86 protein-coding genes, 1 tRNA gene and 1 riboswitch are annotated in these 99,505 nt (G+C 44.9%); of the genes, 34 read left to right on the top strand and 53 right to left on the bottom strand.

The window, feature by feature from the left end:
* Positions 1-487: 487 nt before the first annotated feature.
* From R7Q41_RS20785 to R7Q41_RS20755, 7 genes are all read right to left on the bottom strand, one after another.
* Positions 488-1,741: an HD-GYP domain-containing protein gene (locus tag R7Q41_RS20785; RefSeq protein ID WP_005381029.1), complete on the bottom strand. Its 1,254-nt coding sequence runs from the start codon at positions 1,739-1,741 to the stop codon at positions 488-490.
* A gap of 130 nt (positions 1,742-1,871) precedes the next feature.
* On the bottom strand, positions 1,872-2,870 hold the full coding sequence (locus R7Q41_RS20780) for a LacI family DNA-binding transcriptional regulator (RefSeq protein WP_005381031.1): 999 nt from the start codon (positions 2,868-2,870) through the stop codon (positions 1,872-1,874).
* A 104-nt stretch (positions 2,871-2,974) separates the two neighbouring features.
* Complete coding sequence (gene chbG, locus R7Q41_RS20775) at positions 2,975-3,730, bottom strand: chitin disaccharide deacetylase (protein WP_213970011.1); 756 nt, start codon at positions 3,728-3,730, stop codon at positions 2,975-2,977.
* An 18-nt stretch (positions 3,731-3,748) separates the two neighbouring features.
* Positions 3,749-5,071, bottom strand: coding sequence for a 6-phospho-beta-glucosidase (locus R7Q41_RS20770; RefSeq protein ID WP_318109218.1), 1,323 nt, complete (start codon positions 5,069-5,071; stop codon positions 3,749-3,751).
* 12 nt (positions 5,072-5,083) lie between these two features.
* Entirely contained in the window at positions 5,084-5,395 is a 312-nt protein-coding gene (locus R7Q41_RS20765; protein ID WP_031777269.1) for a PTS lactose/cellobiose transporter subunit IIA, read from the bottom strand.
* A gap of 51 nt (positions 5,396-5,446) precedes the next feature.
* Positions 5,447-6,781: a PTS sugar transporter subunit IIC gene (locus tag R7Q41_RS20760; protein ID WP_206971005.1), complete on the bottom strand. Its 1,335-nt coding sequence runs from the start codon at positions 6,779-6,781 to the stop codon at positions 5,447-5,449.
* Positions 6,782-6,868: 87 nt separating this feature from the next.
* On the bottom strand, positions 6,869-7,174 hold the full coding sequence (locus R7Q41_RS20755) for a PTS sugar transporter subunit IIB (protein WP_065274866.1): 306 nt from the start codon (positions 7,172-7,174) through the stop codon (positions 6,869-6,871).
* A gap of 247 nt (positions 7,175-7,421) precedes the next feature.
* On the opposite strand from R7Q41_RS20755, the gene R7Q41_RS20750 reads away from it, so the two are divergent.
* Positions 7,422-8,705 carry a carbohydrate-binding protein gene (locus R7Q41_RS20750; protein ID WP_005381066.1) on the top strand — a complete coding sequence of 428 codons (1,284 nt, stop codon included), beginning with the start codon at positions 7,422-7,424 and terminating at the stop codon, positions 8,703-8,705.
* Between the two features lie 246 nt (positions 8,706-8,951).
* Here the strand turns inward: R7Q41_RS20750 and R7Q41_RS20745 are convergent.
* Both R7Q41_RS20745 and R7Q41_RS20740 read right to left on the bottom strand, forming a co-directional pair.
* Positions 8,952-9,036, bottom strand: a tRNA-Leu gene (locus tag R7Q41_RS20745).
* Between the two features lie 190 nt (positions 9,037-9,226).
* Positions 9,227-9,892, bottom strand: a complete 666-nt coding sequence (locus R7Q41_RS20740) for an SDR family NAD(P)-dependent oxidoreductase (protein WP_213886858.1) — start codon at positions 9,890-9,892, stop codon at positions 9,227-9,229.
* Positions 9,893-10,119: 227 nt separating this feature from the next.
* Between R7Q41_RS20740 and R7Q41_RS20735 the strand changes: the two genes are divergently transcribed.
* On the top strand, positions 10,120-11,388 hold the full coding sequence (locus tag R7Q41_RS20735) for a DUF2254 domain-containing protein (protein ID WP_225466679.1): 1,269 nt from the start codon (positions 10,120-10,122) through the stop codon (positions 11,386-11,388).
* A gap of 184 nt (positions 11,389-11,572) precedes the next feature.
* Positions 11,573-12,052 (top strand): RDD family protein, encoded by a 480-nt coding sequence (locus R7Q41_RS20730; protein WP_005381070.1) that lies wholly within the window; start codon positions 11,573-11,575, stop codon positions 12,050-12,052.
* 87 nt (positions 12,053-12,139) lie between these two features.
* Here R7Q41_RS20730 and lptG read toward each other — a convergent pair whose 3' ends face one another.
* Positions 12,140-13,210 carry an LPS export ABC transporter permease LptG gene (lptG, locus tag R7Q41_RS20725; protein WP_005381071.1) on the bottom strand — a complete coding sequence of 357 codons (1,071 nt, stop codon included), beginning with the start codon at positions 13,208-13,210 and terminating at the stop codon, positions 12,140-12,142.
* 3 nt (positions 13,211-13,213) lie between these two features.
* Positions 13,214-14,314 (bottom strand): LPS export ABC transporter permease LptF, encoded by a 1,101-nt coding sequence (gene lptF, locus R7Q41_RS20720; protein WP_005381072.1) that lies wholly within the window; start codon positions 14,312-14,314, stop codon positions 13,214-13,216.
* Between the two features lie 200 nt (positions 14,315-14,514).
* Between lptF and pepA the strand changes: the two genes are divergently transcribed.
* From pepA to R7Q41_RS20695, 5 genes are all read left to right on the top strand, one after another.
* Positions 14,515-16,023 carry a leucyl aminopeptidase gene (gene pepA, locus R7Q41_RS20715; protein ID WP_005381073.1) on the top strand — a complete coding sequence of 503 codons (1,509 nt, stop codon included), beginning with the start codon at positions 14,515-14,517 and terminating at the stop codon, positions 16,021-16,023.
* 115 nt (positions 16,024-16,138) lie between these two features.
* Complete coding sequence (locus R7Q41_RS20710; RefSeq protein ID WP_031777270.1) at positions 16,139-16,588, top strand: DNA polymerase III subunit chi; 450 nt, start codon at positions 16,139-16,141, stop codon at positions 16,586-16,588.
* A gap of 96 nt (positions 16,589-16,684) precedes the next feature.
* Entirely contained in the window at positions 16,685-19,543 is a 2,859-nt protein-coding gene (locus R7Q41_RS20705) for a valine--tRNA ligase (protein ID WP_318144648.1), read from the top strand.
* 203 nt (positions 19,544-19,746) lie between these two features.
* The gene (locus tag R7Q41_RS20700; protein ID WP_005381078.1) at positions 19,747-20,151 is read left to right on the top strand and encodes a DUF2061 domain-containing protein; all 405 of its coding nucleotides are present in this window, start codon (positions 19,747-19,749) and stop codon (positions 20,149-20,151) included.
* A 115-nt stretch (positions 20,152-20,266) separates the two neighbouring features.
* Positions 20,267-21,172 carry a bifunctional helix-turn-helix transcriptional regulator/GNAT family N-acetyltransferase gene (locus R7Q41_RS20695; protein ID WP_080276939.1) on the top strand — a complete coding sequence of 302 codons (906 nt, stop codon included), beginning with the start codon at positions 20,267-20,269 and terminating at the stop codon, positions 21,170-21,172.
* Between the two features lie 19 nt (positions 21,173-21,191).
* Here R7Q41_RS20695 and R7Q41_RS20690 read toward each other — a convergent pair whose 3' ends face one another.
* Both R7Q41_RS20690 and rraB read right to left on the bottom strand, forming a co-directional pair.
* Positions 21,192-21,992: a glycosyl hydrolase 2 galactose-binding domain-containing protein gene (locus tag R7Q41_RS20690; protein WP_318144647.1), complete on the bottom strand. Its 801-nt coding sequence runs from the start codon at positions 21,990-21,992 to the stop codon at positions 21,192-21,194.
* A 154-nt stretch (positions 21,993-22,146) separates the two neighbouring features.
* Positions 22,147-22,560 carry a ribonuclease E inhibitor RraB gene (gene rraB / locus R7Q41_RS20685; RefSeq protein WP_005381081.1) on the bottom strand — a complete coding sequence of 138 codons (414 nt, stop codon included), beginning with the start codon at positions 22,558-22,560 and terminating at the stop codon, positions 22,147-22,149.
* A 583-nt stretch (positions 22,561-23,143) separates the two neighbouring features.
* Here rraB and arcA point away from each other — a divergent pair.
* The 6 genes from arcA to R7Q41_RS20655 all read left to right on the top strand — a co-directional run bounded on the left by arcA (position 23,144) and on the right by R7Q41_RS20655 (position 27,733).
* Positions 23,144-24,364 (top strand): arginine deiminase, encoded by a 1,221-nt coding sequence (gene arcA / locus R7Q41_RS20680; RefSeq protein WP_005381082.1) that lies wholly within the window; start codon positions 23,144-23,146, stop codon positions 24,362-24,364.
* A 156-nt stretch (positions 24,365-24,520) separates the two neighbouring features.
* Positions 24,521-25,525, top strand: coding sequence for an ornithine carbamoyltransferase (locus R7Q41_RS20675; RefSeq protein ID WP_136976376.1), 1,005 nt, complete (start codon positions 24,521-24,523; stop codon positions 25,523-25,525).
* A 99-nt stretch (positions 25,526-25,624) separates the two neighbouring features.
* Positions 25,625-25,720, top strand: a complete 96-nt coding sequence (locus tag R7Q41_RS20670; protein ID WP_005381084.1) for a hypothetical protein — start codon at positions 25,625-25,627, stop codon at positions 25,718-25,720.
* Positions 25,721-25,806: 86 nt separating this feature from the next.
* Positions 25,807-26,736 carry an aspartate carbamoyltransferase gene (gene pyrB, locus R7Q41_RS20665; RefSeq protein WP_005381085.1) on the top strand — a complete coding sequence of 310 codons (930 nt, stop codon included), beginning with the start codon at positions 25,807-25,809 and terminating at the stop codon, positions 26,734-26,736.
* A 15-nt stretch (positions 26,737-26,751) separates the two neighbouring features.
* Entirely contained in the window at positions 26,752-27,213 is a 462-nt protein-coding gene (gene pyrI, locus R7Q41_RS20660) for an aspartate carbamoyltransferase regulatory subunit (protein ID WP_005381086.1), read from the top strand.
* Positions 27,214-27,343: 130 nt separating this feature from the next.
* Positions 27,344-27,733 carry a RidA family protein gene (locus R7Q41_RS20655; protein ID WP_005381087.1) on the top strand — a complete coding sequence of 130 codons (390 nt, stop codon included), beginning with the start codon at positions 27,344-27,346 and terminating at the stop codon, positions 27,731-27,733.
* 85 nt (positions 27,734-27,818) lie between these two features.
* Here R7Q41_RS20655 and R7Q41_RS20650 read toward each other — a convergent pair whose 3' ends face one another.
* From R7Q41_RS20650 to mlaF, 8 genes are all read right to left on the bottom strand, one after another.
* Positions 27,819-28,544, bottom strand: a complete 726-nt coding sequence (locus R7Q41_RS20650; protein ID WP_005381088.1) for a 1-acylglycerol-3-phosphate O-acyltransferase — start codon at positions 28,542-28,544, stop codon at positions 27,819-27,821.
* A gap of 155 nt (positions 28,545-28,699) precedes the next feature.
* Complete coding sequence (murA, locus tag R7Q41_RS20645) at positions 28,700-29,956, bottom strand: UDP-N-acetylglucosamine 1-carboxyvinyltransferase (protein ID WP_005388419.1); 1,257 nt, start codon at positions 29,954-29,956, stop codon at positions 28,700-28,702.
* Between the two features lie 9 nt (positions 29,957-29,965).
* Entirely contained in the window at positions 29,966-30,220 is a 255-nt protein-coding gene (gene ibaG, locus R7Q41_RS20640) for a BolA family iron metabolism protein IbaG (RefSeq protein ID WP_005381092.1), read from the bottom strand.
* A 3-nt stretch (positions 30,221-30,223) separates the two neighbouring features.
* Positions 30,224-30,544 carry a lipid asymmetry maintenance protein MlaB gene (locus R7Q41_RS20635; RefSeq protein ID WP_005381093.1) on the bottom strand — a complete coding sequence of 107 codons (321 nt, stop codon included), beginning with the start codon at positions 30,542-30,544 and terminating at the stop codon, positions 30,224-30,226.
* Positions 30,544-31,182, bottom strand: a complete 639-nt coding sequence (gene mlaC, locus R7Q41_RS20630; RefSeq protein ID WP_005381098.1) for a phospholipid-binding protein MlaC — start codon at positions 31,180-31,182, stop codon at positions 30,544-30,546. Before mlaC ends, R7Q41_RS20635 begins: the two co-directional genes overlap by 1 nt.
* Before the next feature lie 2 nt (positions 31,183-31,184).
* Entirely contained in the window at positions 31,185-31,673 is a 489-nt protein-coding gene (mlaD, locus tag R7Q41_RS20625; protein WP_005381099.1) for an outer membrane lipid asymmetry maintenance protein MlaD, read from the bottom strand.
* Between the two features lie 2 nt (positions 31,674-31,675).
* Positions 31,676-32,467 (bottom strand): lipid asymmetry maintenance ABC transporter permease subunit MlaE, encoded by a 792-nt coding sequence (mlaE, locus tag R7Q41_RS20620; RefSeq protein WP_005381100.1) that lies wholly within the window; start codon positions 32,465-32,467, stop codon positions 31,676-31,678.
* A complete protein-coding gene (gene mlaF, locus R7Q41_RS20615) occupies positions 32,457-33,260 on the bottom strand; it encodes a phospholipid ABC transporter ATP-binding protein MlaF (protein WP_005388422.1) in 804 nt (267 codons plus the stop codon). The genes mlaE and mlaF overlap by 11 nt, the downstream gene beginning before the upstream one ends.
* 374 nt (positions 33,261-33,634) lie before the next feature.
* On the opposite strand from mlaF, the gene R7Q41_RS20610 reads away from it, so the two are divergent.
* From R7Q41_RS20610 to mgtE, 11 genes are all read left to right on the top strand, one after another.
* Positions 33,635-34,600, top strand: a complete 966-nt coding sequence (locus R7Q41_RS20610) for a calcium/sodium antiporter (protein ID WP_005381102.1) — start codon at positions 33,635-33,637, stop codon at positions 34,598-34,600.
* Positions 34,601-34,629: 29 nt separating this feature from the next.
* A complete protein-coding gene (gene kdsD / locus R7Q41_RS20605) occupies positions 34,630-35,601 on the top strand; it encodes an arabinose-5-phosphate isomerase KdsD (RefSeq protein ID WP_005381104.1) in 972 nt (323 codons plus the stop codon).
* 86 nt (positions 35,602-35,687) lie between these two features.
* Positions 35,688-36,251, top strand: a complete 564-nt coding sequence (gene lptC, locus R7Q41_RS20600; protein WP_005381106.1) for an LPS export ABC transporter periplasmic protein LptC — start codon at positions 35,688-35,690, stop codon at positions 36,249-36,251.
* Positions 36,232-36,726, top strand: a complete 495-nt coding sequence (gene lptA / locus R7Q41_RS20595) for a lipopolysaccharide transport periplasmic protein LptA (RefSeq protein WP_005381109.1) — start codon at positions 36,232-36,234, stop codon at positions 36,724-36,726. The genes lptC and lptA overlap by 20 nt, the downstream gene beginning before the upstream one ends.
* Position 36,727: 1 nt before the next feature.
* Complete coding sequence (gene lptB / locus R7Q41_RS20590; protein WP_005381111.1) at positions 36,728-37,453, top strand: LPS export ABC transporter ATP-binding protein; 726 nt, start codon at positions 36,728-36,730, stop codon at positions 37,451-37,453.
* A gap of 50 nt (positions 37,454-37,503) precedes the next feature.
* Positions 37,504-38,973 carry an RNA polymerase factor sigma-54 gene (locus tag R7Q41_RS20585; RefSeq protein ID WP_005381112.1) on the top strand — a complete coding sequence of 490 codons (1,470 nt, stop codon included), beginning with the start codon at positions 37,504-37,506 and terminating at the stop codon, positions 38,971-38,973.
* A 24-nt stretch (positions 38,974-38,997) separates the two neighbouring features.
* The gene (gene hpf, locus R7Q41_RS20580; protein ID WP_005381114.1) at positions 38,998-39,285 is read left to right on the top strand and encodes a ribosome hibernation promoting factor; all 288 of its coding nucleotides are present in this window, start codon (positions 38,998-39,000) and stop codon (positions 39,283-39,285) included.
* Positions 39,286-39,287: 2 nt separating this feature from the next.
* Positions 39,288-39,734 (top strand): PTS IIA-like nitrogen regulatory protein PtsN, encoded by a 447-nt coding sequence (gene ptsN, locus R7Q41_RS20575; RefSeq protein WP_005381116.1) that lies wholly within the window; start codon positions 39,288-39,290, stop codon positions 39,732-39,734.
* 14 nt (positions 39,735-39,748) lie between these two features.
* On the top strand, positions 39,749-40,612 hold the full coding sequence (rapZ, locus tag R7Q41_RS20570; RefSeq protein ID WP_054577138.1) for an RNase adapter RapZ: 864 nt from the start codon (positions 39,749-39,751) through the stop codon (positions 40,610-40,612).
* A gap of 2 nt (positions 40,613-40,614) precedes the next feature.
* Positions 40,615-40,890, top strand: coding sequence for an HPr family phosphocarrier protein (locus R7Q41_RS20565; RefSeq protein WP_005381120.1), 276 nt, complete (start codon positions 40,615-40,617; stop codon positions 40,888-40,890).
* 148 nt (positions 40,891-41,038) lie between these two features.
* Positions 41,039-42,397 carry a magnesium transporter gene (gene mgtE, locus R7Q41_RS20560; protein WP_005381121.1) on the top strand — a complete coding sequence of 453 codons (1,359 nt, stop codon included), beginning with the start codon at positions 41,039-41,041 and terminating at the stop codon, positions 42,395-42,397.
* Positions 42,398-42,461: 64 nt separating this feature from the next.
* Here mgtE and pmbA read toward each other — a convergent pair whose 3' ends face one another.
* Positions 42,462-43,805, bottom strand: coding sequence for a metalloprotease PmbA (pmbA, locus tag R7Q41_RS20555; protein WP_042523482.1), 1,344 nt, complete (start codon positions 43,803-43,805; stop codon positions 42,462-42,464).
* 110 nt (positions 43,806-43,915) lie between these two features.
* Between pmbA and yjgA the strand changes: the two genes are divergently transcribed.
* Positions 43,916-44,443, top strand: a complete 528-nt coding sequence (yjgA, locus tag R7Q41_RS20550) for a ribosome biogenesis factor YjgA (RefSeq protein WP_033907410.1) — start codon at positions 43,916-43,918, stop codon at positions 44,441-44,443.
* Between the two features lie 89 nt (positions 44,444-44,532).
* Here yjgA and R7Q41_RS20545 read toward each other — a convergent pair whose 3' ends face one another.
* The gene (locus tag R7Q41_RS20545) at positions 44,533-45,495 is read right to left on the bottom strand and encodes a D-2-hydroxyacid dehydrogenase (protein WP_064354322.1); all 963 of its coding nucleotides are present in this window, start codon (positions 45,493-45,495) and stop codon (positions 44,533-44,535) included.
* A 103-nt stretch (positions 45,496-45,598) separates the two neighbouring features.
* Positions 45,599-46,351: a bifunctional tRNA pseudouridine(32) synthase/23S rRNA pseudouridine(746) synthase RluA gene (gene rluA, locus R7Q41_RS20540; protein WP_042523486.1), complete on the bottom strand. Its 753-nt coding sequence runs from the start codon at positions 46,349-46,351 to the stop codon at positions 45,599-45,601.
* A 342-nt stretch (positions 46,352-46,693) separates the two neighbouring features.
* Between rluA and R7Q41_RS20535 the strand changes: the two genes are divergently transcribed.
* The gene (locus tag R7Q41_RS20535) at positions 46,694-47,959 is read left to right on the top strand and encodes an NRAMP family divalent metal transporter (RefSeq protein ID WP_031780527.1); all 1,266 of its coding nucleotides are present in this window, start codon (positions 46,694-46,696) and stop codon (positions 47,957-47,959) included.
* A 108-nt stretch (positions 47,960-48,067) separates the two neighbouring features.
* Here the strand turns inward: R7Q41_RS20535 and rapA are convergent, their stop codons facing one another.
* Positions 48,068-50,977: an RNA polymerase-associated protein RapA gene (rapA, locus tag R7Q41_RS20530; RefSeq protein WP_005388434.1), complete on the bottom strand. Its 2,910-nt coding sequence runs from the start codon at positions 50,975-50,977 to the stop codon at positions 48,068-48,070.
* Between the two features lie 561 nt (positions 50,978-51,538).
* Here rapA and R7Q41_RS20525 point away from each other — a divergent pair.
* The gene (locus R7Q41_RS20525; RefSeq protein ID WP_005381133.1) at positions 51,539-52,915 is read left to right on the top strand and encodes a PhoH family protein; all 1,377 of its coding nucleotides are present in this window, start codon (positions 51,539-51,541) and stop codon (positions 52,913-52,915) included.
* Positions 52,916-52,981: 66 nt separating this feature from the next.
* Here the strand turns inward: R7Q41_RS20525 and tldD are convergent, their stop codons facing one another.
* From tldD to R7Q41_RS20395, 26 genes are all read right to left on the bottom strand, one after another.
* The gene (gene tldD / locus R7Q41_RS20520; RefSeq protein WP_005381134.1) at positions 52,982-54,427 is read right to left on the bottom strand and encodes a metalloprotease TldD; all 1,446 of its coding nucleotides are present in this window, start codon (positions 54,425-54,427) and stop codon (positions 52,982-52,984) included.
* 11 nt (positions 54,428-54,438) lie between these two features.
* Entirely contained in the window at positions 54,439-55,260 is an 822-nt protein-coding gene (locus R7Q41_RS20515) for a carbon-nitrogen hydrolase family protein (protein WP_238764880.1), read from the bottom strand.
* A gap of 33 nt (positions 55,261-55,293) precedes the next feature.
* The gene (locus tag R7Q41_RS20510; protein WP_318144646.1) at positions 55,294-59,175 is read right to left on the bottom strand and encodes a YhdP family protein; all 3,882 of its coding nucleotides are present in this window, start codon (positions 59,173-59,175) and stop codon (positions 55,294-55,296) included.
* A 12-nt stretch (positions 59,176-59,187) separates the two neighbouring features.
* Entirely contained in the window at positions 59,188-60,657 is a 1,470-nt protein-coding gene (rng, locus tag R7Q41_RS20505; RefSeq protein ID WP_005381138.1) for a ribonuclease G, read from the bottom strand.
* 18 nt (positions 60,658-60,675) lie between these two features.
* On the bottom strand, positions 60,676-61,245 hold the full coding sequence (locus R7Q41_RS20500) for a Maf family protein (RefSeq protein WP_017821310.1): 570 nt from the start codon (positions 61,243-61,245) through the stop codon (positions 60,676-60,678).
* Between the two features lie 4 nt (positions 61,246-61,249).
* Positions 61,250-61,738, bottom strand: a complete 489-nt coding sequence (gene mreD / locus R7Q41_RS20495; protein WP_005381141.1) for a rod shape-determining protein MreD — start codon at positions 61,736-61,738, stop codon at positions 61,250-61,252.
* A complete protein-coding gene (mreC, locus tag R7Q41_RS20490) occupies positions 61,728-62,624 on the bottom strand; it encodes a rod shape-determining protein MreC (RefSeq protein ID WP_005381142.1) in 897 nt (298 codons plus the stop codon). Before mreC ends, mreD begins: the two co-directional genes overlap by 11 nt.
* A gap of 150 nt (positions 62,625-62,774) precedes the next feature.
* Positions 62,775-63,818, bottom strand: coding sequence for a rod shape-determining protein (locus R7Q41_RS20485; protein ID WP_005381144.1), 1,044 nt, complete (start codon positions 63,816-63,818; stop codon positions 62,775-62,777).
* 151 nt (positions 63,819-63,969) lie between these two features.
* Entirely contained in the window at positions 63,970-67,896 is a 3,927-nt protein-coding gene (locus tag R7Q41_RS20480; RefSeq protein ID WP_230238636.1) for a DUF6701 domain-containing protein, read from the bottom strand.
* 4 nt (positions 67,897-67,900) lie between these two features.
* Positions 67,901-68,335, bottom strand: coding sequence for a hypothetical protein (locus tag R7Q41_RS20475; RefSeq protein ID WP_064368795.1), 435 nt, complete (start codon positions 68,333-68,335; stop codon positions 67,901-67,903).
* Positions 68,325-69,038: a PilW family protein gene (locus tag R7Q41_RS20470; protein WP_025504117.1), complete on the bottom strand. Its 714-nt coding sequence runs from the start codon at positions 69,036-69,038 to the stop codon at positions 68,325-68,327. The genes R7Q41_RS20475 and R7Q41_RS20470 overlap by 11 nt, the downstream gene beginning before the upstream one ends.
* Positions 69,038-69,637: a type II secretion system protein gene (locus tag R7Q41_RS20465; protein WP_230238635.1), complete on the bottom strand. Its 600-nt coding sequence runs from the start codon at positions 69,635-69,637 to the stop codon at positions 69,038-69,040. Before R7Q41_RS20465 ends, R7Q41_RS20470 begins: the two co-directional genes overlap by 1 nt.
* Positions 69,634-70,113, bottom strand: coding sequence for a type II secretion system protein (locus R7Q41_RS20460; protein ID WP_213904081.1), 480 nt, complete (start codon positions 70,111-70,113; stop codon positions 69,634-69,636). Before R7Q41_RS20460 ends, R7Q41_RS20465 begins: the two co-directional genes overlap by 4 nt.
* A 115-nt stretch (positions 70,114-70,228) precedes the next feature.
* The gene (locus R7Q41_RS20455; RefSeq protein WP_005388453.1) at positions 70,229-70,462 is read right to left on the bottom strand and encodes a type II secretion system protein; all 234 of its coding nucleotides are present in this window, start codon (positions 70,460-70,462) and stop codon (positions 70,229-70,231) included.
* Positions 70,463-70,530: 68 nt separating this feature from the next.
* Positions 70,531-71,004, bottom strand: coding sequence for a type II secretion system protein (locus R7Q41_RS20450; protein ID WP_115386317.1), 474 nt, complete (start codon positions 71,002-71,004; stop codon positions 70,531-70,533).
* 291 nt (positions 71,005-71,295) lie between these two features.
* Positions 71,296-71,757, bottom strand: coding sequence for a hypothetical protein (locus tag R7Q41_RS20445; protein WP_031781206.1), 462 nt, complete (start codon positions 71,755-71,757; stop codon positions 71,296-71,298).
* A 3-nt stretch (positions 71,758-71,760) separates the two neighbouring features.
* The gene (locus R7Q41_RS20440) at positions 71,761-72,984 is read right to left on the bottom strand and encodes a type II secretion system F family protein (RefSeq protein ID WP_005381186.1); all 1,224 of its coding nucleotides are present in this window, start codon (positions 72,982-72,984) and stop codon (positions 71,761-71,763) included.
* Between the two features lie 8 nt (positions 72,985-72,992).
* The gene (locus R7Q41_RS20435) at positions 72,993-74,717 is read right to left on the bottom strand and encodes a GspE/PulE family protein (protein WP_005381188.1); all 1,725 of its coding nucleotides are present in this window, start codon (positions 74,715-74,717) and stop codon (positions 72,993-72,995) included.
* The gene (locus R7Q41_RS20430) at positions 74,714-75,808 is read right to left on the bottom strand and encodes a tetratricopeptide repeat protein (RefSeq protein ID WP_318082403.1); all 1,095 of its coding nucleotides are present in this window, start codon (positions 75,806-75,808) and stop codon (positions 74,714-74,716) included. The genes R7Q41_RS20435 and R7Q41_RS20430 overlap by 4 nt, the downstream gene beginning before the upstream one ends.
* On the bottom strand, positions 75,805-76,650 hold the full coding sequence (locus R7Q41_RS20425) for an ExeA family protein (RefSeq protein ID WP_053303467.1): 846 nt from the start codon (positions 76,648-76,650) through the stop codon (positions 75,805-75,807). The genes R7Q41_RS20430 and R7Q41_RS20425 overlap by 4 nt, the downstream gene beginning before the upstream one ends.
* Before the next feature lie 44 nt (positions 76,651-76,694).
* Complete coding sequence (gene mshL / locus R7Q41_RS20420; RefSeq protein WP_005388471.1) at positions 76,695-78,335, bottom strand: pilus (MSHA type) biogenesis protein MshL; 1,641 nt, start codon at positions 78,333-78,335, stop codon at positions 76,695-76,697.
* Positions 78,336-78,355: 20 nt separating this feature from the next.
* Entirely contained in the window at positions 78,356-78,688 is a 333-nt protein-coding gene (locus tag R7Q41_RS20415) for a hypothetical protein (protein ID WP_005381196.1), read from the bottom strand.
* Positions 78,681-79,331, bottom strand: a complete 651-nt coding sequence (gene gspM, locus R7Q41_RS20410; RefSeq protein WP_005381197.1) for a type II secretion system protein GspM — start codon at positions 79,329-79,331, stop codon at positions 78,681-78,683. The genes R7Q41_RS20415 and gspM overlap by 8 nt, the downstream gene beginning before the upstream one ends.
* On the bottom strand, positions 79,328-80,773 hold the full coding sequence (locus R7Q41_RS20405) for a hypothetical protein (protein WP_005387799.1): 1,446 nt from the start codon (positions 80,771-80,773) through the stop codon (positions 79,328-79,330). Before R7Q41_RS20405 ends, gspM begins: the two co-directional genes overlap by 4 nt.
* Before the next feature lie 11 nt (positions 80,774-80,784).
* Positions 80,785-82,794, bottom strand: coding sequence for an RNase E specificity factor CsrD (csrD, locus tag R7Q41_RS20400; RefSeq protein ID WP_005381201.1), 2,010 nt, complete (start codon positions 82,792-82,794; stop codon positions 80,785-80,787).
* A gap of 242 nt (positions 82,795-83,036) precedes the next feature.
* Entirely contained in the window at positions 83,037-83,576 is a 540-nt protein-coding gene (locus R7Q41_RS20395) for a single-stranded DNA-binding protein (protein WP_005381235.1), read from the bottom strand.
* Positions 83,577-83,853: 277 nt separating this feature from the next.
* On the opposite strand from R7Q41_RS20395, the gene R7Q41_RS20390 reads away from it, so the two are divergent.
* The 4 genes from R7Q41_RS20390 (at position 83,854) to R7Q41_RS20375 (ending at position 90,351) form a co-directional block, all read left to right on the top strand.
* Positions 83,854-84,498: a LuxR C-terminal-related transcriptional regulator gene (locus tag R7Q41_RS20390; protein WP_005381237.1), complete on the top strand. Its 645-nt coding sequence runs from the start codon at positions 83,854-83,856 to the stop codon at positions 84,496-84,498.
* Positions 84,499-84,657: 159 nt separating this feature from the next.
* Positions 84,658-85,530 carry a UTP--glucose-1-phosphate uridylyltransferase GalU gene (gene galU / locus R7Q41_RS20385; protein ID WP_005381239.1) on the top strand — a complete coding sequence of 291 codons (873 nt, stop codon included), beginning with the start codon at positions 84,658-84,660 and terminating at the stop codon, positions 85,528-85,530.
* 149 nt (positions 85,531-85,679) lie between these two features.
* A complete protein-coding gene (gene uvrA, locus R7Q41_RS20380; protein ID WP_005381241.1) occupies positions 85,680-88,502 on the top strand; it encodes an excinuclease ABC subunit UvrA in 2,823 nt (940 codons plus the stop codon).
* A 67-nt stretch (positions 88,503-88,569) separates the two neighbouring features.
* A complete protein-coding gene (locus R7Q41_RS20375; RefSeq protein WP_206959913.1) occupies positions 88,570-90,351 on the top strand; it encodes a PglL family O-oligosaccharyltransferase in 1,782 nt (593 codons plus the stop codon).
* 59 nt (positions 90,352-90,410) lie between these two features.
* On the opposite strand, the gene R7Q41_RS20370 is transcribed toward R7Q41_RS20375, so the two are convergent.
* The gene (locus tag R7Q41_RS20370) at positions 90,411-91,532 is read right to left on the bottom strand and encodes a pyridoxal-phosphate-dependent aminotransferase family protein (RefSeq protein WP_206959912.1); all 1,122 of its coding nucleotides are present in this window, start codon (positions 91,530-91,532) and stop codon (positions 90,411-90,413) included.
* 220 nt (positions 91,533-91,752) lie between these two features.
* A riboswitch (Lysine riboswitch) is annotated at positions 91,753-91,931 on the top strand.
* Between the two features lie 101 nt (positions 91,932-92,032).
* Here R7Q41_RS20370 and lysC point away from each other — a divergent pair.
* Positions 92,033-93,385 carry a lysine-sensitive aspartokinase 3 gene (gene lysC / locus R7Q41_RS20365; RefSeq protein ID WP_206959911.1) on the top strand — a complete coding sequence of 451 codons (1,353 nt, stop codon included), beginning with the start codon at positions 92,033-92,035 and terminating at the stop codon, positions 93,383-93,385.
* Positions 93,386-93,471: 86 nt separating this feature from the next.
* On the opposite strand, the gene metH is transcribed toward lysC, so the two are convergent.
* Positions 93,472-97,152: a methionine synthase gene (gene metH / locus R7Q41_RS20360; RefSeq protein WP_318144645.1), complete on the bottom strand. Its 3,681-nt coding sequence runs from the start codon at positions 97,150-97,152 to the stop codon at positions 93,472-93,474.
* Positions 97,153-97,343: 191 nt separating this feature from the next.
* Here metH and R7Q41_RS20355 point away from each other — a divergent pair, with 191 nt between their 5' ends.
* Entirely contained in the window at positions 97,344-98,675 is a 1,332-nt protein-coding gene (locus tag R7Q41_RS20355; protein WP_053306797.1) for a cation:proton antiporter, read from the top strand.
* The last annotated feature ends 830 nt before the right edge of the window (positions 98,676-99,505 follow it).

Genomic DNA, 99,505 nt, shown 5'->3' with positions numbered 1-99,505 from the left:
TTTGAATTGACTGTGCTCTTATTGGTTTTTACTTTTGAAAAAGTAAAACAAAACAGCTCAAGGCTGCTTCCCAATTCAAATGGTCACTTCGTTTCATTGAAACCTAATTTGATACCGAGGTATCTAATTGGATTATCATCAACGAGTGCCCACACAGATTGATAGGTCTATATTGTTAAAGAGCTTGCTTTGCGAGAAGTTTTTCTCTCAAAGCGGAGGTGCATTCTAGCGATTTAGTTGTTAGTGTCAAACACTTTTTTAAACTAATTTTTTGTAGAAGCTTTTTACCTCTTCGACCCTGCTAAAGCCTTGTGGCGTCTGCCGTGTCGATGGATGCGCATTATAGGGAGAAGATTTTCTTTGGCAATACTAAAAATGCATTTTTTCTAAAAAAACATGCCAAATGGATACTTTCCATCCAACCCTAAAATTACCCAGAAATAACACTCAGGATTTATACAATTTACCCACAAAAAGCTGTGGATAACTACTCATCACTATCAAAGAAATAAGAAATACGCGAACGCGGATTTAGATACTCTTTTACTTTATCCGGTAATTTTGACGGATGAATCGCGTTAACTATCTTTATATCTTTTGAGGCAAGATCAATGATTGGCGCTTGCGTCCTTGGTACTGATGGATCGTAAACCAAGACATTCGGGAATAATAAATGCGATGCATTCACTGAGATAACCAGGCCGACCATATTATTAGAAAGCTGAACTACGGTACCCGGAGGAAACACGCCCATAAACTTAATTAGGATGTTCAGGTTCTCTTCTTTATATAGGTGTTTACAGTTCTTATATAAATGAGAGAGTGCGGTATAAGGAATCTTTTGATCTGAGACTATCGGTGTATGACACAAGTTATCAAACGCATTGGCTACAGCAATAATTTGAGCAAACTCGTTGATCTCATCTCCTTTCAGGCCTTTAGGATAACCAGACCCATCTCTTAGCTCATGGTGCTGCGCGATCACAATTCTCGCGACTTCGGGAAAAGCCTCGATTTGACTCGCAAGATCGACGCCATATTTAGTGTGCAACTTTAAGTAGTTGGTTTCTGGCTCTGTTAGAGGTAGTTGCTTTCTTAATATTGCAGTCGGGATTTTTATTTTCCCGATATCATGGAATAGTGCGGAGAAGGAAAGCTCTTTCAACTGTGCTGCTGAGTACCCTTTAGCACGGCCAATCATCATCGAGATAACAGCCACGTTCAATGAGTGGAAATAAATATCTTCAAACTCATTTTTTCCGTTCATCAGATGTAACGTAACATTATCATCGCACATTAACTTCTCGACGATATCTTCAATAAGAAGCTTTGCTTCATCAACTGCTGCTGTCGGACGGTTACGGATTTTAGTCATGACTGAACGCATACGTGCCAGAGAGCGCTCAAACTCTTTTTCACACTGAATCACGCGTCGACGGTATGCACTTAACTTTTCTATGCGGTTCTGTTTTTCTTGCCACATTTTTTGAGTTTCATGATCTAACGACGCTTCGTTTGTTACTCTGTCAGCTTGTCTTTGATCAACAGGGAGTGGAACGGCATCGCTTTGCTCTGGATTAAAGTAAACGAACTTTACGCCGAGGTGGCGGATCATCTCGACTTGCTCTTGGTCTTTAATCTTAAAGCTATTGAGTAGAAAGGGGTGATCGTTCCACTTTAGCGGAAGACGGATATGTAATCCGGGTTGAATACGATCGACCGTTAGTTTAATGGCAGCCACTTATTCACTACTGATTTATATTTCTTAAGAGAGTTAGAATACTAGTAAATTTTGTGAATAAATTCATCAGTAACTATCAAAACATCAAACCGTTATTTCTAAGCGACTCACTTAATTAGATAGAAGTAAGCTACTTTAAGGAACGATCTGCTTTGCGTATTTTAAGCTTGGCCTCGAATACTGGCTTGTCTATTACTTCTTGATCTTTGACTAGCCCCATTAACGTTTGTACCGCTACACGGGCCATGTCACTAATAGGAAAGTGCACTGCTGATACTGTAGGGTAAAGACTTTCACAAAGATCAACACTGTCAAAGCTAGTTAATGAGATTTGCTCTGGTACAGAAATACTATGCTCGTGTAAGTACTGCATTGCGCCAACCGTCATTTCTTCACTGCACGAAAAGACAGCCGTCACATCAGGGTGTCGTTGTAAAATTGCAGCCATTGCATCATAACCACTTTGCCGGCCATAATTCCCTTCTTCACACCAGCTTTCATCAATATCTATACCAGCATCCTTCATTGCATCAATATACCCAAGCTTTCTCAATACACTGTTATGACGTTGGGATGGACCGGCAATACAAGCAATCTTTCGATGACCACCAGCTAAAAGGTGCTCAACGGCAATACGGCTTGCATGATGATGGTTAAAGGTAACACAACGCTCTTCTATTCCTTCCACGTAGCGATCCAGGAGAACGAAAGGTGTTGGCTGTTTAGCTAGTTCACGTAAGTCATCATCTGACAAATAACGACTATGAAGTACATAGCCGTCACAACGTAAATCATTAAAACGCTGAATTGCCTCTTTTTCACCTTGTGCAGAATGATGGCCTTGAGCTGTAATCAAAAACTTCTTATGAATATCCAGCTCGGTCTGAACCTGCTCCATCATCTCGCCAAAGAAGCCCCCCGTATAGTAAGTCACCAATAACCCAACCATATTACTGGATGAGGTTGCGAGTGAACGAGCAATTGCACTGGGACGATAATTCAATTGCGCCATAGCTTGCTCTACTTTTTTTCGAGTTTCCTCGCGAAATTTCCCCTCTCCATTAATAATTCGAGAAACGGTAGAGCGATTTACACCGGCGAGTTCGGCTACATCTTTAATCCTTGCCATAATGCTATTGGGTCCAACTGCAATTGTTATTAAATATTCGTTTGTGTAGAACGGCTGCCAGCAATTCGTAAGGTGCTATAGGGGGCGAAGCTGGCAGCCTTTAATCATACACCGACCATTTGATTGGTAGAAACAAGCTCAGAGTAATCCGTGACAGTTATACCATGATGAGCTAACTGTTCTTTTAAAATGGGAGAGGTAAGAACTTGTAACTCTAGCTCTCGCTGAAGCGCATAGCCACTCTTTAAGATAAGCGCCTGATCGGCCTCTGCCGGGTGGCACATCACCTCAACCAAGTCATAGTCAGCTTTTAAGCTCAATAGATGTGCCATTAAGCCATCCAAGCTCACTTTTTGATCATAAAACTCATCAGTAAAGATATACCTGATTGTCATCGATTCTTGACACAAGCCAGTGCCCCGCAGTGGCACTCGGTATTCATTCGCTACTTCTTTAATAACGGGCAAAATTTGAGGGTGAGTATGCGCGTGATGATGGCTATCTAAGTGGCTTAGCTCCAACCCAAGCGATAAAAAATGTTCCACCTGAGCTTTTGCTTCATCATAAACGACCTGAGTTTCGAAGTCCTGCTTACTCCAAAGTTCGTCATAGTTGATAAAGTGCGCTCGGCCGTTAGTCAAGTTACGATGCTTCGTTATAGGCACACCTGCTGTAAACCTAAGATGAACGCCAACTTTCAAGTCTGGATTATGGCGAGCTAGTTCTAAGGCATGTTGCTCAGCATCCATACCCACCATCATGGTGGTTGAATGAACCACACCTTGCCGATGAGCTTTAACGATGCCGTTATTTACACCTCTCGTTAAACCAAAATCATCAGCATTAAAAATGACTTTCATCGGCGCCCTTCCTTAGTCTTACAACGTCGTTAGTTTAAATTGAGGTAAATACGGAGCGTTCACCGCCAGAATATCATCCAGGATTGACTTGGCGCGGCCAATGTCAGGCACCAATGGGTTATTGGTTAATGCCATAAGCGCCTTGTCATAATTACCTTCGACAGCAGCTTCTATTGTTAGCTGCTCATACGCTTTAACTTGATGGATTAATCCTTTGATATTGTTTGACAACTCGCCAACCGCAAGAGGTTTCGCCCCCCAGCTACCAATCACGGCACTACATTCAATCACAGCATCGTCAGGTAGGCCGTTGATCGCTCCATTATTTAAAACGTTAACAACATGAATACTATTACGATTGTTATAAATTGAATCAACCAGGTTCAGTGATGCATCAGAATAATAAGCACCACCCCGCTCCTCTAACTCTTTCGGCTTATGATCGAGGGTAGGATCTTGATAGAGCTTAAATAGCGCATTTTCTGTTTCCATTACCTGCTCAGCACGAGTGCCTTTTTCATCGGCACTTTGTTTCTCTTCAGCAAGCATGGCATCAGTTTGGTAGAAGTAGCGATGATAAGGACATGGTATCGCCCTCAGTGCTTTTAGAAATGCAGGATCCCACGGCTCTTCCCAGATATTCTTCATACTGAAGTTGGCACCATCACCGACTTTCTCTAATACCGTTTGAGTAATATCTTCCCCATTGAGCCATGCTTTGTGTACCCACACGAGATGGTTTAACCCAGCAAACTCAAGTTGTAGCTCTTTTGGCTCGCACTCCATCATTTCTGCAATCATCATTTCCATTGAAACGGGCACATTGCATAAACCAATACTCTTTACTTTGGTGTACTTACTGACCGCTTCGGAAACTAAACCCGCTGGGTTGGTGAAATTGAGCATCCATGCGTTTGGAGCCAACTCTTCAATGTCTTTACAGATATCAAGAATGACCGGAATGGTTCGCAGTGCTTTAGCAAAACCACCAGGGCCCGTTGTTTCTTGGCCGATGACGTCGTACTTGATTGGGATTCGCTCATCGTTAGCGCGTGCAGCAAGGCCACCAACACGAAACTGCGTCATCACAAAATCCGCATCTTTTATCGCAGCACGGCGATCGAAACCGGCTTTTATCTCAATTTTTGCTCCGGCTTTATCGACCATTCGCTGAGCCAATCCTTTGATGATCTCAAGCTTCTCAGCTCCTGACTCAATGTCCACAAAATGAATCTTCTTAACGGGTAAATATTCTAAGCGCTTAATAACCCCTTCAACCAATTCCGGGGTATAGCTACTACCACCGCCAATAATGGCAAGTTTGATCGCCTCTCTAGACATTTTCATCCCCCTTTATTTGTTCGAGATTTTTTTGTTCAGTGCGACGATTTCTACAGCCATCTCTTGAGCCAAAATCGTAGTCATTAGGTGATCTTGAGCATGCACCATCACTAACGTCATCGGGACTTTCCCTTCTCCCTGATCTTCTTCAATAAGCTGAGTCTGTATTAAGTGGGCTTTATTAATGCACTCTCTTGCTTGAGAGAGCTTCTCATCAGCCGCTTCAAAATCTTGTTCTCGAGATAAACGCAATGCCTCGTAGCTTAAACTTCTGGCTTCACCAGCATTGCAAATGATCTCCATCACAACCAATTCTTGTTCCATTATTTTCTCTCCGAAAATCGGGCCGCGGTAATTGCGGCCCATTAAGCACAGTTAAGCAGTAACGCCTTCGCCTGACGGCTGCGTGTCACCTTTAGTTTCCTTCGTCGTTGGTAGTTCTTGCTCCAACATTTGCTTCTCAAACATTTTGAAGAATGGGAAGTAGATGATTAGATCAAGAACCAATAAACCAATGACGAGCAATACTGGCGCAAAGGTCCAACCGCTACCCCACGAAGCACCTATCAGTGCCGGTGTTGTCCAAGGTGTTGTAGCGACACCCATACCCACAAAGCCGACATGCACAGCAAAATACGCAATCGTAGCGTTGATGACTGGAGCGAAGACGAACGGGATAAACAAGGTCGGGTTCATCACAACTGGGCTACCGAAGATCACTGGTTCGTTGATTTGGAAAAAGCCAGGCACCGCACTCATTCGACCAATGCTCTTAAGGTGAACAGAACGGCTAAACGACATCAGCATAACAAGAGCAAGTGTTGCACCAGAGCCGCCAATAAAGATGTAAAAATCCCAGAACGGTTGAGTAAATACGTTTGGAATCGGTTCACCTGCAACAAAGGCTTCAATGTTGGCACCAATGTTGGTCAAAAAGATTGGAGAAAGCAGTCCAACAACAATTGCAGCACCATGAATACCCGCAAACCAAAGCAGCTGGCAAAGCAATAAAGCGCCAATAATGGCAGGCAATGAGTTAGACGCACTAATTAGAGGTTTAAAGATAGCCATAACAGCGTCTGGAATCAGCATGTCGTACTGGGTTTGTACGAAAAGGCTAAGTGGATATAAGGTAGTGAATATCGCTAAGACTGGTAGCAATACTTCAAATGATCGCGCAATCGCCGGTGGCACCTGCTCTGGCATGCGAATCGTAATATTGTGCTTTTTCATAAAACGGTAGAGCTCCACCGAGAAAAATGCACACATCACTGCGGTGAAGATCCCGGTTCCGCCCATGTGAGACATAGACAACGCGCCATCTTTAGCTGGGGCCGCAATGAGTAAAAAAGACATTAGTGACAATACAGCACTCGTGATCCCATCCATCTTGTAAGCCTTCGCTAAACTATAAGCAACGCCCAGCGAAACAAAAATGGTCATGATCCCCATCGACATGTTGTAGGGCATCATTATGGTATCAAAATGTGTAGTGGCGAAATCGAGCCAAATTCGACCAAAAGTAAAGGTTGTATCTTCGGCAAATGGGGGGAATGCAAAAATCAAAATGAAACTACCGACAATAATAAACGGCATTGCGACAATAAAACCGTCTCTCATTGCGCGAACATGGGGCTGATTCCCCACTTTAGCTGCTATAGGGGCTATATGCTTTTCGACTGCGCCTATAATTGCGTCATAAAGCTTCATAGAATCCATCCTTATTTTAGGCAAAAGAATCCCGCATCAAATATTTATATTTGATGTACAGTTATCTTTTTAATTTAAAACTATGGTTTAGTTAATTAATTCTAATGCTTGCTCTAGTACTTCCTCTCCCTTCATCATTCCATAATGCTGATGAGAAATCGCGTCAATGTTTTTACCATGCTCTTGCGCCGTTTTTCTTAGCTCTTCTAGCTGAAAACGTACTTGAGGCCCGAGAAGACAAACATCGTACTCTTTAATTGCATCTTCAAATGCATTCACTGACATCGCATCAATTTTGCATTCAATTCCTTTATTTTCAGCAGCTTGCTCCATTTTCTTAACAAGCATACTGGTTGACATCCCTGCGCTACAGCATAAAAGGATCTTTTTCATAGCCTTACTCCCGTTGTGTAAATTTCAACCTGCAAAAACTGTAGCAAAAATAACCAAGACAAAAAAGCGCAACCGGTTGCATTATTCGTGAACACAATCCCAATTTAGAAAATACCACCTATTTTTTTGTAATTATTTAGGTCTAGGATAAAAGTTATAAAATAATTTAAAACATCACATTAATTTTCAAATTATCAATATTTTACTACTGACAACGTCGTTATTAATTTCTTAAAAGGAATAGAGAATGAAATTTAATAAATTGGCTATTGCAACGCTTGTAAGTGCCGCACTATCACAACACTCATTTGCTCAAACCGACTCTAAAGGCACAATTTATCTAACGTTTGATGATGGACCAATCAATGCATCTATTGACGTTATTCAAGTACTTAACCAGGAAGATATCAAAGCGACGTTTTACTTTAATGCTTGGCATTTAGATGGAATTGGTGATGAGAATGAAGACCGTTCCCTAGAAGCCTTAAAGCTCGCATTAGACACTGGTCATATTGTTGCGAACCACAGTTACGATCACATGGTGCACAACTGCGTGGATGAGTTTGGACCGAACAGTGCTGCGGAGTGTAATGCGACCGGGGACCACCAGCTTAACTCGTATCAAGATCCTGTTTACGATGCCTCAATGTTTACGGAAAACTTATCTGTGTTAGCAAAGTATTTGCCGAACATTACAAGCTACCCGAACTACAAGGCAACAGAGTTTGCTAGACTGCCCTACACCAACGGTTGGCGCGTGACGAAAGACTTCAAAGCAGATGGGTTATGTGCCACGTCTGATGACCTGAAACCTTGGGAACCAGGATATGTATGCGATACATCCAACCCATCCAACAGTGTAAAAGCAGCTATCGAGGTTCAAAATATCCTGGCGAATAACGGCTATCAAACTCACGGTTGGGATGTGGACTGGGCACCCGAAAATTGGGGCATTGAAATGCCAGCAAACAGCCTTACAGAAGCAGAAGCATTTCTTGGATATGTGGATTCCGCGTTAAACACTTGTGCACCAACAACGATTAACCCGATCAACTCCAAAGCTCAAGAGTTCCCATGTGGTACACCTTTACACGCCGATAAAGTTATCGTATTAACTCACGAGTTCCTATTTGAAGATGGTAAGCGTGGCATGGGTGCAACGCAAAACCTACCTAAGCTCGCTAAGTTTATACAGTTAGCAAAACAAGCGGGTTATGACTTCGACACAATGGATAACTACACACCGAACTGGCAAGTTGGTCATAACTACGACGCTGGCGATTACGTCTTACACCTAGGTACTGTATACCAGGCTGTAACAAACCATACTGCGCAACAAGATTGGGCACCGTCTCCAACCTCTAGCCTTTGGACAAATGCAGACCCAGCCACTAACTGGACTCAGAATGTTTCCTATAAACAAGGTGATGTGGTGACTTATCAAGGTTTGCGTTATCTAGTTGATGTACCGCACGTGTCCCAAGCAGACTGGACTCCGAACACTCAAAATACCTTGTTCACAGCTCTATAGGCTGTTCCTACTATCACCATGTAGTAGTTTGCGCGAGGCATACCCCTCGCGCTTTTTTGTTTTGAAGATCCAGATACAACAAAGCCCCGACTTTCATCGAGGCTCTGTCTTAAAATATGGTACCGGTGGACGGAGTTGATTGGACTGGCATTCCTGCCGCCACCGCGAAGGCAACGCTAACTTCCTTTTGATATTTTCAAACACCTAAAACGACGAAAGGCCGCTATAAAAGCGACCTTTCTAATATGGTACCGGTGGGCGGACTTGAACCGCCACGCCCGAAGGCAACGGATTTTGAATCCGTCGTGTATACCAATTTCACCACACCGGCATCTTTGGGCTATTGCCCTTTGATGGTTGGCATTATACGTAAGCTTTTGACCTGCGCAAGCAGAAATACCTTAAATAACTATCGTTTGCTGATAATTTCGCCACAAAGTGTGACAAAGCTGTACTCATAAGAAACGTACGCTCCATTTTCTACTACTCTTCCAGATGAAAATGAGTATACGAAACTCTTTTTAAGTTCTATTCACTGTAATATCAGAAACATAACCATTCCCAATGCTCGACAACGCATTATGGAGCATCTCTGCGGCATCTTCTGCTTGCATGAAGTGACTCGTGTCCATCGTATTGCCGCTTGTTTTCCAGAATTCCGTATCCATTCCACCAGGATAAACCGCGATAATTTTCATAGGTTTTCCTTTTAGCTCCAAACGAACCGACTCAATTAATCCTTTGACGGCCCATTTCACTGCACAATACGTAGACTCTTGCGCTTTAGGTTGTTGCGCGGCTGTGGACATGATCATGACCACTTTTATTGGATGATCTTTGTAACGCTTTACTAACTCTCTTAGCACATGAATCGCAGAATTCAGGTTGTTATCAATCAACTTTTGAATCTCTTCCGGCTCCTGCTCTTCCAGTAAGCCAAAATAACCACTTCCCGCACTATGAATGACCATTTCAGGGGACTGTTTCACCCCATCAAAGAGCTGTTTCACATTTTGGTGCAATGAGAGGTTGCAAGCTTGATAACCAACGTTATGAGAGAGTTGTTTTGCTAGTGCGGATAGTTTTTCTGTATTTCTTCCTATTACATACGTCTCTTTGCCTTCCGCATCATAACGCTTTGCTAGTTCCGCCCCTAAGCCGCTACTTGCACCTGTAATTACAATCATGCGCTACCTCTTTTCAATCACATACTTTTAATTCATCTATCAATTAAGGTAACAGAATCGTGGTAATTCACACCTCAAGAGCACCATTCTTTGAAGCAAGCAGCTTTCTTACTTTCGTGATGCATGAAATATCAAGCAGAACGACGGGCATTTAACCTATGCTTAAGCAAGAATAACTTTCTGAATTTTCTATCGACTTTCTAGTGAGAACTGAATAGGAGCAAAGAATGACTGGGTCAAAATGGCAGTGGTTACTGAAACAGATGACACGAAAACTGTGGGTCCGGACGTCACTCTACGCATTACTAGCTGTTGCTACCGCCTTAATGTCGATTGTTTTAAACCAGTTCATTACTCTGCCCCCTGCCATCAACGTCAGCAAGGATTTGTTGAACAACATATTAAATATCCTCGCAACCTCCATGCTTGCAGTGACTACATTCTCTCTCAATATTATGGTCTCAGCGTACAGTGCCGCTAGTGCAGGGGTAACGCCGCGAGCGACAAAACTGTTGATGGAAGACAGCACAACACAAAATGCCTTAGCAACCTTTCTTGGCTCTTTTCTATTTAGTTTGGTAGGAATTATCGCGCTAGGTATTGGGGCCTATCATCAACAAGCACAAATTTATCTGTTCATCGTGACTATCGCCGTAATCGTGATGATCATACTCACTCTGCTACGTTGGATTCAGCACCTTTCCGTACTAGGAAGGGTCAGTGAAACCACTTCATACGTGGAGCAAGCCTTGTTAGATGCGATAAGAAAACGGGGCAAAGAGCGTTGGCTAGGTGCTCACCCGTGGAGCCACCCAGAACATAAACCCAGAGGAAGTAAACCTATTTTGAGCCAAGAAATTGGCTACTTACAGCATGTTGATATGCATCATCTCGATAGTATTGCTGAAGCATACCAATGCACCATCTACCTTGAGCGACAACCGGGAAGTTTTGTGTACGTAGGTCAACCATTGGCTTGGGTTTGTGGAGAGTTGCCAGACGAAAGCGAAGTAACGGCAGCCTTCACGATTCGAACGGAGCGTTCATATGATCAGGACCCTCGCTTTGGTTTAGTCGTTATGGCGGAAATCGCCTCACGAGCACTATCTCCGGCTGTAAATGATAATGGCACCGCGATTGACGTTCTTGGGCGTTCTGTACGAGCACTTTCATTATGGGGAGACCTACTCTGTGAGCCGCCTACCAAAACTCGATATCCTAGACTATTTGTGCCCGCATTGAGCTGCCAGGATTTGTTTGATGATGTCTTTTTGCCGATAGCACACGATGGTGCAGCGCAACTCCAAATACAGATTCGCCTACAAAAGGCCTTGCTAGCTCTCTCTAGTATGCACCCTAAGTTATTTTTGTCACCAGCAATCAAGCTGTCAGAAAAAGCTTTAGAGCTTTCATTAAGCCAACATTATACCGAAGATGAGAAACACCAACTCTCTCAACTATCTAATCTGGTCACAGACCAAAGAGCCAATGGTTAAGAGAGTCGAATTCAGTTGAAACATATTGCTGCACGGCCTCGTGTATCATGACATGTGCTGATAACGTAGGGCAGAAAAGTCTCTTCGTTTATACACAATTAAAGACTCTGTGCGTTAGGTCTCTTTTCTCTTGGTGAGGGAATCTATATTCTGACGCACAATTTTTAAGGTAAGTGATGGAATAATGACAACGTCTACAACTCTTCCACCTGCTGGTCTCTTTCGTCGACTTGCAGCGTTGATTTACGACACATTGATTATTATCGCAATTGAAATGATGGCCGCAGGTATTGTTATGGCCGTTGTGTTTGCACTAAATGCAGCAGGATTGTTGAGCTATGGCGAGTACGCTGATGCCGCAGATATGCTCGGAAAGCACCCTGTATTGAGCCCTCTATTTACACTTTATCTTGCGGGTGTGTGGATATATTTCTTTGTGTTCTTCTGGACGCGAGCAGGACAAACTCTTGGGATGCGCGCTTGGAAGCTTCGAGTTCGCAATGCCAAAGACGGAGCACCAATTACGGTAACTCAAGCTCTGATTCGTATTTCGACATCTGGCTTTGGCTTGGCAAATTTGACTGTACCGATTGATCCGAAGAAACGTGGTTTCCACGACATTTGGGCCAAAACAGAGGTTGTTGTATTACCTAAGGCAAATTAACTTGTCTAGGAACACAAAAAAGGAAGGCGTAATGCCTTCCTTTTACATTTGGTTCGGTAAAACTTGGTTTATTCGATGATGCTTCAGTTATAGCTTTCTTCGTAGCAGTGCAATCGCAATAGCTAAGAACACCAAACTCGGGGCCAAAGCACCAAACACTGGGGATATGCCATACACCAAGCTTAATGGGCCAAAGAACTCACTGGATATGTAAAAAGTAAACCCGGCAACCACGCCCGACAATACCCTTGCCCCCATGGTCACGCTTCTGAGTGGACCGAAAACAAAAGATAGCGCCATTAACATCATCACAGCAATTGAAAGCGGCTGAGTCAACTTACGCCAAAACGCCAACTCATAGCGAGATGCATCTTGTTCCGATGCTTTTAGGTAAGTCACATAATCATACAAACCGCTCAGTGACAGTTCTTCTGGCTTCACGGTCACCACAGCTAGCTTATCCGGTGCCAAAGAGGTGTGCCACTCCATCTGTTCGATGTCTTGCTTTGAAATTACGTTTTCATTTTCCATGTCCGTAATTTGTACGTAGCGCATCAGCCAGTTGTTATCTTGTTGGTAGTCGACTTCTTCGGCGAAAATAACTTTTTGTAGATTCTTATCATCATCAAAACGCCACATATTTAAAGCATAAAGCTTGTCGTCTTCGACTTTACCTATAAAGATAAAGTCGTTTGCGTCACGAGCCCACACACCTGAGCGCACAGACACAATGCTACCACCTGATATCGCAAACGCACGTAAGTCACGGGCCATCTTCTGGGCCTCAGGAGCGCCCCATTGACCTAACGCCATAACAACAATCATGAGCGGGACGGCCGTTTTGAGTACCGATAACCCGATATCCAGCTTAGAGAAACCAGCAGCTTGCATCACCACCAGCTCAGAGCTTGAAGCCAACATACCTAAGCCGATAAGGGCACCGAGTAATGCCGCCATTGGAAAGAACATTTCGATATCACGCGGCACACTGAGTAACACAAAGTACAACGCATGAGTGAGGTCGTACACACCTCGCCCTACTTTACGTAGCTGTTCTACATATTTGATGATGCCCGATAAGCCAACAAACGTCGCTAAAACCAAGGCAGTGGTAGAGATGATGGTTCTACCGATGTAAAGGTCTAAGATTTTGAACACAGCTTACGCGAGCCTCTTCTTGCGGAATTTGTCTTTTATTCGTCTAGCAGCAACGCTATCCATCATATTCGCCATGATAGCAACAATCAGCAACATCGCATTGATTGGCCACATACCAATAGCAGCCGGGATGTCACCATCTTCTAATGCAGATTTGGTTGCACTGATCGCCAAGAAATACGCTAGGTAGATCAGGATCGCAGGCCCCATTTTGGCAAACCGTCCCTGACGCGGATTCACCGCAGACAAAGGAATAACGAGCATTGTTAAGAGTGGAATGCACACAAATAACGAAATTCGCCATTGTAGCTCCGCTTGCGCCTCTGGATCTGGGTGACCTATCAAGTCAACCGTTGGGTATGCTTCCCAGTCTCGCCCTTTCTTTTTGACCTCACGTTGGCCGATAACACCTTCGTATTCATCGAATTTCGTGATCATATATTCAACGCGAGTAGGCACACCTTCATAACGCGTACCTTCTTTCATAGTGATGATCTGACGACCGTCCGAAAGCTCTTTTACTTCACCAGAAGATGAGAACATCACACTTGGTAACACTGAATCTCGAGGGCGCATCTGCGCAACAAAAACGTTGCTCAAGGTATTGTCTTTAATGTCATCGATGAACACAACCGATGAACCGTCTGGTGTACCTTGGAACTGACCTTTTTTAAGTAGGTCAACGCTGTTTTCTGACGCTACCTGCTCATAAAGCTGCTCAACGCGGTCTTGAGACCACGGCGATAGCCACAACGCATTGAAAGCCGCCACCGCTGAAGTAATCAACGCTAGGTATAAGGCCGCTTGAACCAAGAATTTATTACCAATACCTGTCGCGTTCATTACGACAATTTCGCTCTCTGCATACAGACGACCAAATGTGATCAATATGCCGATATACAGACTTAAAGGCAGCATTAACAGACCCATTGCTGGCATGTTCAAACCAACAATCGAGAAAATCAATCCAGCAGGAATATCCCCATCAGAAGCATCAGCAAGAACACTTATGAATTTCTGGCTTACAAACACCAAAAAAAGTACGAAAAAAATCGCAAATTGGCTCTTGAGTGTTTCGCGGATCAAATATCTAACAATAATCACGCTGAAATTACCTATACAAAACTTGTTTTTTTGGTCGAATCACTATAGTTTCCCGTTGAACCATTTATTTTTTTAAAAATTATAAACTAGATGTTAGTCGCTTAATCAGCTCTGCATGTAAGCCTGGAGCTAAAATTCAACAAGTAAGCGATCATTATCTAACATTTAGAGCAATTTGTCTTCAGGATGTAGGAGTACGCATGGAGTTCAGTGTAAAAAGTGGCAGTCCAGAGAAACAACGTAGCGCATGTATCGTTGTTGGTGTGTTTGAACCACGTCGCCTTTCTCCAGTAGCCGAACAACTTGATAAAATCAGTGACGGTTACATCAGTTCACTACTTCGCCGTGGTGATCTAGAGGGTAAACCTGGTCAGATGCTGCTACTGCATCAAGTACCAGGTGTTTTGTCAGAGCGCGTTTTACTTGTCGGTTGCGGCAAAGAGCGTGAACTTGGCGAGCGCCAGTACAAGGAAATCATTCAAAAGACGATCAGCACACTTAACGAGACAGGCTCAATGGAAGCGGTATGTTTCCTAACTGAACTGCATGTTAAGGGTCGTGATACATACTGGAAAGTGCGCCAGGCTGTAGAAGCGACTAAAGATGGTCTATACACATTTAATCAATTCAAGAGCGTGAAACCTGAGACTCGCCGCCCACTGCGCAAGCTTGTTTTCAACGTACCAACGCGTCGTGAATTGAACTTGGGTGAAAAAGCAATCACTCATGGTCTTGCTATCGCATCAGGTGTCAAAGCCTCAAAAGACCTTGGCAACATGCCGCCAAACGTAGCTAATCCAGCTTACCTTGCTTCTCAAGCTCGTCGTCTAGCGGACGATTACGAAACCGTAACCACCAAAATCATTGGTGAGCAAGAGATGGAAAAACTGGGTATGACCTCTTACCTAGCAGTAGGCCGTGGTTCTAAAAACGAATCTATGATGTCTATCATCGAGTACAAAGGTAACCCTGACTCAGATGCAAAACCGATTGTGCTCGTAGGTAAAGGTCTAACCTTCGACTCAGGCGGTATCTCTCTAAAGCCGGGCGAAGGTATGGATGAGATGAAGTACGACATGTGTGGTGCGGCATCGGTATTCGGTACAATGAAAGCGCTAGCGAAGCTAAACCTACCAATCAACGTTATTGGTGTTCTAGCGGGCTGTGAAAACATGCCTGGCAGCAACGCTTACCGTCCAGGTGACATCCTAACGACCATGTCTGGTCAAACTGTAGAAGTTCTGAACACGGATGCTGAAGGCCGTCTTGTTCTTTGTGACGCACTGACTTACGTAGAGCGTTTCGAACCAGACTGCGTGGTTGACGTTGCAACGCTAACTGGTGCTTGTGTTATCGCACTAGGCCACCATATCAGCGGCGTAATCTCTAACCACAACCCTCTTTCTCATGAGCTAGTAAACGCTTCTGAGCAAGCGAGTGACCGTGCATGGCGTCTACCAATGGCAGACGAGTACCACGAACAGTTGAAGAGCCCGTTTGCGGATATGGCAAACATTGGTGGTCGCCCTGGTGGCACAATTACTGCGGGTTGCTTCTTATCTAAGTTCGCGAAGAAGTACAACTGGGCACACGTCGATATCGCAGGTACCGCGTGGAAATCAGGCGCAGCGAAAGGCTCAACGGGCCGTCCTGTCTCAATGCTTGTCCAATTCCTTTTGAACCGCAGCGGCCAAGAGACAGAAGAGTAATTTCTGAACAGAATCTAAAAGGGCCGCAAGGCCCTTTTTTATTATCCTAATTTTCTAAAATGAAAGTGGGACTTAAGATGGTCTTAGGAAGAGACCCAAGGCAAGTGAGAGAATGATGCAAACTGCAACCTTCTACATCATTAACGAAGAGAGCCCGCAAGCAACGGTGGCTGGCTTTGAAGAATACATCGTGTTTTTGGCTCAGCACTTTGCTCGCCAAGGCGCTAAAGTGTATTTAAACTGCCAAGACAAACCACACGCCGAGCAGCTCGCTGAAGCCTTTTGGCAAGTTGATGCAGACAAGTTCATGGCACATAACCTCGTAGGCGAGGGACCGAAATACGCCACCAATATTGAAATCGGCCATGAAGGTGTAAAACCTAATTGGAACCGTCAGCTGGTAATTAATTTGGCGGAAAATGAGACAACCTTTGCGAACAAGTTTGCTCAAGTGGTAGACTTCGTGCCCTGCGAAGAAAAAGCTAAACAACTCGCAAGAGAAAGATATAAAATTTACCGTCAAGCAGGTTACCAGCTGCAAACGATCGAAATTCAATATCCTTAACGGTCAATCCTTATAGTTAAGGCGATCTTGTTAAGATCCCTCACTTATAAAGATTGACTAAGATTCAACCATCAACGTATCCATTAAAAGAGCGCTATGGAAAAGACATACAACCCAACTTCAATCGAACAAGCTCTGTATCAGACTTGGGAAGAGAAAGGCTACTTTAAGCCACACGGTGACACTACTAAAGAATCATACAGCATCATGATCCCGCCACCGAACGTCACTGGTAGCCTACACATGGGCCACGCGTTCCAAGATACGATCATGGATACGCTTATCCGTTGTGAACGTATGAAGGGTAAAAACACCCTTTGGCAAGTAGGTACTGACCACGCTGGTATCGCAACTCAGATGGTTGTTGAGCGTAAGATCGCTGCAGAAGAAGGCAAAACAAAACACGATTACGGTCGTGAAGCTTTCATCGACAAAATCTGGGAATGGAAAGGCGAATCTGGCGGCACTATCACTAAGCAGCTTCGTCGTCTTGGCGCATCTGTAGACTGGGATCGTGAACGCTTTACGATGGACGATGGTCTATCTAACGCCGTTCAAGAAGTCTTCGTACGTCTATACGAAGACGATCTAATCTACCGCGGTAAGCGTCTAGTTAACTGGGATCCAAAGCTACACACAGCGATTTCAGATCTAGAAGTAGAGAACAAAGACACTAAAGGCCACATGTGGCACTTCCGCTACCCACTAGCAGATGGCGCTAAAACAGCGGATGGCAAAGACTACATCGTTGTTGCAACGACTCGTCCAGAGACCGTGCTAGGCGATACGGGTGTTGCAGTTAACCCAGAAGATCCACGTTACAAAGATCTTATCGGTAAAGAAATCATCCTTCCTATCGTTGATCGTCGCATCCCAATCGTGGGCGATGAGCACGCAGATATGGAAAAAGGTACTGGCTGTGTGAAAATCACACCTGCGCACGACTTCAACGACTACGAAGTAGGTAAGCGCCACCAGCTACCAATGATCAACATTCTGACTTTCGACGCGAACATCCGCGACTCAGCAGAAGTATTCAACACTAACGGCGAAGCAAGCGACGCTTACAGCACTGAGCTACCAGCTAAATACCACGGTATGGAGCGTTTTGCCGCTCGTAAAGCTATCGTTGCTGAATTCGACGAGCTAGGCCTACTTGAAGAAGTGAAAGATCACGATCTACAAGTTCCTTACGGCGACCGTGGTGGCGTGGTTATCGAACCAATGCTAACTGACCAATGGTACGTACGTACTGCGCCTCTAGCGAAAACCGCAGTTGAAGCAGTAGAAAACGGCGACATCCAATTCGTTCCTAAGCAATACGAAAACATGTACTTCTCTTGGATGCGTGACGTTCAAGACTGGTGTATCTCTCGTCAGCTATGGTGGGGTCACCGCATCCCAGCTTGGTACGACAACCAAGGTAATGTTTACGTAGGTCGCACTGAAGAAGAAGTTCGTAAGAACAACAACCTAGAGTCTGTCATTGAACTTCACCAAGACGAAGACGTACTGGATACGTGGTTCTCTTCTGCACTATGGACGTTCGGTACTCAAGGTTGGCCAGAGCAAACTGACGATCTGAAAGTATTCCACCCTTCAGACGTTCTAGTAACTGGTTTCGACATCATCTTCTTCTGGGTTGCGCGCATGATCATGATGACCATGCACTTCGTGAAAGACGAAAACGGCAAGCCACAAGTACCATTTAAAACGGTTTACGTTACTGGTCTAATCCGTGACGAAAACGGCGACAAGATGTCTAAGTCGAAAGGTAACGTACTTGACCCAATCGACATGATCGATGGTATCGACCTAGAGTCTCTCGTAGAGAAGCGTTGTGGCAACATGATGCAGCCTCAACTAGCGAAGAAGATCGAGAAGAACACTCGTAAGACGTTTGAAAACGGTATCGAAGCATACGGTACAGACGCACTGCGTTTCACTCTTGCAGCAATGGCATCAACAGGTCGTGATATCAACTGGGATATGAAACGTCTTGAGGGTTACCGTAACTTCTGTAACAAACTATGGAACGCAAGCCGTTACGTAATGATGAACACAGAAGAGCAAGATTGTGGCTTCAACGGTGGTGAGATTGAATATTCACTAGCAGACAAGTGGATTGAGTCTCAGTTTGAACTCGCAGCGAAAGCGTTTAACAACCATATCGACAACTTCCGTCTAGATATGGCTGCGAACACGCTTTACGAATTCATCTGGAACCAATTCTGTGACTGGTACCTAGAGCTAACTAAACCCGTTCTATGGAAAGGTACTGAAGCGCAACAGCGTGGTACTCGCCGTACACTCATCACGGTTCTTGAGAAGACGCTACGTCTAGCTCACCCAGTGATTCCTTACATCACTGAAACTATCTGGCAAAGCATCAAGCCATTAGTTGAAGGTGTAGAAGGCGAGACAATCATGCTGCAAGCACTGCCTCAATTCGACGAAGCAAACTTCAACCAAGAAGCGCTAGACGACATTGAATGGGTGAAAGCGTTCATTACCAGCATCCGTAACCTACGTGCTGAATACGACATCAACCCTGGTAAGCCGCTTGACGTTATGCTGAAAGCAGCAAATGCAGAAGATGCCTCTCGTCTAGAAGCAAGCAAGCAAGTACTGATGTCACTAGCGAAGCTAGAAGCAGTACGCGTGCGTGAAACTGGCGAACAAACTCCTGCATGTGCGACAGCACTGGTTGGTAAGTCTGAGTTGATGATCCCAATGGCAGGTCTGATCGACAAAGATGCTGAGCTTGCTCGTCTAGATGGCGAAATCAAGAAGACTCACGGCGAAATCAAGCGTATCGAAGGCAAACTAGGTAACGAAGGCTTCGTAGCGAAAGCACCTGAAGCAGTTGTTGCTAAAGAGCGTGAGAAGCTTGAAGGCTACAAAGAAACGCTAGCTAAGCTAGAAGAGCAGAAGACAACGATCGCTGCGCTTTAAGCCTCAGTGAAAGAGAAGAATTAGCACTTCTCACTTTTTGGTTCAAAAGGTTGGTCATCATGGCCAACCTTTTTTGTATACATTTCACCAAAACCATCATCAATAGCTTCCCCCTATCACAACAATACTCATTACCCATTAGCATTAATGAGAATTATTATCGATAATAAGCTCATCGAAACAAACACGATTGAGTAATTATCATGAAAAAGACACTAACTTTCGCAGCACTGCATTTTACTATCGCATTTAGTGTCGCTTACGTACTCACAGGCGACATTCTAATTGGTAGTTTAATTGCCATGATTGAGCCTTCAGTGAACACCGTAGCCTTCTACTTTCATGAAAAGGCATGGGCAAAAGTCCCAGCACTTAAAGCTCGTCAGTGGATGACCAAATTAAAAACCGCAAGCTTTGCGACCGTGCACTTCAGCGTCGCTTTTACCGTGGTTTACTTACTAACAGGTGATGCATTTGTCGGCGGCGTAATGGCGATGCTAGAGCCAAGTTTGAACACGGTGGCTTACTACTTCCACGAGAAAGTATGGATGCGTAAATCATCAGAAAAAGCTCCAGCACCGCAGTTTTGTTTACATCACCACGCTTAAATATGGAGGCTCACTACGTCTCCTAACGAGAAAAATGACATTTACCATTGACAAGGTTGCGCACCGCAATTAATTTAATTGCGGTGCGCAACTTTATTTTTAGAGGTAAGTGATAATGAACGCTCGTCAACTTCGACACTACTCCCGTCAAGCCGTCCGATTGCTTGGTATGCTTGATAAACAATGCGGCGATGTCGCTCTCACTCCAGTGCAAGCGCACGCATTGGGTGAAATCCAATTGCAGCCATTGACCATCAATCAGCTGGCACAGCAGCTTAATGTCGACAAGTCCAACGCGAGCCGAACCGTTACTGGTTTGATTAAATTAGGTTTGGTCGAGAGCATCGAAAACCCAAAAGACAAACGTAGTCAACTCGTAGCGATTACAGAGCAAGGCCAACAGGCGTTATCACAACTGGACCAACAGCAAAACCACTTCTTTGAACAACTGCTTACCCAACTCGATGACAGCGAGCAAGAGCAACTCAAACTTGGTCTAGAGACTTACCTAAAAGGGCTAACAAAAGTGTGTCAGGCTGAGGAATACGTTCTTCGACCTCTTACTAAAGCAGACAACCCGCAAGTCGCAGATGTGATTCGTAAAGTCTCTGCAGAATACGGCTTAACCGCAGACAAAGGTTATGGTGTGGCCGATCCAACGCTTGATGATATGTATTCGGTTTACAATCAATGCGGGGCCGCCTATTGGGTCATTGAACATCGCGGAGAGATCGTTGGTGGCGGTGGCTTTGCCCCTTTAGCTGGCGAGCCAAATGTGTGTGAACTACAAAAGATGTACTTCTTACCTCAAACACGAGGACACGGTTTAGCCAAACGCATCGTCGCATTGAGCTTACAATTGGCGAAACAATTTGGGTATCAGCAGTGCTATTTAGAGACAACTGAATGTCTGAGAGAAGCGGTAAGCTTGTATGAAAAGCTAGGCTTTGAGCATCTCGATGCCCCGCTTGGACAAACAGGGCATGATGCATGTGAAGTCGTAATGCTTAAAACACTGTAATAAAGAGCATTACTAAGAGTTAAAGCACAACATGGGTAACACAAAGCTCCTGGCTCAAGGCAACAGTGAAGTTTTGGTGCTGCCCATCCAACTCAACAGACAACTGGTAGAGATCACTTGGATCAGGATCAGTAAGAACGGCATACTTTGGCGCTTCGATCTGGAATAAAGCGCTCGCATGCTCCGCTCGGACATCAATAGGAATATGGTAAGTCATACCATTAAACTTAACCGATGCAGAGACCAGGCCCGGCAAAAAAGTTTGATAGTACAAGTCTACTTTAAACTCACAACCACCACCGTGGTGCCAAATCTGTTCGGTAGCCACGCGGTCTAAACGCACATTGCGAATGAACTGCAGATACGGTTCTTGCCATACCCCTAAGCGCTCATCACTTTTTTTATATTCATGATCGGACAGAGAGCACAGCTCAGGTTTATCTTCATCAAACAGAAGATCCTCTTCTTCCTCTAAGAACAAGATTTCAAAGCGGTTACGCCCCATTTGCATGAACGGACGAATGTCTTTCTTGTAGACATTTTGAGAACCGTCACAGTCGAACAATGCTACTCCGTTCAAACGCACTTCTGCATGGTAATCCACACCACCCAACACCATTTCTACCGCTGGGAATGCCATCATGGATTCGTCCACTTCAATGTCATGCATCAGGTGCCACTCTTGCTGACGAATTGCTTCTTCTGTCAGTTCAGCTGGCAATACCTGACTCAAAGGAGCAGGGAAAGTAATGTCATCCTGTGGGATAGAAAGGTCCGTCAGTGGAGAGACTTGCCATAAACCGGCGAGTGAGAGTTGCATATACACCTTGAGCTAGATCAATTTTCACGCATTATAGGGAGAAATCCCCTATAAACTCAATGTGAATTATTTATCGCCTCCACATTCGTCAGTTTTTCAAGGAATAAAAAAACCAGCGTTAAACGCTGGTTTTTCCAAAAGTAGTGAGCTTTGATTACTCGTCGTCTTCATCTTCTTCAGGGTAAAGCGCATCTTCGCCTTCGTAGTACGTACCCCAACCGTCATAGATGATGTCGTATTTTTCTGCCAAGTGAATCAATTTTTCAACTTGCGCATCAATCGCTTCTGCGTCTAGTGCGGACTCCATAGTCGCATCACAGCAAAGCAACTTGTTACCATCTTCATCTTCAGTTTCTTCTGCTTCAAGAACTTCAAAGCCCATCTTGAATGCTTCAACTACCGCTTTTTCTAGCGTGTCAAAATCTTCTGCAAACAGGTGGTGCTCAATTTCGTATAGCGAATCTGGATCGCTGCCATCTTCTAGCAATGCTGCAATGATATCGCGAGTCTCTTCCTTTTGAATCTCAATTAATTCTTCTACTGATAGATATTCATCTTCGTGAGACATGTTTTGGCTCCAGATTAGTTACTTGATGGAAACACAATACCCGATACTGAGTATGCTGATCCGGTGAAATATGGCATGGATTGCGATGAAAAGCCACAAACAAACATCATACCACTGCGATTCTTATCGGTTATTTGAATCTAAATATTAAACCGACCACACAAAGAAACAAAAAATTAACAAAGAATGGCATTTTTTAATATTCAGAACATCCTAATTGACACTTAATGTGGTTATTTTCTCTTTCTATGCGTGTTTATGATGCTTTCTTGAATACACTCACGTGTAAAACGAAGAAGCATAACGAATAAATTCACTTTAATAATGCATAATTTAGAATAAAAATGCACGTTTTATGCACTGTGCGTGTATTCTTTCTCAACGGGAAAATTAGAATAAAAACGCACGCACTCTAATTTTAGTAAAATAGCATTTATATCTAATAATAAATTTCATAAGAATCAAAATAAAAATAAAAAACTCACAAAACCAGAAACACCAGAATATAAACAAAGCTTGATAACTTGCATCTTTCTAGGAAGCTTGTCATAACTAATGGCTGGAAAATTTGTAAGGATACAAAATGAGCAAGCTGTACGTTGGATCAGAAGTTGGTCAACTTCGACGAGTTCTATTAAATCGCCCTGAACGCGCCCTAACCCACTTAACTCCGTCAAACTGTCATGAGTTGCTATTTGATGACGTTCTTGCTGTAGAAGCGGCAGGTGAAGAGCACGATGCATTCGCACGTACGCTGCGCGAGCAAGACGTTGAAGTGCTTCTCCTCCACGATTTACTGGTCGAAACCCTCGCTGTTCCAGAAGCAAAACAATGGCTGCTGAACACTCAGATTTCTGACTTTCGCTACGGGCCAACATTTGCGCGAGACCTACGCCAATACTTTTCAGAAATGGATGATGAACATCTTGCCTGCATCTTTTTAGGTGGCTTAGCATACTCAGAGCTACCGATCTCCTCATCTTCTATGCTGCCAAAAATGAAGCGTCCTCTCGACTTTGTTATTGAGCCACTGCCTAATCACCTCTTTACTCGTGATACCTCATGTTGGGTTTATGGCGGCGTTTCTCTTAACCCGATGATGATGCCTGCACGCCAACGTGAAACAAACCACCTACGTGCGATTTATCGTTGGCACCCAATTTTTGCTGGCCAAGATTTTATTAAATACTTCGGTGACGATGATCTGCATTATGATAATGCTAATGTCGAAGGCGGTGATGTGTTGGTTATTGGTAAAGGTGCAGTTCTTATCGGTATGTCTGAGCGTACGACCGCGCAAGGCGTAGAGAACCTTGCAGCGAGCCTATTTAAAGCAGGCCAAGCGACCGAAGTGATTGCAATTGATCTGCCTAAACACCGCTCATGTATGCATTTAGACACCGTGATGACCCATATGGATGTAGATACTTTCTCTGTCTACCCTGAGATCATGCGCAAAGATCTCGACACATGGCGCTTAACACCAAAAGGCAACGGTGAAATGCATGTTGAAGCCTCACATAACTATCTGCACGCGATTGAGTCCGCTCTTGGCTTAGATCAGCTGAAAATCATCACCACTGGTGGCGACAGCTATGAAGCGGAACGCGAACAATGGAATGACGCCAATAACGTTCTGACTGTAAAACCGGGCGTAGTAATTGGTTACGAACGCAACGTATACACCAACGAAAAATACGATAAAGCTGGCATCAAAGTACTGACAGTACCTGGTAACGAGCTTGGTCGTGGTCGCGGTGGCGCTCGCTGTATGAGCTGTCCAATAGAACGAGACGATATATAACTTACTCGTCCCTTTACATTAGGTGAATCAAAACTAAGGTTGATGTGAATACATCAACCTTTTTTAGCTTTAATTAAAAATAATTATTCACAATAAAAGCATTTATATGTTTTAATAAATTCTATTAATCTAATCACATGTACTAAGGGACGAGCTATGGCTTTCAATTTACGTAACCGCAACTTTTTGAAGCTATTGGACTTCTCAACCAAAGAAATCCAGTTTTTGCTCGAACTGTCTGCAGAGCTGAAAAAAGCTAAATATGCAGGAACAGAGCAGAAGAAACTTCAAGGTAAAAACATCGCACTAATCTTTGAGAAATCTTCGACTCGTACCCGATGTGCGTTTGAAGTCGCTGCCTTTGACCAAGGTGCTCAAGTCTCTTACATCGGCCCTTCTGGCTCGCAGATCGGTCATAAGGAATCGATGAAAGACACCGCTCGTGTTCTTGGTCGTATGTACGACGGGATTGAATACCGAGGCTTTGGCCAATCCATTGTTGAAGAGCTTGGTACTTATGCTGGTGTTCCAGTTTGGAATGGTTTAACGGATGAGTTCCACCCGACCCAGATCCTTGCTGACTTCCTGACCATGCAAGAGCACGGCCGTGGTAAACAGCTACATGAAGTAACCTTCGCTTACCTAGGTGATGCGCGCAACAATATGGGTAACTCACTTATGGTGGGCGCAGCGAAAATGGGCATGGATATTCGCCTTGTCGCGCCAAAAGCGTTCTGGCCTGAAGAGGAGCTCGTGGCAACTTGTCAAACTATCGCGCAACAAACCGGTGCAAAAATCACGTTAACAGAAAGCGTTGAGGAAGGTGTGAAAGGTTGTGACTTCCTATACACCGACGTTTGGGTGTCTATGGGTGAGTCTGCCGAGGCATGGGATGAGCGTGTAGCGTTAATGACGCCTTATCAAATCAATATGGACGTGATTGAGCAAACGGGTAATCCACATGTGAAATTCATGCACTGCCTTCCAGCTTTCCACAATGATGAAACCACCGTCGGCAAAGAAGTCGCTGAAAAATACGGTATGAAAGGCCTTGAAGTAACAGAAGAGGTATTTGAATCGGAATACTCCATCGTATTCGACGAAGCTGAAAACCGTATGCATACCATCAAAGCCGTGATGGTTGCGACGCTAGGAAGCTAAACCAGTGCGCAAAAACAGCCGATAAAAACCATGATGTAATCGCTTGCGCTCACGAAAGTTAAGCGTATAATGCTCGGCAATTTGTCTGAGGATTAAGAAATGACCACGCTGATTGCTGACGTAAAAACGCGATTTGCTCTCGCTAAGCGACTACGCTTACGTGGTGTTATTTTCGTTAATTCTATTGAATTTTAAAACCTCCCCATTGGGGAGGTTTTTTTATGTCCAAAATTCCTTTCGGTTATTTGGATGTAGTCATCAATGTTATAGGGAAGAAGATCATGGCGAACTCGCTTTACCAGAAGCACATCATCTCTATTCCAGAGCTTTCACGCGAAGAACTGGAACTTATCGTAGAAACAGCAGGTAGCCTTAAAAAAGCACCTCGACCAGAACTGATTAAAAACAAAGTCGTTGCAAGTTGTTTCTTTGAACCATCAACACGTACACGTTTATCGTTTGAAACAGCGATTCAGCGCATTGGTGGTGACGTGATTGGCTTTGATAATGATGGTAATACCTCTCTGGCGAAAAAAGGCGAAACACTCGCAGATTCAGTACAAGTCATCTCTTCTTACGTCGATGCCTTTGTGATGCGTCATCCACAAGAAGGCGCCGCTCGCTTGGCCTCTGAATTTTCAAATGGCGTGCCAGTGATCAACGCGGGCGACGGTGCAAACCAACACCCAACTCAAACGCTACTCGACCTATACACCATCGCGGAAACACAAGGGCGTCTAGACAACCTGAACGTCGCATTCGTAGGTGATCTAAAATATGGCCGCACAGTGCACTCACTGACTCAAGCCTTAGCAAAGTTTAACAACATCCGCTTCTTCTTTGTTGCACCAGATGCGCTGGCAATGCCAGATTACATCTGCGAAGAACTAGACGAAGCTGGCATTCAATATAGCCTACACACAGACATGGAAAGTGTGATTCCTGAACTGGATATTCTGTACATGACACGCGTACAGAAAGAACGCTTTGACGAATCGGAATACGCACATATTAAGTCGGCTTACATCCTAACGGCGGCACTACTAGAAGGCGCACGTGAGAACTTGAAAGTACTGCACCCACTACCACGTGTGGATGAAATCACAACTGATGTTGATAAAACGCCTCATGCTTACTTCTTCCAGCAAGCTCAAAATGGCGTGTATGCTCGCCAAGCACTGCTGGCGCTTGTTCTAAACGAAACACTGTAATCGAGGGGAAAAATCATGGCTAAAGAAACTCAATTGCAGGTAGAAGCAATCAAAAATGGTACGGTCATCGACCACATCCCTGCGCAAATCGGCATCAAAGTATTAAGACTGTTCGATATGCACAATTCATCACAACGCGTAACGATTGGACTGAACTTGCCATCATCAGCACTCGGTCATAAAGATCTACTCAAAATCGAAAATGTGTTTATCAATGAAGAGCAAGCGAGCAAGCTAGCGTTGTATGCTCCTCACGCGACCGTGAATCAAATCGAGAACTATGAAGTGGTGAAAAAGCTCGCGTTAGAGCTTCCTGAGCGCATCAATGATGTATTTGAATGCCCGAATTCAAACTGTATTTCTCATAATGAACCAGTAGAAAGCAGCTTTAGCGTGTTCGAGAAGAAACAAGAAATCCGCCTAAAGTGTAAATACTGCGAGAAAGTGTTCTCACGCGAGATCGTAACCGAGCGATAAACACGCCGCACGACTAGGCTGTGATACGTTTAAAATACCCTGCAATGTCAGGGTATTTTGCTCTTTACCTACCGAGGGTTTAGAGGCAAACTGAGAATCTTTATTCCCTACAACTGATGGAAAAAATCAAATGACGAAAGTACTTCACACTGAGTCTGCACCAGCAGCAATCGGTCCTTACGTTCAAGGCGTAGATCTAGGTAACATGGTTCTTACTTCAGGCCAAATCCCAGTAAACCCAGCGACAGGTGAAGTGTCTGCTGATATCGCAGAACAAGCTCGTCAGTCTCTAGAAAACGTAAAGGCTGTAGTTGAATCTTCAGGTCTTAAAGTATCTGATATTGTAAAGCTAACGGTTTTTGTTAAAGACCTAAATGACTTTGGCACAGTGAACGAAGTTTACGGCAAGTTCTTTGATGAGCACGGCGTAGCAAACTACCCTGCACGCTCTTGTGTAGAAGTGGCTCGCCTACCAAAAGATGTTGGCATCGAGATTGAAGCAATCGCTGTTCGCAAATAATTGCACTTGCTGACAAACATAAAAAAACGGGTAGCTCAGGCTACCCGTTTTTTATTGTCTTTTCGTGATGATATCGCAGTAAAACTTAAGCAGCGTTGCGCTGTTTGACTTCTTCATCTAACGATTCAAGCTTCTCTTTCATCTGTTCACGACAGATATTCGCTAACTCGCGAATGCCCTCTTTACCATAGCCTTCAGTGCTGATTGGAGGTAGCATTTCAACAATCACATGACCATTGTTCCAACGGTTCAGCTTAATTTTATTCGTCGAGCTACATACGATAGGAATGATTGGCACACCTGCACCAATTGCCGCATGAAAAGCACCTGTTTTGAATGGCAGCAAACCACGTCCACGAGAACGCGTGCCTTCTGGGAACATCCACACCGAAACATCACTTTCTTTCATGCTGCTCACGACCTGATCGATAGTACCTTTTGCTTTAGAACGATTCGCTCGGTCAATCAGAATGTTACCCGTAAGCCAGTAAAGCTGACCAAACAGTGGCATCCAAGCCAAGCTCTTTTTACCTACTGTCACAACTTTCGGAGTCACAGCCGCAGAAACAGTAAACATGTCCCAGTTGTTCTGGTGGTTAGCAATGTAAACATGTTGGCCGCGTGAATACGCATCTTCAGGGATACGCAACTCTAACTTAATCCCAAACACACGAGACATCTTGGCAAACAAACGGCCAAAAGTGAAAACGTGCTTAGGGTTTCTAGGGCTTAATAGGCAGTAACCACAACCACCAATAAACATAACAATCGCAAAGATAGCGACAGCAAATACACGTAACAGTGCAATCATTCTTGTTCTCCAGGAACCGGCTTTTGCCAGATACAGCTATTAATATCTCTCTTTCCATAAAGGGAAAATATGGTCATGAGAGTGATATAAAAAAGCCGAAACTCAGGTTTCGGCTCTCTTGATATCCAAGTTACCTGCGGTGCAGTTTAACTTGCCTAGCTCACTCGCTCAATATTTGCGCCAAGTGCAGCCAGTTTATTTTCGATTTTGTCGTAACCACGGTCGATATGGTAAATACGATCAACGACGGTTTCGCCTTTAGCAATGCAACCTGCAATAACCAAACTAGCCGAAGCTCGTAGATCGGTTGCCATCACTTGCGCACCGCTAAGTGACTCAACATCACCACAGATAACCGTATTGCCTTCGATCTCAGCTTTAGCGCCCATACGCATGAGTTCTGGTACGTGCATAAAGCGGTTTTCAAAGATAGTCTCAGTGATTACGCCGCCACCTTTCGCCATCATGTTCAGTAGCGTAAATTGAGCTTGCATATCCGTCGGGAAACCAGGATGTGGCGCAGTACGTACACTTACCGCTTTTAGCTCGCGGTCGGTCATATCAACGGAGATCCAATCTTCACCCGTTTCGACAAGCGCGCCAGCTTCTTCCAGCTTGGCGAGAACCGCTTCAAGCAAATGAGCATTAGTGTTGCGACATACCACTTTACCGCCAGATACTGCTGCTGCGACAAGGAATGTTCCCGTCTCAATACGGTCAGCAACCACGTTGTGTTTACAACCGCCTAAGCGCTCAACACCTTCAATCGTAATGGTATCTGTGCCAGCGCCAGAGATTTTTGCGCCAAGCTTATTTAGGAAATCAGCGGTATCGACGATTTCAGGCTCACGCGCAGCGTTATCTAGTGTTGTTGTGCCTTCCGCCAGCGCTGCGGCACACATGATGGTGATCGTCGCGCCTACGCTGACTTTATCCATCACGATGTGCGCGCCTTTTAGACGACCATCCACTTCTGCTTTCACATAACCATCTTCTAATGTAATGGTTGCGCCAAGCTGCTCTAAACCAGAAATATGCAGATCCACAGGACGGGCACCGATGGCACAACCGCCTGGTAAAGAAACCTGACCTTGACCAAAGCGCGCCACCAAAGGACCTAAAGCCCAAATAGAAGCACGCATGGTTTTCACTAAATCATAAGGCGCGCAGTATTCTGTAATACTGCTTGGATCAACATGAACAGAGCCATTGCGGCTTACTTTCGCGCCTAAACGCTTAAGCAATTCCATAGTTGTGTCGATATCACGAAGGTGTGGTACGTTTGCCACTTCTACTGGCTCTTCCGCCAAGATAGACGCAAATAAAATCGGCAGTGCTGCGTTTTTTGCACCTGAAATGGTCACTTCACCAACTAGTGGTTTATCTGACCCAATAACTCGAAACTTTTCCATCAATAAACCTTAAAGCGACATCAATTTCTTATCACGAGCCCACTCTTCTGGTGTGAACGCTTTGATTGATAATGCGTGAATGTCGTTACGCTGGATGTATTCCATCAGAGGAGCATAAATTAGCTGCTGCTTCTTAACGCGGCTCATTCCATCGAAACAAGCATCAACAGCAACCACTTCATAGTGGCTACCTTCACCTTTCACATGCACTTCTTGAAGGTTTAGTGCTTCTTCTAATAACTGTTGTACTTTTGCGCTATCCACAATTTACCCCTGATAATTCTGTATGTGTTTGGCCACTAAAGATTCAACATTGCTCAGTTGAAACAAAGTGCGCAGTTGCGCCGGCACGAAACTGAGCATTATATGACAGTTTTGCTTTTTTGCATGCTCTAATAAGTGGATTAACATCACCATTCCTGCAGAGTCGACGCGCTCTATCTCTTTTAGCGAGCATTCCAGCTCCGATTGAGCAGGTTGCCATTGCTGTGCATACGCCCACAATGAAGGCACTGTATCTCTATCAAGTGCCCCTGTTAGCTTAAGAATGTTTTGATCCAATTGCCACTGAGCGGGAGTCTGGGCCATTATTTCTTCGCCTCGAAGCGGATCGGTTCTGCGGCCAATTTTTCTAGGTCTTTAGCAACAGATAGAATACCTTCTTGACGAATTTTACTGTTCCATTCGGATTGTTTACTAGAAAGCAAACTAATGCCCTCTGCAATCATATCGAATGCTTCCCACTCACCAGACTGGTTGTCTTTACGCAGTTTAAACTCAAGTTTGATGTTTGGACGCGGAGTATCGATGATATCAACTTTAATGCTTGTAATACGCTTAGAGTCATCAATGCTAGGCTCAGGACCAAACTCAATTTTTTGGTCAGAGTATTGCGTCAACACTTGTGCATAAGACGCAATCAGGTAAGCACGAAATGCATCGATAAACTCAAGTACATCTTCACGCTTAGCACCTTTTAAGTTTGGACCAAGAAGTTTTAACCCTGCATAGCGGTAGTTGACGTAAGGCATTAGCTCTTCTTCAACGATCACTTTAAGTAAATTTGGATCTTGTTTGATTTTCGGCTGTTCGGCTTTCAATCTTTCGAACGTGACTTCAGCTACCTGCTTCATCATCTTATAAGGTTCAGTTTTATCCACCTCTGCTGCTGTTGCTCCAAAGACGCTAAACACAGCACAAACTGAAAGTAGTAATCTCGCTAACATAGTTATTCCTTACTTGAGTCGTCTGAACCACCTACGCTGTATAGTACTTGACCAATTAAGTCTTCAAGCACAAGCGCCGATTTGGTGTCTTCGATGGTATCACCATCCACCAGCATGACTTCATCATCAAAAACGAAGCCAGGTACTAAACCAATGTATTGCTCACCAATCAGGCCAGATGTCAAAATTTGTACGCTCGACGTTTCTGGGAACTGATTGTATTTGCTATTGATAGATAGTGTTACAACTGGCAATAAGTTGTCTGGGTTAAGCGAAATACTACTTACTCGACCAATCACAACGCCCCCCACTTTTACGGGAGAACGAACTTTTAAACTGCCAATATTATCGAACTCGGCTTTGAGGGTATAAGTATCACCAGAGCCAATGCTTTTTACGTCAGCAACTTGAAAAATCATCACAAGAATCGCGCAAATTCCCGCTAATACAAAGCTGCCAACCCATAATTCAGTTTTACGTGTTTGTTGCATGATTAATTCCCAAACATCAATGCGGTCAGTACAAAGTCTAATCCTAGTACTGCTAAAGAAGAATGCACAACAGTGCGCGTAGTTGCTCGGCTGATCCCTTCCGATGTTGGAATAGCATCATAACCGTTAAATAGAGCGACCCAAGTAACCGTAATTGCAAACGCAAAACATTTGATCATACTGTTACCAATGTCTTGCCCTAGCTCAACAGAGGACTGCATCGCTGACCAAAAACTGCCGTGATCAACGCCTTTCCAGTCAACACCAACAAGCTGAGCGCCCCAAATTCCCACAGCCATGAAAATCATAGCCAGTAAAGGCATTGAGATAACCCCAGCCCAAAACCGTGGTGCAATCACTCGTTTCAATGGGTCTACCGCCATCATTTCAAGGCTAGACAGTTGTTCCGTTGCTTTCATTAGACCTATCTCTGCGGTTAACGCAGAACCGGCACGACCAGCAAACAAAAGTGCAGTAACAACGGGTCCTAATTCACGGAGTAACGAAAGCGCTACCATTTGCCCCAAACTGCCTTCTGCGCCGTAATCCACCAACACAACATAGCCTTGTAGACTCAAAACCATTCCAATGAACAGACCAGATACGACGATGATCGCCAGCGACTGAACACCAACAGAATAAAGTTGCTTAACAAGCAGAGGAAAGCTTCTGATCGGTTGTGGCTTAGAAAATAGCGCCCCAATCAACATGAAAGTCGCACGACCAAATGCTCCGCAAATAGAAAGCGTGCGTCGACCCAGCGAGGCGACAAAGTGAATGAAGTTATCGACCATCAAATAAGTCCTTTTCGATACTTTGAGAAGGGAAACGAAACGGTACAGGACCGTCGGCATCACCTTGTAAGAACTGCTGGACACGAGGATCAGAGTTTTGAGTCAGCTCTTCTGGCGTACCATAGGCGATGATTTTTCCATCGGCCATCAGGTATACCCAGTCAGCAATACTCATGACTTCAGGTACGTCGTGAGAAACCACAATAGAGGTCAAACCTAACGCTTGGTTTAGATTGCTAATTAGCTCAACCAAAACGCCCATAGTGATTGGGTCTTGCCCCACAAACGGCTCATCGTACATGATCAGGTCAGGATCAAGTGCGATTGCACGAGCCAAAGCAGCGCGTCTTGCCATACCACCTGAAAGCTCACTCGGCATTAATTGCGCCGCGCCGCGCAGACCGACAGCTTCGAGCTTGAGTAACACCATGGTGCGAATCAAATCTTCCGATAAATCGGTATGCTCTCTCAATGGAAAGGCGACATTATCAAAAACATTCAAATCAGTGAATAAAGCCCCTGACTGGAACAACATGCTCATTTTCTTTCGAGCATGGTAGAGTTTTTTACGCGAGAGAGAGGGAATATTGTCGCCATCAAACCAGATCTCTCCTTGCTCGGGATACAACTGACCACCAATCAAACGCAGCAGTGTTGTTTTACCAATTCCCGATGGTCCCATAATGGCCGTCACTTTGCCCTCAGGAACATGCAGATCAATATCATCAAAGATCATGCGTTCTCCCCGTGAAAAAGTGAGGTTGTTCACGGTGACTAAATCGTTGTTCGACATATCATCTCTTCTACTGTAGGAGCGTTGCAACTCACGGAATCATCAAGCAGATACTCATCGGAGTTGAATTCTACGTTTAATAAAGTAACGTCGGTACATTTATTAGGCTGCAATCATAAGCACATTGGCGTTGAATTTAAAGCACTGTTCAATTAAATAAAGTCGAGTATATCCCTGCAATTTCTCATGGTTTATGACCGAATTAGCACGAAGTGTTTAAATCCTAGACCAGAATTGCTCATTTAAATGAGTGAGATTTACATACATTTTCGTTACTAACCTTTAATTTATTCTTCGTTTATCTTCCATTTTAGGCCGCAAAAGGTCAAAATTAGCGGTTATTCATTTTACTTATTTAATACTTAGGAATTCTCATGCTCGAAGCCGTTGCGTTGCTTATAGTCGGTCTTGTTTTGCTTGTTTGGAGTGCAGATAAACTTGTTTTTGGCTCTGCAGCGATAGCCCGCAACGTCGGTATTTCCCCGCTTGTCATCGGCATGACAATCCTCGCGATGGGCTCATCCGCCCCTGAGATGATGGTATCTGCAACCGCTGCTTGGGATGGCAAAACAGATACAGCGGTGGGTAACGTATTAGGCTCAAACATAGCGAACATTGCGTTAATCCTAGGTATTACAGCGCTGATCAAGCCTTTGTCGATTAGCTCCGCCGTCATCCGCCGAGAACTTCCACTCATGATAGCCGTAACCGTACTCGCTGGTATTCTGCTTTGGAATAGCCATCTCGGTTTTTATGAGGGTGTCTTATTGTTTGTACTCTTTGGGGCATTTTTATTTGCTATGTTGCAAATCAGCCGCAAAGAGCAAAAATCAGGTGATGTTTTTCTTGATGACCAAGAGTCAGAGATCCCAGAAGGCGTCAGTAACCCTAAAGCAATCATGTGGGTGGTTATTGGCTTGATACTGCTTCCTTTGGCAGCCAGCATGCTGGTTGATAACGCGGTAATTATTGCTAAACACTTTGGTATGAGCGACCTTGTTATCGGTCTAACTATTATCGCCATTGGCACTAGCCTGCCAGAACTAGCCGCATCACTTGCGGGAGTTTTAAAGGGTGAAGACGACATGGCTGTCGGTAACATTATCGGTTCGAATGTGTTTAACATTCTGGCGGTAATGGGGATTCCTGGCATCATTAATCCATCGGTGCTCAGTGAGTACGCGATGGGACGTGACTTCTGGGTCATGTTAGGAGTTTCATTGTTACTTGTCGCGATGTGTTTGGGTAAATCACGCAGTATTAACCGTATTGAAGGTGCCATCTTGTTTGTGTGCTTCTTAGGTTACCAAGTGTACTTATTCGCAAACATGACCGCTTAATTACCACGATCAATAAGTAGAGATCTGATATGTCCAATCAATTTGATTTTCGCGCTGCTGCTAAACAAGTTCTTGATATCGAAGTTGCTGCTCTGCAAGAGCTAGATACCTACTTTGATGATCAATTTGAAAAAGCGTGTGAACTTATCCTTTCCAACAACGGCAAAGTTGTCGTTATGGGTATTGGCAAGTCAGGCCATATTGGTAACAAGATTGCCGCCACTCTGGCAAGCACTGGGACTTCGGCGTTTTTCGTTCATCCAGGCGAAGCCGCACATGGTGACTTGGGTATGATTAGCCCTGGTGACATTGTGCTGGCAATTTCTAACTCTGGTGAATCAAACGAAATTCTGTCTCTATTTCCAGTATTAAAGCGCCTGAATATTAAGATCATCAGCATGACAGGTAAGCCAGAATCAAATATGGCCAAGCTGTCTGACTTACACCTGCAAATTACGGTACCTCAAGAAGCTTGTCCGTTAGGCCTGGCGCCAACTAGCAGTACGACTGCCACATTAGTGATGGGAGATGCATTAGCCGTAGCTCTGCTTCAAGCTCGTGGTTTTTCTGCCGAAGATTTTGCCCTATCTCACCCAGGTGGTGCACTGGGGAGAAAACTGCTACTTAAGTTGTCTGATATTATGCACTTTGGAGAAGCGTTACCTAAAGTTTCTCCTGACGCATTAATTCGCGATGCCCTGCTTGAAATTTCAGAAAAGGGCTTAGGCATGACAGCCATCGTCGATGAGCACGATGCTATGCTTGGTATATTCACCGATGGTGATTTACGTCGTACCTTAGACAAGCGTATCGATATTCATACGACGGCAATTGGCGAGGTCATGACGACAAACCCAACCACAGCACACCCTGATATGCTGGCGGTTGAAGGTTTGAACTTGATGCAGAATAAAAACATTAACGCTCTGATTTTATGTAAAGACGAAAAAATTGTGGGTGCACTGAACATGCACGATTTACTAAAAGCTGGCGTGATGTAATATCAGCACAAACATTTAAATCATTTATTAGACGAATAAAGGCAATGGTCAGGGAAGTACTGAGCTAAACGATAGGCCTTCATTATATGAGTTTTACTCGCCTTATTTATTTGCTCTTGATCTTCGTTGTAGCGTGGTGCGGTTATTACCTACTAACCCCTAAAGGCAACGACGCAATTCAAGTAGCACCAGATTCTGAACTGCCCATGTTCAGTGGTTCTGGATTAGAAAACATCACCTACGGTGAAGATGGTGTCCGCAGTTACATCATTCGCTCCACTAACTTAGACCATTATGCTAAGAGTGGAGATACTATTTTTAATAACCCGACTTTGATGGTTTACCGTGAAGGTAGCGTCATTGAATGGAAGGTGACTGCCACAAGAGCAGTGTTAGATGAAGACCAAGTTTTGACTTTATATGACAAAGTCTTAATGCAAAATCTTCTGCCTGGTGCGAGTTTTGATACCATGGCAACAGACAAATTGGTCATTAATCTAACCAATCGTGATTTTAAAGCTGACCAACAAGTAATGTTGGTTGGACCACAATTTGAAACTACTGGAGGCGCAATGCAAGGTAACTTAAAACAGCATACTGCGACTCTGACAGATGAAGTTCAAGGTCGATATGAAACCGTTACACCTTAGCCTACTGGCACTGGTATTGGCGGCGCCTCAAGCGCTGGCACTCAAGTCGGATACTCAACAGCCGGTTTACATAAACTCTGACACCCAACAGGTGGATATGAAGAGTAACCAGGTTGTTTTTGAAGGCGATGTATCTCTTAAGCAAGGGAGCATCAATATCGATGCTGATAGAATCGTGGTAACTCGCGATCCTAAAACCGAAGCAATTAAACAGATTCAAGCATTTGGTAAACCTGCGAAGTTTTCTCAGCTGATGGACGATGGTAAAACACTTAGTGGTCAAGCTACGGAGCTGGATTACCGTATTTCTACAGACGAACTGACCATGAAAGGTCAAGCGCAGCTGGCGCAAGACAACAACACCATCAAAGGTTCTTCGATTCGTTACCAAATTGGTAAACAAAAGCTAGTCGCAGATAGCTCTAAGGAAGAGCGCGTTACGACCATTTTGCAACCCAATCAGATAGAGAACTAATATGGCAGTACTGAGTGCGAAAAACTTGGCGAAAAGCTACAAAAAACGCAAAGTCGTCACTGATGTTAGCTTAGAAGTTGAATCTGGTCAGATTGTTGGGCTACTCGGTCCAAACGGCGCGGGTAAAACCACCTCGTTTTACATGATTGTCGGCTTAGTACCTCGTGATGAGGGCACCATTACCATTGACGACAATGACATCAGTATTTTACCGATGCATAGCCGTTCACGCCTTGGCATTGGCTATCTTCCGCAAGAAGCGTCGATTTTCCGTAAGCTTTCAGTAGAAGATAACATCATGGCCGTACTTGAAACTCGTCAAGAAATGACGAGGGAAGAGCGCCAAGATAAACTGGAAGATTTGTTGGAAGAATTCCACATCCAGCACATCAGAACCAGTGCTGGTATGGCACTATCAGGGGGTGAGCGACGCAGGGTGGAAATCGCTCGAGCTTTAGCGGCCAACCCTCAGTTCATTTTATTGGATGAACCTTTCGCTGGTGTTGACCCAATTTCGGTTAATGACATCAAGAAAATCATTGAGCATCTGCGCGATCGTGGTCTCGGAGTGTTAATCACTGACCATAATGTACGTGAAACACTGGACGTATGTGAAAAAGCCTATATCGTGAGCCAAGGGCACCTAATTGCATCGGGAACTCCGGCAGAAGTTCTCAATAATGAACAGGTGAAACAAGTTTATCTCGGCGAACAATTCCGTCTATGATTATATTAGGAACGGTAAGATTCTGAGCATTACAAGGTAAGTAACACTGAATGAAACCTTCATTACAACTCAAGCTAGGTCAGCAGTTAGCCATGACGCCACAGTTGCAGCAAGCGATTCGCTTATTGCAATTGTCGACACTCGATCTTCAACAAGAAATCCAAGAAGCGTTGGACTCAAACCCATTATTGGAAGTTGAAGAAGGCCAAGACGAGCCTCTAGCAAACGGTGAAGATAAGTCAGCGGTCGAGGCTGCTGATAGCAACAGTGCTAGCGAACCAACAGAAATTGACGTTCCAGATAGCTCCGATGTGATAGAGAAATCAGAAATTAGCTCTGAACTTGAAATCGACACGACTTGGGATGACGTCTACAGCGCTAATACTGGTAGCACTGGCTTAGCTCTTGATGATGATATGCCCGTCTACCAAGGCGAAACCACTGAATCGTTACATGATTACCTCATGTGGCAGCTTGACCTAACACCATTCAGTGAAACCGACCGCACGATTGCATTAGCGATTATTGACGCTGTTGACGACTACGGCTATTTAACTTTGTCGCCTGAAGAGATTCATGAGAGCTTCGATAATGAAGAGATAGAGTTAGACGAAGTAGAAGCCGTTCGTAAACGCATTCAACAATTCGATCCTCTTGGAGTTGCATCACGTAACTTACAAGAATGTTTGTTACTGCAACTGACGACCTTCCCAGAAGACACGCCGTGGCTTGCTGAAGCCAAAATGATACTTGCGGATCATATTGATCACCTAGGCAACCGAGACTACAAGCTCGTCATCAAAGAGACTAAGCTGAAAGAAGCCGATCTTCGTGAAGTCTTAAAGCTTATCCAACAGTTAGATCCTCGTCCAGGTAGTCGCATCACTCCTGATGATACCGAGTACGTAATTCCAGACGTATCCGTTTTTAAAGACAATGGCAAATGGACCGTTTCTATAAACCCGGATAGCGTGCCAAAATTAAAAGTAAATCAACAATATGCTCAATTAGGCAAAGGTAATAGCGCGGATAGCCAGTACATCCGCAGCAATTTGCAAGAGGCAAAATGGTTAATTAAGAGCTTAGAGAGTAGAAACGAGACGCTACTCAAAGTTGCAAGATGTATTGTTGAACATCAACAAGATTTCTTCGAGTATGGTGAGGAAGCCATGAAGCCAATGGTACTCAATGATGTCGCTTTGGCTGTGGACATGCATGAATCCACGATTTCTCGTGTAACAACGCAAAAGTTTATGCATACACCACGTGGTATTTTTGAATTGAAGTACTTCTTCTCTAGCCATGTTAGTACTGACAACGGCGGAGAATGTTCGTCAACAGCAATTCGTGCACTCATTAAAAAACTGGTCGCAGCAGAGAATACTGCCAAACCACTGAGTGATAGCAAGATTGCTGCTCTTCTGGCTGACCAAGGGATTCAGGTCGCAAGACGTACGATAGCCAAATATCGCGAATCCTTGGGAATTGCCCCTTCAAGTCAGCGTAAACGCCTATTATAAGGCACTAACTGAAAAGGAAAGTCTATGCAAATCAATATTCAAGGCCATCACGTTGATCTTACCGATTCAATGCAAGACTATGTAAATTCTAAGTTTCAGAAGCTCGAAAGGTTCTTCGACCATATCAATCAAGTGCATGTTGTACTAAAAGTTGAAAAAATTACTCAAATCGCGGAAGCTACGCTTCACATAAATCAAGGCGAAATCCACGCATCAGCCGATGACGAAAATATGTATGCCGCGATCGATTCGCTGGTAGATAAATTGGTTCGCCAACTTAATAAGCACAAAGAAAAACTAAACAGTCATTAATCATGCAACTGAGCGAAATACTGTCATTGGACTGCACCAAAAGTGCGGTCCACTGCACGAGTAAAAAACGCGCCCTTGAAATGATCAGCCGTATCGTGGCTGATCAAACGGGCCAAGATTCTACCGAGCTGTTCGAATGCATGCTCAATAGAGAAAAAATGGGCAGTACCGGTATCGGAAACGGTATTGCGATCCCTCACGCGAGAATGCAATCAAGCGACAAGGCCATTGCTGTCTTACTGCAATGTGATGAAGCAATCGAATTTGATGCGATTGACAATCGACCTGTCGATCTTCTTTTTGCGCTCCTTGTACCAGAAGAACAGTGCAAAGAGCACCTCAAGACTCTATCCTCTATGGCAGAACGTCTGAGCGATAAGCAAGTATTAAAACTACTGCGTAATGCTCAGAGTGATGAAGAACTTTACGACATCATGATTCACCAATAAGCAGGACTAACTCCATGCGACTAATCGTTGTTAGCGGGCACTCAGGTGCCGGTAAAAGTATTGCGCTTCGTGTACTGGAAGACTTAGGTTACTACTGTGTTGATAACCTGCCAGTTAACTTGCTGGACGCATTTGTTCATTCTGTTGCTGACAGCAAACAGAATGTTGCAGTCAGCATTGATATTCGTAATATTCCTAAAAAGCTAAAAGAACTGACGAGTACACTAGAACAGTTAAAAACTGAGCTTGATGTGACCGTGCTTTTCTTGGACGCTAATAAAGAAACGCTACTCAAACGCTACAGCGAAACACGCCGAATTCACCCGTTATCTTTAGGTGGCACCTCCCTCTCGCTCGATCAAGCCATCGAGCGTGAGAAGCAAATTTTGACGCCACTCAAAGCGCATGCAGATCTGGTCCTAAATAGTAGTGGGCAGTCTTTGCATGAATTGAGTGAAACCGTGCGTATGCGCGTTGAAGGCAGAGATCGCAAAGGGCTCGTTATGGTATTTGAGTCTTTTGGTTTTAAATACGGCCTGCCTTCCGATGCCGATTACGTATTCGACGTTCGCTTCTTACCTAACCCACATTGGGAACCAGCACTACGCCCGCTTACAGGTCTGGATGCTCCTATCGCCGCATTTTTAGAGCAACACCAATCGGTGTTAAGTTTGAAATATCAAATTGAAAGCTTTATAGAGAATTGGTTACCTCTGCTTGAGAAAAACAACCGCAGCTACCTGACCGTTGCAATCGGTTGTACTGGTGGTAAGCACCGCTCGGTGTACTTAACTCAGCAAATCGGTGAATACTTCTCCAACAAAGGACACCAAGTACAAATTCGCCATACCTCACTAGAGAAAAACGCTAAGGAGTAGCCGTGGAGTTAAGTCGTAAAGTATTGATTCAAAACCGCCTTGGCTTACATGCTCGTGCAGCAGTCAAACTGGTCGAACTGGCACAGAGCTTTGAAGCGGTCATCACCATCGACAATGAAGAAGACAAAACCGCCACAGCAGACAGCGTAATGGGCCTGTTAATGCTAGAGTCCGCTCAAGGGCAATACGTTACGATCCACGCAACGGGTGGGCAAGCGGAAGAAGCACTGGATGCCGTTTGCCACTTGATCGAAGATAAATTTGATGAAGGCGAGTAGTTTACTCGCTTTTTTCTTACCTCCCATTATCTTTCTCTTCCCTGACCTAATAAATAAATTTGCTTAGTATCATAAGTTGTTATTAAAAGGCGCCTAGAATTAAGTTATTATTCAACGCATTGTAAATATCAGGAATTGGGAGGAATGAATGGCAGAGCAAATTGAATTCGACCAAGCTCACCAAGCCCTCCAAGAAGTCACAGAAGCGCTAGAAAATGGCCGCTTCGTCCATGTTCGTCGTCAATTACAGGACATGGAACCTGAGGATATCGCTCACCTTTTAGAAGCCTCCCCACGTAAGAGCCGTGAAGTTCTTTGGCAACTCACCGACCCTGAAGATTATGGTGAAATCCTTGACGAGCTGAACGAAGACGTCAAAGACAGCCTCGTATCCAAAATGGCACCAGAAGCGCTTGCAGAAGCGACAGAAGGCATGGATACCGATGACGTGGCTTACGTACTGCGTAGCTTGCCTGACAACCTGTCACGCGAAGTCCTGTCGCAAATGGACTCCTCTGACCGTCTACGGGTCGAAACCGCCCTATCCTACCCAGAAGACACCGCGGGTGGACTGATGAACACCGACGTCATCACAATTCGTGGTGACGTAGATGTGGACGTAGTTTTGCGTTATCTACGTATGAAAGGCGAGCTTCCAGAAGCTACGGATGCCCTGTATGTGATCGATGAAGAGAGTAAGCTCATCGGTGAACTGCCGATCACGACGCTTATTACCACTCAGCCAGACGTAAAAATCATTGATGTAATGGAAGACGCGGACGAGGCCATCACCGTCGATACTAGCGACTCAGATGTTGCGAGTCTGTTCGAACGCCGTAATTGGGTATCTGCACCTGTTGTTGATGAAAACTTGCATTTGGTCGGTCGTATCACCATCGATGACGTGGTTGACGTTATTCGTGAAGACGCGGAACACTCGATGATGAGTATGGCGGGTATGGACGATGACGAAGATACTTTCGCGCCTGTTGTAAAATCAGCTCGCAAACGCAGTATCTGGCTTGGCGCTAACGTATTAGCCGCCCTTGCTGCTGCTTCCGTTTCTAATATGTTTGAGGCCACATTAGATCAAATGGCGGCCATTGCGGTATTGATGACGATTGTTCCGTCCATGGGTGGTGTCGCTGGTAACCAAACCGTCGCACTAGTGATTCGTGGTCTTGCTCTTGGTCATATCGGTGACTCAAACAAACGTGAACTGTTAATGAAAGAAGCCTCGATCGGCTTACTCAACGGTATCATGTGGGCGCTGATTATTGGTGGTATTGTTGTTGCTTGGAAAGGTAACTGGATGCTCGGAGGAATCATTTCCGCCGCCATGCTGACCAACTTATTGGTCGCAGGTATTGCCGGAGTAACGATTCCAATCCTATTGAAAAAAATGAACATCGATCCTGCTTTAGCTGGTGGTATGGCATTAACAACGGTGACGGATGTGATTGGTTTATCTGTCTTCTTAGGGCTTGCCACAATACTGATTACCTAACAGAAAAAACGAAAAAGCCTGATGAACACATCAGGCTTTTTTGATTCTGAATTGCTAGAAAAGCTTATTCACCCGCCACTTTCATGGTATCCAGTAGGATAGAGCCCGTTTGGATTTGTGAGCGCGTTTCAATATCACTACCAACCGCCACAATCTTGGTGAACATGTCTTTTAGATTACCTGCGATGGTAATTTCTGATACTGGGTATTGGATTTCGCCATTCTCAACCCAGAAGCCTGCGGCACCGCGAGAGTAATCACCCGTTACCACGTTCACACCTTGTCCCATGACTTCTGTCACTAGAAGACCAGTACCGAGCTCTTTAAGCATTTGTTCGAAGTTTTGGCCTGTCGACTTCACGTACCAGTTATGAATCCCACCAGCGTGACCTGTCGGCGTCATCTTCATTTTACGTGCGGCATAACTGGTTAACAGATAAGTTGCTAGCACACCGTCGGTAATGATCTCACGGTCTTGAGTGTACACACCTTCACTATCGAATGGACTTGATGCCAAACCACGCAATACATGCGGACGTTCTGAGATATTGAACCATTCAGGAAGCACTTGTTTGCCTAGATGGTCAAGTAAGAAAGAAGATTTTCGGTACAGGTTACCACCGCTGATCGCCATAACGAGATGGCCAATCAAGCCTGTCGCAACATCAGCCGCAAACATGATTGGGTATTGACCTGTTTTTAGACGCTGCGCATCTAAGCGGTTAACCGTATTCTCTGCCGCCTTACGACCCACCGTTTCTGGGGTCCATAAGTCATCACGATGACGTGCCACGGTGTAGCTGTAATCACGTTCCATCTCGCCGTTTTGACCAACGCCAATTACACAACAGCTAGTACTATGGCGGCTAGACGCATAACTAGCTAATAAGCCATGGCTATTGCCATACACTTTCACGCCGTAATGACTATCATAACTCGCGCCATCACTTTGCTTGATTGCTCTGTCATAACTTAGCGCTTCTTTCTCAGCGGCAATCGCCACATCGGCAGCATAGTCTGGATCGGGTGCGTCAGGGTGGAAAAGATCAAGCTCAGGGATCTCTTGCACCATGTATTCTTTTGCTGCAGGGCCTGCAAATGGGTCTTCAGATGTGTAATGTGCAATATCTAGCGCCGCTATAACGGTTTGCTCGATTGCAGCTTCACTTAAATCAGACGTGGAAGCACTGCCTTTGCGTTGACCTCGGTAAACGGTAATGCCCAGCGCACCATCGCTGTTGAACTCGACATTTTCTACTTCACCCATACGAGTTGAAACACTTAAACCAGTGCTTTTAGTAATTGCGACTTCGGCGGCGTCAGATTTTGCCGATGCAAGCTTTAAGGCTCTTGCGACGGCTTGCTCTAGCTCGGTACGTTGCTCAGCAACCTGCTGTTTAATATCCATTGTCTTTCACATCTTGTCTTTGATGAACAATAGGATAACAAGAATTTCGCTTTCTCCCCATGATTCTTGTTAAAATAGTCATAATATTAATCAAAACACAGGCAACTGAAATGGCACGTAAGAATCAAAAAGCGCCATGGGAACCAGAAGAAGAGATCATCTGGGTAAGTAAATCCGAGATGAAGCGAGACATGGAAGAACTGCAAAAGCTAGGTGAGGAGCTTGTCGGCCTCAAACCTTCAGTTCTAGAAAAGTTTCCATTGAGTGAAGATTTGCGAGAAGCAATTGCTGACGCGCAACGTTTTAAAAATGAAGCGCGTCGTCGCCAATTACAACGTATTGGTAAATTGATGCGTTACGAAGATCCAGAGCCAATCCAAGCCGCACTGGATAAAATTCGTAATAAGCACTCTCAATTAACGGCGGTATTCCACAAACTTGAAGCGTTGCGTGATCGCGTAGTGGAAGAAGGTGACAAAGCCATTGATGACGTAATGGAAATGTACCCAGAAGCGGATCGTCAGCGTCTACGCCAACTTGCTCGCCAAGCAGCGAAAGAGAAAAAATCTGGGAAACCAGCAAAAGCGTACCGCGAAATCTTTCAGCTCCTTAAAGGTCTAAACGAAGAAGAGTTTTAATTCGAGGGCTCACGCAATGAGCATTCGATTTAAACGCAAAAAGCAGACGTCAATGTCTGCTTTTTTTATCTTTGGTTTTACAGTCAGCATTACACTAAGCGATTAACGCGGTCTCCGCGCTCGAAAGCGTTAATGTTCTCAATCAGGATTTCCGCTAAACGTTGGATAGATGAGTCGCTGCCCCATGCAACATGCGGTGTCAATAACAAATTAGGTAAACTCATATTGGCAATCAGCGGATTGCTCTCATCAGCCGGTTCTTGTGTAAAAACATCAAAACCAGCCGCTGCAATTTCTTGCTGTTTTAAGGCATCCACCAGTGCGCTCTCATCCACCAAACCTCCACGCCCTGTATTAATCAAAATGGCGTTGGACTTCATTTGTTTCAACTCTGCTTGACCAATTAAATTCTGAGTATGATCGTTGAGCGGGCAATGCAAAGTCAGCGCATCGGAGCGTTTTAATACTTCCTCAAACGACACATAACCTTGTCTACATTCTGCCGCCCCTTTACGCTCAGAAAACAACACGGTCATTCCTAACGCTTGAGCCAGATTCGCCGTCGCTTGCCCTAGTGCCCCACTACCAACAACACCTAACGTGCTACCACCAATATCCCCGATTGGGTGAGTAAAAAAACAAAACTGCTGGTTACGCTGCCACTCACCTGCGGCAATATCTTGGTGGTACCCAAATAAATTCCGTCTTAAAGCGAATAACATTGCCATCACGTGCTCGGGCACCGAACGCGTCGCGTAACCACGTACATTAGCAACCGCAATATCATGATTAGCACAGTAGTTCACATCGACGTTGTTAAAACCAGTTGCGGCAACCGCGATCATCCGTAATTTTGGTAGTTGCTCTAATACATGTTGGTCAAGCAGGACTTTATTGCTAATCACGATATCGGCATCTGCTAACCTTTCTATTACCTGCCCAGGCGCAGTTAGGTCGTACTCACGCCAGTGGTGCGGAAAGCCAGGTCGTGGGATCTCAATATGTTCTGGGATGGTCGCTCGATCTAAAAATACGATGCTTGGCAAAGACATAACAACTCCTTGTTCACGGCTGAAAGACAGGATACATCAACCACAGTAACGAAATAGCCAAAAATAGCGAACTAGAAAGAACCGCTGTTGAGTGCAATTGGCATTAAGGGTGTGGCAACGTTTTATAATCAGGCAATGTACGCTCTGGCGAAAAATAGTTAAAGATCATCGCCTCGGCTTCAGAATAAAAGTCACAGGGTACAAAAATACTGCTCAGCTGATCCGTAGCTGGATGATAAAAACTTAGCTCCGCAGCGTGCAACTCTAAACGTTCTGAAAACTGATACGCCTCTTCGCTTGCATAAAACTCATCACCCACAATCGCATGACCAATCGCCATCAAATGCACGCGTAACTGATGCGATCGACCAGTAATGGGGAGTAACCGCACAACGGTCGTATGGGTGCCATCAGGGTGCACTTCACGCTTCACTACTTGGAATAAAGTTTGAGATGGTTTGCCGTCGTCAAAACATACTTTTTGTCGTGGACGATTTGGCCAATCACAAATTAATGGAAGATCAATATTCCCTTCTTGCGGCTCAACATGCCCCCAAACACGTGCGTAATACACCTTGTGAGTGAGGCGATATTGGAACTGCTTTTTTAATGCTCGCTCCGCGGGTTTGTTTTTCGCCAGCAACATCAACCCTGATGTCGACATATCCAAGCGATGCACAACTTGAATTTCTGGATGCAACTCTTTGAGGCGGCTCCACATGCTGTCGTAATGCTCTGCAAGGCGACCAGGTACAGACAGTAACCCAGATGGCTTATTCACTGCCAGAATGTCGTCATCCTCAAAAACGATATCGACCCAAGGGTCGGTGGGAGGGGTATATTCAAGCATTGCCATGGGAGATCTCTACAAAATAAAAACGCCGCGATTATATACCCAAATAGCACCCAGATGCAGGGTTCGGAAGAAAAGTTCAACCCAATAAAACAAAGTCAATCCTTTAGCATAAAAACTAAAAATAGCACGTTGTAAATTTAGTTTGACAACAAGACGCATAACTGAATAGAGTGCTAGATGCACACAGCATGATATTCGCAAAGAATACTTAAAATAAACACACCAAAACACAGCATTTAAAAGACATTACCGTTGCGCAGTATAGGGCGAGCGCTCAGCCTGTCATGTACTGCGGTATGTATCTCTTTAGAAAGATACATAAGATAAAAAGGACAATAAGCAATGGACTCCGCCGTTATAGATAAACCCCAATCCAAACTTTCCTTATTTTTTCGTTCGCTAGGCCCCGGCATATTAATGGCATCTGCTGCGGTCGGTGGCTCTCACCTCGTGGCATCAACCAAGGCTGGTGCGATTTATGGTTGGCAATTGGCTGCACTGATTCTGCTCGTAAACCTGTTTAAATACCCTTTTTTCCGAGCGGGCGTACAGTACACCATGGGGACAGGGCTCACCTTGGTTGAGGGCTACGCGAAATTAGGTCGGCCTTATCTATGGCTATTTCTATTTCTTAGCGTGGTATCGGCCGTCATCAATACCGCCGCTTTGTTGATGTTTAGCGCTAGCTTGCTGGGCTACTTCATTCCGTTTTCACTATCAATGGCATCACTCAGCATCATTGTGATTGTCACCTGCCTGATCATATTATTTGCTGGCCATTACAAAGCGCTCGATACGCTATCTAAAGTGATCATGTCGGTGTTAACCATCGCGACTTTACTCGCTGTTTCTATCGCCTTTGGTAACCCTGTTGAACAAGTAGCCAACTTCGAGCCGCCGTCACCTTGGTCTATTGCGGCTATTGGTTTTATCGTCGTGACAATGGGGTGGATGCCTGCACCGATAGAGATCTCCTGTTTAACCTCAGCATGGCTAAAACGCCAATCAAGCCAGCAAGAAGTAACATACCGCTCTGCTCTATTTGACTTTAATGTCGGTTATATTGGCACGGCGTTTCTTGCCATTATCTTTGTATCGCTAGGCTCTTTGATGCTTTATGGTTCTGGCGTTGCGCTTGAAAGCTCTGGCGTTGGCTTCTCCCACCAATTGGTTGGCTTATATGCGGCAACGATTGGCGAATGGTCTCGTTACTTGATCGCGGTAATTGCGTTTTTCTGTATCTTTGGCAGCACGATTACCGTTATTGATGGCTATTCGCGCGTTATTTCTGACTCTCAACGTCTACTGCGCTCACAACCAGACACTAACCCTAAAGCCACATCAGCGATCATGCTGGTGGTAGCCTTACTTGCATTAGGTATTGTGGTTTTCTGGGCTTCTGCGTTATTGCCTATGCTGAACTTTGCGATGATCCTCGCCTTTATGACCACGCCATTCTTTGCTCTGCTAAATTACACATTAGTGAGCAAAACCGAGTTACCTGAGCCTTTGGCTGTTGGACCTAAACTGAAGTGGTTGTCGATTGCAGGCCTGATTTACTTGTTTGGCTTCTTGGCTGTGTTTATCTGGTGGAAGTGGTTGATGTAAATGAGATAGCTATCAGTGATTAATGCATTCCGCATAAAGAAACTAAACCGTAAATAAAGAAAAAGGTCTTCAACTGAAGACCTTTTTAAATGAGCAATAAACACTTACTTAGTTGTGGCTCACCACAATCAAACGCAGCGAGTCGAGCTGAACCTGAGCTTGGTTGATATAACCAGTAAGCTCTTTAATTTGTGCGTCGATAGCTTCAATTTCTTCGTCACGAATATTTGGGTTCACCGCTTTCAGTGCTTGCAAACGCTCAAGCTCTGCATTCAAACTGTGCTGCATATCTTGATGAGCTTGTTTGCGTACTTCTTCAACCTTCTCTTCAATAAGAACATCACCGGCTTCAATTAAGCGGTGTACATCTTTCTGTACCGACGTAACCAACTTGCTACCTAAGTGACGGTTTACAGGGCTGAGCTGGCGGTTAAAGCTTTCAAACTCCACTTGAGCAGACAAATCATTACCACGCGAGTCCATCATTAAACGGATTGGCGTTTTCGGTAAGAAGCGCGCGATACCACTGCGTTTTGGCGCTTGCGCATCTACCGCGTAAATCAACTCAAGAAGAATAGTCCCAACTGGTAACGCTTTGTTTTTCAATAGAGATACCGCAGACGTCCCCACCCCTTCACTCATAAGAAGATCGATACCACCCTGGATCATTGGGTGTTCCCAACTGATAAAGTGCATATCTTCACGAGATAACGCTGTATCACGATCAAACGTGATCGTCGCTCCTTCGTATGGCAGACCTGGGTAGCTTGGCACCATCATGTGCTCAGATGGGGTCACAATCAGGGCGTTTTCACCTTTATCGTCTTGATTCAAGCCAATCGTGTCAAAAAGAGAAAGTGCGAAGGTGACCAGATTGGTATCGCCGTCGGTTGATTCAATTTTCTCAACGATTTGTTGTGCTTTTTCCCCTCCATTTGAATGCATTTCTAATAGGCGATCACGGCCTTGCTCCAATTGGGATTTCAGCTCTTTATTCATTTTTGCTGACGCTTCAATGATCTCATCTAGCGTGCTGGTATCACCAGAGGCAAGAATTTCAATCAGATCATCGGAGTACTTATCGTAAACAGCACGGCCTGTTGGGCAGGTTTCCGCAAAAGCGTTCAGGCCTTCATCGAACCAACGTGCTAGGATCGCTTGCGATGTGCCTTTCAGGTAAGGAACATGAATGTCGATATCGCGATTTTGACCGATACGGTCCAAACGACCAATACGTTGCTCAAGCAAGTCTGGGTTGAATGGCAAGTCGAACATGACAAGTTGGTTGGCAAACTGGAAGTTACGACCTTCAGAGCCGATTTCGCTACAGATAAGAACTTGTGCTCCACCTTCTTCTTGCGCAAAGTAAGCCGCCGCTTTATCACGTTCAAGAATCGACATACCTTCGTGGAAAACGGTGGCGCGGATACCTTCACGCTCACGCAGTGCTTGCTCCAATTGCAGTGCGGTACTCGCACGAGAAGCAATCACGAGGATTTTCTCGCTGCGCTTCTCTTTTACTTTTTCAAGCAACCAATTCACACGCGAGTCAAACTGCCACCAGCTCGCGTCATCGCCTTCAAATTCTTGGAAAATTTCTTCCGGGTAAAGGTTCTTCATCGCACGTGCTTCAGAACTCATCTTACCGCCAATCATTCCAGCAACACGCATTGATGTAGTGTATTGCGGTGGAATATCCATTGGCATCAGATGCACGTTACGCGTAGGGAAGCCTTTGATGGCCGCGCGCGTGTTACGGAACAAAACACGCCCTGTACCATGACGATCCATCAAGTTATCGATCAGCTCTTGGCGTGCCGACGCTTTAGCTTCTTCGTCCGCTTCACTTTCAATAATACGGAAAAGTGGTTCTACGTCTTGTTCAGACAACAACTCAGTGATCTGGTTTTTTGCTTCATTAGGTAGCTTTTCACCGGAAAAGAGTGAAGTAATCGCATCTGCTACGGGCGCGTATTGCTCTTCTTCCTCAACGAATGCTTCGTAATCATAGAAGCGGTCTGGATCCAACAAACGCAGACGAGCAAAGTGACTCTCACGACCAAGCTGCTCTGGCGTTGCAGTCAGTAGCAACACACCTGGAGTACGTTCAGCCAAACCTTCTACCACTTGGTATTCGCGACTTGGTTTGTCTTGGCTCCACTCTAGGTGGTGCGCTTCATCGACAACCAGTAGGTCCCATTCACCTTCCAGTGCTTGTTCAAAACGCTTGCGGCTCTTGCGTAGGAAATCCAAAGAACACAGCACATATTGCTGAGTATCAAATGGGTTTTCTGCATCCGCAAACGCTTCGATACAGCGCTCTTCGTCAAAGATAGAGAAATGCAGATTGAAACGACGCATCATCTCAACCAGCCATTGATGCTGCAGTGTTTCAGGCACCACAATCAAAATGCGTTCGGCACGACCAGACAGAACTTGTTGGTGGATGATCATGCCCGCTTCGATGGTTTTACCCAAACCTACCTCATCCGCCAACAAGACGCGTGGCGCGTGACGACGGCCAACTTCGTGCGCGATGTAAAGCTGATGAGGGATCAAACCTGCACGCATACCACATAGGCCACGCATTGGGCTCTTATGCTGCTCAAACTGGTTGGTTAGCGCACGGTAACGCAGAACAAAGTTGTCCATACGGTCGATTTGACCGGCGTACAACTTATCTTGAGGTTTGTTAAAACGAATTTGGTTGCTAAGGAAAATCTCACGCAGAACAACAGCGGTTTCTTGCGTGTCTTCACGAGTACCGAAATAGGTGTAAAGACCTTCATCTTCCAGTACTTCTTCTACTTTTAGAGACCAACCTTCTTGGCAATCGATGACATCCCCAACATTAAAGGTGACTCGGGTAACAGGTGCATCGTTACGTGCGTAAACTCGGTTTTCCTCTGACGCTGCAAACATCAATGTCACAGTACGAGCATCCATTGCTACAACGGTACCTAAACCTAAATCGCTTTCCGTATCGCTAATCCAGCGCTGCCCCAAAGCAAATGTCATGAATTGACTACCTCGTTATTAGTTCTTGATTCGTATTTCTTGTTGGTCTACTCATGCCCGTGGGCATGGATAATAGTTTAGATCTGATTCTGGCTTCTGCTATGCCGATAGCATTCGTCATTTCAGTATGAACTGAGTATTTTTTAAGCCAGCTCAACATGATAAATCGGACGTAGCCTATACGCAGAAAAAGGTCGCTAATCTTACTTGAAGCTGTGATTTAGGTCACGCCGAAACCGCACCAAGCAGAAACTTTTTTTCCCAAACTCTAAATGCAATCAAATTGTAAAATACTCATGCCAATTATTAAGTTGTAGAACGTAAATATTACGTATACTTCTAATGAGGGGCGTTTAAAACCATTGCATATGATTTAAGCGCGTTAGTACACGATTAGGATCAACACGGGTTTGCAGTAAGTTGTCTTGCTACTCGGTTGCACACTAGCCGACATCAGCCCGACAACCTCTATTGCAAGCAATCAGAGTTAGGTCACTTCACACCTATTTGGAAACGACCTAACAACTCGCATGCAGAGCCGTACTACGGCAAGGAGACGCTATGGGCGATACCGATCGGAAACTGTTTGTACTCGATACCAACATTCTTCTTCATGAACCCTTTGCCATCTTCTCTTTCCAAGAACACGATGTCGTTATCCCCATGACCGTGTTGGAAGAACTCGACCGAATCAAAGACAGCAAGCGCGACGTTGCAAGAGATGCGCGCGTAGCTATTCGCACCTTGGAAGATTTGTTTAAAGAAGCAACGCCAGATGAAATCTCTGAAGGTATTCCTGTTTCTAAAGACAACCCCGACCAAGGTACTATTTCCATTTTGGCGGATTTTGAACTGCAGGAAACCGTCAAAGCCTTCGCCGACAAGGCCGGTGACAACCGTATTCTCAACGCGGTGCTTTATCTGCAAAATAAACGTGCACCACGTGAAGTGGTACTGATCACGAAAGACATCAACATGCGTCTGCGAGCCAAAGGGGCTGGTGTACGCTTTGTTGAGGACTATAGAACCGACCAACTGATTGACGACATTCAATACCTAACCAAAGGCTTTCAATTGCGTGAAGGTGATTTCTGGAGCGGTATTGAGGAAGTAGAAAGCTATGCACTGGGCGGAAAAACTTACCACAAACTCAGTCGCGAACCCTTCGACCCAACCTTTATCAACCAATACGTTATTGATGAAGACAGTGACTTTGCTGGTCGCGTAGAAACCATCAATGAAGACAAGCTAACGCTTCTCGACCTGAGCCGCGAACGTCTAATGCATCGTAAGGCTTGGGACATCACACCTAAAAATATCTACCAGGGAATGGCGTTAGATGCCTTACTCGATCCAGAAATTGACTTGGTGATTCTAACGGGTGCAGCGGGTAGTGGTAAGACATTACTGGCAATGGCAGCAGCATTGGAGCAAACCATTGAAAAAAGCATGTTCGATAAAATTATCGTAACACGTAACACGCCAGATATCGGTGAATCCATCGGCTTCTTACCCGGCTCCGAAGAGGAGAAAATGATGCCGTGGTTAGCGGCGGTGACCGATACCTTGGAAGCACTACATAAACACGATCACTGCACTGAAGGCTCATTGAAGTACATCTGCGATAAAGCCAACATTCAATTTAAATCGATCAACTTTATGCGTGGCCGTTCGATTCAAAATGCGTTTGTACTGCTTGATGAGTGTCAAAACCTCACTGCATCACAAATCAAAACCATCATTACCCGCTGTGGCGAAGGAACCAAAATCGTCTGCTCCGGTAACTTGGCGCAGATTGACTCTCATTACCTCACCCCAGTGACATCAGGATTGACGTACATGGTTGAGCGCTTCAAGAACTTTGAAGGCAGCGCAAATATTCACCTCAACGGTGTGGTTCGTAGCCGCTTGGCGGAATTTGCTGAAGAAAACCTGTAATTGACACCGACTCACAAAGCAAAAGAGCGCTCTAATGAGCGCTCTTTTTATAACGATTCGACTGAGTTACTCAGTGCCACCCACTGTCAGTGAGTCCAGCTTCAAGGTCGGCTGACCAACACCAACCGGCACACTTTGACCTGCTTTACCACATACGCCAACGCCCTTGTCGATACTTAAGTCGTTACCGACCATAGACACTTGCTGCATTGCTTCGATACCTGAGCCAATCAACGTCGCACCTTTAACAGGGCGCGTAATTTTACCGTTTTCAATCAAGTATGCTTCGGATGCAGAGAACACAAACTTACCCGAAGTAATGTCCACCTGGCCGCCACCAAAGTTTGGCGCATACAAACCTTTCTCGACCGTCGAGATAATTTCTTCTGGCGTATGTTCACCTGGAAGCATGTAGGTGTTGGTCATACGCGGCATTGGTAAATGTGCATAAGACTCACGACGACCGTTACCTGTTGGGTTCACACCCATTAACCGCGCGTTTAGCTTGTCTTGCATATAGCCTTTCAGCACACCATTCTCGATAAGCGTGTTGTACTGACCGTTTACCCCTTCATCATCCACATTCAGTGAACCACGAAGGTCTTTTAACGTGCCGTCATCGACGATGGTACACAGCGAAGACGTCACTTGTTGACCCATTTTGCCAGAGAAAACCGAAGATTCCTTCCGGTTAAAATCACCTTCTAGGCCATGACCTACCGCTTCGTGTAGCAACACGCCAGGCCAGCCAGAACCCAATACCACTGGCATCATGCCAGCTGGTGCTGCTTCTGCTTCAAGGTTGATTAACGCCATGCGAATCGCTTCGTCTGCGTAATGAAAAGCTTGTTTCACACCATTGCTTTCCGTTAAAAAGAAATCGTAACCGAAACGGCCGCCGCCACCAGCACTACCGCGTTCACGTCGTTCACCTTTTTGTGCGAGCACGCTAATAGACAAACGCACCAAAGGACGAATATCGCCTGCATAAGTACCGTCTGTTGCCGCAACAAGCATCTGCTCATGCACACCGCTGATGCTGATCGAGACCTCTTTAATCAATGGTTCTTTAGTGCGGATGTAAGCATCTAGAGATTTGAGCAATTCTGTTTTTTGCTGCTTTTCCCATTCAGCTAGTGGATTCACAGCGGCGTAGTACGCTTGGTTTTCGGTGCGTTTAAACGCTTGGACTTTACCATTCTGCCCTTGCTGAGCAATACCGCGCGCCGCCATTGCACTCTGCTTCAGGCCTTCAGGCTGGATTTGATCAGAGTAGGCAAAGCCGGTTTTCTCGCCAGTTACTGCACGGACACCAACACCACAATCAATGTTAAAAGAGCCATCTTTGATGATGCTGTCTTCTAGAACCAGAGACTCATGCCAGCTGGACTGAAAGTAAATGTCCGCATAATCGATCTGGCGCGTCGCAATGCTGGCAAGCGTGTCAGCAATGTCTTGTTCTGTCAGACCATTTGGGGCAAGGAGTGCCTGTTCTATTTGGTTTGTGCTCATAGTTAGCTCTTTTATTTCCGTCTCAATTCATTTTGAAAGCGACTGTGTTGAGTCAGCGGCATATTCTGCCTTACTTGTTGGCTTTGTGACAAATCTATCTCAGTCACCAATAAACCTACTTCATCCTGAAGCTGTTTATGGATACGTCCCCAAGGGTCAACGACCATTGAGTGTCCCCATGTTTTTCGTCCACATGGATGCGTTCCAGTTTGTCCGCTTGCCAAAACCCAACATTGTGTCTCAATCGCTCTAGCTCGCAATAATACTTCCCAGTGAGCTTGCCCCGTCACAGCAGTAAACGCAGCGGGCACCACAATGATATCCGCCCCTTCTTGACGCAATACTTTATAAAGTTCTGGGAAACGTAAATCATAACAAATACTCAATCCAACACTGCCGATATCAGTTTCCGCAACGACTATTTGATTACCCGCCATAAACGTATCCGACTCACGATAACTACCATAACCATCGGCTACGTCGACATCAAACATATGCAGTTTGTCATAGTGAGCAATGCATTTACCGTGCGGCGGAAATACAAGTGTTGTGGTGGTGACACCTTTTGCGGTTTGAATGGGCATGCTTCCGACAATTAGCGTTAACTGGTTCTTTCTAGCGATTTCACAGAGCCGCTGTTGAATCATGCCACTGCCAAGTGGCTCTGCATGTTGATGATAAGCTTCGCGACTGGAAAATAGCACTGTATTTTCAGGAGTAAGAACAAGTTTGGCACCTTGCTTGCTCGCTAAAGCACACTGTTTTTCAATGAAGTCCAAATTCGCGTTAATATCCGGACCCGAAGTCATTTGAATAATGCCAACACGCTCCATGTGTTTCCTCCCTATTCCATTATATTCGGTGAGTTATTTGGCCTGTTCACGCAGTTTTTCTGGCAGCTTGTATTCACCTTTACTTCGCGAAATTTCTTTCACCGTTGGTGAATCTAGTGGGCCTTTCACTTCATAATTGACTTGAGTGAAGACCTCAACCACCGGAGATATCACCGTAGAGATGGCCAAGACATACAAAGCAGTTTGAGGCGCAACGGCAAACGCGGTCAGCATTGGTAGGCCTGATGTGATATCTGGTGTGAATTTCACTTCCGCATCAACCATTCTGCTGTTCATATTAGCGATGCCGCGGATTTGCATTTCCCCTGCTAACGCATCCATTACGATATCATTGGTGATAAACACACCGTCTTGGATTTTGCCCGTTCCCGTGATCGAGTTGAATGCCATGCCTTTATCGAATACGTCGGTAAAGTCGAGCTGCATCTTACGGATGATAGAATCCAAGCTAAACAAGCCTAACAAGCGTGCCGCACCACTAACTTCACTGATCACGCCTTTACCAAATTCCGTTGAGACGTTTCCTTGCAAGGTTTGTGTCTTCATTGACCAAGGTGCGCCGTCCCATTCCATATTGGCATTGATCTCAAATGGTGCTTGTTGAATGCCTGATGTAATACCAAAGCGCTCCATAAGATCGGTGTTGTTATCACCTTTCATTTTCATGGTTAAGTTGGAATGACTACTCTCTTTCGTCAGGTCCCACCAACCACTCATATCAATGCGGTTTTTGCCGCTACTAAAGGTGATATTTTTCCACTCCAAGCGGTTCTCGCGACGCTGCAAATCAACATTAACTTTGCCCACTTTGTAACCTTGCAGCCAAAAATCATCGATGTTCAAAGTTAAGTTTGGCATCTCTGCGTGAAACTTGCGGTCAAAATTGGTAATCAAAGGTGCGTTTTGATCTTCACTCGCAAAGATTGAGCTGCGCTCTTTGGTCATCTCTTCAAACCCTGGGATGTACAGATGCAAGTGCTCTAAAGAGACCGATAGATCATAGGGTTTCAGATAGTTAGCTTTCCCTTTAACCTCTTGACTGTCCACATCGAGTTGCCAACTCAAATTTTTCTTGCTTGCTGAAAAATCCACATCATGAAACTCAATCCCACCGAGCTGTAAGTTTGGCGTTTCAACTTCAATGCGTGTCGGCAATGGAATGGTCGGCGTTTTCATGCTTGCCAAAACAGACGATGAAGGCTTGCTCTCAGAGACCTGCGCAAGCTCCGCCCATTGGTCTAAATTCAGTTCTTCGACACGCACCGAAGCATCGTGCCCGACAATAGGACTAATCCGGAAGCCACCTTTGCCAACCATTAAATGAGTCGCAGTCAGAACCGGGACATCGCCAGCGATATCTATCTCAGTTTGATACTTCACATTTGGGATCTGTAGTCTTGCTGAAATACTCTCTTGGTTGCCGGATGCTTGCAGTTTCGCTTGCCCAGACTCACCAATTTTTTTCGCTAAAGGATAAGGATATTGACTAGCCAGACGATTTAGCTGCGCCAGCACTTCAAGCTGATAAGTGAAACCAACATCATTGAGTTGCAAGTCAATATCCATTTGCCACGGCGCATGGCCAGAAACAAGGTTTAACCAACGCTCACCGACATAGGGTTTGAGCGGCTCGACATCCCAATCTCCTAGTGTATTAATTGTCACGTTGTAGCCTTGCTCCGCACTCTCTCCATGGAAATCAAGAGAGATAGGCTGTTGTAATAATTCGGCCGACAAACCCGATGTGGTAACCACATCATTATCGAAGGTGATACGCCCTGTGGCGTTTTCAAGCGTCATTGGCGGCGCTTCAATATCAACACGATTTTCTGTTAAATAGGCATAACCCCAAGCGCGAGACTCTTTCTCAAAATCAAACGGTATATTGAGTTGAAACTCAGAGTAAACGGGACCACTCACTTGCAGCGCTGTCAATGCGGCACCGACTGAATCCACTAATGGCGTCGCCATCATGTAGTCACGGACTTCATTACCCGGCGCGCTTGCTTTCGCTTCAATCTCGATGTGTCCACCTTCTGCCAACTCAGGGATTCGCCCAGTGATACGCTTGGCATGAACGCCATTTAGTGTGGCTGATTTTGAATCCAAATACATGGCATCATTTTCAAACAGCAAGTCTAGCTGCAAATCCGTGATGGTTGGCCATGCCGTATCAAAGCTAAATTTCGCGTCTTTTAATCCAACCCAAGCTTGGAACATGCCATTATGTTCTTTGTAAGGAAAATCACCTAACTCGCCATACCACAACAATTTCGCTGTGTTCACTTTACCGCCCTGAATCGCGGTCGAAAGATAGTCGGTCAAGTCTTGTCCAAGTGCCAGAGTCGGTAGATAGCGCCATGTCTCACCCGCGTTGTAGAGATCCGCTTCGGCATAGAACGATAAAAATGGGCTTTGTTCTTTTGGAAAATCAAGACGGAATGCCCCCAAGACTTGAAGATCAGGCGTTGCTGCCGTCACTTTATCCGCCCACAAACGCCAACCCGCATCATCTTGCTGCCAGATAATATCGACTTCACCTTGTTTGATATTCAGCGGAGCTTGGAATACATCGCCGTACGGAAAGACATCATCAATGACGGTGACTTTTGCTTTAGCTTGATTCACATCCCCCGATACGCTGCCCTGTACGTGATGAAACCCGGGTAGGAGCTCCCATTGTGTCATCGCGAGTTCATCCAGTTCAGCCGAGTAGCGTAAGGTGTCTAAACCACCGTTCATTGACAATCGGACATCTTCGACCCGACCTTTCGGTGCTAGTTTGTTAATAAGGTCACTGGTCGACTCTGACTCTGGAGCCAGCTTAATGAGCGGAATGAGTGCTTCAATGTCGAGTTGAGAGAGATTAAGCATCCAGCCGTTTGGTTGCCAATCAAACGCGACGTCTAGCTCTGGCCAAGGGGTATTATCGGTTCTGATCTGAAGTGAGTGGCCATTTACTTTCCAGCCTTGTTTATCTGGTCGAAGATTGAAAATTCCAGACTCAATAAACAGCTCATGATGTCCATCTTCATTCCACACCAACTCGGAAGGCAGCAATTCAACATAAGCATCATGCGGTTGGCTATGTTTGAGCGTTAGCCAAGTATTTAAGCTGACTTTACCCGACTCTGCTCCTGACTCTTCTTGCATGTAAGTGGTCAGCCAAGGTGTGACCGAGACATCTTGAGCACTCACGTAAAACTCACCAGATACATCGCGCAACGAGCCATGATCTTTAAAGTTAGCGCTTACTAACAATGAGTTCAGGCGAACATCGGCAATGCTAACCGTGCCTTCGGCTACGTGACGTTTCCCTTGATTGCTCCAACGAAGCTGCTCAATATCTAAACGGCGAGTTTCACCAGACACCGACTTATACCAAATCCGTGAATCGCTAATAGTGAAGTCTTCGAACTGACGTAAAAGAAGTGAGTCGAGTTGGTCAATGAGTTTCACTTCGCTCTTATCCACTTCAGGCTTCGGATCTTGACGATGAGAAGTCGGCAGAATGTCTACCGTGTGAATGTCTAAAGCGAGGTTATGAATGGTAAGGTCTGCAACTACAGGTTTAAGTTGAAAAAGAGATTGAATAAGGTCGAACTCAATTTGGACTTCTTCAACAGCGAAGCGTGCATCTTGCACGTTTGGTAGATTTGCCTCTAAACCCAGTAACGCAATTGAGGGATGATTATTGCGCCACGTCCCTGCGACATTAGCAATAGAAACGTCAAAACCTGTGCCTTGTTTGACCCAGGTTTTGATCTCATCTTGGAAATGGTTAAGTTGCGGCAGTGTGACGCGAAGCGTGGTTACTAATATGGCTAATAACACCAATACAGTAACTAAACTCCACGCACAAAAACGCCCAAAACGGTTAACACCAGAATTCACAAATGTTCCAAATTACATCATTACGACGTCAAACTGTTCCTGAATGTACAGGGGTTCAGCCTGAACTCGCACTTGCTTGCCAATAAATACTTCGAGCTCTGCCAACGCATGAGACTCATCGCCCAATAGCGCTTCAGCAACAAACGGCGATGCGTACACGACAAAATTATCGGCGTCGTAAGCACGGTTCACACGAGTAATCTCGCGTAATATCTCAAAGCATACGGTTTCGACCGTTTTCACGCTGCCACGGCCTTCACAAGTAGGACAGCCAGAACACAAGATATGTTCAATACTTTCTCGTGTGCGCTTGCGCGTCATTTCAACTAAGCCAAGCTGGGTAAAGCCGTTGATGTTGGTTTTTACTCGGTCTTTCGCCAGCGCCGTTTCCAGTGAGGTAAGTACTCGCTGACGATGCTCTTCGGATGCCATATCGATAAAATCAATAATGATGATACCGCCGAGGTTACGTAAACGTAGCTGACGCGCAATAGCTTGCGTTGCCTCTATATTGGTATTGAAGATAGTCTCTTCGAGATTACGACGACCAACAAATGCACCCGTGTTGATGTCGATGGTGGTCATGGCTTCGGTTTGATCGATGATCAAATAGCCGCCCGATTTTAGCTCGACCTTGCGCTCTAAAGAACGCTGAATTTCGTTTTCGGTGTCGTACATGTCAAAGATTGGCTTGTCACCTTCGTAAAGCTCAAGCTTATCTGTTAACTCCGGTACATACTCAGAAGTGAATTCTTTCAGGTTCTCGTATTCAAGGCGGGAGTCGACCATGATCTTATCGAGCTCTGTGCCAACAAAGTCACGCAGAATGCGTTGAGCTAAGCCGAGTTCACCGTAAAGTGTTGAACGCGTTTTGTATTTTGAGCGACGCTCCATGACTTTTAGCCACAAACGCTTTAGAAATGCCGCATCTTGAGAGAGCTCTTTTTCATCAGCGCCTTCTGCCGCGGTACGAATGATAAAACCACCGTGCTCATCGCAGTAATGGTTCACCACCTTTTTCAAACGCTCGCGCTCTTTTTCACTTTCAATACGCTGCGAAACACCGACATGGCTGGCCCCCGGCATAAAAACAAGATAACGCGAAGGTAAGGTGATATCCGTCGTTAAACGCGCACCTTTTGTGCCGAGCGGATCTTTGACCACTTGCACAACAATGTCTTGTCCCTGGCGTACCAGCTCAGAGATATCACGGACTTGAAACTGCTGTTTTTCGTTTTCTGCCACACATTCGGTATGAGGAACAATATCTGACGCATGTAAAAATGCCGCTTTATCTAAACCAATGTCGACGAAAGCCGCCTGCATACCTGGTAACACTCGGCTTACTTTGCCTTTGTATATATTGCCCACAATACCGCGACGCGATTCGCGCTCGATATGTATTTCTTGTAGTACTCCACCTTCAATCATGGCCACACGAGTTTCACTCGGGGTCACGTTAAGCAGCAATTCTGCACTCATGTGCACACCTCAAAACAATTATAAAAATTCTTGAATTAGCTGATCGGTTTCGAACAAAGGTAAGCCTACTACAGCGTGATAACTGCCTTCGATTCGGGTGACAAATCGCCCTCCGAGTCCCTGAATACCATAACTTCCAGCTTTATCGCATGGCTCTCCTGACTGCCAATATTGTTCGATTTCTTCGTGAGTCAGTGGTTTGAACCACACGTCAGTGGTAACGACCACTGAATGTTGTTGTTCCGATGATACAACGCTCACCGCAGTCATCACTTGATGACGACGACCCGATAAGTCAGTAAGCATACGCTTTGAATCTTCAAAACTTTTTGGTTTTTCTAGCACACGGTCATCGCATACTACGACCGTATCAGAGCCCAATACAACGGAATCAGGCTTAGCCAACGCTAAGCCTGCCTGAGCTTTTTCCAAAGAAAGACGCAACACGTAATCTCGTGCTTGCTCATGAGCCTGTTTGGCTTCCTCAACATCAGGCAATACGATCTCAAAATCATAACCCAGTTGAGCAAGCAGCTCTTTTCTTCTCGGAGAACCCGATGCGAGAACGAGAGATAAGCTTTTCTTCACCGCTTTACCTTACGTGCCATGCACGACGAACTCGTCGCATTAATAAAAACATCCATGGCCAAAGTATACAGTTTATTGCCGCCGTCCACAGAGATAATGGATTAAATACTACGTCCTGGTTCAAATATTCCCCACAGAATATCAAAACTTCCAATAACGCAGTAAAAAAGGCAATTAAAATCGACTGTTGCCACAATGCCATGTTGCGAATCAACAGGAAATTCAGCGCCACAAGGTAGATAACGATCGACATCATCATGCCACGAATTCCAAGCGTTGAGCCGATCAAGATATCCCACAATAAGCCCAACACTAGCGCAGTTCCGACGTTCACTCGGTGCGGTAGTGCCAACACCCAATAACACGTAACAAGGAACAACCATGACGGACGTAACACATCTAACACACCTGGCCATGGAATGGTTTGCAGTACCAGCGCAACGAAGAAACTGACGCCAATCACCATTCGGCTACTCAATACATTATTGGCCATCGGTTACCTCTTGTTCTTGCTCTAACCCTTCATCTACATTGGACCGCAGTACTTTGTGTTGACGGTCTTCATTCGGCCAAATCAGCAGTAGGTAGCGTAAGCGATCAAACTCCACAACCGGCTCAGCCTTGATTGAGGCGAACTCTTGACGCGTATCGTGATCCACATTGGTAACCGTCGCGACTGGATATCCCTCAGGGTAAATGCCACCTAAACCGGATGTCACCAATAAATCACCAACCTGAATATCTGTGCTGGTTGGAATGTGCTCCAGTTGGATTTCATCCATTTCACCATTGCCCGATGCGATCACTCGGATATCATTGCGGATCACCTGGACAGGAATTGCATTTTTCGCGTCCGTTAGCAGAAGAACACGTGCGTTGTGCGCTGCGACAAACGTGACCTGACCAACAATGCCTTTCTCGTTGATAACAGGCTGACCAACGTAAACACCATCAATACGGCCTTTATCGATCACCACTTGATGACGATAAGGTGAAGTATCAACCGCCATTACTTCTGTCACGACTTTCTTTTCATCACGGACAAATGAAGATCCTAACAACTTACGTAAGCGTTGGTTTTCTTCTTTATACTGGTCGAGCAAGATAAGCTCGCTTTTCAGACGTAGCACTTCTCGCTTTAAGCTGCGATTGCCTTCAACCAATGCCTGATGAGAATTAAAACGTTCAAATACGCCATCGAACATACTACGAGGTAAATTCGCTGCGTACTGAATCGGTGCAACCATACTGTTTAGTAGGTATCGAACGTTGGAAAACGTATCTAGACGACTATCGGCCAGCATTAAGCTCGCCGACACGATGACAGCAAAAAACAGACGTAATTGCAGAGACGGACCTCTGCCGAAAATCGGTTTCATCTTGTTTTTGACCTGATTGCTTCCATGATTATTGAGCCTTACTTGGCAACCTAAAAATACTTAACTAAATACTTTTAGGTATGGAGCATGTTTGAATTACAGAGAGAGCAGAAATGAAGGTGAAGCCCGACATGAGCTTCACCTAAACCTTTATTCTTCAGAGAACAGATCGCCACCGTGCATGTCGATCATTTCTAGTGCTTTACCGCCACCACGCGCAACACACGTTAGTGGATCTTCCGCGATAACCACAGGAATACCAGTTTCTTCCATTAGTAGACGGTCTAGGTCTTTAAGTAGTGCACCACCACCGGTTAGTACCATACCGTTTTCAGAAATGTCTGAAGCAAGCTCTGGTGGACACTGTTCTAGTGCAACCATGACTGCTGATACGATGCCAGATAGCGGCTCTTGAAGCGCTTCTAGGATCTCGTTTGAGTTCAAGCTAAAGCTGCGTGGCACACCCTCTGCAAGGTTACGACCGCGAACTTCAATCTCTTGAACTTCATCACCAGGGTAAGCAGAACCGATTTCGTGTTTGATCTTTTCAGCCGTTGCTTCACCAATCAAGCTGCCGTAGTTACGACGTACGTAGTTGATCACAGCTTCATCAAAGCGGTCACCACCGATACGTACAGACGATGAGTAAACCACACCGTTTAGAGAGATAACGGCAACTTCAGTTGTACCACCACCGATATCGACCACCATTGAACCTGTCGGCTCAGATACGCGTAAACCAGCACCAATTGCCGCCGCCATTGGCTCGTCGATTAGGTAAACTTCACGCGCACCAGCACCAAGTGCTGATTCACGAATTGCGCGACGCTCAACTTGGGTAGAACCACAAGGAACACAAACAAGAACACGTGGGCTTGGCTTTAGGATGCTGTTATCGTGCACTTGCTTGATAAAGTGCTGAAGCATTTTTTCGGTTACGTAGAAGTCAGCGATTACGCCGTCTTTCATTGGGCGAATAGCGGAAATGTTGCCAGGTGTACGACCAAGCATCTGTTTTGCTGCGTGACCGACTGCAGCAACGCTTTTTGCAGAACCTACACGATCTTGACGAATAGCAACTACAGAAGGTTCATCAAGGACAATTCCTTGCCCTTTTACGTAAATTAGAGTGTTGGCTGTACCTAAATCGATAGATAGATCGTTAGAAAACATGCCACGAAGTTTCTTAAACATACTCTTCGCTCATCCTGCAAAAATATAGAAGACAAAAATTGCTCTAAATGTACCAATGCCTCGCTGTCACAGCAAGGTATTGGTACACAAACATGAGCAGAAAGCCTCAATTTCTTGCAGTTTCCTAACTTAAGGGCAAAAACCTAAGTTGTTACTGTCCGGTTAACCCTGGCTCACCACGGTAAATCACGCGATCGTTACCTCGATGAATACCGAAGGTGACGACGGAGGATGGGTTTTCTTCACCAGCTTTCTTATTGTCCCAGTTGTACTTGAGCCAAGGTAAGCCATTTTTTGAATCATCAAGATCTAACCAAACGCGCGTTTGCTGGCGATATGATTCAGCTTGAGTTGCAGTAATAGAGCGAGAAGAACCTGAAGAAACAGTCCCGCCATCGCCTAGAGTTACCTCTTTTGCACTATTATCTGTCGGCCAAATGTGCACCTGAGAGTCATCTTCAATTTCTCCAAACACTTTAGTTTGGCTGTCATCAGAGTTAGCAATAAAACGGCTACCATTCCAGTACTCAACTCGAAGTGGCACTCTCAACGTCGAACTCTGGTTGCCACCGACATCATCTAGATCAACGCGACCAAAGCGGATGTCGGGTTGAATAGAAAGAACTGGATTACCATACACCGATATAGGATCTGGCTCTATTGCCACGCCAACCTTTATATCTGTCGCTTTTATGGTGTTGCCATTAAGATTAAAAGGTCCATCTTCGTAACCTGCAGCAGGAGTCTTTTTCATCCAACATAAGCCTTCTATCGCATTACATTTACCACTTAATGGGGGAGTCAGTGTGAAGCGTTGAATGCTTCCCAAAGCGTCTACCCAAGAAGGTGTTAAATTACCCTGAGCATTAAACCGATTCAACGAATCACTCAACTCAAAAGATGCTACATGTTCTTTGTTGAAGTATTTATAATTTTCTACTGATTTTGGAGCATCCCCACCAGCCAATACCTCTACTTCATACCACATAGAATCAAAGTTTTGATTCATATAGTTAAAGCTTTGACTTCCTGCATAGTCCCAATGTTGCCCACGCAACTTGTAGAACTTCGGATAGAAACGCCCGAGAGTAATGGTCGCTGGTTGAATCAAGAATGAGCTCTTACTAAGGTAGAGAGACGTATTTTCAACATTACCTTCAGGAGCACTTATTGAAAATTTGAACGCACCTACCTCAGACACAGTTTGAGAAAATGACGTTTTGGCATCATCAGAGGCGATATGTTGATATGTATCTGTGAGAAGTTCTGCTTTTTTCCCGCCGGCGCTTATAGCAGGATATACTACTTCATTTGACACAACCATTTGTTCTTCTTTGTAATTTTTAGCTGGCATGCCACCTTTACCATCTTCACTATACTGCAAAGCAGTGATGCTTATAGTAAATTCCTCACCAGCGGCGATAAACCCTCTATCACACCCAGATTTACTACCGCACCGCCCACTTGCGGTTGCTTGGAGGCGATGTGGATAGCTTACAAATGTGCCAACTCCTTTGGAGTCTTCGATTCCTTCAACAGATGCATTAAACGAAACTTTACCTGCTTCAGGATAGGTAAACTTAAACTTAGCTCGACCATTATTATCAAAGTAAACATCTCTAAGATAGGCGGGATCATCCTCTGGGCCTGAAATAGTTTGGTCAGAGCTCCAAACAGGCGTACTATTCCCGTCGCTCTTTTTATAATTTAGCGTAACACTTGGTTGCTCTTTAGGAGCAACGTCATACGTCATGCTCAACTTAATATCACGAGTAGTGTTTGTTGCTGAACTAGATGAACAAAATTCAAAATAGTTGCTATCTGAAGACTCCTTGTTAGCAATAACATCTTCAGCAACGATAGATAACGTATTACCATGGAATTCAATCTTACATTTTTCAGCCGAAAGCTCATCGCCATTAATTCGACAACGTGTATCCTCAAAACCGAACTGGTGAACACCATGGGTATTTGCAATGCCGATGGTCACGAAACCCGCTTTTGCGCCTTGCAGCTGAAGGTGAGTTGACCCCTTAAAGCTAATCGGTGAACTTTGTACCCAATTAGCAACCTCATGACCCGCACTAGGAGAAAGGGTCACTTGCAAATCTTCGGCATCGGTTATTGAACCAGGATAAAGCGTATCACAGTCTTTATCCATACATGCTCGTAGAATTACATCAGACGGCTGACATGTGCTGCCAACTCCAGAATAATCAAACTCAAAATGATGTATACCTTCTGTTAGTGGTTGGAACTCATCAGCACATATTTGAAAGTTATCAATTTCATGCACATTTTTTACTAACCCAGTAGAGCCCGCTACAGACACTCGAAATTCACTTGGAGCAGTCGATTGAGCAAAACCTTGCATGATATTGAAAGAATCAATAATGTCCTCCCAATTTAGGTTATCGCTTTTTAGTTTCCCTCTATCATCAACATCAACTTTGAGGTTACCTTGGTAGCTGGCTCTTTTGATAGAGACATAAACCCCGGCATCTCTACCATCGATAGCCCGTGAATCAATCGTCATCCGATAACGGTGAATTTCGTCCTTTGACTCATCATCGAGCTTGCCAACCTTACTGTTCTTTTTAATAAAGCGATATCCACCGAACCATCCTTCAGGGAACGTACCTATACGATGGTTGCTCGTATCAATATATTCGCCAGGGCCTTTTTTCTCACCCGAGCCTCGTATTGTTATTGAATGGTCATTCTGTCCCGGACTGCTATCAAGCGGATTTTTATCTTGATAATAGCTGCCTTCGTTAGAGAAATTACCATATTCATCAATACCAAAAGCAATCCACCCTCCAGCAAATCCTTCGATACCGCCGTCGTCAGGTTTCACTCCATACCCTAACGGCCCACCAAATGCACCAGTAGATGGTAGAACACTTGCATCCGAAAAAACAATCGCAACCCCGTCTGCACCAGTGTTGTTACGGTTACCATCGTACGCAAAATGGTCAAATTCAACTTCAACAATGTTGTTACTTGATGGAAATATATAGTTGTATGCGCCAACCGCAGCTTGGCCCTGTACATTGTTGGTTATTCTCAACCGATTCTTGTGAATAAATGGTTTAGGCTCTGCACCATCCTGTCCATCATAATCCCCGCTAAAGTAACCCATAGTTGCCCATTTTTTCTCAAGGTCAGATTCTTGCTCAAAGACCTCAACATCAATACATTGTTTTGGTTCGGGAAGTGGTTCCGGCTCTGGTTCCGGATCCCAACCACAAATCGATTTAACATATAAAACTGGGCACTTATTGGGAGCATAATCGCAATCAGGCTCATTCACTCCACAATAAATGTCACTCTGCTTATCAGGACTTGTAGTTGGGTTAATCGAGCCGCAGATGTCTGCCTGTTTGAGTACTGGACGTCTATGAGACTTAATAGCATCGCGTAAGGCAAAAACACCTTTTTGACTGCCTTTACCATTACTTTTTGAGTTTTTAACTGTAACCGTGTGCCCTTTAGATTCCAGCGTGCCACAGACTAAGGCTTGCTTGATAGTAACCGCATGTAAAGCCGTGACGTTACCAAAGATCTTATTCCCGGAAGCTTTAGTGGTTACATCACCACCATCAGAGGTGATGTTGCCCCGGATAACACTGTTTTGGATCGTCACATCGTTGTGAGCATATATGTCACCCCAGACTGTGCTGCCATTTTTAATTCCTATGTCTCTATGGCCATTTGAGTCTTTCTTTTTATTTTCAGATGGCTTCATCACTTGCAAACTCGAAGATGCGCTTGAAGTTTTCAGGTTGATTCTCTGCTGCTTGCTCCCTACGCTATTATTACCTTTAAGCATAATATCACCATGCATAACTTCTAGTGTGATCGGTTTACCGCCAGAGTTACCACTATAGATGACGGAGTCACCATTCCTCAGCGTTAGACTACCGGTGCTACAGCGGTAAACCGTACCATCGAGTTGACCAGCACCACTATCATCACAAATATTGACCCCCAAGTCGGCCAAATCATGTGTCACTGCCTTAGCATACGAAAAGGCAGACAGTGATAGCGAAATTAAAAATAGTATGGTCTTTTTCATTATTCTAATCCTTTACCCAAACCTCTTGCTGGCGCTGTACCTGTGTAGCCCCAGAACCACACGTTGCCGTGGCCTGCACCTTAAAAAGAGATTCAGCATCAGGGGTACCCTCATTGAAAGTACCTATATTTGTACATGCCATCGCATTAACCTTGCACCCACTTCCCACAGCTACCAGCGGAACGGCACCGCTGACCTCCCCACTGCATACGGTCGCGATATCTGTTGTACTGGCATTTAACGGATACATCTTGGTCAATGCCCACTCATTTGCAGACTGAGCAACAAACCAAGCTTTTGTTCCCAAAAACTCTCTTGTTAATCCGCTTTGATTCGACCATGTCACTTTCATTAAAGAGGAAGCCAAATATCCCATTACAATAATGACGAATAACACGATGATTAGTACATTTCCGCTGGAGTTTCTTCTATGGGACATTGAGCACCTGCACATCTTGTTGATACACACTACGTTCACCATCCTGCTCAAACTCTAGATTTATATGAACTAAACCACCTCGTTGCAGAGTAGGCTCTAGATAACGCATACCACTTACGGACGTATCGACACTATCCGCAACCGTAATACCATTTCGCGTAACTTGCTTGGCATCGAAACAGTAGCGAACCTCCGACTTATCTTGATAAATATAAAGACGGCTAGAAACAGAGGAGCCCGTAATCGTACTTGCCGCCCCTGTAACAACAAAAACCTTACCTGTTTTAGCTAAACCACCAATGGCTATATTTTGCGAAGAAGTTGATTGCAAATCTTCATATCGGCTTGGATTGATCACCATCCTGCGATTCGCAGGAATAGGATTAAGCGTTGAGTCATTACCTAGCAAAAACTCTAAGTCATTATTCTTAAACGTGTAAAAACCAGAATACTCAATCGGAACAAACTCTAAGCAATGGGAAGCATCCTTTGGAACATGAAAACTATTAGGTACAGCATGGCGGATTTCACGCGTCATCTTTTCTAAAACAAACTGAGCCTGCGTTTGTATTCGTTGGCGATCGATAGTATCAGCGTATCCTTTCATTCCTAACTGGACATAGCCAGCTATCCCCAACATGATGAAACTGCCGACCACAATCGTAACTATCATTTCCATTAAGGTGAAACCACGATCTTTCATCAGTAGTTCCCCTTAATAGCTGTTAAAGTAAGAGGCTGCGTGTTCCCCGCAAAAATCCGTAATGTTACTTTTTTGTATTCGGTTATTTCATCGGGAGTTTTATCCGTCAGATCATCATAGGCAACGCTAACTTCTAATCTAAAGTTTTTGTACTGCTCAGTACTATCCTCACCAAGTACATCACTAATATTCCCTCTAGGGATACCATCACACTGAGAAGCCGTTGTAGATGTGCTCCAACACCCGATATAGTCATCGACATCGTTGAAAGAGCTCGGATTTGATGCATCCTCTCCGTAGTCAGTATCCACACCTAAAGTCGAAGAACATAAATTCAAAGGATTATCGGGATGAGGGCTGTCTTTAGACTCACCACATCGAACAGTACCACCATCAAAGTCACTCCACTGGTCAAAGCCTCGTGAAAGAATCTGTGACATGAAACCTTGGCCTAATGCGGCCGCGCGGGTTTGATAATGAGGGATGGCGGAATCTCGAATTTGAGGGACAAGAAAAGAAGTAAACGCCACCATCGCAATGCCCATCAAAACAATCGCGATGATCATTTCTATTAAAGTCATGCCACTAGATTTCTTCATGAGCATGTACCTTTAGAAACATAACCTTGAGAATTAATTTCAACTTGGCAGCGGCTTCGACCATGCTTATCTTCAATTAAGATGTTTACAGCACCACTTACAGGATTGCCGAGAAGGTTAAAATTAATTGTATTTGCGGCACCGCTGATAACGGAAAACCTTGCGGACTTATCGATAACCACGTCACTACGAGCATCTCGTGCACTGCCTGTTAGTGCACAGGCAGCAACCGAACCAACACATGAGCTAGAAACTTGTAAACGAAAGTTGTTATCAGGACTTGTAGCATTCGACTGCATACGATTCACCTGCACTTGGCGAATCACAGAAATCACGCGTTCTTGTAATGCATATGCAGAAAAACTGCCTGAGCCCATAAAACGGCTGGCTGCAAAAAGTGAAAGGATAGAGAGGAGAACAATCACGAGGATTAACTCCATTAACGTGAACCCTAATGCAGAGCTGCGAATTTTCATAACCCAACCTTAGGCTTAGAACAAGCGAAATAAGTATACGATGAAATTATGAGATTAATGATAGGTTTGTAACTTTTCGATTCGAAGTGTGAACAGACGAACAAACAACCAATGTCTAGTTATTTTGCCCTTTTGAACGGCCAATCTCTTCTTCAATTCGATCGTACGTTTCTTTGTTGCTTAGCGTTTCAGAAACGTGCTCGGCGGTTTGCTTAGTTTGCTCCCACTTTGCTTCATAAGTTTCTGGTTCAAAACTGATAAATCTTGGTAATACCACATAACCGATCACACCTAAGATAATCAGCACAACGACAAACTCTATTGCACTAAGACCCGATGATTTACGCATATGAACTATTCCGAAATTAACCAAAGTAGAGAGATAAAGGCCAGACTAGCTGGCCTTTTATCAATGTATTACTTAGTACATACTGCAGAACTAGCAACAATCTCAGTTTTCGCTGGAGTGTTATCACCTGTAGCAGCAGTGTATCTAACACAGCTCTTACTGTAGCCTTTAATGCCGTATACCATGTTTGCAGGATCTTTATCGCTATTGTCTGCAATAAGCTCCCAGTCTCCAGAATCAATACCATCGACCGCTAGCTTAAGAGCCTCTGTAGTTGCTTCAGGGTAACCATAATCCAGCTGTAAAGTTGAGCCAGCAACACTAATCGCTCCATTTTCACCAGTTTCTTGGCTCTTGATTGCTGCCTTACCATATACAATGCCTGAAGCCCCATCAATCGCGCCTTTCAGACCTTGAAGTGCAGAAGCTCGAGCATCATCTTGTAGGTTAAGGAAACGTGGTGCTGCAGTTACCGCTAGAATACCTAGGATTACAATTACCACTACCAATTCGATAAGGGTGAAACCACCTTGTCTTTTCATTGTTTACTCTCTCTATGTAAGCATGCAGTACAACTGCAAAGTTTTGTTTAGGTCACGCGACCATTTTGGATATTGTCAAAACGGTTTGGGGCAGCAACGTTCACTAAAACTGACCGTGAAGTGGATACTGTATCTACCGCTTGAGCAGAATGACGATTCGCCATTATTCAGTTCATGCTGCAATGAGAAAAACACATTATTGTTTACCCACTATTACAGCCTGTTACTTATGGTAATGATTGCATTATACCGACTTTCATTACCAATTATAGTGATTAGGTGTCAAAAAATTCACTCTGCCGACATTTCGACGTCTATTTTCAGTTGATTAGCAGTTGAGATAACTACAATCGACTGACCATTTTCATAAGTGTAGTGACAGACATAACGATCAGTTTTGATGGCTCCACTGATATCTATTAACTTGTTGGTCATTATTTTACGTTGGGGGTAATGCACCGCTAGCCAATAACCACAATCTAATACACCTTGCTGAGTAAAGGGAGACACTAACCCGTCCTCAGTCATAGTAAGGTTAAAACCATCCATCAGCATATGTTCTGGCTCGCCTTGTACTAGCCAAGCTTGACGATAACGCTGAACACTATCTTGCATCCAAACTCTCGCCAACTTAGCCCCAGTCACTTGTGCTTGCTCGGTCACAGGACGTAATTTGACCGCCAAACCCACCGCCATAATCGTAGCAATAACCCCAAACACAATAAGCGTTGCTCGGCTTTGATTTTCAACCACCTATTAGCCGCCTTTGATAATGTCGAGCATTCCCCACATTGGTAGGAAGATACCCAATGCCAGCACCATGACCATGCCTGCGACAATCACCAAAAGTAATGGTTCTATTCTTGCGGTCAGCGTTTTTAGATCGTAATCGACTTCTCGATCGTAAAAGTCCGACACCTCCAGCAGCAACTCATCAATACGACCAGTTTCTTCACCTACTGCAATCATCTGAATCACCAATGGGGTGAATATTTTACTGTTGATGGCCGTCACTGAAATGGTGCTACCCGCTTCAATTGCAGACTTCATCTCAAGAATTCGGTTTTCTAAAAAACGGTTCCCTAAGGCTTCCCCGGCCAAAGCCAAAGACTGGTTAAGTGGCACCCCTGATTTCAGCATCAACGAGAAGGTTCTGGCAAAACGAGAAAGCTGCGCACGATTAACGATATCGCCTACAATTGGCAGCCGAAGCCGAAACTTATCGAACTTCTCCCGACCATCAGCCGTCGCCACCCACGCTCTGAATACAGTAAACGCGCCAATCATTGCCACAACCAGCAACACCCAATAATTAACAAAGAAATTAGAAGTCGCGATCAAAATACGCGTCGGCAATGGTAGCTCAACCCCAAAGCGCGTGAACATCGATGCAAACTCAGGGATCACCAAGATATTCAATACAAACATGGCGATGGTGATAAAGATAATAACAAACGTCGGATAACGCATCGCCGCTTTAATGCGTTTGCGAGTCTCAAGTTCCTGTTCGTAGTAATTCGCCAGTTGCAATAGCGCTTGGTCAAGCCGACCCGTATTCTCACCGACGTTGATCATAGAAACGAACAGTGGGCTGAATACTTTACTGTGTTGCTGCATCGCAGAAGACAAACCTCGGCCATTACTCAGTTCAGAAACGACATCTTCTAGCGCCTCTTTGAGCTGTTTGTTTTCGCAATTTTGCAACAAGCCACGCATAGAGCGCAGCAAAGGTACGCCAGCTTTAGTCAAACTAAACAACTGGCGAGAGAAAAGAATAATTACTTCCAACGGAATAGCAGGCACAAACAGCTTAGACAAGCTCACTTGGCTTTTTGCCGACTCTTTCTCTAACCGTACATTGAGCGGGATGACCCCTTTGTTCATCAATGCTTCCGCCGCAGCTTCTGAGTTCACTGCTTCGATTTTGCCGTTAGTGGATGAGCCGTCTAGCGTGCGGCCTTGATAACGAAAAGTTGGCATTCACTTACCTATATGAAAATGGGATCAGTCTTACCAGAAGCATCACCCTCACCTAGGGTCATCACTTCATCCAAACTGACGGTGCCTTGTAGCGCCAGTTCCATTGCAGAAGCAAGCAGTGGCTTATAGTTTTCTGAGCGGCGCGCGGCTTGCGCAAAACCAACCGCATCATTGGCTCGCAATTTATCCATCATCTCTTGCTCAAGTTCGAGCATTTCAAACACACCGATTCGGCCTCGATAACCAGTCAAGTTACAGTTTTGGCAACCTGCGCCTTTATAAAAAATGGTGCTAACTTGATTTGGGAAACGCCCAGCTAACCACTGCTGGCGAGACTCATCTAAGTGGTCTTCTGTTTTACAATCTGGGCAAACTCGGCGCACAAGACGCTGCGCCACCACGGCTCTAACCGCACTAGCAACCAAGTACCCCGGCGCCCCCATATCGATCATGCGTAACGCACTGTCGACAGCATCGTTGGTGTGGAGAGTGCTCAATACTAAATGCCCCGTTAGTGCAGCTCGCAGACCAATTTCTACCGTCTCTTGGTCACGCATCTCACCAACAAGAATTATGTCTGGGTCTTGACGTAAAAAGGTTCTAAGAACACGCGAGAAAGTTAGATCGATCTTGCTGTTAACCTGTACCTGAGTGATGCGAGGCAGACGATATTCAACCGGGTCCTCTGCTGTAATGATCTTTTTCCCAGGTTCGTTGAGCTCACTCAATGCGCCGTAAAGCGTGGTGGTTTTACCGGAACCTGTCGGCCCGGTAACCAAAATCATGCCGTGCGGACGCGCCAACTGTCGACGTAAGCGAGCAAGCAAGTCTGGCGGCAAGCCTGACTCTTCTAACGGACGCAAACCAGCGGACTGGTTAAGCAGACGCATTACCACAGATTCTCCGTACTGCGTTGGTAACGTCGACATACGAATATCAATTGATTGGCCACGAACTTTGATATTGAATCGGCCATCTTGTGGCAAGCGCTTTTCAGAAATATCTAGGTGTGCCATCAACTTCAGTCGAAGAACCAAAGCCGATGCAATGTTCACTTCATTTAAGAGCGTTTCATGCAATACGCCATCAATACGCTGGCGCAAACGCAACACTTGATCGTCTGGCTCAATATGAATATCCGAAGCTCCAACCTGTACCGCATCTTCAAACATGGAATTAACCAGCTTTACAACGGTAACCTCTTCACTATCGGCTTCATCAATACCGTAATCAAAGCTTTGTACATCTTTATGCTCTTCATGCAGCTGTTCAGCAAAGGAGGCGATCTCTTTAGTACGGCGGTAATAACGGTCAAAGCTTGAAATAAGCTGACGCTCTGAAGCAACAATGAACTCAAGGTTGTATTGACCTAACAAGTTCATCAATGATTCTTGAATGAACAAGTCCGCAGGGTCGCTCATAGCAACGCGCAGGGTGTCCCCATTTCGAGCAACGACCATCGCACGTAAGCGACGAGCGTGTACCTCAGGTAAAATCTGCACGGCTTCGGCATCCACAGGTGCACGACCAAGATCGATCAGTGGCAAACCAAGCTGCTGAGACAAGAAGTCCAACATTTGCTTTTCAGTAATAAAGCCAAGGTCAATTAACGCATCCCCTAACTTCTGCCCGGTACTGCGTTGTGCGTTTAGTGCTTGCTGGATTTGTTCTTCAGAGACGATACCTTCCTCAACCAGAAGATCGCCCAAGCGTTTTCTCAACTGAATTTTCATTGTGCGCTCTCCAACTCTTTCAAGATGCTCAAACGGTCACGGATAAATGCTTGCGATTGATTCGAAATGCCAACTTTACCCAGAGCTTGGTTGTAAGAGTTAATCGCGGCAGTAAAAGCCAGGGCGCGCTCTTGTTGAATAGCCAAACCTAACCACCAGCGCGCGTTTTCCGGCTCACGCTGAGTTAGGAGTTGATAGCTCTCAAGCGCAATGTCATTTTGCTTGTGTTTTTGTGCCAATGCCGCACGCATCGCCAAGTAATCTCGACTTGGTACTGGAGGCAAATGAACAAGCGGGCTCAGCGCCGCTTCAGGTTGATTAGCTTTCACTAACAACTTAGACAAGGCCAAGCGGAGTACTTGGTTGTTCGTATCTAGGTTGATGCCTTCTTGAATAATCTCATATGCTTTACGCGTGTCACCTTTACCAAAGTACAACGCTGATAACTTTTGACGCGTGTCTGCATTCATTGGCTCATAACGCAACGCCTCGGCATAAGCCGATAACGCCGTTTGCATATCGTTAGCATCCAGTGCTTTTTCCGCTCGGCTAACCGCTTTAAGAGATAATTGACGATGTGTAAGCTCAACCTGCTCAATACGCATTGAGCTGTTTTCTGATGTCGTGCGGGTTACGTGATCGTATTGCTCCTCGCTCGGCATCGTTGCTAACTGCGCGAGTAAAACTTCATCTTCAGAGGCGATATTTATCTCAGATCTTAGCGTGAACCTATCAGTCTCTTGCATGTGAGGCTGTTGCGCTACCGGCTGTGTGGCTGGTTTGGTGTAAACCACTTGAGTTGTATCGGGCGTCATTTTACTCGTTGGCGAGTGAGTGCGCTCCGATGAAACAATTGGTGAGACATTCACAGACGACAGTGGCATAGCGTCGGTTTGAAACTGTGATAGCTCGCCTGACGGGACAGGACCGCGAGAGACCGCCCAGCTACCAACCGCAAGGCTTAACGAAAAACCGGCGACAAGCCAAAGCCAAGGTTTACTGCGTGAGACTCTTGGAATCTCCGCACAAGTAAGCTCTGACGGCGATGTTTTTTCAGCAAGTTCTGATAATGCTTTATTGATGGCACTCAAGGTTGACTCCATCCCCAAAATACGGGTGTTTTAAACTTAGGTTTACGGGCATCAAACGTATCGTGCATAGCGGCGTAAACGTGATGATTTTTCAATAGTGTGCAACGCTCATTAAATGCAGCAAGCAACGACTTGTGGCTAATTTGGTTTATCAAGCGCGGAATCCCCATGGATGAACGCCAAATCGCTTTTTTCTGTTCAATAGAAAAAATGTGCGCCCCATTGCCTGCTTTATCTAAACGATTATTGATGTAAGCCACGCCTTCATCGATAGAGAGAGGACGTAACTGGCAGCTAAACGTAATGCGTTGACGAAACTGCCTTAGCTCATGGTTAGCCAATCTTTCATCCAACTCAGGTTGTCCGAATAACACCAATTGAATGAGCTTATCTTGTTCCGTTTCTAAGTTGCCAAATAGACGTAATGTTTCTAAAGCTTGTGGGGAAAGAGCTTGCGCTTCATCAACGATCAAGACGGTTTTCTTTCCCAAGTAATGTACTTGAATCAAGTGCTCTTGAATGAGGGAAACGATACGCAGCGGATCATCGTTCTCGATACCCAACTCTCTGGCGACAGCAAACTGCAACTGTTCCCCATTCAACACTGGATTGGGTAAGTAAATAAGCTCAACTTCAGATTCAATCTGCTCGATCAGCTTACGGCATACCATGGTTTTTCCAGTGCCTACTTCTCCCGTCACCTTAATCACCCCTTCTCCCATTTGCACGGCAGCTAGGATGGTTTGGATCGCCTCATAGTGAGGGACTAACCCCAAGAACATTTCTGTATTTGGGGTTAACGAAAAAGGCTGAACTCGGAATCCAAAGTGTGACAAGTACATACTCGAATCACAAACCTATTGAAAAACAGAACCTTTCCCAGCGCTTATTGCGCATCTGGGAACCACTCTTGCAGCAGATCACGAGAGCGCTCTAGCTCTTTCTGCCAAGAGTTCACGCCAACTACGGTCGGTTTTAGCAAGATGACCAATTCTGTTTTCTCAGTTACGTTATTCACGTTGCGGAACAAATGCCCCAGTGCTGGTACATCGCCCAAAAATGGGACTTTAGAAACAAGCTCACGATTTTGCTGTTTCATCAGACCGCCGATAACCACAACATCGCCATCTTTAGCACGAATAACCGAGTCTGATTCACGAATAGAGCTTTTCGCTAATGGCAGTTGGATGTTTTGGAAATCTCCGCCCAAGTTCAATTGCTTCACTTCTTCCGTGACTTCAATAACTGCGGGGTGAACATGCAGGAACACATTGCCTTTGTTATCAATTTGCGGAGTCACATCGAGGGAAATACCCGAGAAGAATGGCGTCAGTTCCACTTCAGGAACTGCATTTGAGTTTTCACCGTTGCCTGCATTGCTCGATAGCTCGGTAACAAAGTACTCATCGGTACCCACTTTGATGACAGATTTTTGGTTGTTGGCAGCGGTAATACGAGGGCTCGAAAGGACGTTCAAGTCACCTTGCGTAGACATGAAGCTCAACACTGCATTGAAGTTACCATCCGAAATAGTCACGTTAGTTTGACCGCCCAATAGCGTGCCAATCGCATCCAATGGTGGTAATGTCGACGCAGGGCGGTTGACTACGATACTACCCGAGTTACCAATTGACGCCGATAAGTTTGACCAGTTGATGCCTTGTTGGTAGCCATCATTCAACGTCACTTCTAGGATTTTAGCTTCAAGAATGACCTGGCGCTGCATGCGCTCCTGCGATACACCTAAGAACTCGCGTACTTCGCGAATATCATCAGGAAATGCTCGAACCGTAATAACTCCCGCTTGTGGCGTTACAACCACACTTTGCCCTTTGCCTGAACCAATTAGATTCGCAACAGCTTGCTGCAGCATAGGCCAGAAGTCACTCTCAGTGATGGTTTCAATGCGTGTACCACCCGTAGATGTGGTCGAGCTATCGTTGTTGTTTCCATTGTTAGAGTCTGACGAGTCAGAACTGTCTGAGCTACCACCAGAATTAGACGTACCAGCCGAGGTTACAGAGCCCGTAACAATGCTGGTTAATGAGCGACCAGAACGCTTGAACTGCAGGTAATCGACTGGAATGGTCACAGTACGCATACCTGCTGGGTAGATTTGAATAACTTTGCCAGACTTCACCACGTCATAGCCATACATATTCTGTACGACATTCAGAACTTCATCCAATGTCACATCTGACAAGTTGACAGTGATATTACCTTGTACCGATGGGTGAATCGCCACGCTGTACTCAGTGCCTTTCACTAATGAGGCGAAAAAGCTTCTTGCATCGACCGCATTCGCCTGAATACGAAAACGCTTCGAGGTGCCTTGCTCTGATGCAACGTTCGAGTCTAAATTTGGCATCAAGTCTGCCTCAACAGAAGAAGGGATTTCTTCCAATGTGCGGCTGTTCGCTTGATTGATCGATTCATTGAGCGCTTCTTTAACTTCCACTGGATTCCGATGACCCATTGAACATCCCATTAAAGAAGCAATCGTTATTCCTACAACTAATTTGCGCATATCTGATCGGGCTCTGGTTATTATTGTTTTACGTTTAAATCAAAAAGCTCTAGGTCCCACTGACGGTTACCACGCTTTAAAGTTACAAATTCACTATTAATGCTCGCGACGCGATAACCCTTAAATAGCTCGCCTTTTTCGACAAGTTTGTTATCCATAATCGCGATACAATCAGTACTTGGCTTACACACAATACTGTTGAGCTTAGGCAGTCGGTACCGTTTAACTTTTGGTTTCGCTGACGTTTCAACCGCTGGCTTTTCCCAACCAAGTGGGGCCGTTGGGTCCTGGTTTGCCCAAGCGGTTCCTGCCGCTGCCATAACAAGCAATGAGATGATGAGTTTGTTAACCACCAATAAACTCCTCTCTAGATCCTAGTGTGTAGACTTCTAACACAAGCTTCGCTTTCGGGTACTCTTCGACTTTATAACTAAAGCTGCGCCAGTAATAACTCGCAGGAAGGCTCTCCAATTTATTCAGATAATTAGCAATAGAAAAATAGTCACCAGTCAGTTCCATACGAACAGGATGCACGTAGTAACCAGAGTATTGCGATGCTTCTTTATCTTCCGTTATTGGCTCAGATGGCAAGGTTTGCAGAGACAAAAGGTGAATGCCACTTTGCTGCTCCAACACATTTTCAAGCAGCTCAGCCATTTGCGAAGGTGTAATAAGATGCTCGATGATCTCCGCTAATTGCATCGAAAGATGCTGACTCTCAGCTAACAGATTAGATATCGCGCGATCAATCTCAGCATTTGGATCTTTCTTAAGTTGCGCCTGAATACGTAGCGTATCGATTTCAATCTTTTGATTGGCTTGCTTTAAATTACTTAGTTGCCTCTCATTACTGATGATCTCGTTAAGCTTTGGCTCCAATACCAGCGTAAAGAGCAACATGATCACGACAACTAAACCGCACAATGCGGTGAGCACTTTTTCACGCGTACTCATTTCGCCAAAGCGCCCTTCTAATGAGAGCCAGAATTCGTTCATTTCTCTTTATCCTCGCGCGTTTTTAGTTCAAACGTCACAATATCCTTATCATTTCGACCTATTTTGACGTCGTCAAACGTTCGACCAACCAAGCTAATTTCGTTTTTAAATTGGCTGACCCAATTTGGCACTGAGCTCGGTTTTTTCGCTAGCCCCTTCAGGTCTAAGGTATGGGTATTGATTCGAATTTCGGACAAAGAAATTTCTTGGTTTCCTAGCTTCGCTAATGATTGCATCACGCCAGAGTAACCCGTGCGTTGCGAGTCATCGTATTTCCCGACAGCTTTAAGCGAGTCTCGCTTCGCCTTGACTTCACGCTCTAAGCGGGCTTTAGCTGCCAGCTTATTATTGTCAGGTTGATGTTTACGTAGCTTGACTTGATAACGTTCAAGCTCTGACTTCATGATATCGCCTTTACTTTTTACAATAGCAATCTCATCTTCCAAACCGCTGCTCTGCCAAGTGACATAACCGTAAGAAAATAGAATTGCAGCCGCCGCAACGCCCCAAGATAACGCGATATTTTTTAGCGTCAGGAGCTCTTTTTTCGGCTTTAAGTAATCGGGATATAAGTTGACGCGTCGAGTATTTGAAGTAGCCGCAGTGTCAGCCAAAACATGTCCTGATAGCTCATGTTCTGGTGGTAATAACGGTGAAACCTTAGTACTTAAACGGTAGTTCAGAGCCTGAACAAGCTCGCTCTCATCCTCTTCATCACAGCACACTTTCAATTGATGTAATTGCACGTGGCGTAACTGAGATGAAAGATAATCAATCGAACGTTGCAGTTCTAACGACAGACTGTCCATCTGTAAATCGCTAGACGGAACCCCCGTTAACGGTGGCGTCACACTGCGAATAGAGCGGTGGAACGCAATAGTATTTTCGACAAAAGCGCTTATACGGAAATGACCACGCACACTGCGTTGTAATAATAGGAAGTTTCCTAGTTCACCCGCAGTCTCTCCCCAAATATCGTCTTCAGGAAGAATGGCCTCTAATGGTAACTGGGCTCGACTGGCCAGTAACACAATCTTATCCAATATTTTTCGCGATAAGACGTATGCTTGCACTTTGGTTGAATTCGGTAACTCGACCGCATCGGCAATAATGTCGATAGCACGCTCAGAGATCAGTTCTTTCAACAAAAACGGTAATGCGGCTGGCCATTCTTGACGCGGCATGACTGGTTTGTCGATTTGGTACATCTGGTAATAGTTATGAGAAAGAATAACCGTTAATGAATCATACGCACTCGCTGCAACGCTCAATGCTTGCTCAACGGCTTTTTCCCAATTGGACTCAGAAATATCAAATTGGTATGGACGACTACTTTTGATTGAAGATGATAAATAAACGGCGTCTGGCTGAATAACCAAAAAGCAGGAGCGATCACCACTAGATGATCGCTTAAGCTTGTCGAATAGTGCTTTGAAATCCATGATTATTATCTTTATTTTTTCCGCCAGCGATTTCGTCTTCCCAATTTAACTTGGGATTCTGATTGAGAATTCGGCAACGCTTGGGGACGAGGAAGAAACTGCTGCTCCGCAGAAAAGTAACGCCCTTGCCCACCATAAACCCCGAGCTCAATTAATGTGTTGAGCTCGTTCTGATTCTCAATTCCCACTGCTATAATTTTAGTTTTACTGTTTGCCGCCGCACCTAGCATACTGCGGACAAATAGCTGGTTTTCATGTCGTTGGTCGATTTTTGCTACTAAACTGCGATGAAGTTTAAGGTAACGAATGTCCACTTCTTTTAAATAGTGAGTGCTGACGATGGTACGCCCAGCCTGCCCAACCATTAAGTGGCACCCTAAACCGGCCAGCATTTTAGCGACTGGTCGCATAAAGTCTAAGTGTCTTACAAATTGTGCTTCAACAAACTCAAAACTGAGACACTTTCTCTGCTCACGTGACAACTGTAAGAGTTCATCACGAAACCATTTAAAGTACTCTCGGTTAGAAAATGGCGTTACATTCAAATTGAGCGCATACGATCTTGAGTTATCAAAATTGTCCTTAAACTCTCTTAAGAATTTATTAATAACCGACTTATCCATTTGCGCTTCATAACCAACCTGTCTGATCGCAGAAATGAACCGAGACGCTTTAACAATCCCATTCTCAGGATCGCGAATCCGACATGTTAACTCTTCATATAATGATTTTTTATGCGTCGCGTCACTTATTGGGTGCACAGATTGTGCGTAGAGTATCACACTTTCAGGTGTAAGTGCTGTGTCAAATAACGTTCTCCACCTCACACTTCCGCGAGCTTCTTCATCGTGGTTCCATTTTTTGAAGCGACTCCAATTATTGTTATTTTGTAGTTGCGCACTACGCAAAGCAGTCTCGGCTTCATCAATGATTTGGCTGTGTCGCTCACCTTCTTTATAAGTGGTGATGCCAATATGGCACCAGTTGTCTGGATCAAGTGGCTCTGGCGGCATTAACTTTTCTAACTGGCGAATGCATTGCGAGGCAAGGTTAGCCACATCTTTCGCACTTTGGTGCGGTAGAAAAAGCGCAAAATCAGCATCGTAATAACGGGAAAATACAACATCTGGGTATCGTTGAACTAAATTGGACAATAAACTCCCAACTTCAACAATAAACTCATCCGTAATTTGCTTATCTTGCTCTTCTTCAACCAGTTTCCAGTCTTGAATACGCACTAGCAACACGGCGCCGCGAGCCCCACTTTCTAGTAACGCCGATTCCAACTTGCTATCAAATAACACTCGGTTAGCGGTACCGGTTAGCTTATCAAGGAAGGTTTGAGTTCGAATAAAGGTATCAAATCGGCTTCGCTCTTGACGCGCATCTTGTAACTCTTCGATTAATACATCGAGCGCTTCACTGGCGGTGTAAGGCCATTCTTTTTTGTCACCTTTGGCATACTGCTCCACCCTACCAGCCAGGATCATTCTGCCTCGCTCTTCGAGCATTTCGGAGCCTTCTAATTGCTCCTTAAGCCATGCCACGCCGCGCATTAAGCAGAAGATGATCAATATCACGGCAAGCGTGATCGACCAAAGCGCCTGCATTGAGTAGCTGTAACCTAAGTAAGGGGGAATTGCTTTAAAGTGAATCGTGTAATCTTGATTGTGAGTCAGCTGGTACTCTGCCTCAAACAAGACTGACGCTTCCATTTGATGAGAAGTATCTTTGAAGCGATAAACAACGGCGTTGTTAGTCGACAACGTCATTTCGACAATATTGGAAGCCTGCAGCATTTTCGGCATCCAGCGCTGCATAGAATAAGCGGCGTCAGGATCTTCCATCTCCTTGTCGACCACCTCTACGATCCCTTCTAAATAATGGGTGAGATATTCCTGCCCAAGACGTTTAAAAGAGAGGGTGCCACCGACAAACAAGATAAACATGGCGCAGATAACGATCATGGTGACAAAGGCCACCAGCCGTGTGCTTAACTTAAGAGTTGGGGTATACCTCATGAATACCAAATTCCTTTTTTATTCATCATATACCTTATTGAAATATTTATACTTGATAAGAGTTCATCAAACAATCGGATTAGTCTGATAGTGAGAGGCTGGAGCATAAAGAAAATCACACTCATTGATAAGTTTTATTGTTACGCCTAACCTTGCCAAGATAAGCCTGTGAGATCATTAGATTGCGACAATAAAAAAGGCCGCGATATTCGCGGCCTTTTCGATTCAAGCATAAGCAGAATTTAGAACGGGATATCGTCGTCAAAATCCATTGGTGGCTCATTGTACTGCTGCTGTGATTGCTGCGGAGCCTGTTGTTGTGGTTGCTGTTGCTGAGGCGCATTGTACTGCTGCTGAGCTGGCTGTTGAGGCTGACCCCATCCACCTTGTTGCTGCTGTTGACCGCCCATTGGTGCGCCGCCACCTTGAGCACGACCGCCAAGCATTTGCATCACACCATTGAAGCCTTGAACAACGACTTCAGTTGAGTAGCGATCTTGGCCACTTTGATCTTGCCATTTGCGAGTTTGCAGTTGCCCTTCAATGTAAACTTGAGAGCCTTTACGCAAGTACTCACCTGCTACTTCCGCAAGTTTGCCGAACAACACAACACGGTGCCATTCCGTTTTTTCGCGCTGTTCGCCAGTCGCTTTATCACGCCATGAATCAGAAGTCGCAATAGTAATGTTTGCTACTGCACCGCCATTCGGCATGTAACGAATTTCAGGGTCGTTACCTAGATTCCCCACCAAAATAACTTTGTTAATTCCACGGCTGGCCATGATGTGCTCCGTTTCACTCTGGATATATAAAATTTTAGCGTATTAGAATAGCACGCTTTAATGTTTTGATTAAAGTCTAATACCATTGTGATCTATTGAGTCACCCTCTAGAACCCAAATCGTATTTCAACTTACGTGTGTAGCATTTTTGATTCGCGTTGCAGACATCGTTTCGTGAAGCTTTGAATTCGAACGCATTTATTCAGTAAAGCGATGGTTATGGCCTCTCTTTAATGCCAGTTTATGGCTTCTATTGAACCCAGGGAGATTGGAACACGTGAGAAAGTCGGCTTACGCAAGAAAGCTATTTCTGATCAGTATGGAAGATAATGCGCAAAAAAAAGTGGCGGCACTCGAAAAGTACGTTGATATGAGCATCCCGGTGATTTCAACCGCAGCACTCATGGAAGCCAAGCCACAACACCGTAATAAAATTCTACTGATCGACTTCAGTGAACATAAATCACTTGTTCAATCGATCAAAAACTTGCCTCTTGTATGGAAAAACTTTGAAACCGTTGTCTTCAACGTGCCTAAAAGACTAACCACGGATGAACTTCTTTCATTTGGTCAATTAAAAGGTGTGTTTTATTCTGAAGATACGCTAGAGCAAATTGGAGAAGGGTTAAAAGGCATTGTTAACGGTCAAAACTGGCTGCCGCGTAATGTAACCAGTCAACTTTTACACTATTATCGCAATGTCATTAATACTCATACTGCACCAGCTACGGTAGACCTAACCATTCGTGAGCTACAAGTACTGCGTTGCCTACAAGCTGGCGCCTCGAACAGTCAGATGGCCGAGGAGTTATTCGTCAGTGAATTCACCATCAAATCGCACTTGTATCAGATATTCAAAAAGCTATCCGTAAAGAACCGAGTACAGGCAATCGCCTGGGCAGACCAAAACTTAATGTCGTGATGCAATGTGAGCGGCTCTGATAACTGAAATGACGAGTCGCTCATCTTTTTTCCGCACCGAGTCTCACATTTTTTCCTACTTTATTCATGATTCATTGATACCTCTCGTGTTAAAGTTATGCGCAGATTCTTGATAAAAACGAGATAGGATATTCCCCCAATGATAAAAAAATGTCTGTTCCCTGCTGCAGGCTATGGCACACGCTTCCTACCGGCAACGAAATCTATGCCAAAAGAGATGATGCCAGTCGTGAACAAACCGCTTATTGAATACGGTGTCGAAGAAGCAATCCAAGCTGGTATGAACGGCATGTGTATTGTGACGGGTCGTGGCAAGCACTCGATCATGGACCACTTTGATAAGAACTACGAACTGGAACATCAGATTAGCGGTACCAACAAAGAAGAGCTGTTGGTAGATATCCGTGAAATCATTGAATCTGCAAACTTCACTTATATACGTCAACGCGAAATGAAAGGCTTGGGCCACGCGATTCTAACTGGACGAGAATTGGTAGGCGATGAGCCATTTGCTGTTGTTCTTGCTGATGACCTTTGTGTGAACGAGCAAGAGGGCGTACTGGCTCAGATGGTGGCACTATTTAAGCAGTTCCGCTGTTCTATCGTTGCAGTGCAAGAAGTACCAGCCGAAGAAACGCACAAATACGGCGTTATCTCTGGTGAAATGATCAAAGACGACATCTACCGCGTAGACGACATGGTAGAAAAACCAGAGAAAGGCACGGCGCCTAGCAACCTTGCTATCATTGGCCGCTACATCCTGACTCCCGATATTTTTGAACTGATCGAAAACACCGAACCAGGTAAAGGTGGTGAAATTCAAATCACTGACGCGCTGCTGAAGCAAGCAAAAGCGGGCTGTGTATTGGCTTACAAATTCAAGGGCAAACGCTTTGACTGTGGTAGCGTTGAAGGTTACATCGAAGCAACTAACTATTGTTTTGAAAACCTGTATCTAAAAGATGAAAAAACCTCTGAGCTAGGTAAGCACGCAACACAAAAAGCAGTATAAAGCATCGTCTTAGTACGAAATTACTGTATCGAAAGCCCAGCACAACGCTGGGCTTTTTACTTTACTGTTTTTTTATCCAGTAATTTTCTTTGCACATTTCTCACACTATGTAATACTTGCCCCACTTGGTTATACATAGAGCAAAAACGATGGATAAAATAGAAGTTCGCGGTGCCCGAACCCATAACCTTAAAGACATTAATCTTACAATCCCTCGCGATAAACTGATTGTCATTACTGGACTAAGTGGCTCCGGTAAATCCTCTCTCGCTTTCGATACATTGTATGCAGAAGGCCAACGACGCTACGTAGAGTCTCTCTCTGCCTACGCTCGTCAGTTTTTGTCTCTGATGGAAAAACCCGATGTCGACCATATTGAAGGGTTATCACCCGCGATTTCTATTGAACAGAAGTCTACTTCTCATAACCCGCGTTCAACCGTCGGTACAATTACCGAAGTCTACGACTACTTGCGTCTGTTGTATGCTCGTGTAGGCGAACCCCGATGTCCAACGCACCATGCCCCTCTTGCTGCGCAAACCATCAGTCAAATGGTGGACAAAGTTCTGGAGATGCCAGAAGGCAGCAAAATGATGCTGTTGGCACCCATTGTCAAAGAGCGTAAAGGTGAGCATGTTAAAACGCTTGAGAACTTAGCGGCTCAAGGCTTTATTCGTGCGCGTATTGATGGAGAGACTTGCGATCTGTCCGATCCTCCAACGCTAGAGCTACATAAAAAGCACACCATTGAAGTCGTGGTAGACCGCTTTAAAGTTCGTCCAGACTTACAACAGCGCTTGGCCGAATCTTTCGAGACAACACTCGAATTATCAGGCGGAATTGCGGTTGTCGCGCCAATGGATGGCGACGGTGAAGAGATTATTTTCTCCGCCAACTTCGCTTGTCCACAATGTGGTTACAGCATGCAAGAGTTAGAGCCGCGACTTTTCTCATTCAACAACCCTGCTGGTGCATGTGGCACTTGTGATGGCTTGGGTGTTCAACAATACTTCGATCCAAGCCGAGTCATTCAAGATGATTCATTAAGCTTGGCACAAGGTGCGATTCGCGGTTGGGATCAAAAGAACTACTACTACTTCCAAATGCTCACCTCATTGGCCGATCATTATGGTTTTGACCTCCATGCCCCTTTTAATTCTCTGCCAAAGAAAACGCAAGATGTCATTCTAAAGGGCTCAGGTCGTACTGAGATTGAGTTTAAATACATCAACGATCGTGGCGATATTCGCGTTAAACGCCATCCATTCGAAGGTATTCTGAATACCCTAGAACGTCGCTATCGTGATACAGAATCCAACTCTGTCCGTGAAGAGCTTGCAAAATACATCTCCACTAAATCTTGTTCAAGCTGTGGCGGTACTCGTCTACGCCTCGAAGCACGTAACGTTTTTATTGCTGATACGACACTACCTGAGATTGTTGAACTCAGCATTGCTGATGCATTGGAGTTCTTCCATTCCTTGAAACTGGAAGGTCAACGAGCCCAAATCGCTGAAAAAGTGATGAAGGAAATCAACGACCGCCTGCAATTCTTAGTTAACGTCGGTTTGAACTACCTAAACTTATCACGCAGTGCAGAAACCTTATCAGGCGGTGAAGCTCAACGTATTCGTTTAGCAAGCCAAATTGGTGCAGGTCTTGTTGGTGTCATGTACGTCTTAGATGAACCGTCGATTGGCCTCCACCAGCGTGATAACGAACGACTCCTAAAAACACTGACTCATTTGCGCGATTTAGGTAATACCGTACTTGTGGTAGAACACGATGAAGATGCGATTCGCTGTGCAGATCATGTCATAGATATTGGTCCTGGTGCTGGCGTACATGGTGGTAATGTTGTTGCGGAAGGCACCATGGAAGAGATAGTCGCGAATCCGAATTCTCTGACAGGTCAGTACTTAAGTGGTGTTAAAGAAATCGCAGTACCGAAAGATCGCACGCCGCGAGATCCGAAAAAAACGGTTGAGCTATTAGGCGCAACAGGTAATAACCTTAAAAACGTTAACCTTTCAATTCCTGTTGGGTTATTCAGCTGTATTACAGGGGTATCTGGCTCAGGTAAATCAACGCTGATTAATGATACTTTCTTTAAAATTGCGCATACCCAACTTAACGGAGCGACAACGGCTCAGCCTTCACCTTATAAATCGATTAAAGGTCTAGAGCACTTCGATAAAGTCATCGATATTGATCAAAGCCCAATTGGCCGTACACCTCGCTCTAACCCTGCAACCTATACGGGGATCTTTACCCCAATCCGTGAACTGTTTGCAGGCACACAGGAGTCGCGTTCTCGCGGTTACAAGCCGGGCCGTTTTAGTTTTAACGTACGCGGTGGTCGTTGTGAGGCCTGTCAGGGTGACGGTGTTATCAAAGTAGAAATGCATTTCCTACCAGATGTTTATGTGCCATGTGATGTGTGTAAAGGTAAACGCTACAACCGTGAAACGCTCGAAGTACGTTACAAAGGTAAAACTATTGATGAAGTGCTAGAAATGACGGTCGAAGATGCACGCACCTTCTTCGATCCAGTTCCTGCCATCGCTCGCAAACTACAAACACTGATGGATGTGGGTTTGTCGTACATACGATTGGGTCAAGCGGCAACAACACTCTCCGGTGGTGAAGCACAGCGTGTGAAACTGGCGCGAGAGCTATCCAAACGTGATACAGGAAAAACCTTGTACATTTTGGATGAACCAACAACCGGCTTGCACTTCCATGATATCCAGCAGTTGCTCACTGTACTGCACAGACTTCGCGACCACGGAAATACTGTCGTGGTGATCGAGCATAACCTGGACGTCATTAAGACTGCGGACTGGATTATCGATCTTGGTCCTGAAGGGGGTCAGGGTGGCGGCGAGATAATCGCTCAAGGCACTCCGGAAGATGTGTCGCAAATCGAGGGGTCGCACACAGCTCACTTCCTCAAGCCTATGTTGAAGTAGAAAAAACAGGTAAAGTATCGAGACCAGCAAGTGCTGGTCTTTTTTCATTCAAAACAACGCAATAACTATGGCTACTATACATGTAAGTGGAACAAAGCTTTCTCCCGAAAAAGTACAGGTTCCCCTCAATCGCAAGTTTCTCATTGCCTTGGCAACACTATTTGTGTTGGCAATGCACTTTTTCATGCCCAACCCCGGCGGTTCGGGGCTTTCGCTTTCGTTCAATGCGACAACTTGGATTGCTTTTAGCTTTGCATTAGGCATTGGGTGTTACCAACTTGCGAATAATCGAGTACTACGTTACTCAAAACTAACCATCGGCTTGTTCATTAGTGCTCTTATCATGACGGTGCCCATTCTGTACCCAAATGCGAATAGCAGTTTGGCAGCCAATAAGCTCATTGGCCTGTGGTGTGGTGTCCTGTTCTTTATTGCCTTACAACAATTTCATTTCAGTAATAAACATCGCCAACGCCTATTATGGTTCATTGTCCTTGCGGTTGTTATCGAAGCCATTTTTGGTTTGACACAATATCTGTATCTCAAACCAGGCAATCCGTTTGGTTACGACACGGTGGCCAATCGTCCTTATGGTATTTTCCAACAGCCCAATGTAATGGCCAGCTTTCTTGCGACAGGGTTGGTGATTGCCAGCTATTTACTTGCACGTCAGCCCTACAAATACGACCGTAAGTTAAGCGATGTTTACCTTCTCTATGCCGTACCAGTTTTAACTTTACCACTAATTGTGGCGTTGGCTTCACGCACTGGTTGGTTAGCCTCGGTCATCGCCGTGTTGTTGGTCATTCCATACATGTACCGCTTTGCAACCAAAGGGCGCTTTATCCGCTGGGTTGTGTCACTTGTAAGTGGGCTCTTACTCTCAGTCGTTGTCATGTATCTTGCCTTTCCTGATGGAGGTGGGTTAGCCGCAGAAAAAGTAAATATGGAGTCTCCTCGAGCGTATACTTTTCCGCAAACATTAGACATGGTGATTGAAAAGCCTTTTACTGGTTATGGATATGGCAAGTTTGAATCTGAGTACATGCTGTATACGGCTCGTCAACATGCCCTTAATGAGAATTACCCAGCAGGTTTGCCTGCCATGGATCATCCGCATAACGAGCTGCTTTACTGGGGAGTAGAAGGTGGCTTACTGCCAATACTCGGCATCTTCTTAGCGATGGCACTGGTACTGTATCGAATCTATCAAGCCAAACGCGGAACTCGTCTTGCGTTGCTGGCCTTGTTTATACCTATCGTATTGCACTCACAACTGGAATACCCTTTCTACCACTCTCTCGTGCATTGGTTGATCTTCGTTATCCTACTGTACTGGGTCGATCAGCGCGTCTCTCGTTATCGACAAGTCGGCTTTAGTAATGTAACCAAAAGCTTGCTGCGTGTTTTTAGTTTGGTACTTCCCGTTGCGTTTACGTTTTACATGGTAAGCGCATTACATACGAACTATGTATTGACGAAGTTTGAGACCACTAGACCAACTAACCCTGATATTCTGAATCAAGTCAGTAACCCTGTAGTTTGGAAAGACAGGTTTGATTGGGATGTCTATAGCACGTTTTTAAACCTTGGGCTGTACCAACAAGACGCAACCTTGATCAAGCCTTATATCGATTGGTCGCTAAAAATCATCAAAGATAAGCCTCGCCCTGCATTTTATAACAATTTGATTTTGGCCTACCAAGGCTTAGATGACTCAAGTAAAGCGGAGCAAATTAGAGCTGAAGCGCAGTTTTTGTTCCCGAAGATTGATTTCAGTGACGTCAATTACCAACCACCTTCTCAAGCAATCTCTGCCTCACCAGCCCCCACTTCAGGAGCTAAGTAATAAATACCAAAAAGCGAAGGGATGACCTTCGCTTTTCTTGATCTCATTGCTGTATGATTTTATTCAGTGAGTGACTCTTCTAACGCTTTTAAGCACAGCGCAACGTTTTCAGATCGAGCGCCGTAACCCATTAAGCCAATACGCCACGCTTTACCAGCTAATGCCCCAAGGCCTGCACCAATTTCTAGATTATAGGTTTCTAGCAAGTGAGCACGAACTTTTGCTTCATCAATTCCTTCAGGCACGTAAATCGCATTTAATTGTGGCAACCGATGGGCTTCGTCCACAACAAATTCAAAGCCTAACTTTTGTAAGCCATTTTTGAGTTTTTCATGCATCAGTTGGTGACGAGCCCAAGCGTTTTCTAATCCTTCATTTTTCAGTATCAATAAAGCTTCATGAAGCGCATACAAGCTATTAACTGGCGCCGTATGATGGTAACTACGCTTGCCTTCTCCACTCCAATACCCCAAAACTAAACTCTGATCGAGGAACCAACTCTGTACTGGTGTTGTTCTTGCTTGAATCTTTTCAATCGCGGCAGGAGAAAACGTCACTGGTGAGAGCCCAGGTACACATGACAAACATTTTTGACTACCAGAGTAAACCGCATCCAGTTGCCATTCATCCACTTTTAACGGCACACCACCAAGCGATGTCACCGCATCAACAATAGATAATGCATTATGCTGTTTCGCCAGCTTACCCAATGCTTGAGCATCACTGACTGCACCAGTTGAGGTTTCCGCATGCACAAAAGCAAGAACTTTTGTATCTGGGTGCTGTTCGAGTGCTTGCTCGACTTTATCAATGGAAACAGGTGCCCCCCATTCATCATCGACGATAACAACTTCACCACCAGCACGGACGACGTTTTCGCGCATGCGTTCACCAAATACACCGTTACGGCAGACGATAACTTTGTCGCCTTTCTCGATCAAGTTTACAAAGCAGGTTTCCATCCCTGCGCTACCAGGCGCTGAAACCGCAATAGTGAACTCATTGTCAGTTTGAAAGGCATACTTCAATAGCTGCTTGAGCTCATCCATCATACCGATAAACAGAGGATCAAGGTGACCTACCGTAGGACGGCTTAGTGCTTGTAACACTTGAGGATAAATATCAGAAGGACCAGGTCCCATTAAAATACGGTGAGGCGGAATAAAGCTTTGGATCGACATGTCAGCTCCTTGATTATCTTTTATCCTGAGCATTCTAAAAGTTCTATTCAATAACATGGCTCAGGTGTAGGGTTCTTCACCCTAATAGATTTTTCCTCTATCAGCAATTAGCCGTAAGTATGGAGGTCAAACCAGTGTCACAAAATCGTTAATAAAAAACACCATAAAGGTTGAAATATTGATTGACATTAAGGCCTCAAAACCGTTCAATGTTTGAGCTTTATGTAGAAGAGGAGCGCTACCCAGGTAGATGATTTGTGGAACCGCAATTCCAACACCAATCATTGAGGGGGAGTAGTGCCGAGGTAAGTCAAAGTTGCAGGATTTGACTTATCGGTTGAATTGGGCTGAATCCCATCAACTGTCATCAGCGCAGTCTGATGAAGGGCTTCTGAGGGTAAATTTTTCAAATAGCATTCTAAATACCTCTCTTTTTGCTCTGTTCCTTTTCTCACTAAACATTGGATGTACAATTTTTTAGGAAGTCGTGGGAGAACGCAGTGAGCGCATTTAACGTAGCTAAATTCGGTGGAACCAGTGTTGCCAACTTTGAGGCAATGAGTCGTTGCGCCACCATTATCGAAAACAATCCAAATACTCGCCTGGTCGTGAGCAGCGCTTGCTCAGGCGTCACCAACCTATTGGTAGAACTCGCCAACGGTGTTCAGGATCAAACGCACCGTACTGAGCTGCTGCAAAATCTGGCCAACATTCATGACGCCATTTTAACTCAGCTCGAAGACAGCACGAAAACTGCTGCCGAGGTGTATGGCATATTAGATACCGTAACCAGCCTGGCCGAGGCTGCATCTATCCAAGCTAGTGCGAAGTTAACCGATCATTTAGTCGCATGTGGCGAACTCATGTCGACGCATATTCTAACTCAGTTAATGTGTGAGCGAGGCATTCAAGCTGTGCGCTTTGATATCCGCGATGTGCTGCGTACTGATGACAACTTTGGTCGCGCGGATCCAAACATTGAAGCAATTTCGACGCTTGCGCAAGATAAACTCGTACCACTTTGCCAACAATCCGTTGTTGTTACTCAAGGCTTCATAGGATCTGACGAAGCCGGTAATACAACAACATTAGGTCGAGGGGGCAGCGATTACAGCGCCGCCTTAATTGCTGAGAGCGTTAAAGCAGCAGGGCTAGAAATCTGGACTGATGTTCCGGGTATCTACACAACAGACCCGCGAATTGCACCAAAAGCCTCACCAATTCCCGAGATCAGCTTTAGTGAAGCTTCAGAAATGGCTAACTTTGGCGCTAAAATCCTTCACCCTTCTACGCTAGTACCCGCATTACGCCACGACATTCCGGTATTTGTAGGGTCATCGAAAGAGCCAGAAAAAGGGGGAACTTGGATTCGCCACCAAGTCGAAAGCTCACCGTTATTCCGTGCGCTAGCTTTGCGTTGTAACCAAACCATGGTAACGCTACGCAGCGCCAATATGTTCCACGCATACGGATTCTTAGCGAAGGTTTTTGAGATCCTTGCAAAGCATAAGATCTCTGTCGATTTGATCACGACATCTGAAATCAGTGTATCGTTAACACTTGATCAAACTGATACATCTGGCGGAGCACCACAGCTGCCGCAAGCTGCACGAGAAGAGTTAGAAGAGTTATGTAAGGTAGAAGTTGAACATGACCTATGCCTCGTTGCTCTCATTGGTAACAACATGAGTGAGAGTAAAGGCTACGCGAAACAGGTTTTTGGCACGCTAGAAGACTTTAACCTACGCATGATTTGTTATGGCGCTAGCCCTCACAACTTATGCTTCTTGCTCCATGAATCGGTATCGAAACAAGCCATACAAAAACTCCACACTGAGTTGTTTGAGAAGTAAGTTCAACTCAATAAAACAAAGGGCTGCGTATCTGCAGCCCTTTGTTGTTTCAATAGTTGTTACATTTGGACGAGGTAAACATCAATTTAACCGTTAATGTTTGGCCCTAACCATTTTTCAGCCTCGATCCTATCCCACCCCTTACGATCGGCGTAACTCTCTAGCTGATCTTCTTGAATCTGTGCGATCGCAAAGTAACGTGAGTCAGGATGAGAGAAATACCAACCAGAGACTGACGCGCCCGGATACATTGCATAGCTGGAGGTTAGAGTCATGCCAATATTCTCTTCCACATTAAGTAGCTCCCAAAGCGGTCCTTTTTCAGTATGCTCAGGGCACGCTGGATAACCTGGTGCAGGGCGAATACCTTGGTATTTTTCACGAATGAGATCATCGTTAGATAAATCTTCATCCGCAGCATAACCCCAAATTTCTTTACGGACACGCTCATGCAAATACTCAGCAAACGCTTCGGCTAGGCGATCCGCCACCGCTTGAATCATAATTGCGTTGTAATCATCTCCCTGTGCTTTGTATTCATCAGCAAGCTCTCGTTCACCAATACCACCAGTGACAGCAAATGCCCCTATCCAATCATGCTTACCCGACTCTTTAGGTGCGATGTAGTCGGATAAACAATAGTTGAATCCTTTTGGTTTCTCGGTCTGTTGTCGCAAGTTACGTAATACTTTCACAACGTCGGTACGAGTTTCATCAGCATAAACTTCAATGTCGTCCCCCACGCTCGCAGCAGGGAATAAGCCACACATTCCACGCGCTTTTAACAGGCCTTCTCGCTCAACTCGATCAAGTATCTCGTTGGCATCTTCGAATAAACGTTTTGCTTCTTCACCAACTTCTTCATGTTGGAAAATTGTTGGATACTTACCCACAAGTGACCAAGTCATAAAGAATGGTGTCCAATCGATGTATTGACGTAATATAGCCACATCAAAATCATCGAAGATATGAATGCCAGGCTTAACAGGCACTGGAGGGGTGTAAGCTTCCCAATCGATAGCAACTTTATTCGCTCGAGCCGCTTCTAATGTCACTGGTTTGGTTCTCGGTTTCTTTCGATTATGTTGATCACGTACTCGTTCGTAATCAGCTTCAAGTTTTTCAACAAATTCAGGGCGACGTTCATCTGACAGAAGAGAAGTACATACGCCCACTGCACGTGAGGCGTTGTTCACGTAAACCACTGGATGCTTGTAATTTTGCTCAATCTTAACTGCTGTATGGGCTTTTGACGTTGTTGCGCCACCGATGAGAAGAGGTAAGTTAAAGTCGAGACGCTCCATCTCTTTGGCAACATGCACCATTTCGTCTAATGAAGGCGTGATCAACCCTGATAAACCAATAATATCGACGTTTTCTTCTTGCGCTACTTTTAAGATCTTTTCGCAAGGAACCATGACACCAAGATCGATAATTTCGTAGTTATTGCACTGCAATACAACGCCTACGATATTTTTCCCGATATCATGTACATCACCTTTGACCGTCGCTAGCAAAATCTTACCGTTTGTTTGTCCCACCTGCTTTTCTGCATTGATGTAGGGCTCCAGATGCGCGACTGCTTGCTTCATCACTCGGGCAGATTTTACGACCTGAGGAAGGAACATTTTACCTTCACCAAACAAGTCTCCGACGACGTTCATCCCATCCATTAGTGGGCCTTCAATCACCTCTAATGGCTTTGAAGCGTTGACACGAGCCTCTTCGGTATCATCAACGATGAACTCAGTTATTCCTTTCACTAACGCGTGCTCTAAGCGCTTTTCAACAGGCCAAGTTCTCCACTCAAGTGCAGAGGCATCCTCCTCTTTACCTACCCCTTTGCCTGCATATTCCGCCGCGATATCTAACAATCTCTCAGTGGCGTCATCACGACGATTAAGAACGACATCTTCCACAGACTCACGCAATTTTTCAGGCACGTTATCGTAGATTTCTAACTGACCCGCATTCACAATCCCCATATCCATACCATTTTTAAAACAGTGGTAGAGGAACACCGCGTGAATCGCTTCACGTACATAGTTATTGCCACGGAAAGAGAATGAGACGTTAGAAACACCACCCGAGATCATCGCGTGTGGTAAATCACGTTTGATATCGCCAACGGCTTCAATGAAATCCACCGCGTAGTTATTATGCTCCTCGATCCCCGTAGCAATGGCAAAAATGTTTGGGTCAAAAATGATGTCTTCTGGTGGAAAGCCCACTTCATCAACAAGAATTCGGTAAGCGTTGGTACAAATTTCTACTTTGCGCTCACGTGTATCTGCTTGCCCAATCTCATCAAACGCCATCACAATCACAGCCGCACCGTAACGGCGGATCAACTTAGCTTGTTCAACGAATTTCTCTTTGCCTTCTTTGAGAGAGATCGAGTTAACAATGCCTTTTCCTTGGATGCACTTAAGACCGGCTTCAATAACCTCCCACTTGGAAGAGTCAACCATGATTGGTACTTTTGAGATTTCAGGTTCTGACGCACAAAGGTTTAAAAAGCGAACCATACAAGCTTGTGCATCCAACATGCCTTCATCCATGTTGATATCGATAATTTGAGCGCCATTTTCAACTTGTTGACGAGCCACATCGAGCGCTTCATCGTACAGTTCTTCTTTAATCAAGCGCTTAAAACGCGCAGAACCGGTTACATTCGTACGCTCACCGACATTGATAAATAAAGAGTCTTTATCAATCGCGAGTGGCTCTAGGCCAGACAAGCGACAAGCAACGGGAAGTTCAGGTAATTGACGAGGGGCGATATTTTCAACCGCGAGTGCCATTTGGCGAATGTGCTCAGGAGTTGTACCACAACACCCACCAATCAAGTTTAAAAAGCCACTTTGAGCCCACTCTTTAACATGCTTAGCCATATCTTCTGGCGACAAATCGTATTCGCCGAATGCATTCGGAAGCCCAGCATTTGGGTGAGCGGAAACAAAAGATTCTGATATACGAGAGAGCTCTTCAACATAAGGACGCAGCTCATCTGGACCAAGTGCACAGTTCAAACCAAACGAAATCGGTTTAACATGACGTAATGAGTTGTAAAACGCTTCTGTGGTTTGACCGGATAATGTCCGACCGGAAGCATCAGTAATAGTCCCCGAGATCATCACAGGTAACTCAATACTCATCTCTTCAAACACACTTTCAACAGCAAATGAACAAGCCTTAGCGTTAAGCGTATCGAAGATGGTCTCGATAAGAATAAGGTCTGAACCACCTTTAATAAGCGCTCGAGTCGATTCAGAGTAAGCCTCAACTAACTCGTCGAAAGAAACATTTCGATATCCGGGGTCATTTACATCAGGAGAAATAGAACAAGTTCGGTTTGTCGGCCCTAAAACCCCTGCGACATAACGTGGTTTATCGGGTGTTTTTGCGGTCCATTCGTCTGCAACTTCACGTGCAAGCTTGGCAGCTGCAAAGTTAATTTCTTCACTTAGGCTTTCCATCTCGTAGTCAGCCATCGCAATGGTTGTTGCGTTAAAAGTGTTGGTCTCAAGAATATCTGCACCCGCTTCTAAATATGCAGCGTGAATTTCCTTGATAAGTTGAGGCTGACTTAGAACCAACAGGTCGTTGTTACCTTTTAGATCACAATGCCAATCCGCAAAGCGCGTTCCTCGATAGTCTTGCTCTTCAAGTTTGTACCCTTGAATCATGGTTCCCATACCACCATCAATCAAAAGAATACGTTGCTTCAATTGAGCTTCAATCTGTTGTCTTACGTTACTTCCCACAGTACAGCCTCATTCCTTTAGTTATCTTTCCATCCTATCACACAAACTTCAGGAGTCTAGACGTCTAAACGTGGAATTAATGATTATTTTATCTCCTTCTTAACTTACAAAATAATCACGAAAAAATGTTTGCTATTTAAGCAGCATCAGCCGAGAATTCCATTCATAAAATGTTACAAATAGAGAGCTCTATGTCGGTCTATCATACTTTATGTTTTCTATCCGCAGCTGCGATGCTAATTGCTTTTGTAAACAGCAAGATAGGAAAGATGCAAACCACCATTGCGATTACTGCAGGTTCAATGGTGCTTTCACTTCTAATCTTAATTGCGGGTCAAAACAACTGGTTCCATCTCACCGAAATTGCGACGGAGACAGTCACAAGGATTAACTTCGAAGATTTCTTGCTCAAAGGCATTCTTGGCTTCTTACTATTTGCTGGTGGACTAGGCATCAAACTCCCGAACCTTAAAGATCAAAAGTGGGAGATCACTGTTTTAGCCCTTGGAGCCACACTGTTTTCCACGTTCTTTATTGGATTTGCGCTGTATGGGTTTTGTCAGTTAATTGGCATCCAATTTGATTTGGTCTACTGCTTACTATTTGGTGCTCTAATATCGCCAACTGACCCAATCGCTGTATTGGCTATTGTGAAAAAACTAGATGCTCCTAAACGTATCTCCACTCAGATTGAAGGAGAATCGCTCTTCAATGATGGCTTCGGTTTGGTTATCTTCGTCACTCTATTTACGATTGCATTTGGCACTGAGGCACCAACTGTAGGTAGTGTCACCTTACTCTTCATCCAAGAAGCTATCGGTGGTATCACATATGGTTTCGTCCTCGGTTTGCTATTCCACTACTTGATCAGTGCCACCGATGATCACTCAATGGAATTGTTACTTACCATTGGTGTCCCAACGGCAGGTTACGCATTTGCTGAATACATCCATGTATCAGGCCCACTCGCAATGGTTGTATCCGGTATTATGATTGGCAACTGGACACGCTTTATTGGCTTTTCAAAAGAGAGTGAAGATCACCTTGACCATTTTTGGGAGCTTGTTGATGAATTCTTGAATGGCGTGTTATTCCTACTGATCGGTATGTCGATGCTGCTATTTGAATTCCACAAAGAAGACTGGATTATGATGGCTATTTCAGTCCCTCTTGTACTAGCAGCTCGCTATTTAAGCGTATTTCTCTCGTACATTGGCTTTAAGCGTTACAGAAAATATAACCCGTGGTCAGTACGTATTTTGACGTGGGGCGGCTTACGCGGGGGCCTTGCATTGGCAATGGCACTTTCCATTCCATCTGGTATTTGGGTGATTCAAGATAAGTTAATCGATGTAAAAGAGATTATTCTTGTAATGACCTACTCCGTCGTTGTTTTCTCTATCCTCATTCAAGGCTCAACAATCACCCCAATGATTGAAAAAGCAAAAGCAGAAGAGAAGAAGATGGAAGAGAACAACCAAGCAATAACCACTCCGGAACATACGGAGCCAGTGGACTCTTAAAGACACGTAACTTAATAAATAAAAAGCAGCTACCTAGCTGCTTTTTTCATAACTAATTTTCAGACTCCCCTTCAAGGACGAGTGCTCCTTATTCTTTGATATACCTTCAAATATACTAAGAATCGCTACGCTGCATTTTCATAGATACTAACTATTGCCGATAGATAGTATTCATAGACGAGCCTTTTAATTTACCCATTTATCACTTCTCTTCTCTTCTCTTCTCTTGGCAATATAGGCTCCTCGCAAATATCAAAGCTAAACTTCCACAATACTTAGCAATGAGCGAGTTTGTATTTTAATGAGAAAGATACATTTAGGGTGATTGCGTTCAGAACCCAAACAGGTTAGCAATCTCACCAAGATAAAACTGAGCTAGCATTCAGGTAGATCAAAGCCTTAACAGAAATTTAGTCCCCCTCTCTCTTGAACTCAGTAAGACTAAACTTGTATTCAAAGTCGTCCTGTTTTCAAAATTGGAACAAGTGACACCTCAAACAATTAAACTCTGTCACATAACTAGATTTTCTAATATCGAACAAAAGGAGCTTTGGTGAATGAAGAGGCTCAAAACTAGCGCTCGAGACTGCAGAAACCACACAAAACTGCGTTCCACTTCACTCATACAGGGCTTAGAAAGCATAGCCAGAGGGAAGCCGGCCTCTCGATGCAAGGTTTCAATATGAAAGTGGGTTTAAGGTAAGTCGGGGAACCAAAACGAAAAAAGCCTCAGTCTTTCGACTGAGGCTTAATATAAGTGGCGGAGTGGACGGGACTCGAACCCGCGACCCCCGGCGTGACAGGCCGGTATTCTAACCAACTGAACTACC

Origin of the sequence: Vibrio sp. 2096, from assembly GCF_033339595.1 — a bacterium.
Lineage (GTDB): Bacteria > Pseudomonadota > Gammaproteobacteria > Enterobacterales > Vibrionaceae > Vibrio > Vibrio alginolyticus.
This window is presented reverse-complemented; position numbering and strand designations above follow the sequence as displayed.

Coding starts and splice junctions, on each gene's coding strand:
- arcA (WP_005381082.1), top strand. CDS start 23,144: ATGAGCAAGCTGTACGTTGGATCAGAAGTTGGTCAACTTCGACGAGTT.
- chbG (WP_213970011.1), bottom strand. CDS start 3,730: ATGAAAGTCATTTTTAATGCTGATGATTTTGGTTTAACGAGAGGTGTA.
- R7Q41_RS20535 (WP_031780527.1), top strand. CDS start 46,694: ATGGACTCCGCCGTTATAGATAAACCCCAATCCAAACTTTCCTTATTT.
- tldD (WP_005381134.1), bottom strand. CDS start 54,427: ATGAGCACAAACCAAATAGAACAGGCACTCCTTGCCCCAAATGGTCTG.
- R7Q41_RS20700 (WP_005381078.1), top strand. CDS start 19,747: ATGAAAAAGACACTAACTTTCGCAGCACTGCATTTTACTATCGCATTT.
- R7Q41_RS20770 (WP_318109218.1), bottom strand. CDS start 5,071: ATGTCTAGAGAGGCGATCAAACTTGCCATTATTGGCGGTGGTAGTAGC.
- R7Q41_RS20395 (WP_005381235.1), bottom strand. CDS start 83,576: ATGGCCAGCCGTGGAATTAACAAAGTTATTTTGGTGGGGAATCTAGGT.
- R7Q41_RS20485 (WP_005381144.1), bottom strand. CDS start 63,818: ATGTTTAAGAAACTTCGTGGCATGTTTTCTAACGATCTATCTATCGAT.
- R7Q41_RS20635 (WP_005381093.1), bottom strand. CDS start 30,544: ATGGCCCAGACTCCCGCTCAGTGGCAATTGGATCAAAACATTCTTAAG.
- pyrI (WP_005381086.1), top strand. CDS start 26,752: ATGGCTAAAGAAACTCAATTGCAGGTAGAAGCAATCAAAAATGGTACG.
- mlaD (WP_005381099.1), bottom strand. CDS start 31,673: ATGCAACAAACACGTAAAACTGAATTATGGGTTGGCAGCTTTGTATTA.
- R7Q41_RS20610 (WP_005381102.1), top strand. CDS start 33,635: ATGCTCGAAGCCGTTGCGTTGCTTATAGTCGGTCTTGTTTTGCTTGTT.
- R7Q41_RS20670 (WP_005381084.1), top strand. CDS start 25,625: ATGACCACGCTGATTGCTGACGTAAAAACGCGATTTGCTCTCGCTAAG.
- R7Q41_RS20425 (WP_053303467.1), bottom strand. CDS start 76,650: ATGTACTTGTCACACTTTGGATTCCGAGTTCAGCCTTTTTCGTTAACC.
- R7Q41_RS20705 (WP_318144648.1), top strand. CDS start 16,685: ATGGAAAAGACATACAACCCAACTTCAATCGAACAAGCTCTGTATCAG.
- R7Q41_RS20450 (WP_115386317.1), bottom strand. CDS start 71,004: ATGAAAAGACAAGGTGGTTTCACCCTTATCGAATTGGTAGTGGTAATT.
- rapA (WP_005388434.1), bottom strand. CDS start 50,977: ATGACATTTGCTTTGGGGCAGCGCTGGATTAGCGATACGGAAAGCGAT.
- rluA (WP_042523486.1), bottom strand. CDS start 46,351: ATGGCAATGCTTGAATATACCCCTCCCACCGACCCTTGGGTCGATATC.
- mgtE (WP_005381121.1), top strand. CDS start 41,039: ATGGCAGAGCAAATTGAATTCGACCAAGCTCACCAAGCCCTCCAAGAA.
- R7Q41_RS20735 (WP_225466679.1), top strand. CDS start 10,120: ATGACTGGGTCAAAATGGCAGTGGTTACTGAAACAGATGACACGAAAA.
- lptC (WP_005381106.1), top strand. CDS start 35,688: ATGAGTTTTACTCGCCTTATTTATTTGCTCTTGATCTTCGTTGTAGCG.
- R7Q41_RS20650 (WP_005381088.1), bottom strand. CDS start 28,544: ATGATTGCACTGTTACGTGTATTTGCTGTCGCTATCTTTGCGATTGTT.
- R7Q41_RS20750 (WP_005381066.1), top strand. CDS start 7,422: ATGAAATTTAATAAATTGGCTATTGCAACGCTTGTAAGTGCCGCACTA.
- pepA (WP_005381073.1), top strand. CDS start 14,515: ATGGAGTTCAGTGTAAAAAGTGGCAGTCCAGAGAAACAACGTAGCGCA.
- mshL (WP_005388471.1), bottom strand. CDS start 78,335: ATGCGCAAATTAGTTGTAGGAATAACGATTGCTTCTTTAATGGGATGT.
- R7Q41_RS20375 (WP_206959913.1), top strand. CDS start 88,570: ATGGCTACTATACATGTAAGTGGAACAAAGCTTTCTCCCGAAAAAGTA.
- mreD (WP_005381141.1), bottom strand. CDS start 61,738: ATGGCCAATAATGTATTGAGTAGCCGAATGGTGATTGGCGTCAGTTTC.
- R7Q41_RS20740 (WP_213886858.1), bottom strand. CDS start 9,892: ATGATTGTAATTACAGGTGCAAGTAGCGGCTTAGGGGCGGAACTAGCA.
- R7Q41_RS20515 (WP_238764880.1), bottom strand. CDS start 55,260: ATGGAGCGTGTTGGCATTATTCAAATGACTTCGGGTCCGGATATTAAC.
- rraB (WP_005381081.1), bottom strand. CDS start 22,560: ATGTCTCACGAAGATGAATATCTATCAGTAGAAGAATTAATTGAGATT.
- R7Q41_RS20435 (WP_005381188.1), bottom strand. CDS start 74,717: ATGAAAATTCAGTTGAGAAAACGCTTGGGCGATCTTCTGGTTGAGGAA.
- R7Q41_RS20675 (WP_136976376.1), top strand. CDS start 24,521: ATGGCTTTCAATTTACGTAACCGCAACTTTTTGAAGCTATTGGACTTC.
- R7Q41_RS20405 (WP_005387799.1), bottom strand. CDS start 80,773: ATGGATTTCAAAGCACTATTCGACAAGCTTAAGCGATCATCTAGTGGT.
- R7Q41_RS20440 (WP_005381186.1), bottom strand. CDS start 72,984: ATGCCAACTTTTCGTTATCAAGGCCGCACGCTAGACGGCTCATCCACT.
- R7Q41_RS20465 (WP_230238635.1), bottom strand. CDS start 69,637: ATGAAGAAATCTAGTGGCATGACTTTAATAGAAATGATCATCGCGATT.
- hpf (WP_005381114.1), top strand. CDS start 38,998: ATGCAAATCAATATTCAAGGCCATCACGTTGATCTTACCGATTCAATG.
- R7Q41_RS20475 (WP_064368795.1), bottom strand. CDS start 68,335: ATGTCCCATAGAAGAAACTCCAGCGGAAATGTACTAATCATCGTGTTA.
- R7Q41_RS20355 (WP_053306797.1), top strand. CDS start 97,344: ATGTCGGTCTATCATACTTTATGTTTTCTATCCGCAGCTGCGATGCTA.
- mlaE (WP_005381100.1), bottom strand. CDS start 32,467: ATGGTCGATAACTTCATTCACTTTGTCGCCTCGCTGGGTCGACGCACG.
- rng (WP_005381138.1), bottom strand. CDS start 60,657: ATGAGTGCAGAATTGCTGCTTAACGTGACCCCGAGTGAAACTCGTGTG.
- lptB (WP_005381111.1), top strand. CDS start 36,728: ATGGCAGTACTGAGTGCGAAAAACTTGGCGAAAAGCTACAAAAAACGC.
- uvrA (WP_005381241.1), top strand. CDS start 85,680: ATGGATAAAATAGAAGTTCGCGGTGCCCGAACCCATAACCTTAAAGAC.
- R7Q41_RS20460 (WP_213904081.1), bottom strand. CDS start 70,113: ATGAAAATTCGCAGCTCTGCATTAGGGTTCACGTTAATGGAGTTAATC.
- R7Q41_RS20655 (WP_005381087.1), top strand. CDS start 27,344: ATGACGAAAGTACTTCACACTGAGTCTGCACCAGCAGCAATCGGTCCT.
- R7Q41_RS20710 (WP_031777270.1), top strand. CDS start 16,139: ATGCAAACTGCAACCTTCTACATCATTAACGAAGAGAGCCCGCAAGCA.
- gspM (WP_005381197.1), bottom strand. CDS start 79,331: ATGAACGAATTCTGGCTCTCATTAGAAGGGCGCTTTGGCGAAATGAGT.
- rapZ (WP_054577138.1), top strand. CDS start 39,749: ATGCGACTAATCGTTGTTAGCGGGCACTCAGGTGCCGGTAAAAGTATT.
- R7Q41_RS20760 (WP_206971005.1), bottom strand. CDS start 6,781: ATGAAGCTTTATGACGCAATTATAGGCGCAGTCGAAAAGCATATAGCC.
- mreC (WP_005381142.1), bottom strand. CDS start 62,624: ATGAAACCGATTTTCGGCAGAGGTCCGTCTCTGCAATTACGTCTGTTT.
- R7Q41_RS20585 (WP_005381112.1), top strand. CDS start 37,504: ATGAAACCTTCATTACAACTCAAGCTAGGTCAGCAGTTAGCCATGACG.
- R7Q41_RS20755 (WP_065274866.1), bottom strand. CDS start 7,174: ATGAAAAAGATCCTTTTATGCTGTAGCGCAGGGATGTCAACCAGTATG.
- R7Q41_RS20545 (WP_064354322.1), bottom strand. CDS start 45,495: ATGTCTTTGCCAAGCATCGTATTTTTAGATCGAGCGACCATCCCAGAA.
- R7Q41_RS20470 (WP_025504117.1), bottom strand. CDS start 69,038: ATGAAAGATCGTGGTTTCACCTTAATGGAAATGATAGTTACGATTGTG.
- ptsN (WP_005381116.1), top strand. CDS start 39,288: ATGCAACTGAGCGAAATACTGTCATTGGACTGCACCAAAAGTGCGGTC.
- R7Q41_RS20730 (WP_005381070.1), top strand. CDS start 11,573: ATGACAACGTCTACAACTCTTCCACCTGCTGGTCTCTTTCGTCGACTT.
- mlaF (WP_005388422.1), bottom strand. CDS start 33,260: ATGTCGAACAACGATTTAGTCACCGTGAACAACCTCACTTTTTCACGG.
- csrD (WP_005381201.1), bottom strand. CDS start 82,794: ATGAGGTATACCCCAACTCTTAAGTTAAGCACACGGCTGGTGGCCTTT.
- R7Q41_RS20690 (WP_318144647.1), bottom strand. CDS start 21,992: ATGCAACTCTCACTCGCCGGTTTATGGCAAGTCTCTCCACTGACGGAC.
- R7Q41_RS20780 (WP_005381031.1), bottom strand. CDS start 2,870: ATGGCAAGGATTAAAGATGTAGCCGAACTCGCCGGTGTAAATCGCTCT.
- R7Q41_RS20455 (WP_005388453.1), bottom strand. CDS start 70,462: ATGCGTAAATCATCGGGTCTTAGTGCAATAGAGTTTGTCGTTGTGCTG.
- pyrB (WP_005381085.1), top strand. CDS start 25,807: ATGGCGAACTCGCTTTACCAGAAGCACATCATCTCTATTCCAGAGCTT.
- R7Q41_RS20525 (WP_005381133.1), top strand. CDS start 51,539: ATGGGCGATACCGATCGGAAACTGTTTGTACTCGATACCAACATTCTT.
- R7Q41_RS20765 (WP_031777269.1), bottom strand. CDS start 5,395: ATGGAACAAGAATTGGTTGTGATGGAGATCATTTGCAATGCTGGTGAA.
- kdsD (WP_005381104.1), top strand. CDS start 34,630: ATGTCCAATCAATTTGATTTTCGCGCTGCTGCTAAACAAGTTCTTGAT.
- pmbA (WP_042523482.1), bottom strand. CDS start 43,805: ATGGATATTAAACAGCAGGTTGCTGAGCAACGTACCGAGCTAGAGCAA.
- murA (WP_005388419.1), bottom strand. CDS start 29,956: ATGGAAAAGTTTCGAGTTATTGGGTCAGATAAACCACTAGTTGGTGAA.
- lptA (WP_005381109.1), top strand. CDS start 36,232: ATGAAACCGTTACACCTTAGCCTACTGGCACTGGTATTGGCGGCGCCT.
- R7Q41_RS20695 (WP_080276939.1), top strand. CDS start 20,267: ATGAACGCTCGTCAACTTCGACACTACTCCCGTCAAGCCGTCCGATTG.
- R7Q41_RS20480 (WP_230238636.1), bottom strand. CDS start 67,896: ATGAAAAAGACCATACTATTTTTAATTTCGCTATCACTGTCTGCCTTT.
- galU (WP_005381239.1), top strand. CDS start 84,658: ATGATAAAAAAATGTCTGTTCCCTGCTGCAGGCTATGGCACACGCTTC.
- mlaC (WP_005381098.1), bottom strand. CDS start 31,182: ATGTTAGCGAGATTACTACTTTCAGTTTGTGCTGTGTTTAGCGTCTTT.
- yjgA (WP_033907410.1), top strand. CDS start 43,916: ATGGCACGTAAGAATCAAAAAGCGCCATGGGAACCAGAAGAAGAGATC.
- R7Q41_RS20370 (WP_206959912.1), bottom strand. CDS start 91,532: ATGTCGATCCAAAGCTTTATTCCGCCTCACCGTATTTTAATGGGACCT.